Origin of the sequence: Streptomyces sp. NPDC003456 (assembly GCF_042878735.1) — a bacterium.
In the GTDB taxonomy this organism is placed as follows: Bacteria; Actinomycetota; Actinomycetes; order Streptomycetales; family Streptomycetaceae; genus Streptomyces.
In genome coordinates this window covers 1-115068 of sequence record NZ_JBIAOK010000008.1, presented here as the reverse complement: position 1 = coordinate 115068, position 115068 = coordinate 1, and the positions used below count along the sequence as shown (strand labels likewise).

Sequence of the window (115068 nt, the reverse complement as noted above, 5' to 3'; positions counted from 1 at the left end):
ATGCGGTGGCGTTCGAACAGCCGCCGCACAGCAAGAGGCGGGACGGGAGCCGGGCCGGAAGCCGCGCGACCGCCCTCTCGCGGCTCTAGGGGATCGATGACTGAGTATGGCCGGGGCCCAGGCTCCGAACCGTGGCATCCGGAGGACCCGTTGTACGGGGACGGCGGATGGGGCGGCCCGCAGGCCCAGCAGGGTCACCCGTCCCCCTACGGAGGCCAGCCGCAGCACTACCCGCAGCAGCCGCAGCACGCACAGCAGGGCGACTGGGGCAGCGGTGAGTACCCCGGCTACGGCCAGGCGCACCAGCAGTACCCGTACGACCAGCAGCAGTACGCCGCACAGGCCCACGGCCAGCAGCAGTACCCCGGTCAGGGGCAGCCCCAGGACCCGTACCAGCAGCAGCACTACGGCAACGGCGGCTGGGACACCGGCGCCCACCAGCAGGTCTCCTACCCGGGCGACCCGGGCGATCCGTACGGGCAGCCCGCCGGCACCTACGAAGCGGGCCCACAGGACCCCTACGGCACGCCCGACGCCTACCCGCCCCCCGAGCCGCCCGGCCGGCGACGCCCCGAGCCGGAGCCGGCCCCCGAGGCGGAGACGGACTGGGACCCCGGTCCCGACCAGGGCGAGCACGCGTTCTTCGCGGGCGACGACGAGGACGACGGCGACGAGCCGCGCGACCGGCGCGGCGGGGACGACAAGCGCGGGCGCGGCGGCAAGCCCAGAAAGCGCCGCAACGGCATGGCCTGCCTGCTGGTCGTCGTGATCCTCGGCGGCGGCGTGGCCGGTGCCGGCTACTTCGGCTACCGGTTCTACCAGGATCGTTTCGCCGACGCCCCGGACTACGCGGGCGACGGCACCGGCCAGAAGGTGTCCGTCGAGATCCCCCAGGGTGCGGACGGCTACGCGATCGGGCGCGCGCTCAAGGCCGCCGGTGTCGTCAAGAGCGTCGACGCCTTCGTCTCGGCCCAGGCCGCCAATCCCGACGGCCGCACCATCCAGGCCGGCGTCTACACGATGCGCAAGCAGATGTCGGCCGGCAGCGCGGTCGAGCTGATGCTGAGCCCCGAGAGCCGCGACAACCTGATCATCGCCGAGGGCAAGCGCAACGCCGACATCTACCGCCTCATCGACAAGCGGCTGGAGGTCGAGGAGGGCACCACGGCCGCCGTCGCCAAGAAGGACTTCCGGAAGCTGGGCCTGCCCGCCTGGGCGCAGAACCACCCCCAGGTCAAGGACCCGCTGGAAGGGTTCCTCTACCCCTCCAGCTACGGCGTGACCGAAGGGCAGAAGCCCGCGGACGTGCTGAAGCAGATGGTCGCGCGGGCCACCGAGACCTACGACAAGCTCGGCGTCGAGAAGAAGGCCGCGAGCCTCGGCCTCGACGACCCGTGGCAGCTGATCACCATCGCCAGCCTGGTCCAGGCCGAGGGCACCAGCCACGACGACTTCCGCAAGATGGCCGAGGTCGTCTACAACCGCATGAAGCCCGGGAACCCGCAGACCAACGGGATGCTGGAGTTCGACTCGACCTACAACTACATCAAGAACCAGAGCAAGATCGACCTCAGCCTGAGCGAGCTGCGGAACTACGACAACCCCTACAACACGTACTTCCACAAGGGCCTGCCGCCCGGTCCCATCGACAACCCCGGCGAGGACGCGCTCAAGGGCGCGCTCGACCCGACGGACGACGGCTGGTACTACTTCATCTCGCTCGACGGCAAGACCAGCAAGTTCACGAGGACGAACGCCGAACACCAGAAGCTGGTCGACAAGTTCAACGCCTCGCGCAACAACTGAGGAACCCTCCATGGCCGCACCCCGCCGGGCCGCCGTACTCGGCTCCCCGATCGCCCACTCCCTCTCCCCGGTCCTGCACCGCACCGCCTACCGGGAACTGGGCCTGGAGGGCTGGACGTACGACCGGTTCGAGGTCGACGAGGCCGGGCTGGCGGCGTTCTTCGAGACGCTGGGGCCCGAGTGGGCCGGGCTGTCGCTGACGATGCCGCTGAAGCGGGCCGTGATCCCGCTGCTCGACCGGATCAGCGACACCGCGGCCTCGGTCGACGCCGTGAACACCGTGGTCGTCACGGAGGACGGCCGCCGCACCGGCGACAACACCGACATCCCCGGCATGGTCGCCGCCCTGCGCGAGCACGGCATCGAGCAGGCCGACTCCGCCGCGATCCTCGGCGCGGGCGCCACCGCCTCGTCCGCGCTGGCCGCGCTGTCCCGGATCTGCCCGGGCGAGATCGCCGTCTACGTGCGCAGCGAGGCCCGGGCCGACGAGATGCGCCAGTGGGCCGAGCGGCTGGCGGTCACGGTGCGCATCGCCGACTGGGCGGACGCCGAGCAGGCCCTGCGCGCCCCGCTGGTGATCAGCACCACACCCGCCGGCGTCACCGACGCCCTGGCCCGGTCCGTGCCGGAGCGCCCGGCGGCCCTCTTCGACGTCCTCTACCACCCCTGGCCGACCGCCCTCGCGGCCCGTTGGTCCATGTACGGCGGAGCCGTCGTCAGCGGTCTCGACCTGCTGGTGCACCAGGCGGTCCTCCAGGTCGAGCAGATGACGGGAATGGCCCCGGCGCCGCTGGACGCCATGCGAAAAGCGGGCGAGCGGGCTCTCGCGGCCCGCTAAGATCCGCTCTCGTTCCGCAGGGGGCGGAACAAGGGGAGGGGAACGTCCGTCATGTCCGCAAGCCTGCCGCAGGCGTCCGCGAAGTCCGAGATTTTCGAGGTCGTGCTGCGCTTCCTGCCCGAGTGGGTGCAGATCACCGTGCTCGCCCTGATCGTGCTCGCCGTCGTGGCGTCCTGGGCCGTGAAGATCAAGCGCAAGATCGCCCACCGCCGCGCCGTCCGCAACGGACAGCCGGTGCACGCCGCCGCGCAGTACGGGCAGGGGCGCGGCGCCGACCACCTGGGGCAGTACGCGCCGCGGACCACACCGGTACCGCCCGGGCAGGGCAGCGGCGCCGACCACCTCGGTTCCTACGCCCCGCAGCCCGCGCAGTCCGCGCCGCAGCCGAGCGGCGCCGACTTCCTGGGGGCCTACGCCCCGCAGCGCTCCCGGGGCGACAGCGCGTCCGCCTGATGGACCGGCGGCCGGACACCCGGTGCGGTCGTGGGAGGATCGGAGGTGGCGGACCGGAGCCGCGCAGCCGGTCAGGCCGTCGCCGTACGCGAGGACACGTACGCAAGGCAGTACCAGGGCGCGAGCACTGAGGAGCACCGTTGAGCAGGTTGCGCTGGCTGACCGCGGGGGAGTCCCACGGTCCCGCACTCGTCGCGACGCTGGAGGGACTTCCCGCCGGCGTGCCGATCACCACGGACATGGTGGCGGACCATCTCGCGAGGCGGCGCCTGGGCTATGGGCGCGGTGCGCGGATGAAGTTCGAGCGGGACGAGGTGACCTTCCTCGGCGGTGTCCGGCACGGCCTCACGCTCGGCTCGCCGGTGGCGGTCATGGTGGGCAACACCGAGTGGCCCAAGTGGGAGCAGGTCATGGCGGCCGATCCGGTCGACCCGGAGGTGCTGGCGGGGCTGGCCCGCAACGCGCCGCTGACCCGCCCGCGTCCGGGCCACGCCGACCTGGCGGGCATGCAGAAGTACGGCTTCGACGAGGCCCGGCCGATCCTGGAGCGTGCCTCGGCCCGGGAGACCGCCGCCCGCGTGGCGCTGGGCGCGGTGGCCCGCTCCTACCTCAAGGAGACCACCGGCGTCGAGATCGTCAGCCACGTCGTGGAGCTCGCCGCCGCCAAGGCGCCGCGTGGTGTCTACCCGACGCCGGCCGACGTCGAGCGGCTGGACGCGGACCCGGTGCGCTGCCTGGACGCGGACGCGTCGAAGGCGATGGTCGCCGAGATCGACCAGGCCCACAAGGACGGCGACACCCTCGGTGGCGTGGTGGAGATCCTGGCCTACGGCGTGCCCGTCGGCCTCGGTTCCCACGTGCACTGGGACCGCAAGCTGGACGCCCGGCTGGCCGGTGCCCTCATGGGCATCCAGGCCATCAAGGGCGTCGAGATCGGTGACGGTTTCGAGCTGGCCCGGGTGCCCGGCTCCAAGGCGCACGACGAGATCGTGAGCACCGGCGAGGGCATCCGGCGCACCTCCGGCCGCTCCGGCGGCACCGAAGGCGGTCTGACCACCGGTGAGCTGCTGCGGGTGCGGGCGGCGATGAAGCCCATCGCGACCGTTCCGCGGGCCCTGCAGACCGTGGACGTCACCACGGGCGAGGCCGCCCAGGCCCACCACCAGCGCTCCGACGTGTCCGCCGTCCCGGCCGCCGGCATCGTGGCCGAGGCCATGGTGGCGCTGGTGCTCGCGGACGCGGTGGCGGAGAAGTTCGGCGGCGACTCGGTGGCCGAGACCCGCCGCAACGTGACGTCGTACCTCGACAACCTCGCCATCCGATGAGCGGCCCGCTGGTCGTCCTGGTCGGCCCCATGGGCGTCGGCAAGTCCACCGTCGGGCGGCTGCTGGCCGGGCGGCTCGGCGTCCCCTACCGGGACACCGACGACGACATCGTCGCCGAGCAGGGCCGGACGATCGCCGAGATCTTCGTCGACGAGGGCGAGTCCGCCTTCCGGACGCTGGAGAAGGCGGCCGTGCACCGCGCCGTCGCCGAGCACGACGGCGTGCTCGCGCTGGGCGGCGGCGCGATCCTCGACGAGGACACGCGCGCGCTGCTCGCCGGGCAGCGCGTGGCGTACCTGGCGATGGACGTCGAGGAGGCCGTCAAGCGCACCGGCCTCAACGCGGCCCGCCCGCTGCTCGCGGTCAACCCGCGCAAGCAGTGGCGCGAGCTGATGGAGGCCCGCCGGCACCTCTACGAGGAGGTCGCCACCGCCGTGATCGCCACGGACGGGCGCACGCCCGAAGAGGTCACCGAAGCCGCCCTGGACGCACTGGAGTTGAAGAAGGCATGAGCGAGGCAGTCACCCGCATCCCGGTCGGCGGCACCGCGGGCACCGAGCCCTACGAGGTCCTGGTGGGCCGTCAGCTGCTCGGCGAACTGGGCGCCCTGATCGGCGACAAGGCCAAGCGGGTCGCGGTCATCCACCCCGAGGCGCTCGCCGAGACCGGTGACGCGCTGCGCGCCGACCTGGCCGAGCAGGGCTACGAGGCCGTCGCCATCCAGGTGCCCAACGCCGAGGAGGCCAAGACCGCCGAGGTCGCCGCCTACTGCTGGAAGGCCCTCGGCCAGTCCGGCTTCACGCGCACGGACGTCGTCGTCGGCGTGGGCGGCGGCGCCACCACGGACCTCGCCGGGTTCGTGGCCGCCACCTGGCTGCGCGGGGTGCGCTGGATCGCCGTCCCGACGACCGTGCTGGCCATGGTCGACGCGGCCGTCGGCGGCAAGACGGGGATCAACACCGCCGAGGGCAAGAACCTCGTCGGCGCCTTTCACCCGCCCGCCGGGGTCCTGTGCGACCTGGCCGCACTGGAGTCGCTGTCCGTCAACGACTACGTCTCCGGGCTCGCCGAGGTCATCAAGGCCGGCTTCATCGCCGACCCGGTCATCCTCGACCTCATCGAGTCCGACCCCGAGGCCGCGCGCACCCCGGCCGGACCGCACACCGCCGAGCTGATCGAGCGCTCCATCCGGGTCAAGGCCGACGTGGTCTCCTCGGACCTGAAGGAGTCGGGCCTGCGGGAGATCCTCAACTACGGGCACACGCTCGGTCACGCCATCGAGAAGAACGAGCGCTACCAGTGGCGCCACGGTGCTGCCGTCTCGGTCGGCATGCACTTCGCCGCCGAACTGGGCCGCCTCGCGGGCCGGCTGGACGACGCGACGGCCGACCGGCACCGCACGATCCTCGAAGCGGTCGGGCTGCCCCTGCACTACCGCTACGACCAGTGGCCCAAGCTGCTGGAGACCATGAAGGTCGACAAGAAGTCCCGCGGCGACCTGCTGCGCTTCATCGTCCTCGACGGGCTGGCCAAGCCCACCGTCCTGGAAGGACCCGACCCGGCCGTACTGCTCGCCGCGTACGGCGAAGTGGGCCAGTAAGTCCCCCGGCGCGCCTTCCGCCCGAATCGCCTTGCGGGGCCGGGCACTTCGGACCGCCCCCGGCCGTTCACACAGCGACGACCGGGGGCGGTACCGTTCGGTGCAGCGGGTCCGCCCCCGCTGTCAGCGCCCATCGCCTGTACGAGACGGAGTGGCACCGGATGCAGCACGCAGTGGGTTCTCCGCTGCCGCCGCCCCATCAGCCGGGGCACGGACCGGCCGTCGGCTGGTCCCCGGCCGCACATCACCCGGGGCCCCAGCACCCCGGCGCGCACCAGGGCCCGGCGCCCGTGCCCCCGCCGCCCCCGGCGCCGGGCTACCCCGCGCCGCCACCGGGCCCGGCGGCACCCCCGCCCGGCCCCGCCGCACCTCCGCCGGGTCCCGCCGCACCTCCGCCCGGCCCGGGTGCCCCGCCCCCGCAGGCGTCCGCGCCGGCCGCGCCGGAGACGACCGGCCATGTGCAGCTGCCGCCCGGCGGGCCCGTCGCCATGCCGAGCGCCCCGCCCGCGGCGGCGGTACCCGACCCGGCCGGCACCACCCTCGCGGTGCTGCTGATCGGCCCGGCGGGCGCGGGCAAGACCAGCGTCGCCAAGTACTGGGCGGACCACCGCCGGGTCCCCACGGCGCACATCAGCCTCGACGACGTGCGCGAATGGGTCCGCTCCGGCTTCGCCGACCCGCAGTCCGGGTGGAACGACCACTCCGAGGCCCAGTACCGCCTCGCCCGGCGCACCTGCGGCTTCGCCGCGCGCAACTTCCTGGCCAACGGCATCTCGTGCATCCTCGACGACGCCGTCTTCCCCGACCGGCCGGTCGTCGGCCTCGGCGGCTGGAAGCGCCACGTCGGCCCGGGCCTGCTGCCCGTCGTGCTCCTGCCCGGCCTGGACATCGTCCTGGAGCGCAACGCGGAGCGCTCCGGCAACCGCCGCCTGTCGGACGAGGAGGTCGCCCGCATCCACGGCCGCATGGCCGGCTGGTACGGATCGGGCCTGCCGATCATCGACAACTCCCAGCTGGACGTACCGGAGACGGCCCGGGTGCTGGACGAGGTCCTCGCCAGGTCCATAGCCAGCCCGCCGCAGTGGTGACCGTGCCCCGGGGAGGCGGGGAGACGCGGACGGCACACCTGAGGCTGCCCCACTCGGCCTCTCCCGAACGGCGCCGCACGCCCGAAGCTCATACGCTCGGGTCATGTCAGAGGTGTACGCGGCCCGCCGGACGCGTCTGAGGGAAATCTGCAACGCGGGCGGCAGCGCGGCGGCGCTCGTCTCCCGCCCCGCCAACGTGCGCTACCTCGCGGGTGCCGCCCCGCCCGGTGCCGCCCTGCTGCTGGGCCGGACCCCGCAGGAGGACCTCCTGGTGTGCGCCGGCACGACGGCCGACCGCCCCGCCCAGGAGCGCCCCGACGAGGCTCTGCGCGTACGGACCCTGGGTGGCGCCGCCCCCGGCGATCCGGCCGTCGCCGCGGTCGGCGCGGCCGCGGAGCACGGCACCGACTCGCTCGCCGTGGAGGAGCACCACCTCACCGTGGCCCGGCACCGGGCCCTCGGCTCGGTCGCCCCCGCGGTGCGCCTGGCCGACCTCGGCGGCGCGGTCGAGCAGCTCCGGGTGGTCAAGGACGAGGAGGAGATCTCCTCCCTCCGCATCGCCGCCGAGATCGCCGACCAGGCCCTCGGCGAACTGCTGGAGTCCATCCTGGTCGGCCGCACCGAGCGCCACCTCGCCCTCGAACTGGAAAGACGCCTGGTCGACCACGGGGCGGACGGCCCGGCCTTCCCCACCTCCGTGGGCACCGGTCCCAACTCGGGCCGCCCGGGCCACCGTCCCACCGACCGCCGGGTCGAGGAGGGCGACTTCCTCTCCGTCTGCCTCGGCGCGACGTACCGCGGCTACCGGTGCGAGATCGGCCGCACGTTCGTGATCGGCACCGCCCCGGCGGAATGGCAGATCGAGCTGTACGACCTGGTCTTCGCCGCCCAGCGGGCCGGTCGGGAGAGCCTCGTACCCGGCGCCGCCTGCCGGGACGTCGACCGCGTGGCCCGCCAGGTCCTGGACTCCGCCGGGTACTCGGAGGGCCTCACGGCCCTGACCGGACACGGCGTGGGGCTCGAAATCGACGAGGACCCTCAATTGAGTCCCGCGGCCATGGGTAAACTGGACGCTTGCGTGCCGGTCACCGTCGAACCTGGGGTCCACCTCCCGGGCCGGGGTGGTGTCCGGATCGATGACACGCTCGTCGTCCGCCCCGAGGCGGACGGCGGACCCGAGCTACTCACCATCACGACCAAGGAGCTGCTCGCCCTGTAGGCAGGTGCGTGCCCCGGGGTCGTACGTCAGTCCAGGAGATTCCGCAACCGTGGCTTCCACGAACGACCTCAAGAACGGCATGGTGCTCAAGCTCGAAGGCGGCCAGCTCTGGTCCGTCGTCGAGTTCCAGCACGTCAAGCCCGGCAAGGGCCCGGCCTTCGTGCGCACCAAGCTCAAGAACGTGCTCTCCGGCAAGGTCGTCGACAAGACCTTCAACGCCGGCGTCAAGGTCGAAACGGCCACCGTCGACAAGCGGGACATGCAGTTCTCCTACATGGACGGCGATTACTTCGTCTTCATGGACATGGAGACGTACGACCAGCTGCACGTCGACCGCAAGGCCGTCGGCGACGCCGCCAACTTCCTGATCGAGGGCTTCACCGCCACGGTCGCCCAGCACGAGGGCGAGGTGCTCTTCGTCGAGCTGCCCGCCGCCGTCGAGCTGACCGTGCAGGAGACCGAGCCGGGCGTCCAGGGCGACCGCTCCACCGGTGGCACCAAGCCCGCCACCCTGGAGACCGGCCACCAGATCCAGGTCCCCCTCTTCATCACCACCGGTGAGAAGATCAAGGTCGACACCCGCTCCAGCGACTACCTCGGCCGGGTGAACAGCTAACCGTGGCTGCCCGCAACACGGCCCGTAAGCGCGCCTTCCAGATCCTCTTCGAGGGTGATCAGCGCGGCGCCGACGTCCTGACGGTCCTCGCGGACTGGGTGCGCCTGTCCCGGGCCGACACCCGGCAGCCGCCGGTCAGCGAGTACACGATGGAGCTCGTCGAGGGCTACGCGGAGCACGCGAAGCGCATCGACGAGCTGATCGCCCAGTACTCGGTGGGCTGGACGCTCGACCGCATGCCGGTCGTCGACCGCAACATCCTGCGGCTCGGCGCCTACGAGCTGATCTGGGTCGACGGGACTCCGGACGCCGTCGTGCTGGACGAGATGGTGCAGCTGGCGAAGGAGTTCTCGACGGACGAGTCGCCCTCGTTCGTCAACGGCCTCCTCGGCCGGCTGAAGGAGCTCAAGCCGTCGCTCCGCCGCGACGAGGTCTGAGGACCGACCCCACACGCCGGAGGGCCCGCAGCGTCACCGCTGCGGGCCCTCCGGCGTCTCGCTGACCCTGCCTGTCCCGGCAGGCCGGCAGCCCCGTGACGACACCGCCGGGGCGACCGTGAACCGTTCGGTTCCGGCCACCCCGGCGGCACGTTTCTGCTGCTGTCGGGTCCGCTGCCCCGTCAAGCGGGTCAGGCGTCCTCGTGGGTCGCCACGGCGCGGCGCGCGTCCGCGTCTAGCACGCCCCAGCTGATCAGCTGCTCGGTGAGGACCGAGGGGGACTGGTCGTAGATGACGGCGAGTGTGCGCAGGTCGTCCTGGCGGATCGAGAGCACCTTGCCGTTGTAGTCACCGCGCTGCGACTGGATGGTGGCCGCGTAGCGCTGGAGCGGGCCCGCCTTCTCGGCCGGGACCGTGGCCAGCCGCTCCAGGTCCAGGACCAGCTTCGGCGGCGGCTCGGCGGCGCCGCCCGGGGTGGTCCCCGGCAGCAGCTCCTGCACCGGAACGCCGTAGAAATCCGCCAGCTCGGCAAGGCGCTGCACGGTCACGGCACGGTCGCCGCGCTCGTACGAACCGACCACGACCGCCTTCCAGCGGCCCTGGGACTTCTCCTCGACACCGTGGAGGGAAAGGCCCTGCTGGGTGCGGATCGCCCGGAGCTTGGCCCCGAGCTGTTTGGCGTATTCGCTGGACATATAGCTCCCCGGCACTGTGTCGACGCGTCTGGCGTGGGTGCCAGCCCGCGCGGCTGGTAACTCACTGTGAGGTTACGCAGCGTTACTCTGCCGCGTCAAGCCGGATGGTCCGCACCGACTCTTCCGTGGTAGTGGCCACGCAGGGGGCCGGATGGGTGAACCGTGGGGGCCGTTCGGGCGACCGCGGGGACCTGCTACCGTGGATGGCGCAATCCCGACGTCCTTTAAGGTCCGTCCCGTGAGGCGGAGAAGGAGGTCCGTTTCGTATGGACACGCACGACTCGCAGTCCGATGCCCGGCCCGTTCTGGAAGGGCCCGACATCGCACGGGTGCTGACCCGTATCGCCCACGAGATCGTCGAACGCGCCAAGGGCGCCGACGACGTGGTGCTCCTCGGCATTCCGACCCGGGGCGTCTTCCTCGCCCGCAGGATCGCCGACAAGCTCGAGCAGATCACCGAGCGCAAGGTTCCGTGCGGCTCGCTCGACATCACCATGTACCGCGACGACCTGCGCATGCACCCGCCGCGTGCGCTGGCCCGCACCGAGATCCCCGGTGACGGCATCGACGGCAAGCTGGTCGTCCTCGTCGACGACGTGCTCTTCTCCGGCCGCACGATCCGCGCCGCCCTCGACGCCCTGAACGACATCGGGCGCCCGCGCGCGGTGCAGCTCGCCGTCCTCGTCGACCGCGGCCACCGCGAACTGCCCATCCGCGCCGACTACGTCGGCAAGAACCTCCCCACGTCGCTGCGGGAGACGGTCAAGGTCCAGCTCGCCGAGGAGGACGGTCGCGACACCGTGCTGCTCGGCGCCAAGCCGGCCGCCCAGTAGCACTCCGGGCGTACGCCGCTGTCGTACGCCGGTTCAGTGCGCGCGCACGCGCGCCCGTCTGCCCCGAACCTCCCGTTTTGAACTGCCTTACGGAGCCTGACAGATGCAGCGTCATCTCATCTCGGCCGCCGACCTCACCCGCGACGACGCCGTCCTGATCCTCGACACCGCCGAGGAGATGGCCCGGGTCGCGGACCGGCCGATCAAGAAGCTGCCGACCCTGCGCGGCCGCACGATCGTCAACCTGTTCTTCGAGGACTCCACCCGGACCCGGATCTCCTTCGAGGCCGCCGAGAAGCGGCTGTCGGCGGACGTCATCAACTTCTCCGCCAAGGGCTCCAGCGTCTCCAAGGGCGAGTCCCTGAAGGACACCGCCCAGACCCTGGAGGCCATGGGCGTCGACGCCGTGGTCATCCGGCACGGCGCCTCGGGAGCCCCCTACCGCCTGGCGAACTCCGGCTGGATCGACGCCGCCGTCGTCAACGCCGGGGACGGCACCCACCAGCACCCCACCCAGGCCCTGCTGGACGCCTTCACCATGCGCCGCCGCCTGATCGGCCCGGACGCCGGGCTCGGCCAGGACCTCGCGGGCCGCCGCATCACCATCGTCGGCGACGTGCTGCACAGCCGGGTCGCCCGCTCCAACGTCGACCTGCTGCACACCCTCGGTGCCGAGGTCACCCTCGTCGCCCCGCCGACGCTGCTGCCCGTCGGCATCGACACCTGGCCCTGCGAGGTCTCCTACGACCTCGACAGCACCCTGACCAAGTCGGACGCGGTGATGATGCTGCGCGTCCAGCGCGAGCGCATGAACGCCGCCTTCTTCCCCACCGAGCGCGAGTACTCCCGCCGCTACGGACTGGACGGCGACCGCATGGCGCGGATGCCCGAGCACGCCATCGTGATGCACCCCGGCCCGATGGTCCGCGGCATGGAGATCACCGCCGAGGTCGCCGACTCCGACCGCTGCACGGTCGTCGAGCAGGTGGCCAACGGCGTCTCCATCCGGATGGCCGTCCTGTACCTGCTGCTCGGTGGGAACGAGCCCGCCGTCACCCGCCCGCCCGTCTCCCACCACCACCCTTCCGACGAGCGCTCCGCGCACACCCCTTCTGCGGCCGAGGAGAAGTAAGACAGATGAGCAAGATCCTGATCCGTGGTGCGAAGGTGCTCGGCGGCGAGCCGCAGGACGTGCTGATCGACGGCGGGACCATCGCCGAGGTGGGCAGCGGGCTGTCCGCCGAGGGCGCCGAGGTCGTCGAGGCCGGGGGCAAGGTGCTGCTGCCGGGCCTGGTCGACCTGCACACCCACCTGCGCGAGCCGGGCCGCGAGGACTCCGAGACCGTCCTCACCGGCACCCGGGCCGCGGCCTCCGGCGGCTTCACCACCGTCTTCGCCATGGCCAACACCTTCCCGGTCGCCGACACCGCCGGCGTCGTCGAGCAGGTCTGGCGGCTCGGCAAGGAGCACGGCTACTGCGACGTGCAGCCCATCGGCGCCGTCACCGTCGGCCTGGAGGGCAGGAAGCTCGCCGAGCTGGGCGCCATGCACGAGTCGGCCGCCGGCGTCACCGTCTTCTCCGACGACGGCAAGTGCGTCCACGACGCCGTGATCATGCGCCGGGCCCTGGAGTACGTGAAGGCCTTCGGCGGTGTCGTCGCCCAGCACGCGCAGGAGCCGCGGCTGACCGAGGGCGCCGAGATGAACGAGGGCGTCGTCTCCGCCGAGCTGGGTCTCGGCGGCTGGCCGGCGGTGGCCGAGGAGTCGATCATCGCCCGGGACGTCCTGCTCGCCGACCACGTCGGCTCGCGCGTCCACATCTGCCACCTGTCGACCGCCGGGTCCGTCGAGATCGTCCGCTGGGCCAAGTCCCGCGGCATCCAGGTCACCGCCGAGGTCACCCCGCACCACCTGCTCCTCACCGACGAGCTGGTCCGCTCCTACAACCCCGTCTACAAGGTCAACCCGCCGCTGCGCACCGAGCGCGACGTGATGGCCCTGCGCGAGGCGCTCGCCGACGGCACGATCGACATCGTCGCCACCGACCACGCCCCGCACCCGCACGAGGACAAGGACTGCGAGTGGGCCGCGGCCGCCATGGGCATGGTCGGGCTGGAGACCGCGCTGTCGGTGGTGCAGGAGACCATGGTCGACACGGGCCTGCTGGACTGGGCCGGCGTCGCCGACCGGATGTCCGTCAAGCCCGCGCAGATCGGACAGGCCGCCGGCCAGGGCCGTCCCGTCTCGGCAGGCGAGCCCGCCAACCTCACCCTGGTCGACACGGCATACCGTGGGCTGGTGGACCCCGCGGGCTTCGCCTCGCGCAGCCGCAACACGCCCTACGAGGGCCGCGAGCTGCCGGGCCGTGTGACGCACACGTGGCTGCGGGGCAAGGCCACGCTCGTCGACGGGAAGCTCACGTGACACCTGTACTCCTGCTGGCCGCCGAGAAGGAATCGGCGGAAGTGACCGACTGGGCCGCCCGCATCGGCTGGGTCGTCGGCCTCGCCCTCTTCGTCGCGCTCGTCTACTGGCTGATGCGCGAGGGCTGGAAGTGGCGCGGCACCCTCCAGGGCGACCTGCCCGAGCTGCCCACCGCCCCGGACGACCCGGGCCCCGCCCGGCTCACCATGACCGGCCGCTACCACGGCTCCACCACCGCCGGACAGTGGCTCGACCGCATCGTGGCCCGGGGCCTGGGCGCCCGCAGCCGCGCCGAGCTGACGCTGACCGACGCCGGCCTGGACGTCGTGCGCCCCGGGGCGAGCGACTTCTTCGTGCCGGCCGCCGCCCTGCGCGAGGCCCGCCTCGACAAGGGCATCGCCGGCAAGGTGCTCACCGAGGGCGGCCTGCTCGTGGTCACCTGGGAGCACGGCGACCGGCTGATCGACTCCGGTTTCCGCTCCGACCACGCGGCCGAGCACAACGAGTGGGTCCGAGCCCTCACCTCGATGATCGAAACGAACAGCACGGAAGGCGCCGAACGATGACCACCTCCACCAGGGGAGCCGCAAGAACTCCCGCCGTACTCGTCCTGGAGGACGGCCGGATCTTCCGGGGCCGCGCCTACGGGGCCGTGGGGGAGACCTTCGGCGAAGCGGTGTTCTCCACCGGCATGACCGGCTACCAGGAGACCCTCACCGACCCCTCGTACCACCGCCAGGTCGTGGTGATGACCGCCCCGCACGTCGGCAACACCGGCGTCAACGACGAGGACATGGAGTCCAAGCGCATCTGGGTCTCCGGCTACGTCGTGCGCGACCCCGCGCGCGTGCCCTCCAGCTGGCGCTCCCGGCGCACGCTGGACGAGGAGCTGGCCGCACAGGGCGTCGTCGGGATCTCCGGCATCGACACCCGCGCCCTCACCCGCCACCTGCGCGAGCGCGGCGCCATGCGCGTCGGCATCTTCAGCGGCGACGCCGTGCGCGACGACGCGGCTCTGCTCGCACGCGTGCAGGAAGCCCCGCAGATGAAGGGCGCCGACCTCTCCGCCGAGGTGGCCACCACCGAGGCGTACGTCGTCCCGGCCCACGGTGAGAAGAAGTTCACCGTCGCCGCCGTGGACCTCGGCATCAAGGGCATGACCCCGTACCGCATGGCCGAGCGCGGCATCGAGGTGCACGTCCTCCCGGCCACCGCGAGCGTCGAGGACGTCTACGCCGTCAACCCGGACGGCGTCTTCTTCTCCAACGGCCCGGGCGACCCGGCCACCGCCGACCACCCCGTCTCCGTCATGCGGGGCGTCCTGGAGCGCGGCACCCCGCTGTTCGGCATCTGCTTCGGCAACCAGATCCTCGGCCGCGCCCTCGGCTTCGGCACCTACAAGCTGAAGTACGGCCACCGCGGGATCAACCAGCCCGTCCAGGACCGCACGACCGGCAAGGTCGAGGTCACCGCGCACAACCACGGCTTCGCCGTCGACGCCCCGCTCGACGAGGTCGCCGAGACCCCGTTCGGCCGTGCCGAGGTGTCGCACGTCTGCCTGAACGACAACGTGGTGGAGGGGCTCCAGCTCCTCGACCGCCCCGCCTTCAGCGTCCAGTACCACCCCGAAGCGGCAGCGGGCCCGCACGACGCCGCCTACCTGTTCGACCGCTTCGTCTCCCTGATGGAGGGCCAGCGTGCCTAAGCGCACCGATATCCAGTCCGTCCTGGTCATCGGCTCCGGCCCGATCGTCATCGGCCAGGCCGCCGAGTTCGACTACTCCGGCACCCAGGCGTGCCGCGTGCTGAAGTCCGAGGGCCTGCGGGTCATCCTCGTGAACTCCAACCCGGCGACGATCATGACCGACCCGGAGATCGCCGACGCCACCTACGTCGAGCCGATCACCCCCGAGTTCGTCGAGAAGATCATCGCCAAGGAGCGCCCCGACGCGCTGCTGCCCACCCTGGGCGGCCAGACGGCCCTGAACACCGCCATCTCGCTGCACGAGAACGGCGTCCTCGACAAGTACGGCGTCGAGCTGATCGGCGCCAACGTGGAGGCGATCCACAAGGGCGAGGACCGCGACCTGTTCAAGGAGGTCGTGGAGGAGGTCCGCAGGAAGATCGGGCACGGCGAGTCCGCCCGGTCCTACATCTGCCACTCCATGGACGACGTCCTCAAGGGCGTCGAGGAGCTCGGCGGCTACCCGGTCGTGGTCCGCCCCTCCTTCACCATGGGCGGCGCCGGCTCCGGCTTCGCCCACGACGAGGAGGAGCTGCGCCGCATCGCCGGCCAGGGCCTCACCCTCTCGCCGACCACCGAGGTGCTCCTGGAGGAGTCCATCCTCGGCTGGAAGGAGTACGAACTGGAGCTGATGCGCGACAAGCACGACAACGTCGTGGTCGTCTGCTCCATCGAGAACTTCGACCCCATGGGCGTGCACACCGGCGACTCCATCACCGTGGCGCCCGCGATGACGCTGACCGACCGCGAGTACCAGGTGCTGCGCGACGTCGGCATCGCGATCATCCGCGAGGTCGGCGTCGACACCGGCGGCTGCAACATCCAGTTCGCGGTGAACCCCGAGGACGGCCGGGTCATCGTCATCGAGATGAACCCGCGCGTCTCCCGCTCCTCGGCCCTGGCCTCCAAGGCGACCGGCTTCCCGATCGCCAAGATCGCCGCCAAGCTGGCCGTCGGCTACACGCTGGACGAGATCCCGAACGACATCACCCAGGAGACCCCGGCCTCCTTCGAGCCGACGCTCGACTACGTGGTCGTCAAGGCCCCGCGCTTCGCCTTCGAGAAGTTCCCGAGCGCCGACTCCACCCTCACCACGACCATGAAGTCGGTCGGCGAGGCCATGGCCATCGGCCGGAACTTCACCGAGGCCTTCCAGAAGGCGCTGCGCTCGCTGGAGAAGAAGGGCAGCCAGTTCACCTTCGTCGGCGACCCGGGCGACAAGACGCAGCTGCTGGAGCAGGCCGTCCGCCCCACCGACGGCCGCATCAACACCGTCATGCAGGCCGTCCGCGCCGGCGCCACGCCCGAGGAGGTCTTCGACTACACGAAGATCGACCCGTGGTTCGTCGACCAGCTCTTCCTGATCAAGGAGATCGCCGACGAGCTGGCCGAGGCCCCCGAGCTGACGACCGACCTGCTCGCCGAGGCCAAGCGGCACGGCTTCTCCGACGCGCAGATCGGCGAGATCCGCGGCCTGCGCGAGGACGTCGTCCGCGAGGTCCGGCACGCCCTCGGCGTCCGCCCGGTCTACAAGACGGTCGACACCTGCGCCGCCGAGTTCGCCGCGAAGACGCCGTACTTCTACTCCTCCTACGACGAGGAGAGCGAGGTCGCGCCGCGGACCAAGCCGGCCGTCATCATCCTGGGCTCCGGCCCGAACCGCATCGGCCAGGGCATCGAGTTCGACTACTCCTGCGTCCACGCCTCCTTCGCGCTGAGCGACGCGGGCTACGAGACGGTCATGGTCAACTGCAACCCGGAGACCGTCTCCACGGACTACGACACCTCCGACCGCCTCTACTTCGAGCCGCTGACGCTGGAGGACGTGCTGGAGATCGTGCACGCCGAGCAGCAGGCCGGACCCGTCGCGGGCGTCGTCGTCCAGCTCGGCGGCCAGACGCCGCTCGGCCTGTCGCAGGCGCTGAAGGACAACGGCGTGCCGATCGTCGGCACCTCCCCGGAGGCCATCCACGCCGCCGAGGACCGCGGCGCCTTCGGCCGGGTCCTCGCCGAGGCCGGCCTGCCCGCCCCGAAGCACGGCACGGCCACCACCTTCGCCGAGGCCAAGGCCATCGCCGACGAGATCGGCTACCCGGTCCTGGTGCGCCCCTCCTACGTCCTGGGCGGACGCGGCATGGAGATCGTCTACGACGAGACGCGCCTGGAGGCGTACATCGCCGAGTCGACCGAGATCAGCCCGTCCCGGCCGGTCCTGGTCGACCGGTTCCTCGACGACGCCATCGAGATCGACGTCGACGCCCTGTACGACGGCGAGGAGCTGTACCTCGGCGGCGTCATGGAGCACATCGAGGAGGCCGGCATCCACTCCGGCGACTCGGCGTGCGCCCTGCCCCCGATCACCCTCGGCGGCTTCGACATCAAGCGCCTGCGCGCCTCCACCGAGGCCATCGCCAAGGGCGTCGGCGTACGCGGCCTGATCAACATCCAGTTCGCGATGGCGGGCGACATCCTCTACGTGCTGGAGGCCAACCCGCGTGCCTCGCGCACCGTCCCCTTCACCTCGAAGGCGACGGCGGTGCCGCTGGCCAAGGCCGCCGCCCGCATCTCGCTCGGCGCCACCGTCGCCGAACTGCGCGCCGAGGGCCTGCTCCCGGCGACCGGCGACGGCGGGGAGCTGCCCCTGGACGCGCCGATCTCCGTCAAGGAGGCCGTCATGCCGTGGTCGCGCTTCCGCGACATCCACGGCCGGGGCGTCGACACGATCCTCGGCCCGGAGATGCGCTCCACCGGCGAGGTCATGGGCATCGACTCCGTCTTCGGCACGGCGTACGCCAAGTCGCAGGCCGGCGCCTACGGGCCGCTGCCCACCAAGGGCCGCGCGTTCATCTCGGTCGCCAACCGCGACAAGCGCTCGATGATCTTCCCGGCCCGCGAGCTGGTCGCGCACGGCTTCGAGCTGATGGCCACCTCCGGCACGGCCGAGGTCCTCAAGCGCAACGGCATCAACGCCACGGTCGTGCGCAAGCAGTCCGAGGGCACCGGCCCGAACGGCGAGAAGACCATCGTCCAGCTCATCCACGACGGCGAGGTCGACCTCATCGTCAACACCCCGTACGGCACCGGCGGCCGCCTCGACGGCTACGACATCCGCACGGCGGCCGTGGCGCGCTCCGTGCCCTGCCTGACGACGGTCCAGGCGCTGGCCGCGGCGGTCCAGGGCATCGACGCCCTGAACCGCGGCGAGGTGAGCGTCCGCTCGCTCCAGGAACACGCGGAACACCTGATCGCGGCCCGCGACTAGCAGCCCCGAGGGGGACACCGGAAACGGTGTCCCCCTCTTGCTGAGGACGCCACGTCTTCGTGAGGACACCATGTACAAGATCTTCTTCCGTCTCGTCTTCAAACGGCTGGACCCCGAGCGGGCGCACCACCTCGCCTTCCGCTGGATCCGCCTGGCCGCCGGCGTGCCCGTGCTGCGCACCTTCCTGGCGGCCGCCCTCGCACCCCGCTACAAGGAGCTGCGCACCGAGGCCCTGGGGCTGCGCATGCACGGCCCCTTCGGGCTGGCCGCGGGCTTCGACAAGAACGCCGTCGGCATCGACGGCATGGCCATGCTCGGCTTCGACCACGTCGAGATCGGCACGGTGACCGGCGAACCGCAGCCGGGCAACCCCAAGCAGCGGCTGTTCCGCCTGGTCGAGGACCGGGCGCTGATCAACCGCATGGGCTTCAACAACGACGGCTCGCTCCGCGTCGCCGCCCGCCTGGCCTCCCGCACGCCGGTCTTCAAGCCGGTCGTCGGCGTCAACATCGGCAAGACCAAGGTCGTCCCCGAGGAGGAGGCCGTCGCCGACTACGTGAAGTCGGCCGAGCGGCTCGCGCCCTACGCCGACTACCTCGTCGTCAACGTCTCCTCCCCGAACACCCCTGGGCTGCGCAACCTGCAGGCCACCGAGGCGCTGCGCCCGCTGCTGAGCGCGGTGCGCGAGGCCGCCGACCGGACCGCGCCCGCGCGGCGCGTCCCGCTGCTGGTCAAGATCGCGCCGGACCTCGCCGACGAGGACGTCGACGCCGTCGCCGACCTCGCCGTGGAACTCGGCCTGGACGGGATCATCGCCACCAACACCACCGTCGCGCGCGAGGGGCTCGGCCTGCAGTCCGCCCCCGGCCTGGTCAAGGAGACCGGCGGCCTGTCCGGGGCGCCCCTGAAGGAGCGGTCCCTGGAGGTCCTGCGGCGCCTCTACGCGCGCGTGGGGGACCGGATCACCCTGGTGGGCGTCGGCGGCATCGAGAACGCCGAGGACGCCTGGCAGCGCATCCTGGCCGGCGCCACCCTGGTGCAGGGCTACAGCGCCTTCGTCTACGAAGGGCCGTTCTACGCCCGCGCCATCCACAAGGGGCTCGCCGCGCGCCTGGCGACCAGCCCCTACGCCACGCTCGCCGACGCGGTGGGCGCCGACGTGAGGAAGACGGCATGAGTGCCCTGGAACCCTTCGGCGCCCGCCTGCGCCGCGCCATGGACGAACGCGGCCCGCTGTGCGTGGGCATCGACCCGCACGCGTCCCTGCTGGCCGAGTGGGGCCTGAACGACGACGTGGCCGGCCTGGAGCGGTTCAGCCGCACGGTCGTCGAGGCGGTCGCCGACCGGGTCGCCGTGCTCAAGCCGCAGAGCGCGTTCTTCGAGCGCTTCGGCTCCAAGGGCGTCGCCGTCCTGGAGGCCTCGGTCGCCGAGGCGCGGGCCGCGGGCGCGCTGGTCGTGATGGACGCCAAGCGCGGCGACATCGGCTCGACCATGGCCGCCTACGCCGAGTCCTTCCTGCACAAGGACGCGCCGCTGTTCTCCGACGCGCTCACGGTCTCGCCCTACCTCGGCTACGGCTCGCTCGCCCCGGCCGTCGCGCTGGCCCGGGAGAGCGGTGCCGGACTGTTCGTGCTGGCGCTGACCTCCAACCCGGAGGGCGGCGAGGTCCAGCACGCGGTGCGCCCGGACGGCCGGAACGTCGGGGCGGCGATGCTCGCGCACCTGGCCGCCGAGAACGCCGGCGAGGAGCCGCTGGGGTCCTTCGGCGCGGTCGTCGGCGCCACGCTCGGTGACCTCTCGGACTACGACCTGGACGTCAACGGCCCGCTCCTCGCGCCCGGGATCGGCGCCCAGGGAGCCACGCCGGCGGATCTTCCCCGGGTCTTCGGCCCGGCGGTGCGCAACGTCGTGCCGAACGTCAGCCGGGGAGTGCTGCGCCACGGTCCCGACCCGGTCGCTCTGCGTGACGCCTCGCAACGCTTCGCGGAGGAGATCCGTCAGGCCGTGGCGTCCTTCTGAGGCGGTCCAGACCATCGACGGGACCTTCGGGAGGCGGGCCGAGGAGCAGTTGAATCTGAATACATCCTCAAATCCAGGGCAGTATGTACTAAATGTCCGTTCACCTGAAGGCTGACCAGGACTTTTCCGCTGTTCTCGCTGACTCCGGCGGACTTGCCCGCTAGTCTCCGACGAGAGAGCGGGCAAGCGTGTGTTGCTCGTACCTCCCCAGGTGTGGGGCGACTAGCTTCCTCACCGGTCCGTATCCGACAGTTCGACATCCGAGGTGACGTAGGCGTGGCTCTTCCGCCCCTTACCCCTGAACAGCGCGCAGCCGCGCTCGAAAAGGCCGCCGCGGCTCGCCGGGAGCGGGCCGAGGTCAAGAATCGACTCAAGCACTCCGGCGCCTCCCTTCACGAGGTCATCAAGCAGGGCCAGGAGAACGACGTCATCGGCAAGATGAAGGTCTCCGCCCTCCTCGAGTCGCTGCCGGGCGTGGGCAAGGTCCGCGCCAAGCAGATCATGGAGCGACTCGGCATCTCCGAGAGCCGCCGCGTGCGGGGTCTCGGTTCCAACCAGATCGCCTCCCTCGAGCGCGAGTTCGGCAGCACCGGCTCCTGAACCGGTCACTCCGGGGAAGCGAGTCCCGGGCACTCCGGGATTGCTGGATAATCGCTGCATGGCAGCAACACCCCGGGGGACGTCCCCCGTACCCCCGGACGCACGTCCGCGGCTGACCGTGCTCTCCGGCCCCTCCGGGGTCGGCAAGAGCACGGTCGTCGCCCATATGCGCAAGCAGCACCCCGAGGTCTGGCTCTCGGTGTCGGCGACGACCCGCAAGCCCCGTCCCGGCGAGCAGCACGGAGTCCACTACTTCTTCGTCACCGACGACGAGATGGACAAACTGATCGCCAACGGCGAGCTGCTGGAGTGGGCCGAGTTCGCCGGCAACCGCTACGGCACGCCGCGCGCGGCCGTGCAGGAGCGCCTGGAGAAGGGTGAGCCGGTCCTCCTGGAGATCGACCTCCAGGGCGCCCGCCTGGTGCGGGAGTCGATGCCCGAGGCCCAGCTGGTGTTCCTCGCCCCGCCCTCCTGGGAGGAGCTGGTGCGCCGGCTCACCGGGCGCGGCACCGAACCGCCCGAGGTCATCGAGCGCAGGCTCGACGCGGCCAAGATCGAACTCGCCGCGGAACCGGAGTTCGACACCACCCTGGTCAACACCTCCGTCGAGGACGTGGCGCGCGAGCTGCTAGCCTTGATGGACGTCGTGTGACCATCGCTGATCGATCCGGTCCTCGCTGATCATCCCGACAGATTCTTTCCCATCCATCGGAAGGTAGAGCGTGTCCTCTTCCATCTCCGCGCCCGAGGGCATCATCAACCCGCCGATCGACGAGCTCCTCGAGGCCACCGACTCGAAGTACAGCCTCGTGATCTACGCGGCCAAGCGGGCCCGCCAGATCAACGCGTACTACTCGCAGCTCGGCGAGGGCCTCCTCGAGTACGTCGGTCCGCTCGTCGACACCCACGTCCACGAGAAGCCGCTCTCGATCGCCCTCCGCGAGATCAACGCGGGGCTGCTGACGTCCGAGGCCGTCGAGGGCCCGGCGCAGTAAGTACGATTTCCAGCTTGACGCTGACTTGTCCACAGGCCCGGCAGGCCGACTGCCGGGCCTGTGGTGTGTGATGGGACATGTACGTCGCCGAGGTCCGGGGAGAGACAGTGGACAAGCCGAAGGTCGTGCTGGGGGTCAGCGGCGGCATCGCCGCGTACAAGGCCTGTGAGCTGCTGCGGCGGCTGACCGAGTCGGGCCATGACGTGCGCGTGGTGCCCACCGCCTCCGCCCTGCACTTCGTCGGGGCCGCCACCTGGTCCGCCCTGTCCGGCAACCCGGTCTCCACCGAGGTCTGGGACGACGTCCACGAGGTCCCGCACGTCCGCATCGGGCAGCACGCCGACCTGGTCGTCGTCGCCCCGGCCACCGCCGACCTGCTCGCCAAGGCGGCGCACGGTCTCGCCGACGACCTGCTCACCAACACCCTGCTCACCGCCCGATGTCCCGTCGTCTTCGCCCCCGCGATGCACACGGAGATGTGGGAGCACCCGGCCACCCAGGAGAACGTGGCGACGCTGCGCCGCCGCGGCGCCCTCGTCGTCGAGCCCGCCGTGGGCCGCCTCACCGGCGCCGACACCGGCAAGGGCCGCTTCCCCGACCCCGCCGAGCTCTTCGAGGTCTGCCGCCGGGTGCTGGCCCGGGGCGTGCGGGAGCCCGACCTCACGGGGCGGCACGTCGTGATCAGCGCCGGCGGCACCCGCGAGCCCCTCGACCCCGTCCGCTTCCTCGGCAACCGCTCCTCCGGCAAGCAGGGCTACGCCCTCGCCCGCACCGCCGCCGCCCGCGGCGCCCGGGTCACGCTCGTCGCCGCCAACAGCACCCTCCCGGACCCGGCCGGCGTGGACGTGGTCCCGGTCGGCACGGCCGTGCAGCTGCGCGAGGCGGTCCTCGCCGCCGCCGTCGACGCCGACGCCGTGGTCATGGCGGCGGCCGTCGCCGACTTCCGCCCCGCCGCCTACGCCACCGGCAAGATCAAGAAGAAGGACGGCCGGGACCCGGAGCCGGTCGCCCTGGTGCGTAATCCGGACATCCTCGCCGAGATCTCCACCGACCGGCCGCGCCCCGGACAGGTGATCGTCGGCTTCGCCGCGGAGACCGACGACGTGCTGGCCAACGGCCGCGCCAAGCTCAAGCGCAAGGGCTGCGACCTGCTCGTCGTGAACGAGGTGGGCGAGCGCAAGACCTTCGGTTCCGAGGAGAACGAAGCGGTCGTGCTCGGCGCCGACGGCAGCGAGAGAGCGGTCCCGCACGGCCCGAAGGAGGCCCTCGCCGACACCGTGTGGGACCTCGTGGCCGAACGGCTGGCCTGAGCGCCCGTCCACCGCGCGCCGACCGGAAACCGCTCCGATCGGCGCGTGGCGCCTCTGGCCAACGCCGCTCGGAATTGGGCAGAATGCCCGTGCCGCAGGTCACAGCGCTCCCGAGTGGCGAGACAGGGGGGCCGTGGCCGAAGCGTGACCCGTAAACTGTTCCACGGACGGCGCCGGGTGCAGCCCCCGCCGTCCGCCAATGATCAGCCAGCAGCCGCTGCAACCCCAGGGAGCGTTGTGTCCCGTCGCCTGTTCACCTCGGAGTCCGTGACCGAGGGTCACCCCGACAAGATCGCTGACCAGATCAGCGACACCATTCTCGACGCGCTGCTGCGCGAGGACCCCACCTCGCGCGTCGCCGTCGAGACCCTGATCACGACCGGCCTGGTGCACGTGGCCGGCGAGGTCACGACCAAGACGTACGCGGACATCGCGACGCTGGTCCGGAACAAGATCCTCGAGATCGGCTACGACTCCAGCAAGAAGGGCTTCGACGGCGCCTCCTGCGGCGTGTCGGTGTCGATCGGCGCGCAGTCCCCGGACATCGCCCAGGGCGTGGACACGGCCTACGAGACCCGTGTCGAGGGTGACGACGACGAGCTCGACAAGCAGGGCGCGGGCGACCAGGGCCTGATGTTCGGCTACGCGACGGACGAGACGCCGACGCTGATGCCGCTGCCGATCTTCCTCGCCCACCGCCTGTCCAAGCGCCTGTCCGAGGTCCGCAAGAACGGCACGATCCCCTACCTGCGCCCCGACGGCAAGACGCAGGTCACCATCGAGTACGACGGTGACAAGGCGGTCCGCCTGGACACCGTGGTGGTCTCCTCGCAGCACGCCTCCGACATCGACCTGGACTCGCTGCTGGCTCCGGACATCAAGGAGTTCGTGGTCGAGCCGGAGCTGAAGGCCCTGCTGGACGAGGGCATCAAGCTCGACACGGAGAACTACCGCCTCCTGGTCAACCCGACCGGCCGTTTCGAGATCGGCGGCCCGATGGGCGACGCCGGCCTGACCGGCCGCAAGATCATCATCGACACCTACGGCGGCATGGCCCGGCACGGCGGCGGTGCCTTCTCCGGCAAGGACCCGTCCAAGGTGGACCGCTCCGCGGCCTACGCGATGCGCTGGGTCGCGAAGAACGTGGTGGCCGCGGGCCTGGCCACGCGCTGCGAGGTGCAGGTCGCGTACGCGATCGGCAAGGCCGAGCCGGTCGGCCTGTTCGTGGAGACCTTCGGCACCGCCAAGGTCGACATCGACCGCATCGAGAAGGCGATCGACGAGGTCTTCGACCTGCGCCCGGCCGCCATCATCCGCGACCTGGACCTGCTCCGCCCGATCTACTCCCAGACCGCCGCCTACGGCCACTTCGGCCGCGAGCTGCCGGACTTCACCTGGGAGCGCACCGACCGCGTGGACGCCCTGCGCAAGGCGGCGGGACTCTAGTCCCGGCACACCTCACCGCGTGACGAGGCCCGGCACCCTTCGGGGGCCGGGCCTCGCCGCGTCCGGGCAGCGGACGTCCGGCCGGGTGCCGGCCGTCGCCACCGGGGAACCCGGCAGCCGTCGGTTGTCAGTGGCGTTTGGTAAGAATGCAGGCGTGAGCAGCGAGAACGAGCAGGCGGGCGGCGGGGCGGAGGGCGCCCCGCCCGAGCAGCTCGCGCTCATCCGCGAGAGCGTCCGCAAGGCCAGCACACCCCGGGCCAAGCCGCGGACGTGGCGCGGAGCCGCCCTCGCCAAGGAACTGCCCGTCGCCCGCGTCCTCGTCGACAAGGGAGTGCTCCACCTCGACCGGTACTTCGACTACGCGGTGCCCGAGGAGCTGGACGAGCAGGCCCGGCCGGGCGTCCGGGTCCGGGTGCGCTTCGGCGCCGGGCGGCACCGGGTGCGGGACGGACGCCGCGAGGGCGGCGGCCTGATCGACGGGTTCCTCATCGAGCGGCTGCCCGAGTCCGACTACGCGGGACCGCTGGCCGCCCTGGCCCAGGTCGTCTCGCCCGAGCCGGTGCTCAGCGAGGAGCTGCTCGGACTGGCCCGGGCGGTCGCCGACCGGTACGCGGGCAGCCTCGCCGACGTGCTGCAGCTGGCCGTGCCGCCACGCAACGCCCGGGCGGAGCAGCGCCCCTCGCCCGAGCCCCTGCCCCCGCCCCCGGCGCCCGAACCGGGTTCCTGGCAGCGCTACGAGCGCGGGGCGGCGTTCCTGCAGTCCCTCGCCGCGGGCGGCGCACCCCGGGCCGTGTGGAACGCGCTGCCCGGCCCGCAGTGGGGCGAGGAGCTGGCCCGGGCCGTCGCGGCGACGCTGGCGTCCGGTCGGGGCGCCCTGGTGGTCCTGCCCGACGGGCGCGCGGTCGCCCGGGTCGATGCCGCCCTGACCGCCCTGCTGGGGGAGGGCAGGCACGCGGTCCTCACCGCCGACGCCGGCCCGGAGAAGCGGTACGCGCAGTGGCTGGCGGTGCGGCGCGGCTCCGTGCGGGCCGTGATCGGCACCCGGGCCGCGATGTTCGCACCCGTCCCGGACCTGGGCCTGGTGGCCCTCTGGGACGACGGCGACGACAGCCACAGCGAGCAGCACGCCCCGCAGCCGCACGCCCGCGAGGTGCTGCTCCTGCGCGCCGCCCAGGACCGGTGCGGCTTCCTGCTGGGCGGCTGGGCCTGCACGGTGGAGGCCGCACAGCTCGTCGAGACCGGCTGGGCGCGCCCGCTCGTCGCCGGGCGCGACCAGGTGCGCTCGTCCGCGCCCCTGGTGCGCACCGTCGGGGACGGGGACCTCGCCCGGGACGAGGCCGCCCGGGCGGCGCGGCTCCCCACCCTCGCCTGGCAGGCCGTCAGGGAGGGCCTGAAGCAGGGGCCGGTGCTCGTGCAGGTGCCGCGGCGGGGCTATGTGCCGCGCATGGCCTGTGCCCAGTGCCGGGCGCCCGCGCGGTGCCGCCACTGCTCCGGGCCGCTGGAGACGCGGGACGGCGGGGCGCTGTGCTGCGGCTGGTGCGGCCGTGAGGAAGGCGCCTGGCACTGCCCGGAGTGCGGCGGCTTCCGGCTGCGTGCCTCGGTCGTCGGGGCGCGGCGGACCGCCGAGGAGCTCGGCCGGGCGTTCCCCGCGGTCCCGGTGCGGACCTCGGGGCGCGAGCACGTGCTGGACACGGTGCCGGGCGCGCCCGCCCTCGTGGTCAGCACGCCGGGGGCGGAGCCCGTCGCCGAGGGCGGCTACGCGGCCGCCCTGCTGCTGGACGGCTGGGCCATGCTCGGGCGGCCGGATCTGCGCGCCGGGGAGGACGCGTTGCGGCGGTGGATCGCGGCCGCGGCCCTGGTCCGGCCGCAGCCGGCCGGGGGCACGGTGGTGGTCGTGGCGGAGCCGACACTGCGGCCCGTGCAGGCGTTGGTGCGCTGGGACCCCGTCGGGCACGCGGTGCGCGAGCTCGCCGAGCGGGCCGAGCTGGGATTCCCGCCGGTGTCCCGGATGGCCGCGGTGTCGGGCCCGGGGGAGGCGGTGGCCGACTTCCTGCGGAACGCGGATCTCCCGCCCGAGGCCGAGGTGCTGGGACCGGTGCCCTTGCCGGTGCCGGCCGCGGGGCGGCCACGGCGGGCCGGGGCCCCGCCGCCCGGGGAGCAGTGGGAGCGGGCTCTGGTGCGGGTGCCGCCGGGCCGGGGCGCGGCCCTGGCGGCGGGCCTCAAGGCCGCGCAGGCGGCGCGGATGGCGCGGGGGAGCGGTCAGGGCGCCGGGGTGTGGGTGCGGATCGATCCGGCCGACATCGGCTGAGGGCCGTGCGGCTGCGGCGACCGGGAGAGCGCCGGGCAGGATCGCGGCCCTGACGCGCGGCTGCCCTCCCGGAGGGGGCCGGGAGGGCGGGCGGTGAGGCGCGGAGCCGTCGCGGGTCAGCCGATGTGCGTCGGCCGCCGTGCGTCGGCCGCCGTGCGCCGGTCGCTGTGCGCCGGTCGTCGCGCGTCAGCCGTTGTGCGTCAGCCGTGGTGCGTCAGCCGCTGTACGTCAGCCGTTGCGCGGGCCGGGGAAGGCCGTGGGCCGCACCTCGTCGCGCAGGGCCGGGCTGCCCGCGGTGGGCTGGGTCGGCATGGAACGGGCCGCGGGGACCGTCGGCATCGTGGGGAGCCCGGCGGGCACGTTCACCGTGCGCGTGCCGGACGGCTCGGTGCCGCGCTCCGGCTCGGCCGTGACCGTCTGCGCCGCGGCGCGGCGGGCGCCGTAGCGGCGGTGCACCGCCTGTTTGGTGACACCCAGCGCGGAACCGACGGCGTCCCACGAGAAGCCGAGGGAGCGGTCGAAGTCGACGGCCGCGGTCATCAGGGTTTCGACACTGTCCCGGAGCTCCTGGGCGAGACGTACGGTCGGGGCGGGTGCGCGTCCGTAGACGACGAAGCCAGTGGACGGGCCGGAGCGGCGCGGGCGGTAGACGTTGCCCAGCTGGGCGGTCAGGGTGCGCAGTGCGTCCACCTGCCGGCGGACCCGCTCGATGTCCCGCACCAGCAAGTGCAGGCTGGCCCGAGCCTGGGCGTCGTGGGTTGCGTGGTCGGCCATGAACAAGCCTCTCGAACCGGCGTTGAAAGGAAGGGGCCGCGAATTGCGGCCCTCTGTGGTCAACTCTGTCTTGACCAACGCGGATTCGCTCCGCTGGTCACGGTGAGGGGGCGTAGGAGCAGATGCGCGCGCCTGAGTGCGCGGGGCGTGCGCCTCGGCCTGCGGCCGTCGGCGGCTTTCCCGTGTCCGGCTCATAGACTGGGGCGTTGCTCGTCGTCCGCCCCCGCCCGAGAGGCTCCCAGCACCCCATGAAGCTCGTCTTCGCCGGTACACCCGAGGTCGCCGTTCCCGCCCTGGACGCCCTTCTGGCCTCCGGGCGGCACGAGGTGGCCGCCGTCGTCACGCGCCCCGACGCTCCGGCCGGACGGGGGCGCAGGCTCGTGGCGTCGCCCGTCGCCGAGCGGGCGGAGGAGGCCGGGATCGAGGTGCTGAAGCCGGTGAAGCCGAGGGACCCCGAGTTCCTGGAGCGGCTGCGGGAGATCGCGCCCGACTGCTGCCCCGTCGTCGCCTACGGCGCCCTGCTGCCCCGGGTCGCCCTCGACGTCCCCGCGCACGGCTGGGTGAACCTGCACTTCTCGCTGCTGCCCGCCTGGCGGGGCGCGGCGCCCGTGCAGCACGCGATCATGGCCGGTGACGAGATCACCGGGGCGTCGACGTTCCTCATCGAGGAGGGGCTGGACTCGGGGCCGGTGTACGGGACGGTGACCGAGGAGATCCGGCCCACCGACACCAGCGGGGACCTGCTGACGCGGCTCGCGTTCGCCGGTGCCGGGCTGCTCGCGGCGACCATGGACGGCATCGAGGACGGCACGCTGAAGGCGGTGCCGCAGCCCGCCGAGGGCGTGAGCCTGGCGCCGAAGGTCAACGTCGAGGACGCGCACGTGGACTGGTCCGCGCCCGCGCTGCGCGTCGACCGGATCGTGCGGGGCTGCACGCCGGCGCCCGGTGCCTGGACCACGTTCCGCGGCGAGCGGCTCAAGCTCATCCAGGTCACGCCGGTGCCCGACCGTACGGACCTCGCGCCGGGGGAGATCGCCGCCGGGAAGAACAACGTGCACGTCGGTACCGGCTCGTACGCGGTGGAGCTGCTGTGGGTGCAGGCCCAGGGCAAGAAGCCGATGCGGGCGGCGGACTGGGCGCGCGGGGTGCGGATCGCCGAAGGGGAGCGGCTTGGCAGCTGACACCACGCCGGCCACCGCGCGGGCCCCACGGCACGGGCTCCGACCGCATGCCCGTGCCGGTGCGCCCCCTGCGAGGCACCCCGCTGCCCCCACGACCCGGCGCCGGGCCCTGTGTCCGCGTCACCTACGCCGGCCGGCACCCGGCGACATCCCCTCGCCACCGCCGTCGGCCGGCACCCTGCCACGTGCCCTCGCCACCGCCGTCGGCCGGCACCCTGCCGCGTTCCCTCGTCACCGTCCCGTCGGCCGGCACCCTGCCGCGTTCCCTCGTCACCGTCCCGTCGGCCGGCACCCTGCCGCGTTCCCTCGTCACCGGCCCGTCGGCCGGCACCCGGCGGCGTAGGCTGGGTCGCGCACTTCTTCCCACACCCGGAGCACCTTTTTCGTGAGTGAGCAGCCCCGCCGGCCCCGCACGTCCGGCAAGCCCTACCGCCGGCCCAAGAAGGACCCTGTCCGCATCCTCGCCTTCGAGGCGCTCAGGGCCGTGGACGAGCGCGACGCCTACGCCAACCTCGTACTGCCGCCCCTGCTGCGCAAGGCCCGTGAGCAGGACGACTTCGACGCCCGGGACGCGGCGCTGGCCACGGAGCTGGTGTACGGGACGCTGCGGCGGCAGGGGACCTACGACGCGGTGCTGTCGGCCTGTGTGGACCGGCCGCTCGGCGAGGTCGACCCGCCGGTGCTGGACGTGCTGAGCCTCGGGGCGCACCAGTTGCTCGGCACGCGCATCCCGACCCACGCGGCCGTCTCGGCCACCGTCGAACTCGCGCGGGTCGTCCTGGGCGACGGGCGGGCGAAGTTCGTCAACGCGGTGCTGCGCAAGGTCGCGCAGGACGACCTGGACGGCTGGCTGGAGCGGGTCGCGCCCCCGTACGACGACGACCCCGAGGACCACCTCGCCGTGGTGCACTCGCACCCGCGGTGGGTCGTGTCCGCGCTGTGGGACTCGCTGGGCGGCGGGCGCGCCGGCATCGAGGAGCTGCTGCGCGCCGACAACGAGCGGCCCGAGGTGACTCTCGTGGCCCGGCCCGGGCGCTCCGCTGCCGAGGAACTGCTGGGCGAGGACGCCGCCGTGCCGGGGCGCTGGTCGCCGTACGCCGTGCGGCTGAGCGAGGGCGGGGAGCCGGGTGCCGTCGCCGCCGTACGCGACGGGCGCGCGGGCGTGCAGGACGAAGGCAGCCAGCTCGTCGCGATCGCCCTGGCGAACGCGACGCTGGAAGGGGCCGACCGGCGATGGCTGGACGGGTGCGCCGGGCCGGGCGGCAAGGCCGCGCTGCTGGGTGCCCTGGCCGCGCAGCGGGGCGCGCTGCTCGTCGCCTCCGAGAAGCAGACCCACCGGGCCGGGCTGGTGGCGCGTGCCCTGGACGGCAATCCCGGGCCGTACCAGGTGATCGCCGCGGACGGGACCCGTCCCGCGTGGCGGCCCGGCAGTTTCGACCGGGTGCTGGTCGACGTGCCCTGCACCGGTCTGGGCGCCCTGCGCCGCCGTCCCGAGGCGCGCTGGCGGCGCCGCCCGGAGGACCTGGACGGGTTCGCGCCGCTCCAGCGCGGGTTGCTGCGCACCGCCCTGGAGTCGGTGCGCGTGGGCGGTGTCGTCGGCTACGCGACGTGCTCGCCGCATCTCGCCGAGACCCGGGCCGTGGTCGCCGACGTGCTCAAGCAGTTCCCGCAGACCGACCTGATCGACGCGCGGCCGCTGCTGCCGGGCGTCCCGGACCTGGGGGAGGGGCCCGACGTGCAGCTGTGGCCGCACCTGCACGGGACCGACGCGATGTACCTGGCGCTCGTCCGCCGGACCGGCTGACCCCGGCCGGCGGACGTCCGCCCCGGCCCGGCTCAGTCACCCGGGCCGCCGACCGGCCGCCCGCCCGCGCCCGTCACTCGCCCGGCCGGCCGGTCGCCGCCCCGGCGGGTGCCCGGGGCGCTCTCGCCCCGCCGTCCTCGCGGGCCAGTCGGTGCGGCCACCACACCTTCGGGCCGACGTCCAGGAACAGGGCCGTCACCAGCACCGAGCGCACGATGAACGTGTCGATGAGGACGCCCAGCGCGACCGCGAAACCGATCTCGGCGAAGGCGACGATCGGCAGGGTGCCGAGCGCGGCGAACGTCCCGGCCAGGACCAGCCCGGCGGAGGTGATGACCGCGCCGGTGGCGGCCAGACCCGTGACCACGCCCGCTCTGGTGCCCTGGTGGGTCGCCTCCTCGCGGACCCGGGTGGTCAGGAAGATGTTGTAGTCGATGCCCAGGGCGACCAGGAACACGAACACGAACAGCGGGAAGTCGGTCGGCTCGCCCGCGTAGTCGAAGACGTACCGGAACGCGAGCGCGCTGATGCCGAGGGCCGCCGTGAACGACAGGATCACCGTGCCGATCAGCAGCAGCGGGGCGATCAGCGCCCGCAGCAGGACGCAGAGGATCAGCAGGACGACCAGCAGCACCAGCGGGATGATCAGCAGGTTGTCGCGCGTGGTCGCCTTGTCCATGTCGAGCAGGGCCGCCGTACCGCCGCCCACCTTGGCGTCGGCCTCCGGTACCGCGTGCACGGCGTCGCGGACCCGCTCGACCGTCTGTTTCGCGGCCTCGCTGTCCGCCGGGGCCGTCATCGTCGCCTCGAACAGGACCCGGCCCTCGAATCCCGGGCTGGTCCCCGGCGGCAGCCCGAGCGACTGCGGCACCACACCCGGGGTCTGCGCGACGGTCCGGCCCACTTCGACGGCCTGCTCCCGGTTGCTGATCACGACCAGCGGGTCGCCGCTGCCCGCCGGGAAGTAGCGGGCCGAGACCTGCTGGCCGGTGATGGAGTCCGGCTCGCCGGTGAAGGAGTCCGCGTTGGCGATGCCCTCGGCCCGCAGCTGGATCAGCCCCAGGGAGCAGACCGCCAGCGCCAGCGCCGTGGCGGCCCAGATCGTGCGCGGGCGGCGGGCGATCCGCCGGCCGGTGCGCGCCCAGACGCCCCGCTCGGTCGGCTCGGCCGAGCCCAGGTGCGGGATCACCGGCCAGAAGATCCAGCGGCCGCAGACGACCAGCAGGGCCGGGAACAGGCTCATCATCGCCAGCAGGGCGACGGCGACACCGATCGCGGCGACGGGCCCCAGGCCGCTGGTGGAGTTCATCTCGGCGGTCAGCAGCACCAGCATGCTCAGCACCACGGTCGCGCCGGAGGCCAGCACGGCCGGGCCCGCCCGGTGCAGGGCCAGCGCCATCGCCTCGTGCCGGTCCTCGTGCCGGCGCAGCTCCTCCCGGTAGCGGGCCACCAGCAGCAGCGCGTAGTCCGTGCCCGCGCCGAAGACCAGCACGGTGAGGATGCCGGCGCTCTGGCCGTTGACCGTCAGGCCCGCGTGCTCGGCCAGGACGTAGATCAGCGCCTGCGCGGCGAACAGGGCGCACACCACCGAGACCAGGGGCACCAGCAGCAGGGTGATGCTGCGGTAGGTGATGAGCAGCATGACGATGACGACGGCCATCGCCGCGAACAGCAGCGTCGAGTCGATGCCCTCGAAGGCCTCCGCCGAGTCGGCGGCGGTACCGCCCGGACCGGTGACGTGCACGGCCAGGCCGCCGCCGCTCTCGCCGACGTCGTCGCGGATGGACTCCACCGCGGGGGAGATCCGCTCCCAGCCCTTCTCGTCCATGGTGATCGGCACGAACACCTGCGCGGCCCGGGGGTCGGTGCGCCGGTCGAACACCGGTCCCCGCGTCTCCGCGCCCCGGATGCCGTGGTCGCTCAGTTCCTTGAGCTCGCGCACGTCCTCGGCGATCCGCACCCGGTCCTGGGCGGTCAGCCCGGCCTCCCGCGCGTAGATCACCACCGCCGGGATCTGCTCCGGCCGGAAGTTCTCCGACTCCTGCAGCACCTGCGTGGACTCGGCGGACCCGGGCAGCCAGGACGCCGCGTCGTTGTCCTGGGCGTCGGTCAGCTTCATGGCGAAGGGCGCGGCGACGAAGAGCACCACCAGCCACAGCACCACCACCAGCCACTTGGCCCGCCGCCCGCAGACGAGATGCGCGACGCCCTTGTTCATGGCGACCCCTTCGCTTCCGGCACCCGGCCCGGACCGCCGGCGGCCGCGCGAGCGGCCCACGACGGCTCCCGGCCGACGTACCACCGTTCCCGCCGGGGACCGATGCCCACAACCCCTGCGGGGCATGGCAGTCTTAGGACATGGCCGTGCAGATCAACCCCAGCATCCTGTCCGCCGACTTCGCCCGCCTCGCGGACGAGGCGAAGGCCGTGCAGGGAGCCGACTGGCTCCACGTCGACGTCATGGACAACCATTTCGTCCCGAACCTCACGCTCGGGGTGCCGGTCGTAGAGTCGCTCGCCCGTGCGACGGACACTCCGCTGGACTGCCATCTGATGATCGAGGCCCCCGATCGGTGGGCGCCCCAGTACGTGGAGGCGGGGGCCGGGTCGGTCACCTTCCATGTCGAGGCCGCCGCCGCGCCGGTCCGGCTCGCCCGGGAGATCCGCGCCAAGGGCGCCCGCGCCTCGATGGCGCTGAAGCCCGCGACTCCCGTCGAGCCGTACGAGGACCTGCTCCCCGAGCTCGACATGCTGCTGATCATGACGGTCGAACCGGGCTTCGGGGGACAGGCGTTCCTCGACATCATGCTTCCGAAGATCCGCCGGACGCGCGAGTTGATCAGCAAGCACGGACTGGAGCTCTGGCTCCAGGTCGACGGCGGAGTCTCCGCTTCCACGATCGAGCGCTGCGCGGAGGCCGGAGCCGACGTCTTCGTGGCCGGATCGGCGGTCTACGGGGCGAACGACCCGGCAGAAGCGGTACGTGCACTACGCACCCAGGCCGAGGCGGCGACCGCCGAGGCGACCTGGGCGTGCGGCCACTGAGCCACAGCAAAGTGAACGGCTCTCATCAGGGCTGATCATCCGCGCCGGATCTGCAAGGATGAACGGCGAATCCAGAGTGTGAACAGCAGTGAGGAGATCGCCGTGTCGGGTATGTCGGCGGGCCGGTCAGCCATGCGGATGGGACCCGCTGAGCTGGTGCAGGCGGCGGCCATGGCCCGCCGCTTCTACCTCGAGGGGAAGTCCAAGATCCAGATCGCGGAGGAGTTCGGCGTCAGCCGCTTCAAGGTGGCCCGGGTCCTGGAGACCGCCCTCGAACGTGACCTCGTGCGCATCGAGATCCGGGTGCCCGCGGAACTGGACGCCGACCGCTCGGACGCGCTCCGCGCCCGGTACGGCCTCAGGCACGCCGTCGTGGTCGAGTCGCCGGCCGAGGCCGAGGAGACGCCCGACCCGGAGAACCTGGGAGAGGTGGCCGCCGACCTGCTCGGCGAACTGGTCGACGAGGGGGCCGTGCTGGGGCTGGCCTGGGGCCGCTCCACCATCCACATGGCGGCGGCGCTCGACCGGCTGCCGCCGTGCACGGTGGTGCAGCTGACCGGCGTGTACGACGCCGGGACCGCCGAACGCGGCTCGGTCGAGGCGGTACGACGGGCCGCCCAGGTGTCCGGCGGCGACGCCCACCCCATCTACGCCCCGATGCTGCTGCCCGACGCGGCCACCGCCTCGGCCCTGCGCAACCAGACGGGCATCGCCCGGGCCTTCGAGCACTTCGACAAGGTCACCGTCGCCTGCGTCTCCATCGGGTCCTGGGAACCGGGCATCTCCACGGTGCACGACATGCTCAGCGACGAGGAGCGCGCCCACTACGCCTCGCTCGGTGTCGCCGCCGAGATGTCCGCGCACCTCTTCGACGCCGAGGGCCGCCGGGTCGGGCGGGACCTGGGCGAGCGGTGCATCACCGTCAAGGCCGACCAGCTGCGGCGCATCCCGGAGGTCGTCGCGATCGCGGGCGGGCAGCGCAAGGGACCGGCGATCGACGCCGTCCTGCGCTCCGGGCTCGTCACCAGCCTGGTGACGGACACCTCGGCCGCCGACTACCTGCTGACCGCGGGACCGGCCCCCAAACCCGCGCTCAACCGGGCCGACCCGGACGGGGCCTGACGCATGGCTGGCCAGGCGCACGCGCCGCACGACCCGGCGGGCCGGATCGTCCTCGTCCTCGACCTCGACGGGGTCACGGACAAGGCCGGCCTGATGGACCGCTGCGCCCGCGACCTGGCGCTGCCCGACTGGTTCGGCCGCAACTGGGACGCGCTCGCCGACTGCCTGTCCGACCCCGCCCTGTGGCCCGAAGGGGCCGTGGAGCGGGGTCTGCTGGTCGTCGTGCGCGGCTGGCGCGCCTACGCCGAGGCGCGTCCCGAGGAGTGGCAGGTCGCCGAGGAGATCTTCGCCGAGGCGACCGACCGGGGGCCCGGCCTGTTCGTCACCCTCGGCCTTGGAGCATCCTCCCAACGAGGCCCTGACCAGCCTGGATGATCCGCCCGGGGTCGAGCGCGCCGATGTCATGGGACAATGAAGTACGTGCTCTTTCCCCCTGGCCGGCCGGTCCGGGGGTCACCTCTGATCGACTGGGATGTGCAGCACGTGCGTTTCCTCAATGACATCCAGCCCGGGTACGACCTGACGTACGACGACGTCTTCATGGTGCCGAGCCGCTCCTCGGTGGGCTCGCGGCAGGCCGTCGACCTCAGCTCCCCGGACGGCACGGGCACCACCATCCCGCTCGTCGTCGCCAACATGACCGCCATCGCCGGGCGCCGCATGGCCGAGACCGTGGCCCGCCGCGGGGGCCTGGTGGTGATCCCGCAGGACATCCCGATCGACGTGGTCACCGACGTCGTCTCCTGGGTCAAGAGCCGCCACCTGGTGCTGGACACCCCGATCATCCTGTCCCCGCACCAGACCGTCGCCGACGCGCTGGGCCTGCTGCCCAAGCGGGCGCACGACGCCGGTGTCGTCGTCGACGAGGACCACAGGCCCGTCGGCGTGGTCACCGACGCGGACCTCTCCGGCGTGGACCGCTTCACGCAGCTGTCCGAGGTCATGTCCCGCGACCTGCTGCTGATCGACGCCGACAAGGACCCGGGCGAGGCCTTCGGCGTCCTCGACCACGCCAACCGCCGCTACGCCCCCGCCGTCAACCCCGACGGCACGCTCGCCGGCATCCTGACCCGCAAGGGCGCCCTGCGCGCCACGCTCTACACCCCGGCCACCGACGGCCGCGGCCGGCTGCGCGTCGCGGCCGCCGTCGGCATCAACGGCGACGTCGCGGGCAAGGCGAAGCAGCTGCTCGACGCGGGTGTCGACACCCTCGTCATCGACACCGCGCACGGCCACCAGGAGTCGATGATCAGCGCCCTGAAGCTGGTGCGCGACCTCGACCCGCAGGTGCCGATCGCCGCGGGCAACGTGGTGGCCGCCGCGGGCGTGCGCGACCTGATCGAGGCCGGCGCGGACATCGTCAAGGTCGGTGTCGGACCCGGCGCCATGTGCACCACGCGCATGATGACCGGCGTCGGCCGGCCGCAGTTCTCCGCCGTCCTGGAGTGCGCCGCCGAAGCCAGGAAGTACGGCAAGCACGTCTGGGCCGACGGCGGTGTCCGCCACCCCCGCGACGTGGCCATGGCCCTCGCCGCCGGCGCGTCCAACGTCATGATCGGCTCCTGGTTCGCCGGCACCTACGAGTCCCCGGGCGACCTCCAGCACGACGCCCAGGGCCGTGCCTACAAGGAGTCCTTCGGCATGGCCTCCGCCCGTGCCGTGCGCAACCGCACCTCCGAGGAGTCGGCGTACGACCGGGCCCGCAAGGCGCTGTTCGAGGAGGGCATCTCCACCTCCCGGATGTTCCTCGACCCGGCCCGCCCCGGCGTGGAGGACCTGATCGACTCGATCATCGCCGGCGTCCGCTCCTCCTGCACCTACGCCGGTGCCGGCTCCCTGGAGGAGTTCGCCGAGAAGGCCATCGTCGGCGTCCAGAGCGCCGCCGGCTACGCCGAGGGCAAGCCGCTGCACGCCAGCTGGAGCTGACGGCCGCCACCGTCGTCGACGGCCCCCTCCGACCCGCCCCGCGGGACGGAGGGGGCCGTCGCGCATGCCGGGCCCGCCCGCACGGCGACCCCGCAGGACCCTCGCGACGAGGGCCGGTGCAACAGTCGACAGCCCTCCTGCAACGAACGCCCACCAAGCCCCCGTCAACGCAATGATCTTGCGGGTATGCGCAAGGTTGCTGCATTTCGGCAGCAACGCCGATCCTCATAGGCTGTCGCCTCGTACGTGGCGTGGCGGGGACTCCGCTCGGTGGGTCCCTGCTCAAGGGTGCCCGTGATCCCCGCCGCCCTGACCGGCAGCGAAAAGGAGCCAGCGCGTGCTCGACCAAGGCGCACCCCCGCACAACCCAGGCCAGACAGCCGCCCCCGCGTCCCCCGGCATCGGCGCGCGCCTCATGCGGCGCAAGCCGGTGGAACGCCTGGTCGCGGAGGGTGGGCAGGGCGAGGGAGGGTCCCTGCGCCGCTCCCTGGGGCTGTGGCAGCTCACCATGATCAGCATCGGCGCCACCCTCGGCACCGGCATCTTCGTCGTCCTCGGCGAGGCGGTCCCCAAGGCGGGACCGGCCGTCACGCTCTCCTTCGTCATCGCCGGTCTGACCGCCCTGTTCTCGGCCCTGTCCTACGCCGAACTCGCGGGCAGCATCCCCGTCTCCGGCTCCTCCTACTCGTATGCATACGCAACGATGGGTGAGCTGATCGCCTGGGTCTGCGGCTGGTGCCTGCTGCTGGAGTACGGCGTGTCCGTCGCCGCCGTGGCCGTCGGCTGGGGCGAGTACCTCAACGAACTGCTCGACGGGACCATAGGCGTCACCATCCCGGCGGCCCTGTCCGCGCCGCCCGGTGACGGCGGCGTGTTCAACCTGCCCGCCCTGATCGTCGTCCTGCTCGCCATGGCGTTCCTGCTGGGCGGCGCCCGCGAGTCCGCCCGCGCCAACACGATCATGGTCATCGTCAAGATCGGCGCGCTCGTGCTGTTCTGCGTGATCGGCGTCCAGGGCTTCCGCTCCGGCAACTACGAGAACTTCATGCCGCTCGGCATGGCCGGGGTCAGCGCGGCCGGCGCCACGCTGTTCTTCTCCTACATCGGCTTCGACGCCGCCTCCACCGCCGGCGAGGAGGCCAAGAACGCCCAGCGCGACCTGCCCCGCGCGATCATGCTGTCGCTCGTCGTCGTCACGGCGCTGTACGTGATGGTCGCGGCCGTCGCCGTCGGCGCCAAGCCCTGGAAGGGCTTCACCGACTCCGAGGCCGCCCTCGCGCAGATCATGCGCGAGGTCACCGGGCAGAGCTTCTGGGGCACCCTGCTCGCCTTCTGCGCCGTCATCGCCATCGCCAGCGTCGTGCTGACCGTGCTCTACGGCCAGACCCGCATCCTGTTCGCCATGTCCCGCGACGGGCTGGTGCCCAAGGTGTTCGCCCGGGTCCACCCCAAGACCGGCTCCCCGCGCGCCAACACCCTGATCGTGTCGCTGTTCTGCGGTGTCCTGGCCGCCGCGGTCCCGCTCGGTCAGCTGGCCGACGCCACCAGCATCGGCACCCTGTTCGCGTTCGCCCTGGTCAACGTCGCCGTGGTGGTGCTGCGCCGGACCAAGCCGGACCTGACCCGCACCTTCCGGGTGCCGCTCTCGCCCGTGCTGCCCGCGCTCGGCTTCGCCTTCTGCGTCTGGATGATGGGCAGCCTGTCCACCGTGACGTGGGTGGTCTTCGGTGTCTGGATGGCGGCCGGGCTCGTGTTCTACTTCCTGTACGGCTATCGTCGTTCCCGACTCGCACCATCCGAGAAGTGATCGACCCACAGTGCTGAACGATCTCGACGAACGCATCGTGCACGCCCTCGCCGAGGACGCCCGCCGCTCCTACGCCGACATCGGCTCGCTCGTCGGCCTGTCCGCGCCCGCCGTGAAGCGGCGCGTGGACCGGCTGCGGGCGACCGGAGCCATCACCGGCTTCACCGTACGGGTGGACCCGGGCGCCCTCGGCTGGGAGACCGAGGGGTTCGTCGAGATCTACTGCCGCGGCAACACCTCCCCGGAGACCATCCAGCGCGGCCTGGAGCGCTACCAGGAGGTCGTGGCCGCCTCGACCGTCACCGGGGACGCGGACGCGATCGCCCAGGTCTTCGCCTCCGACATGCGCCACTTCGAACGGGTCCTGGAGCGCATCGCCGGCGAGCCCTTCGTCGAGCGGACCAAGTCCGTGCTCGTCCTGTCGCCGCTGCTGCGGCGCTTCTCGTCCGGGTCGCCGACCTGACCTCCTGGCCATCGGCGGGCCGACCGGCCTAGCATCGGTGTCATGACCTGGCGACATTGATCCAGCAGCCGTGCCTCCCGGGGACCGCCCCGGACGCCGTATCCCCGGCGTCCGATCGGTCCTGACGGGAAGGCCCCATGACACTCTCATCCGCGCGCGTGCCCGCACCCGGCGTCCGCCGCCTGACGCGCACGCTGTACGGCTACGCGTTCCTCGACGACTTCGTCCTGCTCTACCCGCTGTACGCGCTGCTGTTCGCCGACACCGGCCTGCCGCTGTGGCAGATCTCCTCCCTGTTCGCCCTGTGGTCCCTCACCTCGGTGGTGCTGGAGGTGCCCTCCGGCGCCTGGGCCGACGCCGTGTCGCGCCGCAGGCTGCTGTGGATCGGCCCGCTGCTCACCGCCGCCGGCTTCGCGCTGTGGGTGACCGTCCCCTCGTACGCGGCGTTCGCCGCCGGCTTCGTCCTGTGGGGTGCCGGCGGTGCCCTCGGGTCCGGCGCCCTGGAGGCGCTGGTCTACGACGAACTGGACCACCGGGGAGCCGCCGCCTCCTACGCGCGGGTCATGGGCCGGGCCCGGGCCGCCCGGCTGCTCGGCACGGTGGCCTCCATCGGCCTGGCGGCGCCCGTGTTCGAGCGGGGCGGCTACGCGGCCGCCGGCGCCGCCGGCGTCCTGGCCTGTGTGCTGGCCGCCGGCACGGCGACCCGGTTCCCGGAGCACCGGGCCCGGCCCGAGGGCGGGGGCGACGGCTGGGCGGCGACCCTGCGGACCGGGCTCGCCGAGGTCCGAGGGAACCGCGCGGTGCGCGGCGCCCTGCTGCTCGTCCCGGCCGTGGCCGCGGTGTGGGGTGCGCTCGACGAGTACACCCCGCTGCTGGTCAGGGACACCGGTGTCGCCGACGCCACCGTCCCCTGGTTGATCATGCTGATCTGGGCGGCCGTCACCGCCGGCAGTCTGCTGACCGGCCCGGCCGAGCGCCTCGGCATGGGCGGGCTCGCCGCCCTGCTGGCGGGCGGTGCCCTCGCGCTGGCGGTGGGCGCCGCGGCCCGGTCGCTCGCCGGTATCGCCCTGGTCGCTCTCGCCTTCGCGGCGTTCCAGCTGGCGGAGGTGCTCGCCGACGTCCGGCTCCAGCACCGGATCGACGAGTCCTGCCGGGCCACGGTCACCTCCGTCGCGGGGCTGGGCACCGAACTGGTCACGGTCGCCACGTTCGGCGTGTACGCCCTGCTGGGCACGGAACTGGCGCACGGCACCGTCTTCGCGGTCCTGGCGCTTCCCTACCTGGTGACGTCCCTGGCGCTGCTCAGAGGCCGGCCTGCCACGGCACGGCCCTGACGTCGTCATCCGGCCCCTGCTTCCGGGCCGTGCCCGCCGGGCACGGCGGGGGAGAGGGGTCGGAGCGGCGGCCCCGGGACGGCCCGGGCTCGTCCGCGACGGCGCGCAACGAATCGCCGTCCGGCCCGGGACGCACGCAACGAACCGCTCGCCGGCGCGCAACGGCTCCTTCTTGTCCCCCCAGGTCAGCGGCCCGTACCGTCTACGTGGCCCCTTCAACGACCCGGTGGGCCCGTCGACCACCCTTCCGCCCGGTGAGGATCCCGCATGCGTACCGCCCTGCTCCAGAGCTCCGGCCGCCCCGGCTCGACCGTCGAGAACCTCAAGGTCCTCGACGAGGCCGCGGGCCGGGCCGCCGCCGCGGGCGCCGGGCTACTCGTCACGGCGGAGATGTTCCTGACCGGCTACGCGATCGGTGACGACATCGGCAGGCTCGCCGAACCCGCCGACGGCGAGTGCGCGGACGCGATCGCCGAGATCGCCACCGACCACGGCCTGGCCATCGCCTACGGCTACCCCGAGCGGGCCGGCGACACGGTGTTCAACTCCGCCCAGCTCATCTCCGCCGACGGCACCCGGCTCGCGAACTACCGCAAGACCCACCTCTTCGGCTGCTTCGAACGCGACCACTTCACGCCCGGCGAGCAGCCGGTCGTCCAGACCGAGATCGACGGCGTACGCGTCGGCATCCTGATCTGCTACGACGTCGAGTTCCCGGAGAACGTCCGCGCCCACGCCCTGGCCGGCACCGACCTGCTGATCGTCCCGACCGCGCAGATGCACCCGTTCCAGTTCGTCGCCGAGTCGATGATCCCGGTGCGGGCCTTCGAGAACCAGATGTACGTCGCGTACGTCAACCGGGTCGGCCGGGAGGGCGAGTTCGAGTTCGTGGGCCTGTCCACGCTGGCGGGCCCCGACGGGATCGCCCGCACCCGGGCCGGACGGGGTGAGGACCTCGTCCTGGCCGACGTCGACCCCGCCTTCGTGGCCGCCTCGCGCGAGGCCAACCCCTACCTGAACGACCGGCGGCCCGGCCTGTACCGGCCGCTCGTCTGACACCTCCCCCTGAACCGCCCGTTCGTACCCGTACAAGGAGTCCGTACCCCATGACGTCCACCGTGCCCAACGCCGTCGAGCACGCAGACGCGCAGCAGCCGCCGATCACCATGTTCGGCCCGGACTTCCCCTACGCCTACGACGACTTCCTCGCCCACCCGGCCGGTCTCGGGCAGATACCCGCGACCGAGCACGGCACCGAGGTCGCGGTCATCGGCGGCGGGCTCTCCGGCATCGTCGCCGCGTACGAGCTGATGAAGATGGGCCTCAAGCCGGTCGTGTACGAGGCCGACCAGATCGGCGGACGGCTGCGCACCGTCGGCTTCGAGGGGTGCGACGAGTCGCTCACCGCCGAGATGGGCGCCATGCGCTTCCCGCCGTCCTCGACGGCCCTCCAGCACTACATCGACCTCGTGGGCCTCCAGACGCGGCCGTTCCCCAACCCCCTGGCCGAGACCACCCCGTCGACCGTCGTCGACCTCAAGGGCGAGTCGCACTACGCCGAGACGATCGAGGACCTGCCGCAGGTCTACCGGGACGTCGCCGAGGCCTGGGCCCGGTGCCTGGAGGAGGGCGCCGACTTCTCCGACATGAACCGCGCCCTGCGCGAGCGGGACGTGCCGCGCATCCGCGAGATCTGGTCCAAGCTCGTCGAGAAGCTCGACAACCAGACCTTCTACGGCTTCCTGTGCGACTCCGAGGCCTTCAAGTCCTTCCGGCACCGGGAGATCTTCGGCCAGGTCGGCTTCGGCACCGGCGGCTGGGACACCGACTTCCCCAACTCCATCCTGGAGATCCTGCGCGTCGTCTACACCGAGGCCGACGACCACCACCGCGGCATCGTCGGCGGCTCGCAGCAGCTGCCGCTGCGCCTGTGGGAGCGCGAGCCGCAGAAGATCGTGCACTGGCCGCTCGGCACCTCGCTCGCGACCCTGCACGAGGGCGGCGAGCCGCGCCCGGCCGTCACCCGGCTGCACCGCACGGCCGGCAACCGGATCACGGTGACGGACGCCCGCGGCGACATCCGCACCTACCAGGCGGCGATCTTCACCGCCCAGTCCTGGATGCTGCTGTCGAAGATCCAGTGCGACGACACGCTCTTCCCGATCGACCACTGGACCGCCATCGAGCGCACCCACTACATGGAGAGCTCCAAGCTGTTCGTGCCGGTGGACCGCCCCTTCTGGCTGGACAAGGACGAGGAGACCGGCCGGGACGTCATGTCGATGACGCTCACCGACCGCATGACCCGCGGCACCTACCTGCTGGACGACGGCCCCGACAAGCCCGCCGTCATCTGCCTGTCGTACACCTGGTGCGACGACAGCCTGAAGTGGCTGCCGCTGTCCGCGAACGAGCGGATGGAGGTCATGCTGAAGTCGCTCGGCGAGATCTATCCCAAGGTCGACATCCGCAAGCACATCATCGGCAACCCGGTGACGGTCTCCTGGGAGAACGAGCCCTACTTCATGGGCGCGTTTAAGGCCAACCTGCCCGGCCACTACCGCTACCAGCGGCGCCTGTTCACGCACTTCATGCAGGACCGGCTGCCCGAGGACAAGCGCGGCATCTTCCTCGCCGGCGACGACATCTCCTGGACGGCCGGCTGGGCCGAGGGCGCGATCCAGACCGCCCTCAACGCCGTCTGGGGCGTCATGCACCACCTCGGCGGCGCGACCGACCCGACCAACCCGGGCCCGGGCGACCTGTACGACGAGATCGCGCCGGTGGAACTGCCCGAGGACTAGCCCCACCTCGCCGGCCGGCTCAGGGGCGTGAGCAGCATGCGCCCCGCGAAGCCCACCGCCGTGTCCAGGCGGGCGGTGAACTCCTCGGCCACGTCGGGGAGTTCACGAAGGGCCCACAGCGTGCGGGCCGCCGTCCAGGTGGCGTCCCGCGCGCGCTCCAGGCTCCACGAGCCGAGCAGGTGCGTCAGCGGGTCGGCGATCTGGAGGAGGTCGGGGCCCGGCATCAGGTCCTCGCGGATCCTCTCCTCCAGCGAGACGAGGAGATCGCCGACCGCGTCGAACTCGTCCTCCAGCTCGGCCGGGGCGCAGCCGAGCGCGCGGCAGGCGTCCACGACGGCCAGCGCGAGGTCGTGGCCGATGTGCGCGTTGATGCCCGCCAGCGCGAACTGCAGCGGCCGCACCCCGGGATGGCGGCGGAACTGCAACAGCGGCCGCCAGCAGGCCGGCGGACGCCGCTCGTCCGGGGCCGCCTCCACGGCGTCGAGATACCGCCGCGCGAACCGCACGTCCAGCGTGATCGCCGCGCACGGGTCGGCGAACCGCCCGGTGTCGACGTACCGGTCCACCTCCCGCGTCACGGCGAGGTAGACGCGGTTGAAGACCGCCACGCCGTCGCGCGGAGGCAGGGCCGCGTCGAGGGCGCGCATCCGGTCGACGACCTCGTCGACCGGTGTGTCCACGGCTGGGGGGAGTGGTTCGCATCGCGGCATGCGGGCAGAGTCCCAGTTCCGGACCCGCGGCAGTACCGGCGGGCCCGGAGCTTCCCCACAACGGGCGAACGCGGTCGTGCCGCCCGCGGCCTTCGCTGCTACGGCTTGGCCTCGCCGTAGGACGACGTGCCCTCGTCGAGCAGGGGCTGCTGCGTCTTCAGGTGGGCCGGGGCGAAGGCGCGCAGGGCGTGGTAGCCGGTGATGACGACCAGCGTGCCGAGCGCGATGCCGCTCAGCGAGAAGGTGTCCGTGAACGTCAGCGACACGTTGCCGACGCCGATGATGATGCCGGCCGCCGCGGGGACGAGGTTCAGCGGATTGCGCAGGTCCACCTCGGCGTTGATCCAGATCTGCGCGCCGAGCAGGCCGATCATGCCGTACAGGATGACCGTGATGCCCCCGAGCACCCCGCCCGGGATCGCCGCGACGACCGCGCCGAACTTCGGGCAGAGGCCGAACAGCAGGGCGAAGCCGGCGGCGGCCCAGTAGGCGGCCGTGGAGTAGACGCGGGTCGCCGCCATCACGCCGATGTTCTCGGAGTACGTGGTGTTGGGCGGGCCGCCGACCGCGGTGGACAGCATCGAGCCGACGCCGTCGGCCGCGATCGCCGTGCCGAGCTTGTCGTCCAGGGAGTCGCCGGTCATCTCGCCGACCGCCTTCACGTGCCCGGCGTTCTCGGCGACCAGGGCGATGACGACCGGCAGCGCGACCAGGATCGCCGACCACTCGAAGGACGGGCCGTGCAGCGTCGGCAGTCCGATCCAGTCGGCCTGGCCCACGCCGGACAGGTCCAGCCGCCAGTGGTCGGTGACCTTGCCGCTGCCGTCCGCCGAGTGGATCTTCCCGAAGACCAGGTCGAAGACCCAGGAGACGCCGTATCCGAAGACCAGCCCGAGGAAGATCGCGATGCGCGACCAGAACCCGCGCAGGCAGACCACGGCCAGACCGGTGAAGAGCATGACCAGCAGCGCCGTCCACTGGTCCTGCGGCCAGTACGTCGACGCCGTGACGGGGGCCAGGTTGAACCCGATCAGCATCACCACCGCGCCGGTGACGATCGGCGGCATCGCGGCGTGGATGATCCGCGCCCCGAACCGCCGCACGGCGAGCCCCACCAGGAACAGCGCGGCCCCGACGACGAACACCGCGCCGGTGACGGTGGCGCTGCTGCCGCCCTGCGCGCGGATCACCGCCGCCACGCCGACGAAGGACAGCGAGCACCCCAGGTAGCTGGGCACGCGACCCCGGGTGGCCAGCAGGAACACCACGGTGGCGACGCCCGACATCATGATCGCGAGGTTGGGGTCCAGGCCCATCAGGACCGGGGCCACGAACGACGCCCCGAACATGGCAACCACGTGCTGGGCGCCGAGCCCGGCCGTGCGCGGCCAGGAGAGCCGCTCGTCGGGGCGGACCACGGCGCCGGGCGCCGGTACTTTGCCGTCGCCGTGCAGTTTCCAGCGGACGCCGAGATCCATGGTGCGGTTTCGCTTTCGTCGTGCGTGCGAGTGTCCGGACCATTGTCGGGGTGTGCCGGGAGCGGTCGTGACCGGGGCCGACCCGCAGGGCCGGGCCGGCGGTGGGGGCGGCCCGGCCGGCTCAGGGGCGGGGGTCGGGTACGGCCGTCTCCCGCCGGCCCACCTCGGTCCGCTCGCCGGGGCGCAGCACCCCCGCGAACGCCACCAGCCCGCAGGACAGGGCCGTCACCAGGCAGAACGACACCATCAGGCTGGTCGCCTGGGCCAGCATGCCGATCGCGCTCGGCGCGACCAGCCCGGAGGTGTACGTGATGGTCGCGACGCCCGCGATGGCCAGGCTCGGGTTGGAGCCGCTGCGGCCCGCCGCAGCGAAGCACAGCGGGACGACGACCGCGATGCCCAGCCCCATGAGGGCGAACCCGCTCATCGCCACCGCCGGATGGTCCGCGACCACGATCAGCAGTCCGCCGAGCACGGCGAGCACCCCGCTCGCCCGTACGGTGCGCACGGCCCCGAAGCGGTCCACGATCCTGTCGCCCGCGATACGGGCCACCGCCATGGTGAGCGTGAAGCCCGTGGTGCACGCGGCGGCCAGGCCGGCCGAGGTCTCCAGTTGCTCGCGCAGGTACACCGCCGACCAGTCCAGGCTCGCGCCCTCCGCGAACACCGCGCAGAAGCCGATCGCGCCGATGAGCAGCGCGGAGCGGGGCGGCAGGGCGAACCTCGGCGGCGGCTCCTCGTCCTCCGCCGGCTGCAGGTCGAGCACCCACTGGCAGCTCAGCACGCCGACCGCCGTGAGGACCGCGGCGGCCAGGACGTGATGCAGCCGGGCGTCCGAACCGAGGTGCGCGGCGAGTGTGCCCGCCGCCGAGCCCACCAGGGCGCCCGCGCTCCACATGCCGTGCAGCCCGGACATGATGGACCGGCCCAGGCGGTTCTCGACCTCGACACCCAGTGCGTTCATCGCCACGTCGGCCATGCCCGCCGTGGCGCCGTACACGAACAGGGCCAGGCACAGCGTCAGCAGGTTCGGGGCGAGGGACGGCAGGACCAGCGCCATCGTCCACAGGGCGATCAGGCCGCGCAACGCGTTGCGGGCACCGAAGCGGTGGCTGATGCTGCCGGCGAGCGGCATCGCCACCGAGGCGCCGAGCGCGGGGAAGGCGAGCGCGATGCCCAACTGCCCGGCGCTCACCCCGGCGTGGTCCTGGATCCACGGCACGCGGGTGGCGAAGGAACCGGTGACGGCGCCGTGCACGGCGAAGACCGCGGCCACGGCGTACCGGGACCGCTTCACCTCGCGCAGTTCGTCGACCACGTTGCCCATTCTGCGGTCCCCCTCCGGCTTCCCTGCCGTGCTCGTGTCGTGGAGGCGTAAACTATCAGGAACCCTGCCTGATAATAAGAGGGTTTCCGGCGCACCCCGGCCGACGGCCGCCGCCGATCTGGGAGGATCCCCGGCATGCCCGCATCCCCGAGCACCGCCCGGGCCATCAACGACCGGCTCGCGCTGCGTCTGCTGCAGCACGAAGGCCCGTTGACGGCAGGGCAGTTGAAGCAGCTGACCGGCCTGTCCCGGCCGACCGTCGCCGACCTCGTCGAACGCCTGACCGCCGCCGGGCTGATCTCGGTCGTGGGGGAGACGGGCGAGCAGCGCCGCGGACCCAACGCCCGGGTGTACGGGATCGTCGCCGACCGGGCCCACCTGGCCGCGCTCGACGTCCGCACCGAGGGCGTCGCCGTGACGGTCGCGGACCTCCTCGGACGGGTGCTGGCCGAGGCCTCGGTGCCCATCGGGGGCGACACGGGGACGGAACCCGCCGCGGAGCAGGCCGTCTCGCTGGTGGAGCGCGTGGTCGAGGAGGCCGGCGCGGACCGGCTGCACACCGTCGGGATCGGCGCGCCCGGTCTGATCGACCCGGCCAGCGGCGAACTGCGCCACTCCACCGGGCTCCCGGCGTGGCACCGCCGGCTGGCCGCCGCCCTCCAGGAGCGGCTGCCCGAGACCCGCGTCAGCGTGGAGAACGAGACCAACCTCGCGGCCCTGGCCGAGCAGCGCGACGGCGCCGCCCGGGACCGGGACACCTTCGTCCTGCTCTGGCTGGGCCACGGGACGGGCGCGGCCGTGGTCCTCGACGGCGCCCTGCGCCGCGGTGCCTCCGGCGGGACCGGGGAGATCGGCTTCCTCCCGGTGCCGGGGACGCGCGGGCTGCCGTCGTCGACCGACTGCGAGGGCGGTTTCCACTCCCTGGTCTCCTCGGCGGCGGTGCTGCGCCTCGCCGCGGAGCACGGGGTGGAGCCCGAACCCGGGCAGGAGGAATCGGCCGTGGGGGTGGTGCGGGCGGCGGCGGGCCTGGTGCGCGCGGCGGTGCGGCGCGGACGGGGCGGCGCACCCGAGGGCGGGGATGCCGTCGCCCCGGCCCGGTCCGGCCCCGAGCCGTCCGCCCGGTTCCTCGACGCCCTCGCCGGCCGGGTCGCGGTCGGCGCGGCCTCCGTCGTGGCGATCCTGGACCCGGGCTGCGTGGTGCTCGGCGGAGAGGTCGGTCAGGCCGGCGGCGAGGCGCTCGCCGCCCGCGTGCAGGACCGCCTCGCCCGGATGACACCGCTGCCGACGGAGGTCCGGCCGACCGGGCTGGGCGGGGGCGCGGTGCTGCGGGGCGCTCTCCTGACGGCACGAGACCGCGCCCAGGACGAACTGTTCGCACCGGGGGAGCGGCCGGGCCGGCCGGCAGCGGCCCGGTGAGCACGGCAGGGCCCGGCGTGCTCCCCGCCGCAGATTGCGGTGACCGCCCCGTGGCCCGCAGGCCCACGACGTTGGGAAGGCCCGACGGCGGGCAAGGGCCGTCGTCACCGCCGCCGGGCCGGTTCGTGGGGGTGCGCCGAGCGTGCGACGACCCTAGAAAGGACTAGACCATTGCGTCAATAGGTCGGACCGGCCGGGTCAAGGCCGGCTGCGAGGTGCCGAGTTGCCGCGTTCGTCGCGCTGGGGAAGGGGTGCGGCACGGTCTGTGAGACAGCCCACATCCCTCGCCTCTCTGTACGCCGATCAGGCGTGGCACACTGGCCCTGTATCAACAGCAGCGCACTCCGGGGTCGGTGAAAGTCCGAACCGGCGGTTACAGTCCGCGACCCGGTCGCCTCCAGCGGCCGGTTGACCAGGTGAAATTCCTGGACCGACGGTTAAAGTCCGGATGGGAGGCAGTGCGCGGCGAGCGGGCATCCGTGCGCGCCGCCCGAGCAGTCCGTCCTGAGGACGGACTCCGTCCGGCGTCGCCCCCGGTGTTCCCGTTCGTGTCATCTGTCGTCATCGACAGCCCCGGAGTCCGTGCCCGAAGAGGCAGGAGGACCCGGGAAGTGTTCACCGGAATCGTCGAAGAGCTGGGCGAGGTCACCGCCGTCGAGACCCTCGACGACGCCTGTCGCTTCCGCCTGCGCGGCCCGCTCGTCACCCAGGGCGCCAAGCACGGGGACTCCATCGCCGTCAACGGCGTCTGCCTCACGGTCGTCGACCACGAGGGCGACGAGTTCACGGCCGACGTCATGGCCGAGACCCTGAACCGCTCCAGCCTCGGTGCCCTGCGGGCCGGATCCCGCGTCAACCTGGAACGCCCCATGGCCGTCGGCGACCGCCTCGGCGGGCACATCGTCCAGGGCCATGTCGACGGCACCGGCGAGATCCTGGAGCGCAAGCCCTCGGAGAACTGGGAGATCGTGAAGATCTCCCTGCCCGCCGACCTCACCCGGTACGTCGTCGAGAAGGGCTCCATCACCGTCGACGGCATCAGCCTCACCGTCGTCGACGCCGGCCCCGACCACTTCACGGTCAGCCTCATCCCGACCACCCTCGACCTGACCACGCTCGGCCACAAGCAGCCCGGCGACCCGGTCAACCTCGAAGTGGACGTCATCGCCAAGTACGTCGAGCGGATGCTCGGCGACCGCGCCCGGGGGGCGGCCGCGTGAATTCCCTGAACACCGAGGCGTTCGCCCTCTTCGGCCAGCACATCCTCTGGTCCGACATGATCGGCAACCTCTTCGGCCTCGCGGCCCTCGCCCTCGGCTGGCGGCGCTCCATCTGGACCTGGCCCGTGCAGTTCCTGGCCGGCCTCATCCTCTTCGGCGCCTTCTTCGGCCACCTCACCGGCAGCGCGGGCAAGCAGGCGGTCGTCATGGTCGTCGCCCTGTACGGCTGGTGGCAGTGGCAGCGCGGCAAGGGGCAGGGCGAGGACGGCCACATCGCCGTCCGGTTCGCCACCTGGCGCGAACGCGCCGCGATGGCCGCGGCGGCCGCCGCCGGCACGGTCGCGGTGGCGCTGCTGTTCACGGCCTACCCGAAGCTGTCCTGGGACCCCTGGCCGGACGCCTACATCTTCGTCGGCACCGTCGTCGCCATGTACGCCCAGGCCCGCGGCATGGTCGAGTTCTGGTTCGCCTGGCTGCTCGTCGACCTCGTCGGCGTGCCCCTCAACTTCGCCAACGGCTACGCCTTCTCCGGCTTCGTCTACGTCATCTACGGAGCGCTCGTCCTGTGGGGCATGCGCGACTGGTGGCTGCGCTCGCGTCAGGCCGCGCGGCCCACCCTGGAAGGAGCGCCGGCATGAGCGCCGCACCGATCCTGTACAGCACCGACGGTGAGTTCGAGGACCTCGCGCTCGACCCCGTCGAGCAGGCCGTCGCCGACATCGCCGCCGGCCGCCCCGTCGTGGTCGTCGACGACGAGGACCGGGAGAACGAGGGCGACCTCGTCATCGCCGCCGAGATGGCGACCCCCGAGATCGTCGCCTTCATGATGAGCGAGTGCCGCGGCCTGATCTGCGCCCCCATGGAGGGCGACGAACTGGACCGGCTCCAGCTCCCGCAGATGGTCCAGGACAACACCGAGTCGATGAAGACCGCCTTCACGGTCTCCGTCGACGCCTCCGCCGCCCACGGCGTGAGCACCGGCATCTCCGCCGCCGACCGCGCCACCACCCTCCGGCTGCTCGCCGACGGCGTGTCCGGACCCGGCGACTTCGTCCGCCCCGGCCACATCTTCCCGCTGCGCGCCCGGCCCGGCGGCGTCCTGACCCGCAACGGCCACACCGAGGCCGCCGTCGACCTGGCCCGCCTCGCCGGCCTGCGCCCGGCCGGCGCCATCGTCGAGATCGCCGGCGAGGACGGGCGCATGCTGCGCCTGCCCGAGCTGGTCCCCTTCGCCCGCAAGCACGGCCTGACGATCATCTCCATCGAGGACCTGATCGCCTACCGCCGCGGCAGCGAGCCCACCGTCCGCCGCGAGGCGACCACCCGGCTGCCCACCGCCCACGGCACCTTCACGGCACACGGCTACCGCTCCACCGTGGACGGCGTCGAGCACGTCGCCCTGGTGCACGGCGACATCGGCGACGGCCAGGACGTCCTCGTCCGCGTCCACTCCGAATGCCTCACCGGGGACGTCTTCGGCTCGGCCCGCTGCGACTGCGGCCCCCAGCTCGACGCCTCGCTGGCCCGCATCCAGGAGGAGGGCCGCGGCGTGGTCGTCTACCTGCGCGGACACGAGGGCCGCGGCATCGGCCTGATGTCCAAGCTGCGCGCCTACGAGCTGCAGGAGCGCGGCCGCGACACCCTCGACGCCAACCTCGAACTGGGCCTTCCCGCCGACGCCCGGGACTACGGCGCCGGCGCGCAGATCCTCACCGACCTCGGCGTGCGCAGCGTCCGGCTCCTGACCAACAACCCCGACAAGACCGACGCGCTCACCCGGCACGGCATCGTCGTCGAGGCGCGCGTGCCGATGCCGGTCAGCGCCGGCGAGCACAACCTCCGCTACCTGCGCACCAAGCGGGACCGGATGGGCCACGACCTGCCCTGGCTCGACACGACCACCGTGCCGGCCTGCGGCAACCAGTAACAGAGCACACAGGGAGAGACGTGAGCGGCAAGGGTGCACCGGAACTGTCCGTACGCAACGTGGGCGACCTGCGGGTCGCCGTCATCGCGGCGCAGTGGCACGACAAGGTGATGGACGGACTGGTGGACGGCGCCCTGCGCGCCCTGCACGACCTGGGCATCGACGAACCGACCCTGCTCCGGGTCCCCGGCAGCTGGGAGCTCCCGGTCGTCGCCAAGGTCCTCGCGGGCCGCGGCTACGACGCGATCGTCGCCCTCGGCGTCGTCATCCGCGGCGGGACGCCCCACTTCGAGTATGTGTGCCAGGGCGTGACCCAGGGCCTCACCCAGGTGTCCGTCGACACCGGCGTCCCCGTCGGCTTCGGTGTGCTCACCTGCGACACCGAGGAACAGGCCCTGGACCGCGCCGGGATCGAGGGCTCCAGCGAGGACAAGGGGCACGAGGCGGTGACGGCCGCGGTGGCCACCGCGGCCACCCTGCGTTCAGTATCCGAACCCTGGCGCTGACGAAGGGCACCTGTGGCATAGGCTGAGCGTCACCATGTCCAAGAAGACGTTCGAGGAGCTCTTCACCGAGCTCCAGCACAAGGCCGCCCACGGCGACCCCGCCTCCTCCCGTACAGCAGAGCTCGTCGGGAAGGGCGTCCACGCCATCGGCAAGAAGGTCGTCGAAGAGGCCGCCGAGGTGTGGATGGCCGCCGAGTACGAGGGCAAGGAGGCGGCCGCCGAGGAGATCTCGCAGCTGCTGTACCACGTCCAGGTGATGATGGTCGCCCGCGGCATCAGCCTCGACGACGTCTACGCCCACCTGTAAGCCGCACCCGTTCCCGCCCGACCCCACGCAAAGGAAGCCGACCTCATGCTGCGCATCGCCGTCCCCAACAAGGGTTCCCTCTCAGGCCCTGCGGCGGAGATGCTGCATGAGGCCGGCTACCGGCAGCGCCGCGAGTCCAAGGAACTGCGGATCGTCGACCCGGCCAACGAGGTCGAGTTCTTCTACCTCCGCCCCCGCGACATCGCGATCTACGTCGCCTCCGGCCAGCTGGACATCGGCCTCACCGGCCGGGACCTGCTCATCGACTCCGGCGCCGACGCCGAGGAGATCCTGCCCCTCGGCTTCGCCCGCTCCACCTTCCACTACGCCGCCAAGCCCGGCACCATGAACGGCCTGGCCGACCTGGCCGGCAAGACCGTCGCCACCTCCTACGAGGGGATCGTCGCCGGCCACCTCGCCGAGCACGGCATCGACGCCTCCGTCGTCCACCTCGACGGCGCCGTCGAGACCGCCATCCAGCTCGGCGTCGCCCAGGTCATCGCCGACGTCGTGGAGACCGGAACCTCCCTGCGCAACGCGGGCCTGGAGATCGCCGGCGAGCCGATCATGCAGTCCGAGGCCGTGGTGATCCGCCGCACCGGCACGGACCCCGACGACCCCAAGGTCCAGCAGTTCCTGCGCCGCCTCCAGGGCGTCCTGGTCGCCCGGACCTACGTGATGATGGACTACGACTGCCGCGTCGAGCAGCTGGAGAAGGCCGTCGCCCTCACCCCGGGCCTGGAGTCGCCGACCGTCTCCCCGCTGCACAACGAGGGCTGGGTCGCCGTCCGGGCCATGGTCCCCGCCAAGGAAGCCCAGCGGATCATGGACGACCTGTACGACATCGGCGCCCGGGCCATCCTGACCACGGCCATCCACGCCTGCCGTCTGTGAGGGGCGTCCCGCCATGTCCGAGCTTCCCGCTCTCCCCGTCACCTTCCGGCCGGGCAGCACCCGGGCGGTGCTGCTCACCGCCGCCGTCGCCATCTTCGTGGTGATCACGGCCGTCGCCATGATGCTGGAGCGGCTCAGCCCCGCCGAGCGCCTCAGCTTCGTCGTCACCGCCCTGCTGCTGGACGCCGTCCTGCTGCTGCTGGCGCGGCCCAAGGTCGTCGCCGACGAGGACGGCGTCACCGTGGTCAACCTCACCAACAAGCGCCGCCTGGAGTGGGCCGAGATCCTCCAGGTGACCCTCCGGCCGGGTGACGCCTGGGTGTTCCTCAACCTCAGCGACGGCACCAGCCTGCCCGCCCTCGGCATCCAGCCGGGCCTGGCCCGCGACCGCGCCATCGCCGACGCCCGCGCCCTGCGGGCGCTGGTGGAGGCCCGTTCCACCGCGGACGGCGAGCCGCACCGGAGCTGAACCGGAGCAGATCCGGATGATTGTCACGCCGGCCGCCACTGCCGCACCGGCCCGTGTCTTGATTAATCTGGTGGCGGAGGCGCGACGGACGCGCCTTCGCCCCTGCTGCCCCGACCGGTGCGCAGAGGGCTCCTGCTAACCGAGGAGTGACTCCCTCCGGCGATGGACGGATCGTCCTGCAGTACCTGCGCCGCCCCCTGCCGACATAGCGCGGACCGTGTCCGCGACCGTGCCCGGGCGGCGGCATCATGACCACCCCCCTGCTGCTCCTGGCAGCCGCGTTCCTGCTGATTCTCGCCAACGGATTCTTCGTGGCGGCCGAGTTCGGACTCGTCACGGTCGAACGGCCCGAGGCCGAGAAGGCCGCCGCCGAAGGCGACCGGCGCGCCCAGCGCGTCGTCGAATCACTGAAGGAACTGTCCTTCCAGCTCTCCGGCACCCAGCTCGGCATCACCATCACCTCCCTCGTCGTCGGCATGCTCGCCGAACCGGCGCTGGCCGAGCTGCTGCACGGACCGTTCACCTCGATCGGTGTCCCCGAGGGAGCCGTCTCCGGGGTCACGGTCGTCGTCGGCATGCTGCTGGCCTCCGCCGTGCAGATGGTGATCGGCGAGCTGCTGCCCAAGAACTGGGCGGTGTCCCGGCCGCTGCAGGTCGCGCGTTTCGTCGCCGGCCCGCAGCATGTCTTCGCCCGGCTGTTCCGCCCGGTCATCGCGGGCCTCAACGCCGTCGCCAACCGGCTCGTGCGCGCCCTGGGCATCGAACCCACCGAGGAACTGGCCTCCGCCCGCACCCCGGGCGAGCTCGTCTCCCTGGCCCGCCACTCCGCCCGGGCCGGCGCCCTGGAGCAGGACACGGCCGACCTGTTCGTGCGCACCCTGTCGCTGGGCGAGCTGACCGCGCAGCACGTGATGACACCGCGCGTGAAGGTGAGCGCCCTGCAGTCCTCGGCCACCGCCGAGGACGTGGTCAACCTGACCCGCGCCACCGGCCTGTCCCGCTTCCCCGTCTACCGGGACCGGATCGACGAGGTCGTCGGCATGGTCCACCTCAAGGACGCCCTGGCCGTCGGCGTCCAGGACCGGCTGCGCACCCCCGTCGGACGCATCGCCCGGCCGGCGCTGCTCGTCCCCGAGACGCTGCCGGTCCGGCCGCTGCTGACGCGGCTGCGCAGCGAGCAGCCCATCGCGGTCGTCGTCGACGAGTACGGCGGCACCGCCGGCGTCGTCACGCTGGAGGACATCGTCGAGGAGATCGTCGGCGAGGTCCGCGACGAGCACGACGGACACGACCTGCCCGAACTGGCCTCCGCGCCCCCCGAGGACGGCAGGCCCGCCTGGGACGTCGACGGCAGCTGCCGGGTCGACGTCCTGCAGCGCATCGGCCTCGACGTGCCCGAGGGCCCGTACGAGACGGTCGCGGGCCTGGTCGCCGACCTGCTGGGCCGCATCCCGGCCGTCGGCGACAAGGCCGAGCTGCCGGGCTGGCGGCTGTCGGTGCGCCAGGTCGGCCACTACCGCGCCGAGCGGGTCCGGCTGGTCCGGACCGCTCCCGTCACCGTGGCGGAGGTCGCCCGATGAGCGTGCTCCAACTGGCCTTCGCGGGCCTCCTCGTGCTCGCCAACGGCTTCTTCGTCGGCGCGGAGTTCGCGCTCGTCTCCGTACGCCGCAGCCAGATCGAACCCCTCGGCACCGCCCGCTCCCGGCAGGTCCTGCACGGCCTGGAGCGGCTGCCGCAGATGATGGCGGCGGCCCAGTTCGGCATCACGGTCTGCTCCCTCACCCTGGGCGCGGTCGCCGAACCGACGGTCGCGCACCTGCTGGAACCGGTCTTCGCGTGGATCCACCTGCCGCACGCGATGATCCACCCGCTCGGGTACGTCATCGCCCTGGCGACGGTGGTCTTCTTCCACCTCGTCATCGGCGAGATGGTCCCGAAGAACCTGGCCATGGCGGCGCCCGAGAAGGCCGCGCTGTGGCTCAGCCCCGGCCTGGTGTGGTTCGCCCGCTTCTGCAAGCCCCTCACCTTCGCGCTGGGCGCCTGCTCGCAGGGCATCCTGCGGCTCTTCCACGTCGAGCCCAAGGACGAGGTCGAGGCCGTCTTCACCAGCGAGCAGCTGAACCGGCTCGTGGAGGACGCCGGGCAGGCCGGCCTGCTCGACCCGGAGGAGGCCGAACGCCTGGAGGACGCCCTGGAACTGGGCTCCCGCCCGGTGACGGACGTCCTGCTCACCCGCGAGTCGCTGGTGACGGTCAGTCCGTCGGTCACCCCCGGCCGCATCGTGGAACTCACGGCCCGCACCGGCTACTCACGGTTCCCGGTCGCCGCGGACACCGGCGCCTTCATGGGCTACCTCCACGTCAAGGACGTCCTCGACCTGGAGGACTCCGACCGGGCGGTGCCGCAGCAGCTGTGGCGGCCCATGACGACCCTGCGGCCGGAGCTGCCGCTGGACGACGCCCTGACCGTGATGCGCCGGGCGGCGACCCACCTGGCGCAGGTGACCGACAGGTCGGGCCGGGTCCTGGGCCTGGTGGCCCTGGAGGACGTGCTGGAACTGCTCGTGGGGGAGGTGCGCGACCCCGCGCACCGCCAGGTCCGCGAGGTCCGGCTGACCGAGCCCAGGTCCGGCGAGGAGGTCCTGGCCACCTAGGGCCTGCCGTTTGGATCACGCCGCAGACGCGGGGCTCACCGGCGTCCATAGGGGCTGCCGACGCCCTGCGCCATGATCCAGACGACAGACCCCAGAGGGCGTCCCCGCGGCGCCGGGGCACCCCGCCCCGGCGCCGCGGGGCCCGTCACAGCCCGGACGGATCCTGTGGCCCCCGCCCGGACAGCACCTCCCCGTACGCCTGCATCAGGTCCGGCAGCCGCAGGGTCGCCAGGTCCTCCCGGCCCAGGGCGCCGGGATACACCGACAGCCGCAGGTCCCGATACGCGCAGCTCTTCTCGTACAGCGTCCGCAGGAACCGGCCGTTGCCCAGCTCGTCGATCCACCCCTGGTCCACCACGTGCCCGGCGATGGAGCGCAGCTCGTCGAGGGCCTCCTCGTCCCACATGTCCCCGTTCTCCGCCGCGAGGACCTTGCCGATCTCGGTGAGTTCCAGCGGCCGGTAGGACGGGAAGTCCACGCGCGTGGTGAAGCGGGACGACAGCCCGGGGTTCGCGGCGATCAGGCGGTCCATGCCCTCCGGATAGCCGGCCAGGATCACCACCAGATGGTCGCGGTTGTCCTCCGCCCGCTTCAGCAGCACCTGCAGGGCCTCGTCGCCGTAGGCATCGCCCTTGCCGTAGCCCGAGTTGGACAGCGCGTACGCCTCGTCCACGAAGAGCACGCCGCCGAGGGCCGAGTCGATCAGTTCGTTGGCCTTCACGGCCGTCTGCCCGAGGTACTCGCCGACGAGATCCGCCCGCTGCGCCTCCACGAGGTGGTCGCCGCCGAGCAGCCCGAGGGCGTAGAAGACCCGGCCCAGGATGCGGGCGACGGTGGTCTTGCCGGTGCCGGAGGGGCCGGAGAAGACGAAGTGGCGTTTCGGCGGCTGCACCGGAAGGCCCTGCCCGGCCCGCAGCCGGGCCATGTTCAGCTGCGCCGACAAGGCCTTGACCTGCCGTTTGACCGGTTCGAGACCCACCATGCGCTCCAGCTGTGCGAGCGCCTCCTCCAGTAGGGCCGGATCGGTGGGGCCGGTGGGCAGGGACGGAGCCGGGCCGGTCCGCTCCCGGACCGACGGCCCGGTCACCGGCGGCAGGGGGACGGACAGCGGCGGATCGGCGTCGGGCAGCCGCAGGTCACGCCCCTCCGTGCCGAAGAACGCGTCGAACCCGTCCGGCCCGTCCACGCTGTCCTGGCCGGTGCCGGTGAGCGTGATCGCCGCGAGGTCGGCGGACTCGTCGAAGCCGTCGCCCTCGGCGATCGCCGCGAGCCGGGCCGAGGTGTCCATGAACGCCGGGTCCACGCGGTGCACGGCCCGGTACAGGGGGAGGGCGGCGGCGCTGCGGCCGGTGCCCTCGTGCGCCCGGGCCAGCCAGTAGCGCAGCTCCTTGCGCTGCGGCTGCTCGCTGCGGCAGCGCATCAGCGCGGCGGACAGCAGCGGTTCGGCCTGGCCGTACATCTCCAGCCTCACCCGCGCCATGCCGCCGAACAGGCCGGCCTCGATGCCGAGCACGGCATCGTCCAGGAGCGGGTCGGTGTGGCGGACGAGCTGCTCCCAGTCCTTGACCAGATAGGCGCGGCAGGCGTGCAGGAAGCGGACCTGGTGGTCGGTGTCCACGGGCGGCAGTCCCGCCAGCGCCCGGTCCAGCTCGGGGACGTGCCGGCCGTCCAGCCAGTGGGAGGCGTGCGCGAGCAGCAGGTCGCGCGGGCTCTCCAGCACGGGCTGCACCCACCAGCCCAGCCAGTACCAGGAGTTGAGGGCGCGGCCGTAGCGGGTGCGCTGCTCCCCGAAGCGCTCGCGGTGGCGGAACATCCGCAGCAGGGCCGTCGAGGTGTCGACGCGCAGCGCGTGCAGCCCGAGCCAGCCGTCGGCCATGCCCGGATCCATGCGCACGGCGGCGCGGAACTCCTCCTCCGCCTGCGGATAGGCACCCATCGTGCAGGCGTCCACGCCTCGCAGCCAGGCGAGGTCGGCCGGGGCCTGAGGGCCCCGCGTGCCGAAGTCCATCCCGTCCCCCACGAACCGTGCCCCCGTCGGTATGCCAACGAGCCGTCCCCCGACCGGCTGCCCTGCTCGAACCGCTGTGCTACGGACCGGAGTTGCACCGTGCGAGGCACCCGTCCGCAGGTCGCGACGAGGGCATCGTACCTTCGGGGGACGCGCGTCCGTAGAGGGCCTGAGGGCCTGTCCGGGGAGGTGGGAGCCGCTCGCGCCGGTCGCCCGGCCGGTGACCCAGGGTGAGCGTTTCGCCCGCCGCGGGGGCCGGGAAACCGCGAGAGGGCAGAACGAAGCCCCCGATCACGGGGGAACAACCGGGGGCTTCGCGTCTGCGGGCGGCCCACTGGGCCACACATTCAGAACGTAAGACCTGTACGGCCCCCCGGTCAAGCCGAGTTGAGGCACTCCGGGAAGTTGAACCGCAGGGGTCTTCACAACTTCAGCACACTGCGGGTGGTCCGTCACCCTCTGTGAAAAAGTGGTCCGGTCCAGGTCTTGCGCCCGGCCCCTCCCGCACCTCGTATCCCGTCTCCCGCCCCCGCACCAGCAGGTCGGCGAAGGGCCGCGAGGGGTCTCGCGCGAAGTGCTCCTCCTCCGCCGGGACCCACCCGTCCCAGAACGCCCGCTGCTCCTCCCCGTCCCGCGAGCGGCCCCGCGCCCACGCCTCCTCGCACGGCACGTCCATCCACAGCAGCAGCGCCAGGTGGGGCCGTACGGCGCGGCGTCCCGCGCCCACGCCCTCCAGGAGCACCACCGGCGCCGGCGCCAGGGGGCGCGCGGGCCCGAAGCGGCGGGCCCGCCAGTCGTAGGGGGTGTAGTGCGCGCTCCGGCCCCGTGCGAGCGGTTCGATCACCTGCCGGCGCAGCCGCCCCGTCCAGGCGAACAGTTCCTCGTGGCTCGCGATGTCGTCCAGGTGCAGGACCGGGGCCCCGCCGAGGGCCGCCGCCACGTGCCCGGCGAAGGTGCTCTTCCCGGAGCCGGCGTGCCCGTCGACGCCGACCAGCCGGACCGGGCCGCAGGAGGGGGACAGGCGGCCGATCCGGGTGGCCAGGGCGCGGACGGCCGGCCCGGGTGCGGGGCGGAAGGGGACGTTCATCTCGCGCAGCACTCTAGCGACGGGGCCCCGGGCCGGTGCCACTGGTCGACGCCAATATTGGTGGGCGCGGCGCGCGTCGAAGTGCTGGCAGTGCCCGGCGCGCTGTGCTCATATGTGGCCCACACACGTGTGTTCACCGACCGTGCACCGGACCTGCCCTCTCCTGCCCGACTCCGACATCCGGGGGTCCCCGCCATGAGCAGAGCCGAACAGCCGTCCCGCAGAACCGTCCTGGCCGCCGCGGTCGCCGCCGCCGTCGCGGCGAGCGCGGGCCCGGCGTCCGCCCGATCCGAGAACGTCATGACGACCGACACCGCAGATCCCGCCCGCGCGCTTCCCGGCACCGTCGACAACCGGGCCTGGTTCTCGCACCACGACTGGAGCGGCGGCACCGCCAAGGGCACCCGGGCCGTCGCGGGCACCCGGCCCGGCCTGGAGATCGCCGAGCCCGCGGGAACCACCTCCTACACCGACCCGCACACGGGTGTCACCGCCCGCTGGGAGTACGGCACCTGGACCTCGCCCACGCACCGGCTCACCGTCCCCGCGACCGAGGCGATCGTCTCCTGGAACGCGCGCACCCCGGCCGGCACCTGGATCCAGGCCGAACTGCGGGGCACCTACACGGACGGCACCACCACCCCCTGGTACGTGATGGGCCGCTGGGCCGCCGGCGACGGCGACATCCGGCGCACCTCGGTGGACGACCAGAGCGACGGCCGCAGCACCGTGTGGACGGACACCCTGGCGATCGACGACCCGTCGACGGGCCTGCGCCTGACCGCCTACCGGCTGCGCCTGACGCTGTACCGCAAGCCGGGCGGCAAGGCCACGCCCACCGTGTGGCGGCTCGGCGCCATGGGCTCGGACGTCCCCGACCGGTTCACCGTCCCGGCCTCCGCGCCCGGGCTCGCGAAGGAACTCGCCGTCCCGCGGTACTCGCAGGAGATCCACAAGGGGCAGTACCCCGAGTACGACAACGGCGGCGAGGCCTGGTGCAGCCCCACCTCCTCGCAGATGATCATCGAGTACTGGGGCGGCCGGCTCACCTCCGCCCAACTCGCCTGGGTGAACCCGTCGTTCGCCGACCCGCAGGTCTGCCACGCCGCCAGGTACACCTACGATCACCAGTACGCCGGCTGCGGCAACTGGCCGTTCAACGCGGCGTACGCGGCCACCTTCAAGGACCTGCGGGGCGTGGTCACCAGGCTCGGTTCGCTCACCGACCTGGAGACACTCATCGCGGCGGGCGTCCCGGCCATCACGTCCCAGTCCTTCCTGAAGGAGGAGCTGACCGGCGCCGGGTACGGCACCGCGGGGCACCTGATGACGGTCATCGGCTTCACCGCGGACGGCGACGTGATCGCCAACGACCCCGCGTCGGAGAGCAACGACGCCGTGCGGCGCGTCTACCGGCGGCGCGAGTTCGAGAACATCTGGTTGCGGACCAAGCGGTACAACGCCTCCGGCAAGATCGCCTCCGGCACCGGCGGCGTCTGCTACCTGTACTTCCCGGCGAGCCCGACCGCGGCGCAGCGCAAGGCACTGAACGCCGTGGGCGTGCGCGTGTGACCAAGGTCTCGGTCGCAAAAGCCGCCCAAGGTGGCAAGGTGGACGCTGCCTCGGGGGGAAGTCCGACCGCACCACCGAACCAGCGAGACACCATGACAGCGCACTCCGCCACCGCCTCCGCCTCCGCCCCGCGTGCCCGCACCGGCGGCCCGCGGGAGGACGGACCGAAGATCGTCGAGCACGTCGTGGGCTGGGCCCTGGTCGTGGTCGTCGCGATGCTCGTGACCCAGCTCGGGCTGCTGTGACCTGACCCACGGACGGGGTGTGGGGCCTGCCATACTGCGGAGGTCCCGCCCCCGCCCGTGAGACCAGGGTCGAAAAAGTGAACATCAGCCCACAGCCCGCCGCCCGCCCCAGAGCCCGCGGGACGGAGCGCTCGACGGCACGTCGTGCCGAACTCATCGCCATCGGGCGGAGGTTGTTCGCCGACACGTCCTACGACGCGCTGTCGATGGACGACATCGCCCGCCAGGCGCACGTCGCCAAGGGGCTGATCTACTACTACTTCCAGTCCAAGCGCGGCTACTACCTGGCCATCATCCAGGACTCCGTCACGGAGTTGCTCACCCTGGCGGCCGGCGGCCTCCGGCTGCCCCCGGTGGAGCGGGTCCAGCGCACCATCGACAGCTACCTGCGCTACGCCGAGCACAACCAGGCCGCGTACCGCACCATCGTCAGCGGCGGTGTCGGCTTCGACGCCGAGGTGCACGCGCTGCGCGACGGGGTGCGCGAGTCCCTCGTGACAACGATCGCAGAGGGCGCCTACGGCCGCACCGACATCAGCCCGCTGGCGCGTATGGGGCTGCTGGCCTGGGTGTGCGGTGTCGAGGGCGCCACCCTGGAGTGGGTCGACCGCCCGGAACTGGCCCGCGCGACCATGTGCGAGCTGCTGGTGAAGACGCTCGGCGGCGCCCTGCGCGCGATCGAGGAGCTGGACTCCGCGTACCCGGCCCCGCAGCCGGCCCGGCGCGGGGCATGAGCGAGGGGCGGAGGGTCCGCCACGGCCCCTCCGCCCCTCGCCCGGGCCCTACTTGATGGCCTTGATCAGCTCACCGTTCGCGGTGTCGCCGCTCAGCTCCCAGAAGAAGGTCCCGCCGAGACCCTGCTGGTTCTTGTAGTTCATCTTGGTCGCGATGGTCGCCGGGGTGTCGTAACTCCACCAGTCGCTGCCGCACTTGGCGTACGCGGTGCCGGCCACCGTCCCCGTCGCCGGGCACTTGGTCTTGAGCACCTTGTAGTCCTCGATGCCCGGCTCGTAGGTGCCGGCCGCCGGGCCGGTGGCGGTGCCGCCGGGGGCCGCCTGGGTGACGCCGGTCCAGCCGCGGCCGTAGAAGCCGATGCCGAGCAGCAGCTTGGAGGCGGGGATGCCCAGTCCCTTGAGCTTGGCGATGGTCGCCGAGGAGTGGTTGTCCGCCTTCGGGATGCCGGCGTACGAGGTCAGCGGAGAGTGCGGGGCCGTCGGCCCGGCGGCGTCCCAGGCGCCGAAGAAGTCGTAGGTCATCGGGTTGTACCAGTCGACGTACTGGGCGGCGCCCGCGTAGTCGGCGGCGTCGATCTTGCCGCCCGGGGTGGCGTCGGCGGTGATCGCCGCGGTCACCAGGTTCCTGGAGCCGAACTTGGCGCGCAGTGCCTGCATGACGTTCTTGAAGGCCGCCTTGCCGCTCGTGTCGCAGGTGGCGCCGCAGGCGTTGGGGTACTCCCAGTCGATGTCGATGCCGTCGAAGACGTCGGCCCACTTGGAGTTCTCGACCAGGTCGTAGCAGGACTGGGCGAAGGCGGCCGGGTTCTTCGCGGCCTCGCCGAACCCGGCCGACCAGGTCCAGCCGCCGAAGGACCACAGCACCTTGAGGTTCGGGTGCTTCTGCTTCAGCTTGCGCAGCTGGTTGAAGTTCCCGCGCAGGGGCTGGTCCCAGGTGTCGGCCTTGCCGTCGACGGACTCGGCGGCGGTGTAGGCCCGGTCGGTGGCGGCGTAGGCGTCGCCCATGGTGCACTTGCCGCCGGTGACGTTGCCGAACGCGTAGTTGATGTGGGTGAGCTTGACGCCCGAGCCGGACGTCTCGATGTTCTTGACGTAGTACTTGCGGTCGTAGGTGCCCCATTCGGTGAAGTACCCGAGGACCTTGGAGCCGGCGGCCTCGGCCCGGGGAGCGGCCTTCGAACCGGCGGCGGCCTCCTGAGCCGAGGTCGCCGCGGCGGCGGAGGTGCCCGCGCCGGCCAGCAGTCCGGCGCCGAGGACGGCGCAACAGGCCGCCGACACGAGCGCCCGGAAGCGGGAGGGGTGGGGGGTGTGCATCCGTGAGTCTCCTCGTGGGGGAGAGGAACACGCGCTCATTGGCATGAACGCGGTCAGTCGGTGGAGCGAAACAGTAGGAGGACTAGACCAGTTGGGTCAATGGTGCGGACCAATTTCCCCGGGCGGCCGAAGCGCGGCCCTTTCTTGAAGTAAGCGGTCGTTAACTGGTGACTGGATGCCTCCGATCGGGCATACTCACAGCGCACAGCCGCTGGTCAGCAGCGTCCGCGACCCGGGACTGCAAGCATCGGCCAGGCACCAGATCGACCCGGCGGCGCCGCCCCCACCCTTGGGCCCGTCCGCCAGTGCCCGACAGGGAGGAGAGCGTCGCCATGCCCGACCGCGCCCCGCAGCCGGTGGACCGGCAACTGCCCACGGAGGAGGCCCGGGACCTCATCTCACTCGTCCGCGACATCGCGGCGCAGGAGATCGTCCCGGCGGCGGCCGAGGAGGAGGACGCCGGCCGCTTCCCGCGGGAGCTGTTCACGCTGCTCTCCCGCTCCGGCCTGCTCGGCCTGCCCTACGACTCGGAGTACGGCGGCGGAGACCAGCCCTACGAGGTGTACCTCCAGGTCCTGGAGGAGCTGGCCGCGGCCCGCCTCACCGTCGGCCTCGGCGTCAGCGTGCACTCCCTGGCCTCCTACGCCCTCGCCGCCCACGGCACCAAGGAGCAGCAGGTCGAGCACCTGCCGGCGATGCTCGGCGGCGGCCTGCTCGGCGCCTACTGCCTGTCCGAGCCGCACTCCGGATCGGACGCGGCGGCCCTGCGCACCAGGGCCGTGCGCGACGGCGACGACTGGGTGATCACCGGTACCAAGGCCTGGATCACCCATGGCGGCGTCGCCGACTTCTACACGGTCATGGCCCGCACCGGCGGGGAGGGCCCGCGCGGGATCACGGCCTTCCTGGTGCCGGGCGACGCGGAGGGCGTGAGTGCGGCGGCACCCGAGAAGAAGATGGGCATGAAGGGCTCGCCCACCGCCCAGGTGCACTTCGACGGCGTCCGGGTCTCCGACGACCGCCGCATCGGCGAGGAGGGGCAGGGCTTCGCCATCGCCCTGTCGTCCCTCGACTCGGGACGGCTCGGCATCTCCGCGTGCGCGATCGGCGTGGCCCAGGCGGCGCTCGACGCGGCGGCGACGTACGCGTCCGAGCGGCGCCAGTTCGGCAAGCCGATCGCCGACTTCCAGGGGCTGCGCTTCATGCTCGCCGACATGGCGACACAGATCGAGGCGGGCCGCGCACTCTACCTCGCGGCGGCACGGCTGCGTGACGCGGGCCGGCCGTTCGCCCGGCAGGCGGCCATGGCCAAGCTGTTCTGCACCGACACCGCGATGCGGGTCACCACCGACGCCGTGCAGATCCTCGGCGGCTACGGCTACACCGCCGACTTCCCGGCCGAGCGCTACATGCGTGAGGCCAAGGTGCTGCAGATCGTGGAGGGCACCAACCAGATCCAGCGGATGGTCATCGCCCGCCATCTCGTGGGTCCGGAGGAGCGCTGAACTGGTCGAGTCCCCGCCACGGGGCCGCCAGCCGCATCCACTCCGGGTCGTGCCGGCCCGGCAGGGTGCGGCCGCCCTCGGCCCAGGTCCGCATGAGGTCGCGGAAGATCGGCGGATCCTGGTAGCGGGGCGGAACGGGCCGAAGCGATTCTGCGGGCGGCGGGACGTACAGGAGGCGCTGACGCCCGGTCGCTGAGGAGATGGGGGTCATACCAGGGCAACGCGGCGGAGGGCGGCCAGGTCACCGCGGCGAGGAATCGGGCGTGCGTTCACCGGCGTCCGGACCGCAGGCGACGGGACGCGTGCGGCGCGCGCCGATGTTCCCGGAGGCACCGCACCCGGCGCGCGCCCGCCTCGGGAGGTCCGGGGCCAGGGGTGCCCGCAAGCCGGGCTCGGGACAGGCCGGGACGCGGCGGTCCCGCACGCGTGGTGCGGGGTCCGGGACGCAGCGGTCCCGCACCACGGCGGTCCTGTGAGGGCCGTGGTGCGGGGCAGTCGCACGAACGGGAGCGAGCGGGCGGGAAGGGCCCGTGCTCAGGCCGCCCGGCGCATGACGGGGACCCTGATCGGGCGCGAGCCCGGGCCGCCGACGTGCGAGAACGGCTGCATCCGCCAGTCCAGTCCCTGAGGGAGTGTCAGCAGCAGGGCGGTGTCCTGCTCCTGGGGCTCCACCGACTCGTCGGCGGGGCGGGCGTCGGAGGCCCTGCGGCCGGTTCCGGCACAGACCGTGAGTCCGAACGGGTTCCACGGCGAGGCGCACAGCGCGTGCTCCGGCAGGATTTCCTCATCCGCCAGCAGGGCGATGGGCTGCGCGCAGTCCGGGCAGACGACCCGGAACATCTCGAACGTGTCGTAGGCGTCGAGTTCGTCGTCGAAGGCGTCGGATTCGACGCCCTCCGGCTCGGGCTCGACGACGGGCTGCTGCCGCTTGGGTGCGGTGCGACCAGGGCGCTTAAGACTCTGCATTGGGTTCTCCCCCTCGGGCTGGGCCGTATCAGGCACTGCGGCCTCGACCACAGCAAGCACTTCCCGTCACCCCCGGGTGGTAATCACGGGAACATCACGGAGACTGTTCGAGTGATGTGGCGTTCGTCACATCCCTGCTCGGGGTGTCCGCTGCGGCGCTTTTGTCCCCCGGATGGACGACCCTCCCGCGGCCGCGCGGCACCGACCGTCCATGACCTGGACTCCTCGGGTATCCCGGGAGATCAACCGCCCTGTAGGTTCTAGCGCCATGGAGGAGCTGGACCGACAGATCGTGCAGCTGCTCGTCAAGGACGGGCGGATGAGCTACACCGACCTGGGCAAGGCCACCGGCCTGTCCACCTCGGCCGTGCACCAGCGGGTGCGCCGGCTGGAGCAGCGGGGTGTCATCCGGGGCTACGCGGCGGTCGTCGACCCGGAGGCGGTGGGGCTGCCGATGACGGCGTTCATCTCCGTCAAGCCCTTCGACCCCAGCGCGCCGGACGACATCGCGGACCGGCTGGCCGGAGTCCCCGAGATCGAGGCGTGCCACAGTGTCGCCGGGGACGAGAACTACATCCTCAAGGTGCGCGTCGCCACGCCGCACGAACTGGAGGAGCTGCTCGCCCGGCTGCGGTCCCTGGCCGGGGTGTCCACCCGGACGACGGTGGTCCTGTCGACGCCGTACGAGGCCCGGCCGCCCAGGATCTGACCCGCCGGACGCCGCCCCCGGAGGACGGCCCGGGGAAGGGCCGCGCGGTTCCCGCGCCCCTGATCGACTCGGCGGGCCGCGCCCCTGTGACACTGGTGTCCATGAGTGAGTCCCCCGCGCCGCCGAAGACCGTCCTGCTCCGCCGTGGAGAGGTCCACAGTCCCGCCGATCCCTTCGCCACCGCGATGGTGGTCGAGCGCGGGCAGGTCGCCTGGGTGGGTTCCGAGGGCGCCGCCGACGCCTTCGCCGACGGGGTCGACGAGGTCGTCGATCTCGACGGCGCGCTCGTCACCCCCGCCTTCACCGACGCACACGTGCACACCACCGCCACCGGCCTCGCCCTGACCGGGCTCGACCTGTCGGGCGCCCCCTCCCTAGAAGCCGCCCTGGCCCTGGTGCGCGAGTTCGCCGCCGCCCGGCCCCACGACCGCGTACTGCTCGGACACGGCTGGGACGCCGCCCGCTGGCCCGGCGGCCGGCCCCCGACCCGTGCCGAACTCGACGAGGCCACCGGGCACCGCCCCCTCTACCTCAGCCGCATCGACGTGCACTCGGCGGTGGTCACCACGGCGCTGCTCGACCTCGTCCCGGCCGCCGGCCGGGAGGACGGGCCGCTCACGGCCGACGCCCACCACGCCGTACGGGCCGCCGCGTTCGGCGCCGTCACCGAGCGGCAGCGCACCGAGGCGCAGCGGGCCGCGCTGGCGCACGCCGTCTCCCTGGGCATCGGGACCGTCCACGAGTGCGCCGGTCCCGAGATCTCCTCGGAGGACGACTTCACCGGCCTGATGGGCCTCGCCGCCCGGGAGAGCGGACCGCGCGTCGTCGGCTACTGGGCCGAGCAGGACGTCGCCAAGGCCCGGGAACTGGGGGCCGTCGGTGCCGCGGGCGATCTGTTCGTCGACGGCGCCCTCGGCTCGCACACCGCCTGCCTGCACCAGCCGTACGCCGACGCCGGGCACACCGGCCGGGCGTACCTGGACGCCGCCGCGGTCGCCGCCCACGTCGTGGCGTGCACGGAAGCGGGTCTGCAGGCCGGCTTCCACGCCATCGGCGACGCGGCCGTGGACGCCGTGGTCGAGGGGGTGCGCACCGCGGCCGAGAAGCTCGGCCTCGCCCGCGTCCGGGCCGCCCGGCACCGCCTCGAGCACGCCGAGATGCTCACCCCGGAGGCCGTCGCGGCCTTCGCCGAGCTGGGTCTGACCGCCTCCGTCCAGCCCGCCTTCGACGCCCTGTGGGGCGGCGACGAGGGCATGTACGCCCAGCGCCTCGGGGTGGAGCGCGCCCGCACCCTGAACCCGTTCGCGGCCCTGCTGCGCGCCGGGGTCCCGCTCGCCTTCGGGTCCGACAGCCCCGTCACCCCGCTCGACCCCTGGGGCACGGTCCGCGCGGCCGCCTTCCACCGCACGCCGGAGCACCGCGTCTCCGTGCGCGCCGCCTTCACGGCGCACACGCGGGGCGGCTGGCGGGCGGTGGGCCGCGACGACGCCGGAGTCCTGGCCCCGGGCGCGCCCGCCGACTACGCCGTGTGGCGCACCGGTGAACTGGTGGTCCAGGCACCGGACGACCGGGTCGCCCGCTGGTCCACCGACCCCCGCTCCGGCACCCCGGGCCTGCCCGACCTCACCCCGGGCCGTGACCTGCCCGTATGCCTGCGCACGGTCGTCGGCGGCCGCACGGTCTTCGTACGGCCGGGCGAGTGATCTACGGGGGCGGCACGTGGGAAACCGTGCGCCGGGTCCCCGGCGCGCGACCTGCGCCTCCTCTGCCCTGAACAGCGAGGCGAGGCGGAACGGGCAGGTCGGAGGGCTGTTGACAGGCAGCCGCAGGCTGCCGGTAGGTTCTGCCGAGTCCACCACCGGACGCCCGACCGGGGAACGTCCGAGCACTCGCCGCGGCACCGCCGGGTCAGGGACGGTGTGCCGCACCGGGCACCGCCACTGGGAGCCAGGCTCAGGCCGGAGCAGCGCCGAGGGAATGTTCCGGCCGGTCGGGGAGGTGTGACCCGGGTGGGGCCCGGGCGCTCAGTAGACAACGGCTTTCGGTCGATCCGCAGCCAGCGGATCCCAGGTCGGCCCGAAGGGCGCCGGGCCCCCATCCGCCGCAGGCCCCCTCCGGAGGAGGCCTTTCGGCCCGCGTTCCCGCGGGCCCGACACCACGATTCGAACGTCCGGTCACGTCAGCGCAGGCCGGGCGCACTATGGTGGACCCCTGCATATGGACATGAAGGGGCATCAGTGAACGACGGCGACGGAACCCTCGCGGCAGGAGCCCAGGGGAGGGAGTTCGGCCCGCTCGGCACGGCCTTGGTGATCATCCCGACCTACAACGAGGCGGAGAACATCAAGAGCATCGTCGGCCGCGTGCGGGGGGCCGTCCCCGAGGCGCACGTGCTCGTGGCCGACGACAACAGCCCGGACGGCACGGGCAAGCTGGCCGACGAGCTCACCGTCGACGACGACCACGTCCACGTCCTTCACCGCAAGGGCAAGGAGGGCCTCGGCGCCGCCTACCTCGCGGGCTTCCGCTGGGGGCTGGAGCGCGGGTACGGCGTGCTGGTCGAGATGGACGCCGACGGTTCCCACCAGCCCGAGGAACTGCCCCGTCTGCTCACCGCCCTCAAGGGCGCCGACCTCGTGCTGGGCTCGCGCTGGGTGCCCGGCGGCCGGGTCGTGAACTGGCCGCGGTCCCGCGAGGTCATCTCCCGGGGCGGCAGCCTCTACTCCCGGCTGGCGCTCGATCTGCCGCTGCGCGACATCACCGGCGGCTACCGGGCCTTCCGCCGGGAGACCCTGGAGGGCCTCGGCCTCGACGAGGTGGCCTCGCAGGGCTACTGCTTCCAGGTCGACCTGGCCCGCCGCGCCGTCAAGGCCGGCTACCAGGTGGTCGAGGTGCCGATCACCTTCGTCGAGCGCGAGCTGGGCGACTCCAAGATGAGCCGGGACATCCTCGTCGAGGCGCTGTGGCGGGTCACGGCATGGGGCGTGGGGGAGAGGGTCGGCAAGGTCGCCGGCCGAGTCACCAAGCCCCCGAAGCCGTAGCCGACGCCCCGGCCGGGGTCACCGCCGGGCGGCGAGCCCGGCGCGTCCGGGCGCGGCCCGGCCGGCCACGCTCGGCACGATCGCCCGGACCGCACGCCGTGGCCGGGTCCGCGGCGGGTCCCGCACGGGAACCGCTGATCAGGCGCTTATCCCGTGCTGAGCCGGGGCCAGGCACACTGGAGGCATGACGACTGGCGCTCAGACCCCCTCCTCCGCCCGGCCCCGGCGCTCCCGGCTGCGCACGTTCCTGCCGCTGGGCATCGCCGTGTGGCTCGTGCTGGAGATCTGGCTGCTCACGCTGGTCGCTGGGGCGTCGAACGCGCTGGTGGTGCTGCTCGTGCTGCTGGCCGGGGTCGCCGCCGGTTCGGTGGTGATCAAGCGGGCGGGGCGGCGGGCGTTCCGCAATCTCTCCGAGACGCTGCAACAGCAGCAGAGCGGGACGGCGCCCGCGGGCGCCCGGCCGGCCGGTGAGGGCAACGGCCTGATGATGCTGGGCGGTCTGCTCCTGATCATCCCGGGGCTGCTGTCGGACGCGGTGGGCCTGCTCCTGCTGCTGCCGCCGGTGCAGAAGACCGTGAGCCGCTCCGCCGAGCGCACCTTCGAGCGCAAGCTCCGCGAGGCCGACCCGGGAACGGTGGGCGGAGTCTTCCGGCAGGCGCGCATCCACCAGCCCGACGGCAAGGTCGTCCAGGGCGAGGTCGTGCGCGACGAGCCGGGCGGTGACACCCCGCGCCAGCCGCGTCCGCCGCTGACCCACTGACCCGCCGGGGGCACGCCGGAGCACGACAAACCGAGGGCGCCGTACGAACCGTACGGCGCCCTCGGTTAATCACTGACGTGCGCTGATCGATCGACCAGGCCGGGTCGGGTCAGGCCGACTTGCGGCTGTCCCGGGGATGAACAGCGATGTTCATCGCACCGGAGCGCAGAACCGCCAGACGCTCCTCGAGGACCTCTTCGAGCTCCTCACGGGTGCGCCGCTCCATCAGCATGTCCCAATGCGTACGCGCGGGCTTGGCCTTCTTCTCTTCCGGGCCGTCGCCGTCCACCAGGAGTGCCTGGGCCCCGCAGACCTTGCACTCCCACTCCGGCGGGATCTCCGCCTCGACCGAGAAGGGCATCTCGAACCGGTGCCCCTTCTCGCATGCGTACTCCACGGCCTGGCGCGGGGCCAGGTCGATGCCGCGGTCCGTCTCGTAGCTGGTCACCACGAGGCGCGTGCCGCGAAGAGCTCGCTCACTCATGAATCGTGCCTCCCGGGCTTGTCGCCCACAGGACAGGTGTCGCTGTCGTCGTCATCCGGTCAACGTCCGGTCGGCGGTAAAGATTCCCGTTCCGAGTCCCGTTCCGGGTCGTGCGTCGCCGTCGTAGCCGCCCTTGTTGTACCCACCAGTGCCCGGTTTGTCACATCTAATACCAGATGTGACCCACCGTTTCGGCATCTTTGACGCGCAGTAACGGTACGCCTGGCAGGCCAAACGCGTACACTACCGCCCTTTCGCGCTCAGTGCTAAATCCGGTCCGGAACCGGGTTCCCCGCTTCCTCGATCGCACGCCGGACCGGGACCCGGGCGAGCAGCACGAATCCCAGCACGAAGAAGGCCACCAGCGAGATGATCGCGTCCCGGTAGCTGCCGGTGAGCTGGTAGGTCAGTCCGAACAGCAGCGGCCCCAGCCAGCTCATGCCGCGGTCGCTCACCTCGTACGCGGAGAAGTACTCGGCCTCCTTGCCGGGCGGGACGAGGTGGGAGAACAGGGAGCGGGACAGCGCCTGGCTGCCGCCGAGCACCAGGCCGATCCCGCCGGCCAGGACGAAGAACCACACCGGCGCCCCGGCGGGAAGGAAGTATCCGGCCGCCAGGGTCAGCGTCCAGGCGACCAGCGAGCCGAGAATCGTCCGCTTGGCGCCGTACACACGTGCCAGCCGGCCCATCGCCAGCGCCCCGGCCACCGCCAGGACCTGCACCAGCAGGACCGCGCCGATGAGGGTGGACTGGCCGAGGCCCAGTTCCTTCGACCCGTAGACCGAGGCCTGGGAGATCACCGTCTGGACGCCGTCGTTGTAGACCAGGTAGGCGAGGAGGAAGCCGAGGGTCAGCGGGTGGCGGCGCATGTCCCGGATCGTCGCCGCGAGCTGCCTGAACCCCGGCAGTGCCGCCTCGCGCGGGGACGTGGCCCGGTCGCGGAGCCGTGTCAGCGGGATGAGGGCGAAGGCGCCCCACCACAGGCCGGCGGACGCCAGGCAGATCCGCACCGCCGTGCCCTCGGAGACGCCGAAGCGCTCGTGCCCCGTGTAGAGGACGAGGTTGGCGACCAGCACCAGCGCGCCGGCCGCGTAGCCGAAGGCCCAGCCCCGGGAGGAGACCGCGTCGCGCTGCTCGGGCGGGGCGATCTGCGGCAGGTAGGAGTTGTACAGCATCATCGCCACCGACTGGGCGGCGTTCGCCACGACCAGGAGGGCGCCGCCGAGCAGATAGCGGTCGCCGTCCAGGAGGAACATGGCCGTCGTCGCCGCCGCGCCGGTGTACGCGGCGGCCGCGAGCAAGGGCTTCTTGCGGCCCGTGCGGTCGGCGGCGGCACCCACCAGCGGCATCACCAGCACCGCCACGATCACCGACAGCGACACCGAGTAGGCGAAGAACGACCCGGCGCGCACGGGGATGCCCAGCGGGTGGACGTAGCCGTCGGCGTCGGCGGCCGACTCGGCCACCGAGGTCAGGTAGGGGCCGAGGAAGACGGTGAGCACGCTCGTGGAGTAGACCGAGCAGGCCCAGTCGTAGAAGTACCAGCCGCGCTGCTCGCGTCTGAGTTCCGCTCCGTCGGCCGGCGGTGTCCGCACGGTGTCCGTACCCACCCGTGCCCTCGCTTCCCCGTGCAACGCGCGCAGCCGGCCGGGCCCGGGGTCTCAGACCCAGACGCCGCGGTCCTCCATGACCTTGCGCAGTGTGTCGATGTGATCGGTCATGATGCCATCCACACCGAGGTCCAGGAGCCGGTGCATGCTCTCCGGTTCGTTCACCGTCCACACGTGCACCTGGAGCCCGCGGGCGTGGGCCGCGCGTACGAAGCGGCCGTCCACGACCTGGATGCCGGACTGCACCTCGGGCACCTGCGCGGCCACCGCCGACCGGCGCACCGTCGCCGGCAGGCCCAGGGAGCGCAGCCGCAGGTTGAGCACGCCCCGGGTGCCGTACGAGGTCGCCAGGCGCGGACCGGCCAGCCGCTGGGCCCGCACCACCCGGGCCTCGGAGAAGGAGCCGAGACAGATCCGGTCCCAGGAGTCCGTGCGGCCGACCAGGTCGAGGAAGGGCAGCAGGGCGGCCTCGGACTTCACGTCCACGTTCCAGCGCACACCGGGGAAGGTCTCCAGCAGCTCCTCGAAGAGGGGGAGGGGCTCCCGGCCCGCCACCCGTGCCCGCCGCACCTCGCGCCAGGGCAGGTCGGCGATCCGGCCCGCGCCGTCCGTGACCCGGTCCAGGGTGGTGTCGTGGAAGGCGACGAGCTTGCCGTCGCGTGTGGTGTGGACGTCGGTCTCGATGTACCGGTAGCCCGCCTCGACGGCGCAGCGGAACTGGCGCACGGTGTTCTCCAGGCCGTCCGCCGCCCCGCCGCGGTGGGCGAAGGCGATCGGGCCGGGATGGTCGAGGTAGGGGTGGTGTATCCGCGGGGTCACGGACGCAGTATCGCCCGCCGGGGTTGACCGGTGGCAACGACCGTGCTGCCGGCGGGTGCCTCGGGGACGGCGAACACCCGCAGGAACACCTGCGCCAGCGGGCCGATCGCCACGGCGTACAGCAGGGTCCCGATCCCGACGGTGCCGCCGAGGGCGAAGCCGGTCGCCACGACGGTCAGCTCGATGCCCGTGCGCACCAGGCGGATCGAGACGCCGGTGCGCTGGTGCAGTCCGGTCATCAGCCCGTCGCGCGGGCCGGGGCCGAACCGGGCCGCGATGTAGAGGCCGGTCGCCGCCCCGTTGAGGACGATCCCCCCGGCCATCAGGCCCACCCGCAGCGGCCAGCCGTGCGCGTCGGGCACCAGGGCCAGGGTCGCGTCCATGGCCATGCCGATCACGAGGACGTTGGAGACCGTGCCCAGCCCCGGACGCTGACGCAGCGGGATCCACGCGAGGAGCACCGCCGCGCCCACGATCGTCAGGACGACGCCGATGGACAGCCCGGTCAGCTCGGCGAGGCCCTGGTGCAGCACGTTCCACGGCTCCAGGCCCAGCCCGGACCGGACGAGCAGCGCCGAACTCGCGCCGTACAACGCGAGCCCGGCGTAGAGCTGGACGAGCCGCCGGGCGAGATGCCCCCGCGTGGCCATGTGGTGCCCCCTGGTGGTGGTAATGGACTGACGCATGACACCATGTGGCTTGGATGGAGGAGCCATCCAGGGCCAATCCGGGGAAGGTGGACTGATTCCGATGGCGCAGTGGACCTCGGCCGTGGGGGCGGCACAGCTCGCCCGGCTGCTCAACTCCCAGCAGGACCGCCCCGCGGGGCCCGGCACCCGCCGCCCCCCGGCCTACCGGGCCCTCGCCGACGGCATCCGCCTGCTGGTGCTGGAGGGCCGCGTCCCGGTGGCCGCCCGGCTGCCCGCCGAGCGGGAACTGGCCCTCGCCCTGTCCGTCAGCCGTACGACGGTGGCCGCCGCCTACGAGGCGCTGCGCAGCGAGGGGTTCCTGGAGTCCCGGCGCGGCGCGGGCAGCTGGACCGCCGTCCCCGCCGGGAACCCGGTGCCCGCCAGAGGGCTGGAACCGCTGCCGCCGGAGGCCCTCGGCTCGGTGATCGACCTGGGCTGCGCCGCGCTGCCCGCCCCGGAACCATGGCTCACCCGCGCCGTGCAGGGCGCGCTGGAGGAGCTGCCGCCCTACGCGCACACGCACGGCGACTACCCCGCCGGACTCCCGGCGCTGCGGTCCATGATCGCCGAGCGCTACACCGCGCGCGGCATCCCCACCATGCCCGAGCAGATCATGGTGACCACCGGCGCCATGGGCGCGATCGACGCGATCTGCCACCTGTTCGGCGGGCGCGGCGAGCGCATCGCCGTGGAGTCGCCCTCCTACGCCAACATCCTGCAGCTGATGCGCGAGGCGGGGGCCCGGCTGGTGCCGGTCGCGATGGCCGAGGGGCTCTCCGGCTGGGACATGGACCGCTGGCGGCAGGTGCTGCGGGACGCGGCGCCGCGCATCGCCTACGTGGTGGCCGACTTCCACAACCCCACCGGGGCGCTCGCCGGCGAGGACCAGCGCCGGCGGCTCGTCGACTCGGCCCGGTCGGCGGGGACCGTGCTGATCGCCGACGAGACGATGAGCGAGCTGTGGCTCGACCCGGAGGTGGAGATGCCGCGCCCGGTGTGCGCCTTCGATCCGGCCGGGTCCACGGTGATCACGGTCGGATCGGCGAGCAAGGCGTTCTGGGCCGGCATGCGGATCGGCTGGGTGCGGGCCGCGCCGGACGTCATCCGCAGCCTGGTCGCGGCGCGGGCCTACGCCGACCTCGGTACCCCGGTCCTGGAGCAGCTGGCGGTCAACTGGCTCTTCGGAACGGGCGGCTGGGAGCAGGCGGTGCAGGTCCGGCGCGAGCAGGCCCGGTCCAACCGGGACGAGCTGGTGGCCGCCGTGCGCCGGGAGCTGCCCGCGTGGGAGTTCGAGGTCCCGCAGGGCGGTCTGACGCTGTGGGTGCGCACCGGCGGGCTCTCGGGATCGAGGCTCGCGGAGGCCGGCGAGCGCGTGGGCGTGCGGGTGCCCTCCGGGCCGCGCTTCGGCGTGGACGGCGCGTTCGAGGGCTATGTGCGGCTGCCGTTCACCGTCGGTGGGGCGGTCGCGGAGGAAGCGGCGGTACGACTGGCCGCCGCGGCCGCGCTGGTGGAGTCGGGCGGGGTCGGCGGTTCGGAGCCGCCGCGCACGTTCGTGGCGTAGGACGGAGCCGCCCGTAAGAGGAAGAGCGGTTCCTCCCGGGGGAGGAACCGCTCCCGTTCGAGGGGCGGGCGGGCGGGCTAGGGCCGTTCCGCCTGCTCCGGCTTCTGCTCCTCGCCGGCGGGGACGTGGGCCGGGGCCGGTTCGAGATGCCCGGCCGGGACCGGGGCGGGGTGCCCGGCCGGAGGGGCGGGACGTCCTGCGTCAGTGGGAGCAGGATCCGCAGTGGGGCTCCCGGCCTGCGCCGGCGTGGCACCGCCGGCCCCCGGGGTGACGGCCGTCGGGACGGCCGCCTTGGCGACCAGGTGGACCGCCGTCGGCAGGGGACCCTTGGCCATCACCTGGACGGGAGTGGGTGCGGGCCCCTTGGTCATCAGCTGCGCCGGGGCCGTCGCGGGCTCCTCCGCCGGTGCGGCCACCGGGACCGGCTTGTGCGGGGCGTGCTCCGCCGGCGCGGCCACCGGCTGCTCGTCCAGGTCCGCCGGCAGCGGCTCCGGTGCGCCGTCCGTCCCGTCCGGCTCGGGGACCGTCTCCCCGTCCGCCGGCGTCGTACGGGGCGGCAGAAGGGCGAGGACCGCCTCGCGGTGCGCCTCGGGGGCCGCGTCGTCGAAGGGGTTCGGCGTGGCGGGCACCTGGAGGCGGTGGACCGGGCCGTTGCCGAGGCGGGCGTAGCCGCGGCCGGGTGGCACCTGGTCGAGGGGGGTGGACTGCGGCGGTGCGCCCAGAACCGTCTCCAGCCGGTCGGCCGTCGCCGGGCCGAGGACCGTGCGCGCGCGGGTGTGCTGGCGGACCGGTTCGGCCAGGGCGTCCAGCGCGTCGAGCTGGTCGGCGACGACCACCGTCACGTTCGCCGGACGGCCGTGGCGCAGGGGGACCTGGAGGAGCGTCTGCGGATCCTTGCGGTCGTCCGCCGCGGCCAGGTGGGTGAACGCGGTCGGCCGGTCGAGCAGGATCCACAGCGGACGCCTGGTGTCCTCCGGCGGCGGGTGCCCCGCCTGATGGGCCCGGTTGGCGGCGATGAGACGGCGCTCGGTCTCGGTCGCGGCCCACTCCAGGCTCGCCGTGGCCCCGGCCAGGCCGGACTCGACCGCCAGGACGCCGTCGCGGCCGGTCAGGCAGGCGTACTCGCCGGTGCCGCCGCCGTCCACGATCACCACGTCTCCGTGCTGCAACGCCTGCAGGGCGATGGACCGCAGCAGGGTGGAGGTGCCGCTGCCCGGCTGGCCGAGGACGAGCAGATGCGGCTCGGTGGAGCGCAGTCCGGTGCGCCAGACCACCGGGGGGACGTCGCGCTGCCGCTCACCGGAGCCGAGGGGGAGGGTGCGCCGCACCCGCGTGGAGTCGGTGAAACCGAGGACGGTCTCGCCGGGCGCGGTGACGAAGCGCTGGGCGGTGATGTCGACGGGGAGCGGCTGCAGCACGCCGAGCGTGAGCTGGTTGCCCTCCTCGTCCCAGGTGAAGTGGTACTCGCGGCCCCGGCCGGACTTGGCCGCGAGGAGGTGCTCGATGCGGGCGCGGGACTCGGGCTCGCCGTCGGTGAAGTACGCCGGGTAGCGCACCACCAGCTGGGAGATCCGGCCGCCGCCGTCGAACGCGTAGGTGGGGAAGGCCTTGTCCCACGCGCCGCCGTGCGCGTACAGCGGCTCGGGGTCCTCGGCCGTGGAGAAGTACGGCACCAGCGCCTCGTACAGCGACTTCAGGCGCTGGGTCTGCGACTCGTCGGGTCCGTCGGGTGCCGCCGGCGTGCGGTCCCTGCCCTGCCACGCCGCGGCCGCCATCAGGGTGATGGCGGCCAGCAGCGGCCCGTACGGCACCAGGGCCACGACCAGGACGACCGAGGCGACGAGGAACAGCAGCGCTCCCCGTCTCTCCTTGGGCGTCTGGGTCCACCTGCGCCGGCCGGCCCCGGCCAGCCGGCGCAGACCGCGCGCGATCGTGATCAGCGGATGGAGGACGTCCGTGGCGCTGTCGGCGGCCGTCCGGGCCAGCTCCCGGCTCCGGGCGAGCTGCGCGCTGCCGTTGCTCAGAATGCGGGGGAGGGGGCGCCGGGCCACTACTGCCTCCAGTGGGTGCGTACGGGCGGGATGCGTACGGGGAGCGGGGTCGTCAGAACTTGATGCCGCCGAGGAGGCTCGCCAGGCTCTCGCCGCCCGCCTTGATGCTCGGCGCGATGGCCGTGCTGGCGAGGTAGAAGCCGAAGAGCATGGCGACCACGGCGTGGGAGGCCTTCAGCCCGTCCTTGCGGAAGAAGATGAAGACGACGATGCCGAGCAGGACCACGCCTGAGATCGAGAGGATCATGTGAGTTCTCCTGGTTTGCGGGGACAGTCACCATGAGTACTTCCAGGCTCACAGCATGTATCCATACGATAAAAGGTGCAACTGGGTGAAAATTGGACGATTTCCCCCGGTCGGCCGAGTGGTCCGCGGGCGCGGGTGAGCCGGCCTGTTGCGCCGGTCCGCGTCCGCGGTGATCTTTACCTCGGGCACATCGGGTCATGTGCCGCGCGAGCCAGTACCCTGGCGATTCACCCGTACGGCTGCGGCACAGCGCAGGCGCGGGCACCCGACATGACGCGTAGTGGAGAGGCGGTCCGGCCGATGACCGAAGTCCCCGACCCCGAGGTCGTGGAGCTGGCGACCAAGATCTTCGATCTGGCCCGGCGGGGACGGACCGATGAGCTCGTGGCGTACGTCGACGCGGGCGTTCCGGCCAACCTCACCAACGACCGCGGCGACTCGCTCGTGATGCTCGCCGCCTACCACGGCCACTCCGACGCCGTGCGCGCCCTGCTCGACCGCGGCGCGGACGCGGACCGCGTGAACGACCGGGGCCAGACCCCGCTCGCCGGAGCGGCCTTCAAGGGCGAGACGGAGGTGGCGAAGGCTCTCGTCGAGGGCGGAGCCGACCCTTCCGCCGGCACCCCCTCGGCCGTGGACACCGCACGCATGTTCGGTCGGACGGAACTGCTCGAACTGTTCGGCGAGCGGTGAGACGACCAGTCTGACCTGCAAGGACACAGAAAACGGGGGAGGCGGTACGGGGCCGCCGAAATTTCGGTCGCGGCGGACGAACGTGCCGGGTCATCATGACGACGTGATTCACGGACGTGACGGCTGGGCAGGTGTTGCCGCACCGCGCGGGCCGTGAGCGGCCCGCAAGGGCCACCGACGAGAGGCAGAGGAAGATGGTCTGCAGCAAGCAGGAAACGGCGGGCACTCCGACGTGTTGTCGCGCGGCCAGGTAGTACACGTCCCCGGTTGCGTCGACGCTTGATGTGAGGCTGTTTCCCATGTTCGATCCGGTCATAGCGCCCAGCGGTACGCTGCTCGGCCTGCTCCAGCGGGGCCGCGGCGACGGCACACTCCACGCGCTCACCGCCCCGCGCCCCGAGGCCCTCGCGGCACTCAACCACTGCGTGCTGAGCGACCCCCGCCACGACTGGCAGGTGGAGAACCGCTCCCTCTACTACGCCCGCCTCTTCCTCGACCTGAACGGCGAACTGGACGAGATCGAGGCGCACCTCTTCGACCCCGAGGACGTCCTGGACACCGAGGAGTCCCGCACCGGGCTCGCCCTCGCCGTCCTCGGCCACCTCGCCTCCTACGGCAGGCGCGACGCGCTCCACCTGCTGCGCAGGTACGCCGCCCACGGCTCCAACTGGACCTGGGCGCTCGACGAGCTGGCCCTGCGGGACGACGACGCGGGCCTGCGCGCCCTCGCCGCACCCGTCCTCGCGCGCTTCTCCACCGACCCGGAGGGCGAGGCCGAGCTGGCCGCCACCGTCCGGGACGCCTTCGAGCCCCGCCCCTGGCGGTTGTGGGCCGAGGATCCCCGCGCCTCGGTCTCCGCACGCGTACGTGCCGCCCAGGAGGCCGGCAGCTTCGACCGCTGGCAGCGGCAGATGCGTCCGACGGGACCACGCCCCGGGTGGAGCGTGCAGGCGGTCTTCGCCTGGGCCCAGCAGGGCATCGACCGGGGCGCCGCCCTGCATGTGCCGGCCGCCCGCTGCCTCAGCGCCGTCGCGGGTCCCGAGGACCGTGACGAGATCGTCCGCGCGGCCGAGGCCGGCGGCGACGGGGCCCGCTGCACAGCCCTGCGCTACCTCGCCGACCAAGGCGACCCCGCCGCCCTCGACCTGATCGAGAAGGCCGCGTCCTCCGGCACGCCGCTGGTCGTCGACGCCGCCGTCGACGCCTTCGAGCGCATGCGCTCGCTCGCCGCCGTCGACCGGGCGCGCGGCTGGGCCCGGCGCCCCGACGCGCTGGGATCCGCGGCCGGGCGCGTCCTCGCCTGCCGGGGCGGGACCCGGGACCGGGACCTCGTCCTCACCGCCCTGCGCGAGGCCGTACGGGGCGAAGGCCCCGACGCCCCCACCCTGTGGACCCTCATCGACGGCGCCGGACGGCTCGGTATCGCCTGCGCCGCCCCCGTGCTGCGGCACGTCTACCGCGAGACCGCCTCCTCCCACCTGCGCGGCCGGGCCGCCCGGGCCCTCGCCGCCACCGACCCCGCCTTCGGCACCGGCTTCGCCGTCGAGTGCCTGTGGGACTGCGAGGAGACCACCCGCGAACTCGCCGCACGGCACGCCGAGACCGGCGACGCCCGCGTCGTGGAGCGCCTGCGCCGCCTCGCCGCCGACCCGGCCGAGGAGGCCGAGGTGCAGACCGCCGTACGCAGCCGGATCGGTCCCGAGGGGACCGCGGTGTAGGCGCTCTCCCCGCCGTGCAGGCCGCCCCGCCGTGCAGGGCCTGCCCACCGCGCAGGGCCTTCCGGCCGTGCAGGGCCTTCCGGCCGTGCGGCGGCCGCGGCAGGCCGCGTGGATGAACGTCCGGTGACCCGCGGGTCAGGAGGCCGTGGACACGGCTGACCCGCGCGGGTGCACAGCGCAACGCTCATGGGCCGTTCCTCGCCCGGACAGATCGACGTTGACGTGACCACGTCCGTCGCGGCGACAACAGCGGTATGCGTGTCGTCATCGTCACCGAGTCCTTCCCTCCCGATGTGAACGGCGTGGCCCACTGCGCGCTCCAGACCGCCCGGCACCTCGCCGACCGCGGTCACGCCCCCGTCGTCGTCGCCCCGGCCCCCGCGCCCGGCACACCGCCCGACGCGTCCCCGCCGTGCCCCGTCGTCCACGTCCCCTCCCTCCCGCTGCCCGGCTACCCCCAGGTCCGGGTCGCCCTGCCCAGCCGACGGCTCGCGGCCACCCTGGCCGGGCACCGCGCCGACCTCGTCCACCTGGCCAGTCCCTTCGTCCTCGGCGTGCGCGGCATGGCGACGGCCGCCCGCCTCGGCGTCCCCGCCGTCGCCGTCTACCAGACCGACCTGGCCGGATACGCCCGCACCTACCTGGGGGCCGGCGAGGCAGCCGCCTGGCGGCGCATCCGGTCGGTGCACGGCGCAGCCGACCTGACCCTGGCCCCGTCCGGCGCCGCCCTGCGCGACCTCGAGGCACACGGCGTCCCCCGGGTCAGGCTGTGGCCGCGCGGCGTCGACGCCGAACGGTTCCGGCCCGCCCGCCGCGACGCGGCCCTGCGGCGCGCACTCGCCCCGAACGGCGAGCTGATCGTCGGCTACGTCGGCCGCCTCGCCCCCGAGAAGCACGTCGAACTCCTCGCCGGTGCCTGCCGGCTGGACGGCGTGCGCGTCGTGATCGTCGGGGACGGCCCCGACCGCTCCCGCCTGGAGGAGGCGCTGCCCGGCGCGGTCTTCCTGGGCCGGCGCACCGGGGACGACCTCGCCCGGATCTTCGCCTCGTTCGACGTCTTCGCCCACACGGGTCCCTTCGAGACCTTCTGCCAGACGGTCCAGGAAGCCATGGCCAGCGGACTGCCGGTGATCGCACCGGCCGCGGGCGGACCCCTGGACCTCGTCGCCCACGAGCGCACCGGACTGCTCGTGCCGCCGCGCGACCGCGACGCCGTACGGGACGCGGTACGCGCCCTGGCCGCCGACGCCGGGCTGCGGACCGCCTTCGGCGCCGCCGGGCGGGCCACGGTCGAGGGCCGCACCTGGGCGGCCGTCGGAGACCAGCTGATCGGGCACTACGCGCACGTGCTCGCAGGGCGCCGGACGGCGGTGGCGGCGTGAAGCGCAGCACCGGCGGCATGAAGCGGAGCGGCACGGCCGATCGGCCGCTGCGGATCGTCCGGCTCGCCAACTTCGTCGCACCCGCCTCCGGCGGCCTGCGCACGGCCCTGCGTGAACTCGGCACGGGGTACCGGGCGGCGGGACACGAACCCGTGCTCGTGATCCCAGGCGACCGGGCCGAAGACCGCGAGACCGGGCAGGGACGGGTGATCACCCTCCCCGGGCCGCTCCTGCCCGGCACCGGGGGCTACCGGGTCCTCACCGGCAGGCGGCAGGTGGCCCGGCTGCTGGAGGAACTCGCCCCGGACCGCCTCGAGGTGTCCGACCGCACGACCCTGCGCTGGACCGGCACATGGGCGCGGCGCGCCCGGGTCCCGGCCGTCATGGTCTCCCACGAGAGCGCCGACGGCGTCCTGCGCACCTGGGGCCTGCCCGGGCCCGCCGCACGCCGGGCCGCCGACGCCCTCAACATCCGCACGGCCCACACGTACGCCCGCGTGGTGTGCACGACCGAGTTCGCCGAGCGGGAGTTCGTACGCCTCGGGGTGCGCAACGTGGTCCGGGCCCCCCTGGGCGTCGACCTGCGGGCACGGCACCCGGGCCTGCGCGACCCCGCGGTCCGGGCGCGGCACGCGGGCACGGACCAGACGCTCCTGCTGATGTGCTCGCGCCTGTCCGTCGAGAAGCGGCCCGGTACGGCTCTGGACGCCCTGGAGGCCCTGCTGCGACGGGGGCGCCGGGCGGTGCTGGTGGTCGCCGGGGACGGTCCGCTGCGCGCCCGGCTGGAACAGCGCGCGCGGGCCGGGGCCCTGCCGGTCACCTTCCTCGGCCACGTCGCCGACCGCGGGCTGCTCGGCGCGCTCCAGGCGTCCGCCGACCTCGTCCTGGCCCCCGGGCCCGCCGAGACCTTCGGGCTCGCCGCCCTGGAGTCGATGGCCTGCGGCACGCCCGTGGTGGCGAGCGCCTCCTCCGCGCTGCCGGAGGTCGTCGGCTCCGCCGGGGCGGTCGCCGCCGACCGCGGCGAGGCGTTCGCGGACGCGGTGGACCTGCTGCTGGACCGGCCCCGAGCGGACCTTCGGGAGGCCGCACGCGCGCGTGCGGAGTGCTTCGGGTGGGACGCGTCGGTGGAGGCGTTCCTGGCGGCGCACGACACGGGCGTCCTGGCCCGGCGGCCGGTGCCGGCGCGCGTGATGCCGGCGGGGTCGGCCGGGCTCACCCGGCTCATCGAACCTGCCAAGCCCGCCGGGCCCACCGGACCCGCCGGGCCGGACGGGGCGGGGGCCGTTGCCTCCCGGCCGTTCGTGACGGGGGAGCCGGTATGAGACCGACGCGGGCCGTGACGCCGATCGCGGGCCCACGGCGTGAGGGCGTCGCGCGGGGAAGCGGCCGCCGCAGTTTCGTGGCCCTGGGCGACTCGCTCACCGAAGGTGTGGGCGACCCGGTGCAAGGCGGGTGGCGGGGCTGGGCAGCCCTGCTCGCCGCCGGGCTCACGGCGGACGGAGCCGCCGGGCCGTCCGTCCGCTTCACCAACCTCGCGGTGAGCGGCGCGCAGAGTTGGGACGTGCGGGAACGGCAGTTGCCGACCGCACTGGCGTGCCGTCCCGACCTGGCGTCCGTGATCGTCGGCGTCAACGACACACTCCGCCACAGCTTCGACATCCGGGCCGTGGCGGCCCGGCTCGACCAGGTGTACGCGGCGCTCACCGGGCAGGGGGCCGTCGTGCTCACCGCCTGCCTGCCCGACCCGGGACGGATGCTCGGCCTGCCGGCGGCCCTGGCCCGTCCGCTGGCACGGCGGCAGCAGGCCGTGAACGTGGTGGTGCACGCACTGTCGCAGCGGTACGGAGCCCTGCACGTGCACGCGTGCGAGGACGAGTGGATCGCCGACAGGGCGATGTGGAGTGCGGACCGGCTCCATCCGGGGGAGCGCGGACACCGGCAACTGGCCCTGCGCTTCCACGTCCTGCTCGCGGAGCACGGTCTGGCGACCGGGCCCGCTCCCTCATCCGAGCCCGAGGCGCCGGGCCCGACGGTGCCGGGGCGTCTGTGGTGGCTGGCCACGGCCGGTACCGGCTGGGTGGCCCGCCGATGCGCCGACCTGCTGCCCCAGCTGCTGGTCCTCGCCGCCGACGAGCTGGGCCACCGCGCCCGCGGGACGAGTGCCCGGCTCGACATCCGGGCCTCGGCGGCGGTCTCGGCGGCACTCGCTTCCCTCGCGCCGGCCGAGCGGCCGGGCCCCGCCTGACGGACGGCCGGTCCCGTCCGAGGAGCAGCCCACGGACTGCCCGCGCCGCAGGCGTCAGCGGCGGCGTACCGCCAGGAAGCGGACCGGTGTGCCGGGGGTCGCCTGGGCGGCGGACGGGAGGTCGGCCGCGCGGACCACGGCGATCACCGGATAGCCGCCCGTGGTCGGGTGGTCGGCCAGGAACACCACCGGCCTGCCGTCCGGCGGGACCTGGACGGCGCCCAGCACCATGCCCTCGCTGGGCAGTTCCCCGGCCCGGGCCCGCTCCAGGGCGGGGCCCTCGGTGCGCAGCCCGATACGGTTGCTCGCGGAGGAGACCCGGTAGGGGCGGGAGACGAAGGTGCCGAGTGCCTGCGGCGTGAACCAGTCCTCGCGCGGCCCCAGGGTCACCCGCAGGACCAGTTCGGCGGGCGGCGCCGGCTGCGGGGCGACGTCCACGCGCGCGTGGACACCCGTCGGCCGCCCCAGGGGCAGGACCGTGCCGTCGGTGAGCGGGGGAGGGCCGAGCCCCGACAGCAGGTCCGTCGAGCGGCTGCCGAGCACCCGCTCGACCGCGACGCCCCCGCCGACACCCACGTAGGTCCGTACGCCGGTCAGGGCCGGGCCGATGTCCAGCAGCGCGCCGGCGGGCACGCGCAGCGGCGCGCACCAGGCCGCGGGCCGGCCGTCCACCGTGACTCGGCAGGGCGCACCGGCCACGGCCACGGTGACGTCCGAACGGGGCCGCAGCGCGCACCCGTCGAGGGTCGTCTCCAGTACGGCCGCCCCGGACGGATTGCCGGTCAGCCGGTTGACGAGGTCCGCCGCGGGCCGGTCGAGAGCACCGGAGCGCGGGACGCCCAGATGCGCGTGACCGGGCCGGCCCAGGTCCTGCACGGTGGTGAGGGCCCCGGCCCGGGCGACGGCGAGCGCCCGGTCGGTCATGACCCCGCCTCGGGGACGAAGCGCACGCGGGTGCCCGGCGACAGCAGCGCGGCCGGTACGCGCGCGTGGTCGAACAGCACGGCGTCCGTGGTGCCGATCAGCTGCCAGCCGCCCGGCGAGGAGCGCGGATACACGCCCGTGTACGGCCCTGCCAGCGCCACGGACCCGGCGGGGACGGCCGTGCGCGGGGTGGCGCGGCGCGGGACGTCGTAGCGGGACGGCAGGCCCGTGAGGTAGCCGAAGCCGGGGGCGAAGCCGCAGAAGGCGACCAGGAACTCCGTCCCGGCGTGGATCCGGGCGACCTCCGCCTCCGGCACGCCCCACAGCGCGGCGACGTCGGCCAGGTCCGGGCCGTCGTAGCGCACCGGGATGCGGACCACCTCACGCGCGGGCGGGGGAGCGGACGGCAGGTCGGCGGCGGTCAGTTCGGCGGCCAGCCGGGCGGGGGAGTCCAGGCCGTCCAGCAGGACCGTACGGGCCGCGGGGACGATCTCGCGGGCCGCGAGCGAACCCTCGGCGCGGCGGCGCAGCAGCTCGGCGTGCAGGGCCTGCGCCTCGTCGACCGAGGAGACCTCGACGAGCAGGGCGTCCTCGCCGGCGGGCAGCACGTTCATGCGAAGGCCTCCACGTCGACCCCCGACTCCTCCAGCCGCCGGCGCACCCGCTGGGCCAGGTCCACCGCGCCGGGTGTGTCGCCGTGCAGGCACAGGGAACGCGCGCGTACCTCGATGCGGGTGCCCGAGCGGGAGACGACACTGCCGGTGCGGGCCAGCTCCACCGACCGCCCGACGACCGCCTCGGGGTCGCTGACCACGGCGCCCATCTCGGTGCGCGGCACCAGCGTGCCCGCGTCGGTGTACGCCCGGTCGGCGAACGCCTCGGTGACGGCCGGCAGTCCCGCCTTCGCGGCCAGCTCCAGCAGCCGCGAGCCGGGCAGGCCCAGGACCGGCAGCGTGGCGTCCGCGAGGAGCACCCCGTCGACGACGGCGGCGGCCTGCTCCTCGTCGCGCACGACCCGGTTGTAGAGCGCGCCGTGCGGCTTCACGTAGGCGACGCGGGCGCCCGCCGCGCGGGCGAACACCTCCAGGGCGCCGATCTGGTAGGCCACCTCCGAGGCCAGCTCGGCGGGCGGCACGTCCATCGCGCGCCGCCCGAACCCGGCCAGGTCCCGGTAGGAGACCTGGGCACCGATCCGGACGCCGCGCGCGGCCGCCAGCTCGCACACCCGGCGCATCGTGGCCGGGTCCCCGGCGTGGAAGCCGCACGCCACGTTGGCGCTGGTCACGATGGACAGCAGCCCTTCGTCGTCGGTGAGCCGCCAGCGGCCGAAGCCCTCGCCCAGATCGGCGTTCAGATCGATGCAGGCCATGGTTCCAGTGTCTCCTGTCAGAGCACGCGGTACTGCTCGTCACGGGCGTCGGTGAGGAACATCTGCCCCGGGGCGTGGGTGAGGGCGAACGGCGGGCGCGAGGCCATCACCGCCGCCTGCGGGGTGACCCCGCACGCCCAGAACACCGGGATGTCGTCCGGCTCGGCGTTCACCGGGTCCCCGAAGTCGGGGCGGCCGAGGTCGCCGATGCCGAGCCCCGAGGGGTCACCGCAGTGCACGGGACCGCCGTGCACCGCCGGCAGCAGGCTGCTCTCCCGGATCGCCGCCGCCAGGTGACGCGGCGGCACCGGCCGCATCGACACCACCATCGGCCCGTGCAGCCGCCCCGCCGGACGGCACGGCCGGCTCGTCACGTACATCGGGACGTTGCGGCCCTGCTCGACGTGGCGGATCGGCACCCCGGCCTCGCCCAGCGCCCACTCGAAGGTGAAGCTGCATCCGATGAGGAAGGTCACCAGGTCGTCCCGCCAGTAGGCGCGCACGTCCGTCGGTTCGTCCACCAGTCCGCCGTCCCGCCACACCCGGTAGCGCGGCAGGTCCGTGCGCAGATCGGCGCCCTCGGCGAGCACGGTCGTCCACGAGCCGGCGTCGGTGACGTCCAGGACGGGGCAGGGCTTGGGATTGCGCTGGCAGAACAGCAGCATGTCGTAGGCCCAGTCGGCGGGCACGGAGATCAGGTTGGCCTGGGTGTGGCCCGCGGCGACGCCGGCCGTCGGCCCGGTCAGTCCCTTCCGGAAGCGGGCCCGGGCGGCCGCCGGGCTCCACGCGCGCGCGTGCCCGTCGACGAGGAGCAGGGGACGGTCCTCGGTGCTCGTCCGGTTCACGTCAGCTCCTTCCCGCGGGTCTCGGGCAGCCCCAGCAGGGCGAGCGCCGCGATGCCGTAGCCGATCGCGCCGAAGACCAGCGCGCCGCCCACACCCCAGCTGTCGGCCAGGAACCCCACCGTCGTAGGGAACACCGCGCCCACCGCGCGCCCGGTGTTGTACGTGAAGCCCTGCCCGGTGCCGCGCACCGCCGTCGGGTACAGCTCGCTCAGGTAGGAGCCGAAGCCGCTGAAGATCGCGGACATGCAGAAGCCGAGCGGGAAACCCAGCACCAGCAGCAGGGTGTTGGCGCCGCTCGGAATGTTCGCGTAGGCCAGGATGCACAGCGCGGACAGCAGCGCGAAGAGCCAGATGTTGCGCCGCCGGCCCAGCCTGTCGGTGAGGTAACCGCCGGTCAGGTAGCCGATGAAGGCCCCGGAGATGAGGAACGTCAGGTAGCCGCCGGTGCCGACGACCGACAGATCGCGTTCGGACTTGAGGTAGGTCGGCACCCAGGTTGCCAGCGTGTAGTAGCCGCCCTGCACTCCGGTCGACAGCAAGCCCGCGAAGAGCGTCACGCGCAGCAGGCCGGGCTTGAAGATGGCCGTGAACGACCCCTTCTCCGCGCTGCGTTCACGCGCGGCGGCGGCCTCGGGAGCGTCGTGGACGCTGCGCCGCAGCCAGATCACCAGCAGCGCCGGCATCGCCCCGGTCCAGAACATGATCCGCCAGGCCAGGTCGTCACCGGCCACGGAGAACACCACGGTGTAGACGATCACGGCGAGGCCCCAGCCCACCGCCCAGGAGCTCTGGATCGCGCCCAGCGTGCGGCCCCGGTGCCTCGCGCTCGCGTACTCGGCGACCAGGATCGCGCCGACCGCCCACTCGCCGCCGAAGCCGAGCCCCTGCAGGGCGCGGAAGACCAGCAGCGTCTCGTAGTTGGGCGCGAAACCGCAGGCGACGGTGAACACCGCGTAGGTGATGACCGTGATCATCAGCGCCTTGACCCGGCCGACGCGGTCGGCCAGAACTCCCGCGAGGGCGCCGCCGATCGCCGAGACGACCAGGGTGACCGTCGTGAACAGTCCCGTCTGGCCGCTGTCCAGACCGAAGTACGCGGCGAGCGCGACCATGCTCAGGGGCAGCGTGAAGTAGTCGTACGAGTCCAGGGCATAGCCGCCGAAGGCGCCGGCGAAGGCGCGGCGGCCACGCGGGCCCAGGGCGCGCAGCCAGCCCAGGGCCCCGGTGTCCGAGCCGGGTCCGGCGGGCTTGCCGCGGGTGTCGTCGGTCAGTGCCTGCGGTGGAGGGGTCGTGCTCATGGGCACCTCGCAGAGTGAGGACGGAGGGTGCTTCGGAAGAGCCGTGCCGTGCGGAGCGGTGGGCGCCCGGGTGGGGACGCGGCGCCCTGTCCGGCACCGTAGAGGATTGTTCAACGATCCCTCAATACCCATGTTGGTTGTTCCTGGGATGTGCGATTGAATCCCGGCATGGCAGAGCAGCTGAAGGACCTCGCCGACGACCGGGCTCTCCTGGGGCGCACCAGCACCGCGGAACGGGTCTCGGACATCCTCAGGAGCCGCATCGCCGAGGGGTACTTCCCGCCCGGCACCCGGCTGTCGGAGGACAGCATCGGCGGCGCGCTCGGCGTCTCGCGCAACACGCTGCGCGAGGCGTTCCGGCTGCTCACCCACGAGCGCCTGCTCGTCCACGAGCTGAACCGGGGCGTCTTCGTCCGGGTCCTGACCGTGGAGGACGTCGAGGACATCTACCGCACCCGCCGGCTCGTCGAATGCGCGGTCGTGCGGGGTCTCGGCGACCCGCCCCACCGTCTCGACGGGCTCGCTAGCGCGGTCGAGGAGGGGCAGGCCGCCGCCCGGGAAGGTGACTGGAAAAGCGTGGGCACGGCCAACATCCACTTCCACCGGGAGCTGGTCGCCCTGTCGGGGAGCGAGCGCACGGCCGAGCTGATGCGCAGCGTCTTCGCCGAACTGCGCCTGGCCTTCCATGTCGTGGACGAGCCGCAGCGGCTGCACGAACCGTACATCGCACGAAATGTCGCCATCCTCCAGGCACTTCAGGAGGGGGACCGTGCGCAGGCCGAACGCCTCCTCGCGGGCTACCTCGACGACTCGCTCCGGCGTGTGGTCGAGGTGTACCGGCGCCGGGTCGGCGACGACGGCTGAGGCCCGGCGGGTCGGTGACGGTTGAGGCGTGGCGGGTCGGTGACGACGGCTGAGGCGTGCCGGGCCCCGGCCACGGTGGCCGAGGGCCCGGCAGGCCCGGGCCGCCGCGGGGGCGTACCGCGTCGTTTGGGCTGATGTCAGACCCAGGACCTAGTCTGTGCACCGTGACTTCGCCTGCATCGACGGACAGCGTTCCGCCCCAGCTCAGCGCGGGGCCGCGTCCCGCTCCGGGGCCGGCCGCCGACGAGGGCCTGGCGCGGCGCCTGCGCGCGCTCGCCTGCACCGCGCCCCTGCACGACCTGGACGCGCGCAAGGCCAACCTCGCGGGTGAGTACTCGGTGTACGGCATGGCGGAGGTCGCCCTCGCGGCCATCGACCTCGTCACCCTCAACATGGACTTCGACACGGGCGCCGACCACGACCAGATCGTCGCCCGCCTCGTCCCGCGCATCGCCGCCCAGGCCCCGCAGCGCCCCGCCGCCGAGCACGAGCGGGTGGCCCGCTGGGTCCTGGAGAACCTGATCAACGTCGGCAGCGTCGACCGCGGATTCCGCGCCGTGTACGGCACGTTCGGCGCGGACGGCACGTACGTGCGGCGCGACTACGACTTCAAGCTGATCGAGGAGGTCCCCGGCCCCGGCGGCCAGGTCTACCTCCGGACCACGGACGAGGCGGTCAACGTCCTCGTCGGCGCCCTCGACACCGACGTCACGAGCGCGCAGATCGCCGCCGAGGTCAAGCTGGAGGTGCTGATCAGCCGCGGCCGGCTCGCCGACGCCCAGCTCGCGGCCGAACAGGCCCGCTACCGGACCGTGCAGTACTCCGAGACGCTGCGCCGCGCCCTGGACGCCACCCGGCGCAACGTCCGCGCGGTCGACTGGCTCGCCGCCGTGCCCGACATGATCGCCGAGGCCCTGGAGCACGTGGCAGACCGCTACCGGCACGAGAACGCGATCCTCACCAACATCCGCAAGGCGCGCGACGAGTCCGAGGACCCGGAGAACAAGCGCCGCGCCGCCGAGCTGGTCGACATCGTCAAGGACTGCATCCGGCGCCACACCCAGCTGCAGTCCCGGCTGCTGGAGGCCGGGCCCCTCTTCCGCGCCGAGCAGGACCGGCAGGCCTTCGCCGCCCCCAGGGCCGCCTCGGGGACAGACCTCTACGGGCATGTGCTCTCGCCGGTGCTGCCCCTGCCGCTGGAGCAGGCCGTGCGCGTCACGGACGCCTTCTTCGGCCGGGGCACCGGGCTGCGGACGCCGGTGTCCGTCCGCGTCACCGACCTCGTCGACATACTGCTCACACCGCCCGTCGAGCGGGAGCACCTCGGCGCCGAGATGCCCGAGCCCGACCTCATCGCCACCCCGGACGACAGCCGGTTCAGCGAGGAGCAGATGGCGGCGGCGCAGCAGCTGCTCGACCTGCCGGCCGACGCACCGCGCCGCCTCTCGGGACTGCTGGCCGAGGCCCGCCGCCGGGACCCCGAGCTGCCCTACCTCGTCGCGCTGCTGGCCGTGCACGCGGCCAGCCCGCCGGTCGGCACGGCCTACCGGCAGGGCGAGCAGAAGCTGCTGTTCGCCGTCGACGACGGCACCGAGCTGGAGGACGAGGAGTTCGGGGGCGCCGACCTGATCGTCGGCACCGCGCTGCTGGACGCGGCGGGCATGGCGGCGGACCGGACGGAGGCCGCCTGATGCCCGGACCGACGAGCCGCCGAGGGGCCGCCCCGTCGTCCCGGGAGGCCCGGCCCCTCCCGCACCCCCCGGTGCCGGGGAACGGCGCCCGCACGTACGTCATGAGGATCGAGGAGTTCACGCCGTGAGCGAGCACGTCGAGTGGAGTGAGCCGGAAGGCCCGGCCCCCGCGGCCACCGCCGCCGTCACCCCCGCCGATGCCGCCGACGCGGCCCGGCTGGTGTCCTTCGGGCTGCAGCCCAAGCTCCAGCCCGCCCGCGACCAGGAGTACGCGGACCTGCTGCGGCGCTACCGGGAGGACCCGCCGTTCGCCCGGCTCGCCGACGCCGTGGCGACCGGGCTCGGGCTCATCGTGCTGGAGGTCTCCCCGCGCGCCGGCATGGCCGTGACCGCGGCCGAGGACTCCGTGTTCGCCGTCCGCATGGGCGACTACGCGCGTCGCACCTCCGCCGACGGCGGCGACCGGTTCCTGCACGGACTGGCCCACCTCGCCGTCGCCGCCCTGGCGTTCCCGCGCCCCGAGGACCTCTCCGACGACGGCTACATCGGCCGCGTCACGGTCAACGGCGTCGACGCCTTCGTGCGCCAGGCCTGCCACCGGCTGGAGGAACGCGCCGCCGAGCAGGGCGAGAACACCGACCCGGTCACCGACGCGCCCGGCCTGGAGGCCGCCTGGCGGATCTGGGTGCGGCGCAGCGCGACCGGCGCCACCAAGGACGCCCGCCGGCTCGCCGGTTCCACCACCGGCATCGTCGCCAAGGCCGTCGCCTTCCTCACCGACTCGGGCTTCCTCCAGCGCACCGGCGACGACAACGGCGGCACCTACCGCACCACCGCCCGCTACCAGCTCCAGGTCCGCGACCTGGCCGGCAGCGCCGCCCTGGCCGAGCTGCTGGAGCTGGGCGTCGTCCCCGTCACCGACGGCACCCCGACGCTGCTGCCCCCCGAGGAGGGCGACGACCTGGAGCTGGTCGCCGACGCCGGACTGCCCTTCCACTCCTCCTGACCGCCACCCGCTCACCCCCCGCCCCACGAAGACTTACGAGAGTCCGCCATGTACGAGCTGTCCCGGGTCCGCCTCTACTCCATCGGGCCCGCCGGCGCACGGTACGCCGACACCGTGCTCGACCTGCGGGGCGTGGGCGACGTCGTGCCCGACCCCGCGCCCACGCAGGCGGAGTTCTTCGAGGACGAGCCCGTCGGCCCGCCGCGCCGGCCGGCCCCCGCGGGCGTGCTCTTCCTGGAGAACGGCGGCGGCAAGTCGGTGCTGCTCAAGTTGATCTTCTCCGTGATGCTGCCGGGCCACCGCAACACCCTGGGCGGCGCCAGCTCCGGCGTGCTGCGCAAGTTCCTGCTCGCCGACGACTGCGGGCACGTCGCGCTGGAGTGGCAGCACGTACTGACCGGCGAGTGCGTCGTCGTCGGCAAGGTCAGCGAGTGGCGCGGACGGCAGGTCTCCAACGACCCGCGCAAGTTCGCCGAAGCCTGGTACTCCTTCCGGCCCGGACCCGGACTGAGCCTGGACAACCTGCCCGTCGCCGAGTCCACCGCCGTGCGTGCCCCCGTCGAAGGCCAGTCGGGCGCGCGCGGGCGGCGCCGCACGATGAAGGGGTTCCGCGACGCCCTCACCGAGGCCGGCAAGACCTACCCGCACCTGGAGGTGCACTGGGAGGAGATCCACGACCGCTGGATCGAGCACCTCGGCGACCTCGGCCTCGACCCCGAACTCTTCCGCTACCAGCGGGAGATGAACGCCGACGAGGGCGAGGCCGCCGGCCTCTTCGCGGTGAAGAAGGACGCCGACTTCACCGACCTGCTGCTGCGCGCGGTCACCGACACCCGCGACACCGACGGGCTGGCCGACCTGGTCAGCGGCTTCGGCAACAAGCTCGGCCGGCGCTCCGAGCTGATGGCCGAACGCGACTTCACCGCCGGGTCGGTCGACCTGCTCGGGCGGATCGTCGAGGCCGCCGACGCCCGCGCACGCGCACGCGACGTCCACACCGGCGCCGAGCGCCGCACCCGGACCCTGGCCCGCAGGCTGTCCGCCCGCGGCGTGCGGGAGCGGGCCCGCGCCGCCGACCTGGCCCAGCGCGTCACGGCCGCCGCGTACGCCGTCACGCACGCCGAGTCCGCCCGCGAGCGCAGCGCCCTCGTCTCCGCCGAACTCGCCTACCGGCACGCCTCCCTGGCGCTCGCCGCGGCCGAGAAGTCCGCCGCCGCGCAGAAGCGCGAACTCGCCGACGCCCGCACCCTGTACGCGGCGTGGCAGGCCGCCGAGGCCGTCCTGCGCCACCGCGCGGCCTCCGACCGCGCCGCCCGCGTGTCCGCCGCGATCCAGGAGGCCGAGCGGGACGCCGCCCCGGCGCTGGCCGCCCGCGCCAAGGCGGCCGTCGACCTCGTACGGGCCCTGCACGCGGCCGCCGAGAGCGCCGAGAGCCTCGCCAACGAGGAGGAGGAGCGCTCCGCGGCCCTCCAGGAGGTCAGCGACGCGGCCTACCGCGACTCCACCGCCGCCGCCACCCAGGCCCAGCGGGCCCGCAGCGAGATCGGGCACCTCAAGCAGCGCCTCGCCGAGGTCGAGCAGGAGACCGCGGAAGCGGTCCGGGCCGGCTGGCTCGACGACAGCGCCCCAGACGCCGACCCCGCCCGCGCGGCCCTCGCCGCCAGCGACGCCGAGAAGAGCGCCGTCGAAGCCTGGGACTCCGCCCGCGAGGCCGCCCGCCGCGCCGCCGAGCACGCCCGCGAGGCCGCCGCCGGCGAGTCCCGCGCGGAACTGACCGCGGCCCGCGCGGCCGACGCGGCCACCGCGGCGGAGCGGTCCTACGACGCCGAGCGCCGCACCGCCGAGGCGCTGGCCGGCGAGGTGCGGCTCGCCGAACTGCTGGGCCTGGCCCCCGAGCCCCGCCCCGGCATCCCGCAGCCCCGCCACGGCGCCGACCAGGAGCCCGCCCCGCCCGCCGCCTCCGGCGAACAGGGCCTCACCGCGGAGGAACTGGACCGCTGCGCCGACGACCTGCGCGCCCTCCTCGACGACGCCGTCTCCTCCGCCGAACGGCAGCTGTTCGACCTGCGGACCGCTGCCGCCGACGACGCCCGCATCCTCGGCGCCCTCGGTGACGGCGGGCTGCTGCCGCCGGGCCCCGACGTGCTCGCCACGGTCGAGTTCCTCGGCGAGCACGGCATCCCCGCCCTGCCCGGCTGGCGCTACCTCGCCCAGGCCGTCGACCCCGCCGACCACGCCCGTGTCCTGGCCGCCCGGCCGGAACTGGTCGACGGCGTGATCATCACCGATCCCGGCTCCCACGCCCGTGCCCGGGAGGCCCTCGGCGACGCCGCGCTGCTGCCGAGGTCCGCCGTGGCCGTCGGCACGGCCGCCGCCCTGCTCGCCCCGACGCCCGCCCCGGACACCGACGACGGCGGCGTGTTCCTCGTCCCGCCGAACCCCGCCATGCACGACGAGCACGCCGCCGACGAGGAACGCCAGGCGCTGCGCGCCCGTGCGGCCGAGCGCGACCAGGAGATCCGCAGCCTCGCCGCCCGGCTCGGCAAGGACCGCGAACTGGCCGCCCGGCTCGCCTCCTGGCGCACCGGCTGCCCGTCCGGCCGGCTGGCCGAACTGGCCCGGGCGGCACACGACGCCCGTGCCTTCGCCGAGGAGTCGGAGGCCGAGCTCGCCGAGGCGCGCGCGGTGCGGGCCGAGGCCGACGAGGCCGCCGCGGAGGCCGCGCACGTGCGGGACGAACGGCAGGAGGCCGCCCAGAAGGCCCGCCGCTCCGCCGACGCCCTCGCCGGCCTCGCTTTCCGGCTCCGCGAGCGCGCCGGCTGGCAGGTGAAACTGCGGGAACTCGCCGACGAGGCGGCCGAGTCGGAGGCCGGCGCCCAGGCCTGCCTGGAGCGGGCGAGGGCCGCCGACGAGGACCGGCGCGGCGCCCAGCGCGCCGCCGACGACGCCCGCCGCACCGCCCGCGCCCTGCGCGCCGAGCGCGCCGAGATCGCCGGCGCCCCGGACGACGTGCCCGAGGACGACGCGCAGCCCTCGAAGAGCTCCCTGCCCGCCCTGCGCGAGGCCTACCGGGCCGCCTCCCAGGTGTACGAGAAGGTCGGCGTCGGGGCGGACCTGCGGGCCGAGCAGGCCCGCGCCGAGAGCGACGAGAGCGCCGCCCGCGCCGAGCTGGACCGGCTCAGCAACAAGGTCCGCACCCGCGCGGAGCAGCTCCTGGCGTCACCCGACGGCTCCGACGGACCCAGCCGCCAGGCCGCCGCCGCCCGTGCCGAGGAGCTGGTGCAGCTCCTGGAGACCCGGATGTCCACCGCGAGCGAGCAGCTCGGGCGGCTGCGCGGAGAGGCCGAGCGCCTCGCCCCGGAGGACGGCGACACCCACACCGACCTGCCCGAGGAGCTCCAGCCGCGCGACGCCGAGCACGCACAGGCGCTGCTGCGCACCGCGACGGCCGAACTGGCCTCCCGCACCGAGGCGCTGAGCCAGGCGCGCGAGGCCCACGCCGAGCTCCTCGACGCCCACCGCGCCGCCGAGGACGCGGCGAGCGGCTTCGACGAGATCGCCGCCATGCTCCGCGACCTGCTGCGCGAGCACGGCACCGACGAGGAGCAGGAGGAGACGGAGCCGTACCCGGGCAGCCCCGAGGAGGCCCGGCAGTCCGCCGCCGAGGCCCGCCGCTCGCTGCGCGGCTGCGCCGCCGACCTGTCGGCCGCCGAGGCCGCGCTCCGCGAGGCCGGTGACGTCCTCGTCCGGCACGCCAACTCCACGCGCTTCGAGCAGGTCCGCACCCCGGCCCGCCAGCAGATCCGCGAACTGCCCGCCTCCGCGCTGCCCGAGCACGCCCAGAAGTGGGCGGACGCCTTCGCGCCCCGGCTGCGGGTCCTCACCGACGAGCTGGAGCAGCTGGAGCGCAACCGCGACTCGATCGTGGACCGGCTGCGCGGACTGGTCGAGTCGGCCCTGGCCACCCTGCGCTCGGCCCAGCGGCTCTCCCGGCTGCCGGAGGGACTGGGGGAGTGGTCGGGGCAGGAGTTCCTCCGCATCCGCTTCGAGGAGCCCGACCAGGCCACCCTCACCGAGCGGCTGGGCGAGGTCATCGACGAGGCGACCCGTTCCGCCGTGAAGAAGAACTCCGACCTGCGACGCGACGGCATGTCCCTGCTGCTGCGGGGCGTCGCCGCAGCTCTCCAGCCCAAGGGCGTCGCCGTCGAGATCCTCAAGCCGGACGCGGTGCTGCGCGCCGAGCGTGTCCCCGTCGGGCAGATGGGCGACGTCTTCTCCGGCGGCCAGCTGCTCACCGCCGCCATCGCCCTGTACTGCACGATGGCCGCGCTGCGTTCGAACGACCGCGGCCGCGACAAGCACCGGCACGCGGGCACGCTGTTCCTCGACAACCCGATCGGGCGGGCCAACGCCACTTACCTGCTGGAGCTCCAGCGCGCCGTGTCCGACGCCCTCGGTGTGCAGCTGCTCTACACCACGGGCCTGTTCGACACGACCGCGCTGGCGGAGTTCCCGCTGGTCATCCGGATGCGCAACGACGCCGACCTCAGGGCGGGCCTGAAATACATCAGCGTGGAAGAGCACCTGCGCCCGGGCCTGCCGCAGCAGCCCCAGGCGGGCGAGGCGGTCCACAGCGAGATCACCGCGACCAGGATGTACAAGCGCCCGGCGTCCGCGACGTCCTAGCAGTCCCGGGGCGACGGCGCGGCCGGCCGCTCACACCGGTCACGCCGTCGAGGCCCGGCCTCGCGTGGAGCGGGACGCCGGGCCCGGCGCGCCCCTCGGGGCGCGCCTCGGTTCACGAATGCGACAACTGCCCGGCCGCGCCACGGCGGCGTATCCGGCCCTGCGCCCGCTCGGTGACGCGCGCCTGGCGCCGGGCCCGGCGCCGCTCCCGCCGCAGCGCGCGTGCCGTACTGCTGGGCGCGGAGACCACGCCGTGGCGCTGGTTCCAGACCTGGCGCGTCACCCACACGTCGAGCGCGCCCCAGGTGGCCACGATCGTGCTGACCACGCTGCTGATGACCATGGGGAAGGCAAGCCAGGAGCCGGCCATCGTGCACAGGAACGCCACCATGGCCTGAAGCAGCGTCACGGCTATGAGGAGCACCGCCCGGACGGCCGCCGTGCGGACGGGATCCGGCAACCTGCGCCGCCGTGCCGACTCCTCGACCCACAGCGGCCGGTAGGACAGCTGCTCGCGTGCTTCCCGGCCCCTCCCGGGACCCGCGCCGGCACCGGAACGGGTGCCGGGTGTCGCCGCCGGCGCCGCCGCGACCGGATCGTCGCGATCGATCAGCCCGGGGTCCCGATGCCCCGTCACCTGCGCCCTTGCGACCTCGGGCGCCTCGCGCCGTTCCGCCGTGCCCATCACCGTGTCACTCCCCACCGCCGGCAGCCCTCTCATCCGCATCCGAAGACACGTACTCCCCAGTGGCTGCCCGGCTTGCGCTGTATTACGCCGCCCAGGTGCGGGATGCGGCTCCTGTGGCCGATTCCGCCCCCATTTCCCACAGAGAAGGACGAACGACCCGTCCCGAAGATTCCCGATACCGAAAAATTCCGGCCAACCACCGTGGCCGGGCACGGAGATGGCCCGCACCGTCACCACCGGTTCCGGGGAGACAACTCCCGCAATGCCCGGACAACTGCCCATCTTGCGCGCCCGGCGTGGAACTTCGGCCTCCGGTCGGGTCTTCGAGTTCCCCGCGCGTCGGTAGTAGGCTCGCGCCGTTTGTTGACGCACACGTGTACCCCCGGTAGCCCCGGGGGCCGAGCTGGGGGAGGCCATGCGCTTTCGCGGGAAGTCCATCCGCCGGAAGATCGTGGCGCTGCTTCTCGTGCCGCTGGTGTCCCTGACCGCGATCTGGGCCTTCGCCACGGTCCTCACCGGACGTGAGGCGAGCGACCTGTTCCACGTGTCGACCGTGGTGGAGAAGATCGGGTATCCGATCGAGGACACCGTCCGCGTCCTGCAGGAGGAACGTCGCCAGACCCTGGTCCACCTCGCCGACCCCCGCGCCTCCGACGGGCTCGCCGCCCTGCGGCGCAGCCGCACCGCCACCGACGAGGCCGTCGCCGGCATCCGCGGCAACGCCCGCGACCCGGAGGTGCGCGACGCGATGGGCGAGGACACCCGCGAGCGGCTGACCGCGGTGCTGGACGCCTTCGCGGGCATCGAGTCGCTGCGCCGCAGCGTCGAGGACGGCACGGTCGACCGCGCGCAGGCCCTCGACCTCTACAACCGGCTGGTCGACCCCTGCTACGTCCTGCTGACCAACCTGCACGTCGTCGACAACACCGAACTGGACAAGCAGTACCGCGCCCTGGTCAACCTCGCCCGCGCCCGCGAACTGCTCGCCCGCGAGGACGCGTTGCTCGGCTCCGCCCTCGTCGTCGGAAGGATCTCCCGCTCCGAAGGGCGCGACATCTCCGACCTCGTCGCCCAGCGCACCCTGATGTACGACGTCAACCTCCAGCTGCTGCCCGTAGCCGAACGCGACCGCTACGAACGCTTCTGGAAGAACGCCTCCTCGGCCCCGCTGCGGGTCGCCGAGGAGGCCGCCCTCAACTCCGGCCCCGGTACGCCCCGCGGCGTCACCGCCAGGAGCTGGGACAGCGCGGCCGGCAACCTGCTGGACGAGCTCGCCACGCTCAACGACCGGGCCAACGACCGCTATCAGGACCGGGTGCATCCGGTGGCCGTGGGCGTCATCGCCAAGGTCGTCGTCGCGGGCGCGCTCGGCCTGATCGCCCTGCTGCTCTCCCTGTTCCTGTCGGTGCGTGTCGGCCGCTCCCTCATCCGCGACCTGCGGCAGCTCCGCCTGGAGGCGCACGAGGCCTCCGGCGTGCGCCTGCCCAGCGTGATGCGCCGCCTGTCCGCGGGCGAACAGGTCGACGTCGAGACCGAAGTGCCGCGCCTGGAGTACGACAAGAACGAGATGGGCGAGGTCGGCCAGGCCCTCAACACCCTCCAGCGCGCCGCCGTCGAGGCCGCCGTCAAGCAGGCCGAACTGCGCGCCGGCGTCTCCGAGGTGTTCGTCAACCTCGCCCGCCGCAGCCAGGTCCTGCTGCACAAGCAGCTCACCCTGCTCGACGCGATGGAGCGCCGCACCGAGGACACCGAGGAACTCGCCGACCTCTTCCGCCTGGACCACCTGACGACCCGTATGCGGCGGCACGCCGAGGGCCTCGTGATCCTCTCCGGCGCCGCGCCCTCCCGCCAGTGGCGCAAGCCCGTCCAGCTCATGGACATCGTCCGCGCCGCCGTCGCCGAGGTGGAGGACTACGAGCGCATCGAGGTCCGCCGCCTGCCGCGCATCGCCGTCACCGGCCCGGCCGTCGCCGACCTCACGCACCTGGTCGCCGAACTCCTGGAGAACGCCACGGTGTTCTCCCCGCCGCACACCGCCGTGCAGGTCGTCGGCGAACGCGTCGCCAACGGCTTCACCCTGGAGATCCACGACCGCGGCCTCGGCATGGCCGCCGAGGCACTCCTGGACGCCAACCTCCGGCTCGCCGAGACACCCGAGTTCGAGCTGTCCGACACCGACCGGCTCGGCCTGTTCGTGGTCAGCCGCCTCGCCCAGCGGCAGAACGTCCGCGTCTCCCTGCAGCCGTCCCCGTACGGCGGTACCACCGCCGTCGTGTTCATCCCCGACGCGCTGCTGACGGACGACGTGCCGGACACCAACGGCCTCGGGTTCCGGCTCGACCGCCCCCGGTTCGCCCCGGACAGCGAGCCGCAGGACGCGCGGCGCACGGCCCTGTCCCCGGCCTCCGCGCAACGCCCCGGCCTGCCCACCTCCTTGCTGGACGGGCCCATCGAGCTGGAGGCGCCCGTCGACCTGGAGTCCTTCCCCGGCGCCCTGGACGACGAGGACGGCGAAGAAGGAGGCCTCTTCCGGCCCCGCCGCCATTCCCTCGTCCGGGCCGAGGACGACCTGGGGGGCCGGGCCGCCGACGGCCGCGCGGCACGCGAGCGCACGGACGCCGACGACGCGCTGAGCGGCCCCGTCCCGCTGTCCCGCCGCCGCACCCCCAAGCTGGTCAGTTCCCACGGCCGTCCGGTCACCGACCAGCGCTCCCGGCGCACCGGGCCCGACGAGGAGGAGACCGACGCGGGCCTGACGGACATCGGGGCGGGGCGCCAGGACTCCGAGACGGGCCGTAGGGACGCCGGGGCGGTCCGCAAGGGCTCCGGCCCGGTCCGCAAGGGCGCCGGGGCCGCCTCCGCGCTGCCGAGCCGCCGCCGCACGGACGTGCCGGCGAGCGGCCTGCCCGCAGACCGTCCCGGACCCGCGACGGCCCTGCCCGCGCGGCGCCGCACCGACGACCCGGCGGCGCCCGCCGGCCCGCGCGGCGAGGCGCGGCCGGACGCACCGCCGCCCCTGCCCGCCCGCCGCCGGGGCGCGGACGCGGCACGCCGCGGCATCGGCGCGGCGGCCCGCGGTGAGGAACCCGCCGCGACACCGGCTCCGCCCTCCGGCGACCGCCCCGAACCGTCCGCCCTGCCCAAGCGCGCCCGCCGCCCGGAGACCGCCGCGCCCGGGAGGGACCACGCCCCCGGCGCGAGCGGCGCCTCCGGCGCGGGGCACGCTCCGGGTACGGGGGACACCACAGGCGACGGCGGCGCCCCCGGCGGCTTTCCCGGCAGAGCCGACGCCGCGGGCGCCGGTGACGCCACCGCCACGGGTGACGCCACCGCCGCGGGTGACGCCACCACCACGCCCCTGCCCCGCCGCGTCCGGCAGGCCAGCCTCGCCCCGCAGCTCAAGCGGAGCGCCGAGCCGCGCGCGGAGGACGGAGCCGGGCCCCCCGAGCGGGACGCCGAGGAAGTACGCAGCCGCATGGCCTCGCTCCAGCGCGGCTGGCAGCGCGGCCGCCGGGAGAACGCCGCGGACGGCACCGACCACAGCGGCACAGCACCACAAGGAACGACAGAGGGGGACGGTCGATGACCGCACCGAAGCCGACCGGCCACACCGCGACCGACAAGGGCGAGCTGAACTGGCTCCTCGACGACCTCGTGGACCGCGTCGCGAGCATCCGCAAGGCACTCGTCCTGTCCGGCGACGGACTGCCGACCGGAGTCTCCAAGGACCTCACCCGCGAGGACAGCGAGCACCTGGCGGCCGTGGCCTCCGGGTTCCACAGCCTCGCCAAGGGCGTGGGGCGTCACTTCGAGGCCGGCAGCGTCCGCCAGACGGTCGTCGAACTGGACGACGCCTTCCTGTTCGTGACCGCCGCCGGCGACGGCAGCTGCCTGGCCGTCCTCTCGGACGCCGACTCGGACGTCGGCCAGGTCGCCTACGAGATGACGCTCCTCGTCAAGCGCGTGGGCGTGCATCTGGGCGCCGCGCCACGCACCGATCTGCCCGCAGGCGGGTAGTGGGATGACATGAACGCTGACGGTCAGGGAACACACCACTGGTTCGACGACGAGGCCGGACCGGTCGTCCGCCCGTACGCCATGACCCGCGGCCGCACCAGCAGCCAGGGCCAGCACCGCTTGGACCTGATCGCGGTCGTGGTGGCGGAGCCGCACGCGGACGACCCGGAAGCCGACCACATGCTCTCCCCGGAGCACGTGGACATCGTCGAACTGTGCCGTGAGGACCCGCAGTCCGTCGCCGAACTCGCAGCGGAACTCGACCTGCCGATCGGGGTCGTACGGGTCCTCGTCGGAGACCTCGTGGACGCGGAGTTCGTGCACGTGAACCGTCCCGTGCCCCCGGCCGAGCTGCCGGACGAGAGCGTCCTGCGCGACGTGATCAACGGCTTGCGGGCCCTGTGAGCACGCGGCGGCCGCACGGCGCCGCCGGCACCCCCCGGGCAGCGGCCGCCACGGCCCGCCGCCCGACCCCATCGAGCTGGAGAGAAGAGCGATGATCTTCGGGCGTTCTGAGCGCGGCAAGCCCCAGGTCGAGCCCGTCACGCTCAAGATCCTGGTGGCCGGCGGCTTCGGCGTGGGCAAGACCACGCTCGTCGGCGCGGTGAGCGAGATCAGACCGCTGCGCACCGAGGAGCTGCTCACCGAGGCCGGGCGCCCGGTGGACGACGTCAGCGGCGTGGAGGACAAGCACACCACGACCGTGGCCATGGACTTCGGCCGCATCACCCTGCGCGAGGACCTCGTGCTGTACCTGTTCGGCACGCCCGGTCAGGAGCGGTTCTGGTTCATGTGGGACGAGCTGTCCGAGGGCGCGCTCGGTGCCGTCGTCCTGGCCGACACCCGCCGCCTGGAGGACTGCTTCGCCGCGGTCGACTACTTCGAACGGCGCTCCATCCCCTTCCTCGTCGGCGTCAACTGCTTCGAGGGCGCACCCCGGTACCCGGCCGAGGACGTCCGCGCGGCCCTCGACCTGGACGACGGCGTACCGCTGCTCATGTGCGACGCCCGCGACCGGGAATCGGTCAAGGAGACCCTCATCGGCGTCGTCCAGCACGCGATGGCCCGGGCCGCCGAGCACCGCCGGGCCGTCACCACCTGACGGTCACCCGGCTCAGCCACGCGGCAGGATCCGGAAGCCGTGACCGCCGACGCGGGTGCGTGACCGGCGGCGGCGGGGGCCACGCGCGCACGGCGGGGGCCACGCGCGCGTGGACCGGCGGCTAGTCGTCCTCGCCCTCCTCCCAGCCGAAGCTCTTCTCCACGGCCTTGCGCCAGTTGTGGTACTCGCGGTCCCGCACGGAAGAATCCATGGACGGCGTCCACTCGACGTCCTTCTGCCAGTGCGCCTTCAGTTCGTCCAGGTCGTTCCACACGCCCGTGGCCAGGCCGGCCGCGTAGGCCGCCCCCAGACAGGTCGTCTCGGAGACCTTGGGCCGCACCACCGGCACGTCCAGCACGTCGGCCTGATGCTGCATCAGCAGGTTGTTCTTCGTCATGCCGCCGTCGACCTTGAGGGTGGTGATCTGCACCCCGGAGTCCTGGTACATGGCGTCCACGACCTCGCGCGTCTGCCAGCTCGTCGCCTCCAGCACCGCCCGCGCCAGGTGCGCCTTGGTCACGTACCGGGTCAGCCCGGTGACCACACCCCGCGCGTCGGAACGCCAGTACGGCGCGAACAGCCCGGAGAACGCCGGGACGATGTACGCCCCGCCGTTGTCCTCCACGCTCGCCGCCAGGGGCTCGATCTCGTCGGCGGTGCGGATGATGCCGAGCTGGTCGCGGAACCACTGCACCAGCGCGCCCGTGATCGCGATCGAGCCCTCCAGGCAGTACACCGGTGCCTCACTGCCGATCTTGTACCCCATGGTCGTCAGCAGGCCGCTCTTCGACGCGACCGGGCGGTTGCCGGTGTTCAGCAGCAGGAAGCTGCCCGTGCCGTAGGTGTTCTTCGCGGTGCCCACGTCGTAGCAGGCCTGGCCGAACACCGCGGCCTGCTGGTCGCCGAGCGCGGAGGCCACGGGCACCCCGGACAGCTGGCCCACGGCCGTGCCGTACACCTCGGCGGAGGAGCGGATCTCCGGCAGCATCGCCTCCGGGATGTTCATCGCCGAGAGGATCGAGGAGTCCCACTGCAGGGTCTCCAGGTTCATCAGCATGGTGCGCCCGGCGTTGGTCACGTCGGTCACGTGCTGCCCGCCGTCCGTGCCGCCGGTGAGGTTCCAGATCAGCCAGGAGTCCATGGTGCCGAAGGCGATCTCCCCGCGCTCGGCCCGCGCCCGCAGGTCGGGCACGTTGTCCAGCAGCCAGGCCGCCTTGGGCCCGGAGAAGTAGGTCGCCAGCGGCAGCCCGGTCTGCTCGCGGAAGCGGTCCTGCCCGTCCGAGCCGCCCAGCTGTTTGCACAGGGCCGCCGTCCGGGTGTCCTGCCAGACGACGGCGTTGTGCACCGGCTTGCCCGTGGTGCGGTCCCACAGGAGCGTCGTCTCGCGCTGGTTGGTGATGCCCATGGCGCTCAACTGGTCGGCCCGCAGCCCGGCCTTGGCCAGCGCCCCGGCCACGACCGCCTGTGTCTTGGACCAGATCTCGGTGGCGTCGTGCTCCACCCAGCCCGGTTTGGGGAAGATCTGCCGGTGCTCGCGCTGGTCCACGGCGACGATGGCGCCGTCCTCGTTGAAGACGATGCAGCGGCTCGACGTGGTGCCCTGGTCGATGGCTGCGACGTACTTCGCGGCGTTGTCCGTCATGGCTACCTCTCGGGCTGGTTCAGAAGGCTGCGTTGTAGATGACGCCACCCAGCAGTCCGCCGATCACCGGGCCGACGACCGGGATCCACGAGTAGCCCCAGTCGGACGTGCCCTTGTTCGGGATCGGGAGGATGGAGTGGATGATGCGGGGGCCCAGGTCGCGCGCCGGGTTGATGGCGTAGCCGGTGGGACCGCCCAGGGAGAGGCCGATGCCGACGACCAGGAAGGCGACCAGCAGGATCGAGATGCCGGACCCGTAGATGCCGTCGGACTCACCCACGATCTGCCCGATGCCGATGCCCTCGACGTGCCGGTTGCTGCCCACCAGGGCCAGCAGCGGCAGCACCAGGGCGATCGTCGCGAGGATCTCGGTCATCAGGTTGGCGACCGGGTTACGGATCTCGGGGATCGTGGAGAAGATGCCGAGCGTCGGGACCGGTTCGTCGACCGTGCCCTCGGTGGTGCCGCCCTTGCGCGTGTTCGCCTGGAACTGGGCGAAGTACACCAGGTAGGCCAGGACGGCGCCGAGCATGGCCCCGGCCATCTGCCCCAGGATGTAGATCCACACCTTGTCCCACACGCCCGTGTCCACGGCCAGGCCCAGGGTGACGGCGGGATTCAGATGCCCCCCGGACAGCGGGGCGGCGGTGTACGCGCCGGCCAGCACGGCGAAACCCCAGCCGAACGCGATCACGATCCACCCGGAGGCCCGGGCCTTCGAGAACCTGAGGGTGACGGCTGCACACACGCCGGCACCGAACAGGATGAGGATCGCCGTGCCGATCAACTCGCCGAAGAAGATGTCTCCGTTACTCATGGCGGCTCCTAGGCCGTGACCCGGGACGGAGCGCCCCGGGCCTCACGTGCAGGGTGCGTTTCCCATGGCTACTTCCGCCGGAGGCAGGGAGATCCCGCGCCCCGCCCGGCATCCGTGACGAGCGTGCCGTCGCAGTCGAACCGCCCGTGGGGGAAGGGGCCTTGACGCTGGCGCACCACGCGCCGCCGTGCCGGATTACGCCGCCTTTGGACGGCGATGTCGACTGACACCGGAAGTGTTCACCGGCACCGGAAGGGCGTCAAGGTCGCCGACCGCATCGGTGACGGCCGACCGACGGCCACCGGGCGCCAGCCGGGCCGAGCGGCCGGTCGTCGGCCTGGGCGGTGCCCGGTCGGGACAATGTTCAGATCTGTTCGCAGGTCGTGCTGTCGCGGCTGTGGGGTCCGCACGGCCCTGGCTGGACCGAGCGGCTCTGTCACGGTGTCCGGCCACGGCCGAGCGCCGCCGCTGGCGACTCCCAGCCCCACCGACTCGTCGCTTGCTCAGCTCCAGCTTCCACCTGACCAGCAGGTTTCTCAACCGCACGAGGCAGAGCGGTACGAGCCAGGGAGGCCGCCCGCCGACCCGACCGCAGCGAGGCACCCCTCGCCCCGGGGGCGCGCCCTTCCCCGGACCCGTGATCGGCCACGGGCGTCACCCGGCTCGCCGGCCGTTTCCGTGCCCCTGCTTCCCACCGCCGGCCGCACCCTGGTAGACGCAAGGGCCATGACACGACTCACCACCGTGACACGCGCCCTCGTCACCGCCGCCGCGGCCCTGCTGGCGGCCACCGCCGCCACCGCCCCGGCCCAGGCCCGGCCCGAACCGCGGGCACCGAGGGACTTCGTCGCGCTCCGCAGCGTGGACCCGACCATCCTCCAGGAGATGCGCTACGCCACCGCGCACAACTTCGTGGGCGAGCGCATCGACGGCTACCGCCGGCCCCTGTGCGTCCTCACCCGCCCCGCGGCCGAAGCCCTCCGCACCGCGCAGCGCACGCTGCTGCGCCAGGGCTACAGCCTCAAGGTCTACGACTGCTACCGGCCCCAGCGCGCGGTCGACCACTTCGTCCGCTGGGCCGAGGACCTCGACGACGAGGCCATGAAGGGCGAGTTCTACCCGAACGTCGACAAGAGCCGTCTGTTCGCCGACGGCTACATCGCGAAGAAATCCGGCCACAGTCGCGGATCCACCCTCGACGTCACCCTCGTCCGGCTGCCCGCGAAACCGACCCGGCCCTACCGCCCCGGCGAACCCCTCGTCCCGTGCGTCGCACCGCAGGGCGAGCGCTTCCCCGACACTTCCGTCGACATGGGCACCGGCTTCGACTGCTTCGACACCCTCTCGCACACCCTCGACCCGCGCGTCCAGGGCCCGCAGCGCGCCAACCGGCTGCTGCTCAAGTCCACCCTGGAGGGCGCCGGCTTCGTGAACCTGGCCGAGGAGTGGTGGCACTACACCTTCAAGCCCGAGCCGTACCCCGACACCTACTTCGACTTCCCCGTGTCCGCGACAGCGCTCTCCGGGGGCCGTTGAGCCGCCCGCCCGCAACGCCCTCTCCGTGATCGGCTACAGTCCGCCGCGTGTCCGAAACTCATGCCTCCGTTCCCAACTCCGCGCCGGACTCCCACTGTTCGAGCTGCGGCGCGCCCTACGGAGAGGGCGTCTCCGGCTGGCCCCGCACCTGCCCGGCGTGCGGTGCCGTCGCCTACCGCAATCCGCTCCCCGTGGCGGTGGCCCTCCAGCCCGTGTACGACACCCAGGGCACCGCCCTGGTCGTCATCACGCGGACCGTCGCCCCCGCGCGCGGGGGCATCGCCCTGCCCGGCGGCTTCGTCGACCACCGGGAGGACTGGCGGCTCGCCGTCGTCCGCGAGCTCAAGGAGGAGACGGGCATCGACGCGGCCGGCCGCGACGTGCGGCTCGCCGACGCGATGAGCTCACCCGACGGCCACCTCCTGCTGTTCGGCCTCCTCCCCGAACGCCCCGTGGAAGGACTGCCGGTCTCCACCGCCACGGACGAGACGGAGGGCTGGCACCTCCTGCGCCGCCCCCAGGAACTGGCCTTCCCCCTGCACACCGTGGCGGTACGCGCCTGGTTCGAAGGCCGCTACTGACCTCACCGGCCCCCGGCCCCGCGCAGCCGCACCGGGAAGGGCGGCTCACCCCCGCCCTCCTCGCCCTCCCGCTCGACGACCACCCGCTCGCCGGCCCACCGCGCGCTGTAGCGCTGGATCTCCGGCTCGTCCCACCCCTCGCCCCCGTCCGGCACGACCGGCCCACCGCCGGTCCGCCCCCGGGCGGGCGCCCACACCTCCAGCTCCAGCCCACCGTCCTCCCCCCGCACCGGCAGCACGGCACCCGCGCGCGCGAGCACCGGGATCCGCGACAGCGGCGCGTCGATGAGCACCTGCCCCGGCCCCTCGTATGCCTCCTCGGTCACCACGTCGTACCAGCGCCCGCGCGGCAGCCGCACCACGCGCCGGTCCGCGCCCGGCTCCAGCACCGGAGCCACCAGCAGGGCGTCACCCAGCAGGAAGGCGTCCCCGCAGTCCCGCAGAGCCCGCTCCTCCGGCGCGCTCCACCACAGAGGCCGCACATAGGGCGCACCGGTACGCCGGGCCAGATGCGCCAGCGTCACGAAGTACGGCAGCAGCCGGCGCCGCTCCAGCAGCGCCGCGCGCGCGTGCTCCAGCACCTCGGGGCCGAACTCCCACGGCTCCCGCCGCCCCGCCCCCGGGCCCGCCCGGGTGCGGAACAGCGGCAGCCAGGCGCCCAGCTGGAACCACCGCAGATACAGCTCCGGCGACGGCTCCCCGGCGGCACCCCCGATGTCCGGCCCCGAGTGGGGAACACCGCACAGCCCCAGCCCCATCACCAGCGCCACGGACGCGCGCAGCCCGGGCCAGCCGGTGGCCACGTCCCCCGACCACGTACCGCCGTAGCGCTGCATCCCCGCCCAGCCGGACCGGGAGAACAGGAACGGCCGCTCGTCGGGGGCCAGCCTCAGCAGCCCCTCGAAGCCCGCCCTGGCCATGCACAGGGCGTACACGTTGTGCGCCTCGCGATGATCGCCGCCCCGCCCCTCCAGGAAGTGACGCGCCGACCGCGGCAGCGTCGTCTCCCCGAAGGCGGCGAACGAGGTCGGCTCGTTCCTGTCGTGCCAGAAGCCCGAGAACCCCTGCGCGAGCCGCGCCTCGTACAGCCCGCCCCACCACTCCCGCACACGCGGGTGCGTGAAGTCCGGGAACACCGCCTCCCCGGACCCCGCGACCCCCTCCACCACCCGGCCGGCCACGTCCTTCACGAACACGTCCCGGGCCGTGCCCGCGTCGTACACGGCGTCGCCGGGCCGGGCCCTGACGGCCGGATCGACGACCGACACCAGCCGGACGCCGTCCCGGCGCAGCTCCTCGGCCAGCAGGGGCAGCTTCGGGAAGCGGTCCTGGTCCACGGTGAACGCCTGGTGGGCGTCCGGATGATCGACGTCCAGGTGCACGGCGTCCAGCGGCAACCCGCGCTCCACATGGTCCGCGACGACCCGCCGCAGCTCCTCCTCGCTGCCGCACCCCCACCGCGCGTGATGGTGGCCCAGCGCCCACGCCGGCGGCAGCGCGGGCGCTCCCGTGAGCGACGCCCAGGCGAGCAGCACGCGCGCGGGGGTGCCCGCCATGACCCAGCAGCGCAACGGGCCGCCCTCCGCCCGCCACTCGCTGCTCCCGGCCCGGTCGTGCCCCGACCCCTCGCCCTCCTCGCCCTGCCGCAGGGTGACCGTGCCGTCCCACGCGTTGTCGTGGAACACCAGGTGCGTCCCGCCGTCGGCCACCACCAGCTGCACCGGCATCGTCAGGTACAGCGGGTCGTCGCCCGGCGCGAACGCCCGGCCCGGATCCGTGTTCCACAACCGGTACCTGCCGTCGGGCAGCCGCGGCCCGGCCGCGCGCCCGCCCAGCCCGAAGAACCGGGCGTCGGCGGGCACCTCCGACCGCTGCGCCCAGCGCCCCGGGCCACCGCCGACCGGTTCCCACCAGCGCGGTGGCAGGTCCCGCCGCAGCAGCACGCCGCCGGGCGTCTGCACCTCCACCGCCCCGTGCCGCGAGACCACGACCGTCACCCGCTCGGCCACCACCCGCCAGCCGCCGTCCGTGTCCGGCTCCAGCACCGCCCGCGGGTCCGGCTCCGGGCACCGGCCGGCCAACGCGTACGACGGCTCCGGCCCCGCCCCGTCCCAGCCGAGGAAGACGGCCCCGTTGACCGCCACCAGGACCCGCAGCTCCGACCGGGCGAACCGGACGACACCGCCCCCGGGCCCCGGCTCCACGTGCCGCACGGTCCCGGGCACCCGCGCCCGCTCCGCCCCCCGCGGCGGCAGCCCGGTGGCGTCGGCCCGCCGCCTGCGCCACGCTGCCCGTACGGTACGCACACCCTGCGCCGCCCCCACCGAAGCCACCGCTCTCACCGAACGCACCAGGTCACGACCGTTCATGCTGCTCACCCTGCCACTGACGGCCCCGCGCGGGCGTGTCGTTCAACTGCCGTTCACCCGTGCCAAGACCACATCTTCACGACACGGACTATGTGGGGCGCACCCTGGTGTCGAAGTCGATCACATGGCATTGTCCGTGCCAGCCGCTCACGCGCACACCCCAGCCCGTGCGCGGAGGACGCACACGACGCGCACAGTCCGGGAGCCGACCATGTCGACCGCAAGTCCCCAGCCGCTCTGGCAGCCCGACCCCGAGCGCATCGCCCGGGCACGGATCACCCGGTTCCAGGCCTGGGCCGCCGAACACCACGCCGCCCCCGCCGACGGCGGCTACGCGGCCCTGCAGCGCTGGTCCGTGGAGCAACCGGACACCTTCTGGAAAGCCGTCACGGAGTGGTTCGACGTCCGCTTCGCCACCCCCTGCACGCGCGTGCTGGGCGACCGCACCATGCCCGGCGCCCAGTGGTTCCCCGGCGCGACCCTCAACTACGCAGAACACGCCCTGCGCGCCGCCGCCACCCGCGCGGACGAACCGGCCCTGCTCCACGTCGACGAGACCCACGAAGCACGCCCCGTGACCTGGGCGGAACTGCGCCGCCAGGTCGGCTCCCTCGCCGCCGAGCTGCGGGCCCTCGGGGTGCGCCCCGGCGACCGCGTCAGCGGCTACCTCCCCAACATCCCGCAGGCCGTCGTCGCCCTGCTGGCCACGGCGGCCGTCGGCGGCGTGTGGACCTCCTGCGCGCCCGACTTCGGCGCCCGCAGCGTCCTCGACCGCTTCCAGCAGGTCGAACCCGTCGTCCTGTTCACCGTCGACGGCTACCGCTACGGCGGCAAGGAGCACGACCGGCGCGAGACCGTCGCCGAACTGCGCGGCGAACTGCCCACCCTGCGGGCCGTCGTCCACATCCCGCTCCTGGGCACCGAGGCACCCGAAGGGGCCCTCGAATGGTCGGCCCTCACCTCGGCCGACACGGAACCCGTCTTCGAGCCGGTCCCCTTCGACCACCCCCTGTGGGTGCTCTACTCCTCCGGCACGACCGGCCTGCCCAAGGCGATCGTCCAGTCCCAGGGCGGCATCCTCGTCGAGCACCTCAAGCAGCTCGGCCTGCACTGCGACCTCGGCCCCGAGGACCGGTTCTTCTGGTACACCTCGACCGGCTGGATGATGTGGAACTTCCTCGTCTCCGGCCTGCTCACCGGCACCACGATCGTCCTGTACGACGGCAGCCCCGGCTACCCGGACACCGGCGCCCAGTGGCGCATCGCCGAACGCACCGGCGCCACCCTCTACGGCACCTCCGCCGCCTACGTCATGGCCTGCCGCAAGGCCGGCGTCCACCCCTCCCGCGACTTCGACCTCTCCGCCGTGCAGTGCGTGGCCACCACCGGCTCGCCCCTGCCGCCCGACGGCTTCCGCTGGCTCCACGACGAGGTCCGCGCCGACCTGTGGATCGCCTCCGTCAGCGGCGGCACCGACGTCTGCTCCTGCTTCGCCGGAGCCGTCCCCACCCTCCCGGTGTACGTCGGCGAGCTCCAGGCGCCCTGCCTCGGCACCGACCTGCAGTCCTGGGACCCCAGCGGCCACCCCCTCATCGACGAGGTCGGCGAACTGGTGGTCACCAACCCCATGCCGTCCATGCCCATCCACTTCTGGAACGACCCCGACGGCAGCCGCTACCACGACAGCTACTTCGACACCTACCCCGGCGTGTGGCGCCACGGCGACTGGATCACCGTCACCTCACGGGGCTCCGTCGTCATCCACGGCCGCTCCGACTCCACGCTCAACCGCCAGGGCGTCCGCATGGGCTCGGCCGACATCTACGAAGTCGTGGAACGCCTCCCCGAGATCAGGGAATCCCTCGTCATCGGCATCGAACAGCCCGACGGCGGCTACTGGATGCCCCTCTTCGTCCACCTGACACCCGGAGCCGTCCTCGACGAGGACCTCCTGAACCGCATCAAGCGGACCATCCGCGAGCAACTGTCCCCGCGCCACGTCCCCGACGAGATCATCGAGGTGCCGGGCGTCCCGCACACCCTCACCGGCAAACGCATCGAGGTCCCCGTCAAGCGCCTCCTCCAGGGCACCCCGCTGGAGAAGGCCGTCAACCCGGGCTCCATCGACAACCTCGACCTGCTGAGCTTCTACGAGGACATCGCCCGCAAGCGCGCCTGAACCCCTGACGCCGCGGCCTTCGCGGACGCCCCGGTCACTCACCGTCCGGGGCGTCCGCCGAGTGTCCCGGCCGACGTCACCGCGCCGACCAGCCATGACATCCCCTCCCCGCCACAGCCGTCGCCGGACCGACTCCCGTTGTCAGTGCCGCCGGTTACTGTGAGTGAGCATTGATCGACATGCAACAGGGGGAACCATGGCGCACACCGACATCCGGACCATGCGACGCGTCCTGCGCCGCGAGATCGCCGGCACCATCGGCCTGATCACCGACGAACACGACTTCCGCGCCATGCGGCGCTACCGCACCTTCACCTTCGACGACCACGCGGTCTACCTGAAACAGGTCGAGGGCGGCCTGCTCAGGACGCGCGCCCTCCAGGGCAGCCACACCACCGTGGCCCTCTTCGACCCCGAGGAATACGCCGAGTACTGCACCCACAAGGGCCTGGACCCCGACCACCCGTCGAGCCGCACCCGCTTCACCGCCCGGCTCGCGGTCACCGGCCCCACCCTCCCGTACGAGGGCCAGCCACTGGCCGACCTCCTCGCCTCCCTGGTCGACGAGGGAATCCGCCAAGCCACCTGGGAATACGCCACGACCCTCCTCGCCCGCCTCGGCGCCTGCACGGCCTGCGGCGAGGACATCGGACGCGCCGCCTTCACCCGCGCCTCCGACCTGCTGGCCCGCATCCTCGACACGGCCCCGCCCGGAGACCGCCACCTCGTCTGCAGCGTCACCGGACCACCCGAAACCCTCATCGCCGCCCTGCACACCACCCAGGACGGCGACTCCCTCGCCTTCGACGAGACCGAGGCGCTCGAATTCACCACCGTCCTGGCGCTCGGCCTGGCCACCGAGAGCCCCGGCGGCCTCGTCCTGCGCACCAGCGCACCGGACAGGCCCGACCGCGTCTACGGCTGGCGCCTGCGCGAGCACGGACTCCGGCCCCTCACCGCAGGCGAGGTCTTCGACGCCTACTGCACCGACGTCGACACCGGAGACCTCATCTCCCCGGAATCCGACGTCGACTACTGCGCCCCGCCCGACCTGGGCGACGACCCGCCGCCCCACGGACACCAGCACTGAACCCCGACAGGCGGGAGGGGCGAGATAGAGAAAGGGGCGAGCAAGAGATTGGGGGGAGACGCGAAGAGGGGCGCCCGCCTCCGGCGAAGCGCCCCTCCCGGCCGGCCTCGCAGGCCGTCCACGGCCTGCCTACTCGCCGGACAGCACCGCCTGAGCCGCGCTGCGCGCATCCTCCGCGCTGTCCGTCGCCCGGGCCGCCGCGGCGGCCCGCTCGCACTGCGCCAGCGTGTACTTCGCCAGCGTCGCCCGCACATAGGGGATCGACGCCGCACCCATCGACAGAGAGGTGACACCCAGACCGGTCAGCACACACGCGAGCAGCGGATCCGAAGCGGCCTCACCGCAGACGCCGCAGCTCCGGCCCTCGGCCCTGGCCGCCTCGGCGGCCAGCGCCACCAGGTCGAGCAGCGCCGGCTGCCACGGGTCCTGCAGCCGGGAGACCGCCCCCACCTGACGGTCGGCGGCGAAGGTGTACTGCGCGAGGTCGTTCGTCCCCAGCGACAGGAACTCGACCTCCCGCAGGATCGAACGGGCGCGCAGCGCCGCCGACGGGATCTCGACCATCGCGCCGAACTTCGCCCGCAGCCCCGCCTCCCGGCACGCCTCCGCGAACGCCCGGGCGTCGGTGCGGTCCGCCACCATCGGGGCCATGACCTCGAGGTGGACCGGCAGGCCCTCCGCCGCCTTCGCGAGCGCGGTCAGCTGCGTGCGCAGCACCTCCGGGTGGTCGAGCAGCGTCCGCAGACCCCGGACCCCGAGCGCCGGGTTCGGCTCGTCCGCCGGCGTCAGGAAGTCCAGCGGCTTGTCCGCACCCGCGTCGAGCACGCGCACCACGACACGCCCCTCGGGGAACGCCTCCAGCACCTGCCGGTAGGCGGCGACCTGCTTCTCCTCCGTCGGCGCCTGCTTGCTGTCGTCCAAGAACAGGAACTCGGTACGGAACAGACCCACGCCCTCGGCACCGGCCTCGACGGCGGCCTCGACGTCCGAGGGGCCACCCACGTTCGCCAGCAGCGGCACCTTGTGGCCGTCCGCCGTGGCACCCGGGCCGGTCGACGCCGCCAGCGCGGCCTTCCGCTCGGCGGCGGCCGCCTCGAGCTGCGCCTTCTTGTCGTCGCTGGGGTTGACGAAGATCTCGCCGGTGCTGCCGTCCACCGCGATCATCGTGCCCTCGGCCAGCTCACCGGCACCGGGCAGCGCGACCACGGCGGGCACACCGAGGGCCCGGGCCAGGATCGCGCTGTGACTGGTCGGCCCGCCCTCCTCGGTGACGAAGCCCAGCACCAGAGTCGGGTCGAGCAGCGCGGTGTCCGCGGGAGCGAGGTCACGAGCCACCAGCACATACGGCTCGTCACTGTCCGGGACACCCGGCATCGGCACGCCGAGCAGCCGGGCGACGATCCGGTTGCGCACGTCGTCCAGGTCCGCCACGCGCCCGGCGAGGTACTCGCCGGCACCCGCCAGCAGTTCCCGGTACGAGGCGAACGCGTCGTACACCCCGCGTTCGGCCGTGCTGCCCACGGCGATCCGCCGTTCCACATCAGCCATCAGCTCGGGGTCCTGCGCCATCATGGCCTGCGCCTCGAGCACGGCCTGGGCCTCGCCCCCGGCCAGATTGCCCCGCGCCGTCAGGTCGGCCGCCACCGCCTCCACGGCCTTGCGGGCGCGCCCCTGTTCACGCTCCGCCTCCTCGGCCGGAATCTGCTTCGCGGGCGGCTCCAGCACCGCCGTCCCCATGTGCCGAACCTCGCCGATCGCCACACCGTGGCTGACACCGACGCCTCGCAGCGTTGTCTCCATCTCACCCGTCTCCGCTAGTGCGGCGGCTCCCGCCCCCGCGTTGGTTGTCGTACGTGCCGTCCCGGGACGGCCCAGGGTCACTTCCAGAGGAAGAGACTGTCGCCGGCCTTCACATCGCCGTCGTCGCGCAGATCGGAGAGAGCTTCGGCCGTGGCCTCGAGCGCCACGACCGGACAGATGGGGGACTTGCCGGCGGCCTCGACGGCCGCCGGGTCCCAGCGCACGACGGCCTGCCCGCGCCGGACGGTGTCGCCCTTGCTCACGAGCAGTTCGAAGCCCTCACCGTTGAGCTGGACGGTGTCGATGCCGAGATGGGTGAGCACACCGTGCCCGCTCTCGTCGACGACCACGAAGGCGTGCGGATGCAGGGACACGATGACGCCGTCCACGGGGGAGATGGCCTCGGAGGGCTCCCGCACGGGATCGATGGCGGTGCCCGGGCCGACCATGGCCCCGGAGAAGACGGGATCCGGCACGGCTGCCAGCCCGATGGCGCGTCCTGCGAGCGGGGACGTCACGGTGGTCATGGGAAGCCTCCCAGGGGTGGAGATCGGTATGGCCGTCCCTGTAGGTACCGGACGGCACACTGTTCAGCAGCGTATGTCACCTGAAGTGCCGGTTCCGCGTGGGCACTCCGAAGTGGTCTAGACCATACCCCAAAGGGATTTGCATGCGCTCCGCAGCCGCGTGTACAGTCGTACTCCTGCTTGGGGCTGACCGACGCGAGCCCGCGCATCGGCCCGGCAGCAACCAAACTGATCAGATCCCGAACTTGGATCACCTTCTGCATGCCTGCAGGACGGTGGTCAGGGGGCCGGAAAAACACTGATAGAGTTTGGAACAACGAAGGGAAGCGCCCGGAGGAAAGCCCGAGAGGGTGAGTACAAAGGAAGCGACCGTTCCTTGAGAACTCAACAGCGTGCCAAAAGTCAACGCCAG

The 115068-nt window shown here is 73.1% G+C and carries 97 protein-coding genes, 1 pseudogene and 1 riboswitch; of the genes and pseudogenes, 71 read left to right on the top strand and 27 right to left on the bottom strand.

Annotation, left to right across the window (positions count from 1 at the left end):
• Positions 1–96 precede the first annotated feature (96 nt).
• The 10 genes from mltG (at position 97) to nusB (ending at position 9382) form a co-directional block, all read left to right on the top strand.
• The gene (gene mltG, locus ACFYWG_RS30025; protein WP_389204235.1) at positions 97–1806 is read left to right on the top strand and encodes an endolytic transglycosylase MltG; all 1710 of its coding nucleotides are present in this window, start codon (positions 97–99) and stop codon (positions 1804–1806) included.
• Positions 1807–1816: 10 nt separating this feature from the next.
• Positions 1817–2644: a shikimate dehydrogenase gene (locus ACFYWG_RS30020; protein WP_385421299.1), complete on the top strand. Its 828-nt coding sequence runs from the start codon at positions 1817–1819 to the stop codon at positions 2642–2644.
• Between the two features lie 51 nt (positions 2645–2695).
• On the top strand, positions 2696–3097 hold the full coding sequence (locus ACFYWG_RS30015) for a hypothetical protein (protein ID WP_385421297.1): 402 nt from the start codon (positions 2696–2698) through the stop codon (positions 3095–3097).
• Positions 3098–3237: 140 nt separating this feature from the next.
• Positions 3238–4422, top strand: a complete 1185-nt coding sequence (aroC, locus tag ACFYWG_RS30010; protein WP_383509680.1) for a chorismate synthase — start codon at positions 3238–3240, stop codon at positions 4420–4422.
• Positions 4419–4934 carry a shikimate kinase gene (locus ACFYWG_RS30005; protein ID WP_385421295.1) on the top strand — a complete coding sequence of 172 codons (516 nt, stop codon included), beginning with the start codon at positions 4419–4421 and terminating at the stop codon, positions 4932–4934. Before aroC ends, ACFYWG_RS30005 begins: the two co-directional genes overlap by 4 nt.
• The gene (gene aroB / locus ACFYWG_RS30000) at positions 4931–6022 is read left to right on the top strand and encodes a 3-dehydroquinate synthase (RefSeq protein ID WP_383509684.1); all 1092 of its coding nucleotides are present in this window, start codon (positions 4931–4933) and stop codon (positions 6020–6022) included. The genes ACFYWG_RS30005 and aroB overlap by 4 nt, the downstream gene beginning before the upstream one ends.
• Before the next feature lie 161 nt (positions 6023–6183).
• The gene (locus ACFYWG_RS29995; protein WP_389204232.1) at positions 6184–7110 is read left to right on the top strand and encodes a Pro-rich N-terminal domain-containing protein; all 927 of its coding nucleotides are present in this window, start codon (positions 6184–6186) and stop codon (positions 7108–7110) included.
• Between the two features lie 103 nt (positions 7111–7213).
• Positions 7214–8329, top strand: coding sequence for a M24 family metallopeptidase (locus tag ACFYWG_RS29990; RefSeq protein ID WP_376331600.1), 1116 nt, complete (start codon positions 7214–7216; stop codon positions 8327–8329).
• 49 nt (positions 8330–8378) lie between these two features.
• Positions 8379–8945, top strand: coding sequence for an elongation factor P (gene efp, locus ACFYWG_RS29985; protein ID WP_383509690.1), 567 nt, complete (start codon positions 8379–8381; stop codon positions 8943–8945).
• 2 nt (positions 8946–8947) lie between these two features.
• Positions 8948–9382: a transcription antitermination factor NusB gene (gene nusB, locus ACFYWG_RS29980; RefSeq protein WP_184981683.1), complete on the top strand. Its 435-nt coding sequence runs from the start codon at positions 8948–8950 to the stop codon at positions 9380–9382.
• Positions 9383–9573: 191 nt separating this feature from the next.
• Here the strand turns inward: nusB and bldD are convergent, their stop codons facing one another.
• Positions 9574–10077 (bottom strand): transcriptional regulator BldD, encoded by a 504-nt coding sequence (gene bldD, locus ACFYWG_RS29975; RefSeq protein WP_020938842.1) that lies wholly within the window; start codon positions 10075–10077, stop codon positions 9574–9576.
• Positions 10078–10343: 266 nt separating this feature from the next.
• Between bldD and pyrR the strand changes: the two genes are divergently transcribed.
• The 14 genes from pyrR (at position 10344) to ACFYWG_RS29905 (ending at position 27018) form a co-directional block, all read left to right on the top strand.
• Entirely contained in the window at positions 10344–10910 is a 567-nt protein-coding gene (gene pyrR, locus ACFYWG_RS29970) for a bifunctional pyr operon transcriptional regulator/uracil phosphoribosyltransferase PyrR (protein WP_376331597.1), read from the top strand.
• A 103-nt stretch (positions 10911–11013) separates the two neighbouring features.
• Entirely contained in the window at positions 11014–12042 is a 1029-nt protein-coding gene (locus tag ACFYWG_RS29965) for an aspartate carbamoyltransferase catalytic subunit (RefSeq protein WP_376331595.1), read from the top strand.
• A 5-nt stretch (positions 12043–12047) separates the two neighbouring features.
• Positions 12048–13334 carry a dihydroorotase gene (locus ACFYWG_RS29960; protein WP_376331594.1) on the top strand — a complete coding sequence of 429 codons (1287 nt, stop codon included), beginning with the start codon at positions 12048–12050 and terminating at the stop codon, positions 13332–13334.
• A complete protein-coding gene (locus tag ACFYWG_RS29955) occupies positions 13331–13900 on the top strand; it encodes a hypothetical protein (RefSeq protein ID WP_389204231.1) in 570 nt (189 codons plus the stop codon). The genes ACFYWG_RS29960 and ACFYWG_RS29955 overlap by 4 nt, the downstream gene beginning before the upstream one ends.
• On the top strand, positions 13897–15039 hold the full coding sequence (carA, locus tag ACFYWG_RS29950) for a glutamine-hydrolyzing carbamoyl-phosphate synthase small subunit (protein ID WP_376331592.1): 1143 nt from the start codon (positions 13897–13899) through the stop codon (positions 15037–15039). The genes ACFYWG_RS29955 and carA overlap by 4 nt, the downstream gene beginning before the upstream one ends.
• Positions 15032–18340, top strand: coding sequence for a carbamoyl-phosphate synthase large subunit (gene carB, locus ACFYWG_RS29945; RefSeq protein WP_376331590.1), 3309 nt, complete (start codon positions 15032–15034; stop codon positions 18338–18340). Before carA ends, carB begins: the two co-directional genes overlap by 8 nt.
• Before the next feature lie 70 nt (positions 18341–18410).
• Positions 18411–19517, top strand: coding sequence for a quinone-dependent dihydroorotate dehydrogenase (locus tag ACFYWG_RS29940; protein WP_383508300.1), 1107 nt, complete (start codon positions 18411–18413; stop codon positions 19515–19517).
• Positions 19514–20359, top strand: coding sequence for an orotidine-5'-phosphate decarboxylase (pyrF, locus tag ACFYWG_RS29935; RefSeq protein WP_383508297.1), 846 nt, complete (start codon positions 19514–19516; stop codon positions 20357–20359). The genes ACFYWG_RS29940 and pyrF overlap by 4 nt, the downstream gene beginning before the upstream one ends.
• Before the next feature lie 276 nt (positions 20360–20635).
• Positions 20636–20959 carry an integration host factor gene (locus ACFYWG_RS29930; RefSeq protein ID WP_003977346.1) on the top strand — a complete coding sequence of 108 codons (324 nt, stop codon included), beginning with the start codon at positions 20636–20638 and terminating at the stop codon, positions 20957–20959.
• A 58-nt stretch (positions 20960–21017) separates the two neighbouring features.
• Positions 21018–21611, top strand: coding sequence for a guanylate kinase (gmk, locus tag ACFYWG_RS29925; RefSeq protein ID WP_383508293.1), 594 nt, complete (start codon positions 21018–21020; stop codon positions 21609–21611).
• A gap of 70 nt (positions 21612–21681) precedes the next feature.
• The gene (gene rpoZ / locus ACFYWG_RS29920; RefSeq protein ID WP_003988945.1) at positions 21682–21954 is read left to right on the top strand and encodes a DNA-directed RNA polymerase subunit omega; all 273 of its coding nucleotides are present in this window, start codon (positions 21682–21684) and stop codon (positions 21952–21954) included.
• 107 nt (positions 21955–22061) lie between these two features.
• Entirely contained in the window at positions 22062–23264 is a 1203-nt protein-coding gene (coaBC, locus tag ACFYWG_RS29915) for a bifunctional phosphopantothenoylcysteine decarboxylase/phosphopantothenate--cysteine ligase CoaBC (RefSeq protein ID WP_389204230.1), read from the top strand.
• A gap of 237 nt (positions 23265–23501) precedes the next feature.
• Positions 23502–24710: a methionine adenosyltransferase gene (gene metK, locus ACFYWG_RS29910; RefSeq protein WP_376331580.1), complete on the top strand. Its 1209-nt coding sequence runs from the start codon at positions 23502–23504 to the stop codon at positions 24708–24710.
• Positions 24711–24864: 154 nt separating this feature from the next.
• Positions 24865–27018 carry a primosomal protein N' gene (locus ACFYWG_RS29905; RefSeq protein ID WP_389204229.1) on the top strand — a complete coding sequence of 718 codons (2154 nt, stop codon included), beginning with the start codon at positions 24865–24867 and terminating at the stop codon, positions 27016–27018.
• Between the two features lie 228 nt (positions 27019–27246).
• On the opposite strand, the gene ACFYWG_RS29900 is transcribed toward ACFYWG_RS29905, so the two are convergent.
• Positions 27247–27792: a hypothetical protein gene (locus ACFYWG_RS29900; protein WP_389204228.1), complete on the bottom strand. Its 546-nt coding sequence runs from the start codon at positions 27790–27792 to the stop codon at positions 27247–27249.
• 248 nt (positions 27793–28040) lie between these two features.
• On the opposite strand from ACFYWG_RS29900, the gene fmt reads away from it, so the two are divergent.
• Both fmt and ACFYWG_RS29890 read left to right on the top strand, forming a co-directional pair.
• Positions 28041–28973, top strand: a complete 933-nt coding sequence (gene fmt, locus ACFYWG_RS29895; protein ID WP_383508309.1) for a methionyl-tRNA formyltransferase — start codon at positions 28041–28043, stop codon at positions 28971–28973.
• Between the two features lie 385 nt (positions 28974–29358).
• Positions 29359–30777 (top strand): RsmB/NOP family class I SAM-dependent RNA methyltransferase, encoded by a 1419-nt coding sequence (locus tag ACFYWG_RS29890; RefSeq protein ID WP_389204227.1) that lies wholly within the window; start codon positions 29359–29361, stop codon positions 30775–30777.
• Positions 30778–30850: 73 nt separating this feature from the next.
• On the opposite strand, the gene ACFYWG_RS29885 is transcribed toward ACFYWG_RS29890, so the two are convergent.
• Positions 30851–32995: an MMPL family transporter gene (locus tag ACFYWG_RS29885; protein WP_389204225.1), complete on the bottom strand. Its 2145-nt coding sequence runs from the start codon at positions 32993–32995 to the stop codon at positions 30851–30853.
• Between the two features lie 140 nt (positions 32996–33135).
• Here ACFYWG_RS29885 and rpe point away from each other — a divergent pair, with 140 nt between their 5' ends.
• The 9 genes from rpe (at position 33136) to ACFYWG_RS29840 (ending at position 43278) form a co-directional block, all read left to right on the top strand.
• Positions 33136–33822, top strand: a complete 687-nt coding sequence (gene rpe, locus ACFYWG_RS29880) for a ribulose-phosphate 3-epimerase (RefSeq protein WP_376331570.1) — start codon at positions 33136–33138, stop codon at positions 33820–33822.
• Between the two features lie 78 nt (positions 33823–33900).
• Positions 33901–34944, top strand: coding sequence for a sugar-binding transcriptional regulator (locus ACFYWG_RS29875; protein WP_376331568.1), 1044 nt, complete (start codon positions 33901–33903; stop codon positions 34942–34944).
• Positions 34945–34947: 3 nt separating this feature from the next.
• Positions 34948–35319 carry a barstar family protein gene (locus ACFYWG_RS29870; protein ID WP_383508274.1) on the top strand — a complete coding sequence of 124 codons (372 nt, stop codon included), beginning with the start codon at positions 34948–34950 and terminating at the stop codon, positions 35317–35319.
• A gap of 108 nt (positions 35320–35427) precedes the next feature.
• The gene (locus ACFYWG_RS29865; RefSeq protein WP_389204224.1) at positions 35428–36870 is read left to right on the top strand and encodes a GuaB1 family IMP dehydrogenase-related protein; all 1443 of its coding nucleotides are present in this window, start codon (positions 35428–35430) and stop codon (positions 36868–36870) included.
• A gap of 337 nt (positions 36871–37207) precedes the next feature.
• A complete protein-coding gene (locus ACFYWG_RS29860; protein WP_376331563.1) occupies positions 37208–38677 on the top strand; it encodes an amino acid permease in 1470 nt (489 codons plus the stop codon).
• Between the two features lie 10 nt (positions 38678–38687).
• The gene (locus tag ACFYWG_RS29855; RefSeq protein WP_104778814.1) at positions 38688–39140 is read left to right on the top strand and encodes an Lrp/AsnC family transcriptional regulator; all 453 of its coding nucleotides are present in this window, start codon (positions 38688–38690) and stop codon (positions 39138–39140) included.
• Positions 39141–39277: 137 nt separating this feature from the next.
• Positions 39278–40474 (top strand): MFS transporter, encoded by a 1197-nt coding sequence (locus ACFYWG_RS29850; RefSeq protein WP_389204223.1) that lies wholly within the window; start codon positions 39278–39280, stop codon positions 40472–40474.
• A gap of 267 nt (positions 40475–40741) precedes the next feature.
• Complete coding sequence (locus ACFYWG_RS29845) at positions 40742–41530, top strand: carbon-nitrogen hydrolase family protein (RefSeq protein ID WP_376331560.1); 789 nt, start codon at positions 40742–40744, stop codon at positions 41528–41530.
• A gap of 50 nt (positions 41531–41580) precedes the next feature.
• Positions 41581–43278 carry a flavin monoamine oxidase family protein gene (locus ACFYWG_RS29840; protein WP_389204222.1) on the top strand — a complete coding sequence of 566 codons (1698 nt, stop codon included), beginning with the start codon at positions 41581–41583 and terminating at the stop codon, positions 43276–43278.
• Here ACFYWG_RS29840 and ACFYWG_RS29835 read toward each other — a convergent pair.
• From ACFYWG_RS29835 to ACFYWG_RS29825, 3 genes are all read right to left on the bottom strand, one after another.
• Positions 43275–43988 (bottom strand): DUF5995 family protein, encoded by a 714-nt coding sequence (locus ACFYWG_RS29835; protein WP_383509990.1) that lies wholly within the window; start codon positions 43986–43988, stop codon positions 43275–43277. The genes ACFYWG_RS29840 and ACFYWG_RS29835 overlap by 4 nt on opposite strands.
• A gap of 98 nt (positions 43989–44086) precedes the next feature.
• On the bottom strand, positions 44087–45466 hold the full coding sequence (locus ACFYWG_RS29830) for a uracil-xanthine permease family protein (RefSeq protein ID WP_376331555.1): 1380 nt from the start codon (positions 45464–45466) through the stop codon (positions 44087–44089).
• A gap of 121 nt (positions 45467–45587) precedes the next feature.
• Positions 45588–46793, bottom strand: a complete 1206-nt coding sequence (locus tag ACFYWG_RS29825; RefSeq protein WP_383509996.1) for an MFS transporter — start codon at positions 46791–46793, stop codon at positions 45588–45590.
• 135 nt (positions 46794–46928) lie between these two features.
• On the opposite strand from ACFYWG_RS29825, the gene ACFYWG_RS29820 reads away from it, so the two are divergent.
• From ACFYWG_RS29820 to ACFYWG_RS29775, 10 genes are all read left to right on the top strand, one after another.
• Entirely contained in the window at positions 46929–48209 is a 1281-nt protein-coding gene (locus ACFYWG_RS29820; protein ID WP_389204220.1) for an ROK family transcriptional regulator, read from the top strand.
• Positions 48210–48544: 335 nt separating this feature from the next.
• Positions 48545–48675, top strand: a riboswitch (FMN riboswitch).
• Positions 48676–48820: 145 nt separating this feature from the next.
• Positions 48821–49429, top strand: a complete 609-nt coding sequence (locus ACFYWG_RS29815) for a riboflavin synthase (RefSeq protein WP_376331552.1) — start codon at positions 48821–48823, stop codon at positions 49427–49429.
• Positions 49426–50067 carry a nicotinamide riboside transporter PnuC gene (locus ACFYWG_RS29810; protein ID WP_376331550.1) on the top strand — a complete coding sequence of 214 codons (642 nt, stop codon included), beginning with the start codon at positions 49426–49428 and terminating at the stop codon, positions 50065–50067. The genes ACFYWG_RS29815 and ACFYWG_RS29810 overlap by 4 nt, the downstream gene beginning before the upstream one ends.
• Positions 50064–51356: a bifunctional 3,4-dihydroxy-2-butanone-4-phosphate synthase/GTP cyclohydrolase II gene (locus ACFYWG_RS29805; protein WP_376331549.1), complete on the top strand. Its 1293-nt coding sequence runs from the start codon at positions 50064–50066 to the stop codon at positions 51354–51356. The genes ACFYWG_RS29810 and ACFYWG_RS29805 overlap by 4 nt, the downstream gene beginning before the upstream one ends.
• A 20-nt stretch (positions 51357–51376) precedes the next feature.
• The gene (gene ribH / locus ACFYWG_RS29800; protein WP_376331548.1) at positions 51377–51862 is read left to right on the top strand and encodes a 6,7-dimethyl-8-ribityllumazine synthase; all 486 of its coding nucleotides are present in this window, start codon (positions 51377–51379) and stop codon (positions 51860–51862) included.
• A 34-nt stretch (positions 51863–51896) separates the two neighbouring features.
• Complete coding sequence (locus ACFYWG_RS29795; protein WP_028423093.1) at positions 51897–52169, top strand: phosphoribosyl-ATP diphosphatase; 273 nt, start codon at positions 51897–51899, stop codon at positions 52167–52169.
• Positions 52170–52214: 45 nt separating this feature from the next.
• Positions 52215–53063: an ATP phosphoribosyltransferase gene (gene hisG, locus ACFYWG_RS29790; protein ID WP_376331546.1), complete on the top strand. Its 849-nt coding sequence runs from the start codon at positions 52215–52217 to the stop codon at positions 53061–53063.
• 13 nt (positions 53064–53076) lie between these two features.
• Positions 53077–53532 (top strand): PH domain-containing protein, encoded by a 456-nt coding sequence (locus tag ACFYWG_RS29785; protein ID WP_383510005.1) that lies wholly within the window; start codon positions 53077–53079, stop codon positions 53530–53532.
• 248 nt (positions 53533–53780) lie between these two features.
• Positions 53781–55112: a hemolysin family protein gene (locus tag ACFYWG_RS29780; RefSeq protein ID WP_389204218.1), complete on the top strand. Its 1332-nt coding sequence runs from the start codon at positions 53781–53783 to the stop codon at positions 55110–55112.
• The gene (locus tag ACFYWG_RS29775) at positions 55109–56185 is read left to right on the top strand and encodes a hemolysin family protein (RefSeq protein ID WP_376331542.1); all 1077 of its coding nucleotides are present in this window, start codon (positions 55109–55111) and stop codon (positions 56183–56185) included. The genes ACFYWG_RS29780 and ACFYWG_RS29775 overlap by 4 nt, the downstream gene beginning before the upstream one ends.
• Before the next feature lie 145 nt (positions 56186–56330).
• On the opposite strand, the gene ACFYWG_RS29770 is transcribed toward ACFYWG_RS29775, so the two are convergent.
• Together ACFYWG_RS29770 and ACFYWG_RS29765 are read right to left on the bottom strand one after the other, a co-directional pair.
• The gene (locus ACFYWG_RS29770) at positions 56331–58193 is read right to left on the bottom strand and encodes an AAA family ATPase (protein ID WP_389204217.1); all 1863 of its coding nucleotides are present in this window, start codon (positions 58191–58193) and stop codon (positions 56331–56333) included.
• A gap of 430 nt (positions 58194–58623) precedes the next feature.
• On the bottom strand, positions 58624–59280 hold the full coding sequence (locus ACFYWG_RS29765; protein ID WP_383511734.1) for a uridine kinase: 657 nt from the start codon (positions 59278–59280) through the stop codon (positions 58624–58626).
• A gap of 195 nt (positions 59281–59475) precedes the next feature.
• Between ACFYWG_RS29765 and ACFYWG_RS29760 the strand changes: the two genes are divergently transcribed.
• The 3 genes from ACFYWG_RS29760 (at position 59476) to ACFYWG_RS29750 (ending at position 61831) form a co-directional block, all read left to right on the top strand.
• Positions 59476–60852, top strand: coding sequence for a peptidase C39 family protein (locus tag ACFYWG_RS29760; RefSeq protein WP_389204216.1), 1377 nt, complete (start codon positions 59476–59478; stop codon positions 60850–60852).
• Between the two features lie 92 nt (positions 60853–60944).
• Positions 60945–61097 (top strand): SCO1431 family membrane protein, encoded by a 153-nt coding sequence (locus ACFYWG_RS29755; protein WP_376331535.1) that lies wholly within the window; start codon positions 60945–60947, stop codon positions 61095–61097.
• Positions 61098–61174: 77 nt separating this feature from the next.
• Positions 61175–61831: a TetR/AcrR family transcriptional regulator gene (locus ACFYWG_RS29750; RefSeq protein WP_376331533.1), complete on the top strand. Its 657-nt coding sequence runs from the start codon at positions 61175–61177 to the stop codon at positions 61829–61831.
• Between the two features lie 48 nt (positions 61832–61879).
• Here the strand turns inward: ACFYWG_RS29750 and ACFYWG_RS29745 are convergent, their stop codons facing one another.
• Positions 61880–63145, bottom strand: coding sequence for a glycoside hydrolase family 18 protein (locus tag ACFYWG_RS29745; RefSeq protein WP_389204215.1), 1266 nt, complete (start codon positions 63143–63145; stop codon positions 61880–61882).
• A gap of 332 nt (positions 63146–63477) precedes the next feature.
• Here ACFYWG_RS29745 and ACFYWG_RS29740 point away from each other — a divergent pair, with 332 nt between their 5' ends.
• Positions 63478–64650 carry an acyl-CoA dehydrogenase family protein gene (locus ACFYWG_RS29740; protein ID WP_383505033.1) on the top strand — a complete coding sequence of 391 codons (1173 nt, stop codon included), beginning with the start codon at positions 63478–63480 and terminating at the stop codon, positions 64648–64650.
• A 534-nt stretch (positions 64651–65184) separates the two neighbouring features.
• Here the strand turns inward: ACFYWG_RS29740 and ACFYWG_RS29735 are convergent.
• The gene (locus ACFYWG_RS29735) at positions 65185–65616 is read right to left on the bottom strand and encodes a hypothetical protein (RefSeq protein ID WP_383505030.1); all 432 of its coding nucleotides are present in this window, start codon (positions 65614–65616) and stop codon (positions 65185–65187) included.
• Positions 65617–65884: 268 nt separating this feature from the next.
• Here ACFYWG_RS29735 and ACFYWG_RS29730 point away from each other — a divergent pair, with 268 nt between their 5' ends.
• The 4 genes from ACFYWG_RS29730 to fxsA all read left to right on the top strand — a co-directional run bounded on the left by ACFYWG_RS29730 (position 65885) and on the right by fxsA (position 70126).
• Positions 65885–66325 carry an Lrp/AsnC family transcriptional regulator gene (locus ACFYWG_RS29730; protein WP_004002750.1) on the top strand — a complete coding sequence of 147 codons (441 nt, stop codon included), beginning with the start codon at positions 65885–65887 and terminating at the stop codon, positions 66323–66325.
• 101 nt (positions 66326–66426) lie between these two features.
• Complete coding sequence (locus ACFYWG_RS29725) at positions 66427–68028, top strand: amidohydrolase (protein ID WP_389204214.1); 1602 nt, start codon at positions 66427–66429, stop codon at positions 68026–68028.
• A 534-nt stretch (positions 68029–68562) separates the two neighbouring features.
• On the top strand, positions 68563–69366 hold the full coding sequence (locus ACFYWG_RS29720; protein WP_389204213.1) for a polyprenol monophosphomannose synthase: 804 nt from the start codon (positions 68563–68565) through the stop codon (positions 69364–69366).
• A 184-nt stretch (positions 69367–69550) separates the two neighbouring features.
• Positions 69551–70126, top strand: a complete 576-nt coding sequence (gene fxsA / locus ACFYWG_RS29715) for an FxsA family membrane protein (RefSeq protein WP_389204212.1) — start codon at positions 69551–69553, stop codon at positions 70124–70126.
• 109 nt (positions 70127–70235) lie between these two features.
• On the opposite strand, the gene ACFYWG_RS29710 is transcribed toward fxsA, so the two are convergent.
• From ACFYWG_RS29710 to ACFYWG_RS29695, 4 genes are all read right to left on the bottom strand, one after another.
• Entirely contained in the window at positions 70236–70610 is a 375-nt protein-coding gene (locus tag ACFYWG_RS29710) for an RNA polymerase-binding protein RbpA (RefSeq protein ID WP_003977404.1), read from the bottom strand.
• Positions 70611–70876: 266 nt separating this feature from the next.
• Positions 70877–72220, bottom strand: coding sequence for an MFS transporter (locus tag ACFYWG_RS29705; protein WP_389204211.1), 1344 nt, complete (start codon positions 72218–72220; stop codon positions 70877–70879).
• A gap of 51 nt (positions 72221–72271) precedes the next feature.
• Positions 72272–73039 (bottom strand): glycerophosphodiester phosphodiesterase, encoded by a 768-nt coding sequence (locus ACFYWG_RS29700; protein ID WP_383505021.1) that lies wholly within the window; start codon positions 73037–73039, stop codon positions 72272–72274.
• Entirely contained in the window at positions 73036–73725 is a 690-nt protein-coding gene (locus ACFYWG_RS29695) for a YitT family protein (RefSeq protein ID WP_389204210.1), read from the bottom strand. The genes ACFYWG_RS29700 and ACFYWG_RS29695 overlap by 4 nt, the downstream gene beginning before the upstream one ends.
• A gap of 64 nt (positions 73726–73789) precedes the next feature.
• Between ACFYWG_RS29695 and ACFYWG_RS29690 the strand changes: the two genes are divergently transcribed.
• A complete protein-coding gene (locus tag ACFYWG_RS29690) occupies positions 73790–75289 on the top strand; it encodes a PLP-dependent aminotransferase family protein (protein WP_389204209.1) in 1500 nt (499 codons plus the stop codon).
• Positions 75290–75810: 521 nt separating this feature from the next.
• On the opposite strand, the pseudogene ACFYWG_RS29685 reads toward ACFYWG_RS29690, so the two are convergent.
• Together ACFYWG_RS29685 and ACFYWG_RS29680 are read right to left on the bottom strand one after the other, a co-directional pair.
• Positions 75811–77340 (bottom strand): annotated as a pseudogene (locus ACFYWG_RS29685) (hypothetical protein); the annotation flags it as partial.
• A 52-nt stretch (positions 77341–77392) separates the two neighbouring features.
• A complete protein-coding gene (locus ACFYWG_RS29680; RefSeq protein ID WP_030843336.1) occupies positions 77393–77587 on the bottom strand; it encodes a hypothetical protein in 195 nt (64 codons plus the stop codon).
• A 300-nt stretch (positions 77588–77887) separates the two neighbouring features.
• Between ACFYWG_RS29680 and ACFYWG_RS29675 the strand changes: the two genes are divergently transcribed.
• From ACFYWG_RS29675 to ACFYWG_RS29655, 5 genes are all read left to right on the top strand, one after another.
• Entirely contained in the window at positions 77888–78280 is a 393-nt protein-coding gene (locus ACFYWG_RS29675; RefSeq protein ID WP_376331516.1) for an ankyrin repeat domain-containing protein, read from the top strand.
• A gap of 299 nt (positions 78281–78579) precedes the next feature.
• Entirely contained in the window at positions 78580–79998 is a 1419-nt protein-coding gene (locus ACFYWG_RS29670; protein WP_385421710.1) for a HEAT repeat domain-containing protein, read from the top strand.
• Positions 79999–80252: 254 nt separating this feature from the next.
• Positions 80253–81380: a glycosyltransferase family 4 protein gene (locus tag ACFYWG_RS29665; protein ID WP_385421707.1), complete on the top strand. Its 1128-nt coding sequence runs from the start codon at positions 80253–80255 to the stop codon at positions 81378–81380.
• Positions 81381–81397: 17 nt separating this feature from the next.
• Positions 81398–82702 carry a glycosyltransferase gene (locus tag ACFYWG_RS29660; protein WP_389204338.1) on the top strand — a complete coding sequence of 435 codons (1305 nt, stop codon included), beginning with the start codon at positions 81398–81400 and terminating at the stop codon, positions 82700–82702.
• Positions 82699–83625 (top strand): SGNH/GDSL hydrolase family protein, encoded by a 927-nt coding sequence (locus ACFYWG_RS29655; protein ID WP_389204208.1) that lies wholly within the window; start codon positions 82699–82701, stop codon positions 83623–83625. The genes ACFYWG_RS29660 and ACFYWG_RS29655 overlap by 4 nt, the downstream gene beginning before the upstream one ends.
• Positions 83626–83679: 54 nt before the next feature.
• On the opposite strand, the gene ACFYWG_RS29650 is transcribed toward ACFYWG_RS29655, so the two are convergent.
• From ACFYWG_RS29650 to ACFYWG_RS29630, 5 genes are read right to left on the bottom strand one after another with little or no spacing between them, the layout of a single operon-like run.
• On the bottom strand, positions 83680–84549 hold the full coding sequence (locus ACFYWG_RS29650; RefSeq protein WP_389204207.1) for a biotin-dependent carboxyltransferase family protein: 870 nt from the start codon (positions 84547–84549) through the stop codon (positions 83680–83682).
• A complete protein-coding gene (locus tag ACFYWG_RS29645; RefSeq protein WP_383504998.1) occupies positions 84546–85163 on the bottom strand; it encodes an allophanate hydrolase subunit 1 in 618 nt (205 codons plus the stop codon). Before ACFYWG_RS29645 ends, ACFYWG_RS29650 begins: the two co-directional genes overlap by 4 nt.
• Positions 85160–85918: a LamB/YcsF family protein gene (locus ACFYWG_RS29640; protein WP_389204206.1), complete on the bottom strand. Its 759-nt coding sequence runs from the start codon at positions 85916–85918 to the stop codon at positions 85160–85162. The genes ACFYWG_RS29645 and ACFYWG_RS29640 overlap by 4 nt, the downstream gene beginning before the upstream one ends.
• Positions 85919–85935: 17 nt before the next feature.
• On the bottom strand, positions 85936–86763 hold the full coding sequence (locus ACFYWG_RS29635) for a putative hydro-lyase (RefSeq protein WP_389204205.1): 828 nt from the start codon (positions 86761–86763) through the stop codon (positions 85936–85938).
• Entirely contained in the window at positions 86760–88061 is a 1302-nt protein-coding gene (locus tag ACFYWG_RS29630; protein WP_389204204.1) for an MFS transporter, read from the bottom strand. Before ACFYWG_RS29630 ends, ACFYWG_RS29635 begins: the two co-directional genes overlap by 4 nt.
• Positions 88062–88229: 168 nt before the next feature.
• On the opposite strand from ACFYWG_RS29630, the gene ACFYWG_RS29625 reads away from it, so the two are divergent.
• From ACFYWG_RS29625 to ACFYWG_RS29610, 4 genes are all read left to right on the top strand, one after another.
• Positions 88230–88925 (top strand): GntR family transcriptional regulator, encoded by a 696-nt coding sequence (locus ACFYWG_RS29625; RefSeq protein ID WP_389204203.1) that lies wholly within the window; start codon positions 88230–88232, stop codon positions 88923–88925.
• Positions 88926–89089: 164 nt separating this feature from the next.
• On the top strand, positions 89090–90616 hold the full coding sequence (locus ACFYWG_RS29620; RefSeq protein ID WP_389204202.1) for a hypothetical protein: 1527 nt from the start codon (positions 89090–89092) through the stop codon (positions 90614–90616).
• Positions 90617–90740: 124 nt separating this feature from the next.
• On the top strand, positions 90741–91622 hold the full coding sequence (locus ACFYWG_RS29615; protein ID WP_376331501.1) for a hypothetical protein: 882 nt from the start codon (positions 90741–90743) through the stop codon (positions 91620–91622).
• A gap of 48 nt (positions 91623–91670) precedes the next feature.
• On the top strand, positions 91671–96308 hold the full coding sequence (locus tag ACFYWG_RS29610; protein ID WP_389204201.1) for a hypothetical protein: 4638 nt from the start codon (positions 91671–91673) through the stop codon (positions 96306–96308).
• Positions 96309–96420: 112 nt separating this feature from the next.
• On the opposite strand, the gene ACFYWG_RS29605 is transcribed toward ACFYWG_RS29610, so the two are convergent.
• On the bottom strand, positions 96421–96993 hold the full coding sequence (locus ACFYWG_RS29605; protein ID WP_389204200.1) for a hypothetical protein: 573 nt from the start codon (positions 96991–96993) through the stop codon (positions 96421–96423).
• A gap of 418 nt (positions 96994–97411) precedes the next feature.
• On the opposite strand from ACFYWG_RS29605, the gene ACFYWG_RS29600 reads away from it, so the two are divergent.
• The 4 genes from ACFYWG_RS29600 to ACFYWG_RS29585 all read left to right on the top strand — a co-directional run bounded on the left by ACFYWG_RS29600 (position 97412) and on the right by ACFYWG_RS29585 (position 102115).
• A complete protein-coding gene (locus tag ACFYWG_RS29600; protein ID WP_389204199.1) occupies positions 97412–100582 on the top strand; it encodes a nitrate- and nitrite sensing domain-containing protein in 3171 nt (1056 codons plus the stop codon).
• Positions 100579–101013: a roadblock/LC7 domain-containing protein gene (locus ACFYWG_RS29595; RefSeq protein ID WP_376334880.1), complete on the top strand. Its 435-nt coding sequence runs from the start codon at positions 100579–100581 to the stop codon at positions 101011–101013. Before ACFYWG_RS29600 ends, ACFYWG_RS29595 begins: the two co-directional genes overlap by 4 nt.
• A gap of 9 nt (positions 101014–101022) precedes the next feature.
• Positions 101023–101418: a DUF742 domain-containing protein gene (locus ACFYWG_RS29590; protein ID WP_376334882.1), complete on the top strand. Its 396-nt coding sequence runs from the start codon at positions 101023–101025 to the stop codon at positions 101416–101418.
• Between the two features lie 91 nt (positions 101419–101509).
• Positions 101510–102115: an ATP/GTP-binding protein gene (locus tag ACFYWG_RS29585; protein ID WP_389204198.1), complete on the top strand. Its 606-nt coding sequence runs from the start codon at positions 101510–101512 to the stop codon at positions 102113–102115.
• 121 nt (positions 102116–102236) lie between these two features.
• Here ACFYWG_RS29585 and glpK read toward each other — a convergent pair whose 3' ends face one another.
• Positions 102237–103757 carry a glycerol kinase GlpK gene (glpK, locus tag ACFYWG_RS29580; protein WP_376334886.1) on the bottom strand — a complete coding sequence of 507 codons (1521 nt, stop codon included), beginning with the start codon at positions 103755–103757 and terminating at the stop codon, positions 102237–102239.
• 19 nt (positions 103758–103776) lie between these two features.
• Entirely contained in the window at positions 103777–104574 is a 798-nt protein-coding gene (locus ACFYWG_RS29575) for an MIP/aquaporin family protein (protein ID WP_389204197.1), read from the bottom strand.
• A gap of 726 nt (positions 104575–105300) precedes the next feature.
• On the opposite strand from ACFYWG_RS29575, the gene ACFYWG_RS29570 reads away from it, so the two are divergent.
• A complete protein-coding gene (locus ACFYWG_RS29570) occupies positions 105301–106110 on the top strand; it encodes a M15 family metallopeptidase (protein WP_389204196.1) in 810 nt (269 codons plus the stop codon).
• A 47-nt stretch (positions 106111–106157) separates the two neighbouring features.
• Positions 106158–106691, top strand: a complete 534-nt coding sequence (locus tag ACFYWG_RS29565; protein WP_389204195.1) for an NUDIX domain-containing protein — start codon at positions 106158–106160, stop codon at positions 106689–106691.
• A gap of 2 nt (positions 106692–106693) precedes the next feature.
• Here the strand turns inward: ACFYWG_RS29565 and ACFYWG_RS29560 are convergent, their stop codons facing one another.
• Positions 106694–109060, bottom strand: coding sequence for a glycoside hydrolase family 31 protein (locus tag ACFYWG_RS29560; RefSeq protein WP_389204194.1), 2367 nt, complete (start codon positions 109058–109060; stop codon positions 106694–106696).
• Positions 109061–109271: 211 nt separating this feature from the next.
• On the opposite strand from ACFYWG_RS29560, the gene ACFYWG_RS29555 reads away from it, so the two are divergent.
• Together ACFYWG_RS29555 and ACFYWG_RS29550 are read left to right on the top strand one after the other, a co-directional pair.
• Complete coding sequence (locus ACFYWG_RS29555; RefSeq protein ID WP_389204193.1) at positions 109272–111239, top strand: acetoacetate--CoA ligase; 1968 nt, start codon at positions 109272–109274, stop codon at positions 111237–111239.
• A gap of 196 nt (positions 111240–111435) precedes the next feature.
• The gene (locus tag ACFYWG_RS29550; protein WP_389204192.1) at positions 111436–112329 is read left to right on the top strand and encodes a hypothetical protein; all 894 of its coding nucleotides are present in this window, start codon (positions 111436–111438) and stop codon (positions 112327–112329) included.
• A gap of 129 nt (positions 112330–112458) precedes the next feature.
• Here ACFYWG_RS29550 and ptsP read toward each other — a convergent pair whose 3' ends face one another.
• Both ptsP and ACFYWG_RS29540 read right to left on the bottom strand, forming a co-directional pair.
• Positions 112459–114129: a phosphoenolpyruvate--protein phosphotransferase gene (gene ptsP, locus ACFYWG_RS29545; RefSeq protein WP_389204191.1), complete on the bottom strand. Its 1671-nt coding sequence runs from the start codon at positions 114127–114129 to the stop codon at positions 112459–112461.
• Between the two features lie 77 nt (positions 114130–114206).
• Positions 114207–114656: a PTS glucose transporter subunit IIA gene (locus ACFYWG_RS29540; protein ID WP_376334901.1), complete on the bottom strand. Its 450-nt coding sequence runs from the start codon at positions 114654–114656 to the stop codon at positions 114207–114209.
• Positions 114657–115068: the final 412 nt, after the last annotated feature.

Excerpts from the sequence above, each read along its gene's own strand:
- mltG (WP_389204235.1), top strand. The coding sequence starts at position 97 with ATGACTGAGTATGGCCGGGGCCCAGGCTCCGAACCGTGGCATCCGGAG.
- ACFYWG_RS30020 (WP_385421299.1), top strand. The coding sequence starts at position 1,817 with ATGGCCGCACCCCGCCGGGCCGCCGTACTCGGCTCCCCGATCGCCCAC.
- ACFYWG_RS30015 (WP_385421297.1), top strand. The coding sequence starts at position 2,696 with ATGTCCGCAAGCCTGCCGCAGGCGTCCGCGAAGTCCGAGATTTTCGAG.
- ACFYWG_RS30005 (WP_385421295.1), top strand. The coding sequence starts at position 4,419 with ATGAGCGGCCCGCTGGTCGTCCTGGTCGGCCCCATGGGCGTCGGCAAG.
- aroB (WP_383509684.1), top strand. The coding sequence starts at position 4,931 with ATGAGCGAGGCAGTCACCCGCATCCCGGTCGGCGGCACCGCGGGCACC.
- ACFYWG_RS29995 (WP_389204232.1), top strand. The coding sequence starts at position 6,184 with ATGCAGCACGCAGTGGGTTCTCCGCTGCCGCCGCCCCATCAGCCGGGG.
- ACFYWG_RS29990 (WP_376331600.1), top strand. The coding sequence starts at position 7,214 with ATGTCAGAGGTGTACGCGGCCCGCCGGACGCGTCTGAGGGAAATCTGC.
- bldD (WP_020938842.1), bottom strand. The coding sequence starts at position 10,077 with ATGTCCAGCGAATACGCCAAACAGCTCGGGGCCAAGCTCCGGGCGATC.
- pyrR (WP_376331597.1), top strand. The coding sequence starts at position 10,344 with ATGGACACGCACGACTCGCAGTCCGATGCCCGGCCCGTTCTGGAAGGG.
- ACFYWG_RS29965 (WP_376331595.1), top strand. The coding sequence starts at position 11,014 with ATGCAGCGTCATCTCATCTCGGCCGCCGACCTCACCCGCGACGACGCC.
- ACFYWG_RS29960 (WP_376331594.1), top strand. The coding sequence starts at position 12,048 with ATGAGCAAGATCCTGATCCGTGGTGCGAAGGTGCTCGGCGGCGAGCCG.
- carA (WP_376331592.1), top strand. The coding sequence starts at position 13,897 with ATGACCACCTCCACCAGGGGAGCCGCAAGAACTCCCGCCGTACTCGTC.
- ACFYWG_RS29940 (WP_383508300.1), top strand. The coding sequence starts at position 18,411 with ATGTACAAGATCTTCTTCCGTCTCGTCTTCAAACGGCTGGACCCCGAG.
- pyrF (WP_383508297.1), top strand. The coding sequence starts at position 19,514 with ATGAGTGCCCTGGAACCCTTCGGCGCCCGCCTGCGCCGCGCCATGGAC.
- gmk (WP_383508293.1), top strand. The coding sequence starts at position 21,018 with ATGGCAGCAACACCCCGGGGGACGTCCCCCGTACCCCCGGACGCACGT.
- ACFYWG_RS29900 (WP_389204228.1), bottom strand. The coding sequence starts at position 27,792 with ATGGCCGACCACGCAACCCACGACGCCCAGGCTCGGGCCAGCCTGCAC.
- fmt (WP_383508309.1), top strand. The coding sequence starts at position 28,041 with ATGAAGCTCGTCTTCGCCGGTACACCCGAGGTCGCCGTTCCCGCCCTG.
- ACFYWG_RS29885 (WP_389204225.1), bottom strand. The coding sequence starts at position 32,995 with ATGAACAAGGGCGTCGCGCATCTCGTCTGCGGGCGGCGGGCCAAGTGG.
- rpe (WP_376331570.1), top strand. The coding sequence starts at position 33,136 with ATGGCCGTGCAGATCAACCCCAGCATCCTGTCCGCCGACTTCGCCCGC.
- ACFYWG_RS29870 (WP_383508274.1), top strand. The coding sequence starts at position 34,948 with ATGGCTGGCCAGGCGCACGCGCCGCACGACCCGGCGGGCCGGATCGTC.
- ACFYWG_RS29850 (WP_389204223.1), top strand. The coding sequence starts at position 39,278 with ATGACACTCTCATCCGCGCGCGTGCCCGCACCCGGCGTCCGCCGCCTG.
- ACFYWG_RS29845 (WP_376331560.1), top strand. The coding sequence starts at position 40,742 with ATGCGTACCGCCCTGCTCCAGAGCTCCGGCCGCCCCGGCTCGACCGTC.
- ACFYWG_RS29840 (WP_389204222.1), top strand. The coding sequence starts at position 41,581 with ATGACGTCCACCGTGCCCAACGCCGTCGAGCACGCAGACGCGCAGCAG.
- ACFYWG_RS29835 (WP_383509990.1), bottom strand. The coding sequence starts at position 43,988 with ATGCCGCGATGCGAACCACTCCCCCCAGCCGTGGACACACCGGTCGAC.
- ACFYWG_RS29830 (WP_376331555.1), bottom strand. The coding sequence starts at position 45,466 with ATGGATCTCGGCGTCCGCTGGAAACTGCACGGCGACGGCAAAGTACCG.
- ACFYWG_RS29825 (WP_383509996.1), bottom strand. The coding sequence starts at position 46,793 with ATGGGCAACGTGGTCGACGAACTGCGCGAGGTGAAGCGGTCCCGGTAC.
- ACFYWG_RS29820 (WP_389204220.1), top strand. The coding sequence starts at position 46,929 with ATGCCCGCATCCCCGAGCACCGCCCGGGCCATCAACGACCGGCTCGCG.
- ACFYWG_RS29805 (WP_376331549.1), top strand. The coding sequence starts at position 50,064 with ATGAGCGCCGCACCGATCCTGTACAGCACCGACGGTGAGTTCGAGGAC.
- ACFYWG_RS29795 (WP_028423093.1), top strand. The coding sequence starts at position 51,897 with ATGTCCAAGAAGACGTTCGAGGAGCTCTTCACCGAGCTCCAGCACAAG.
- hisG (WP_376331546.1), top strand. The coding sequence starts at position 52,215 with ATGCTGCGCATCGCCGTCCCCAACAAGGGTTCCCTCTCAGGCCCTGCG.
- ACFYWG_RS29785 (WP_383510005.1), top strand. The coding sequence starts at position 53,077 with ATGTCCGAGCTTCCCGCTCTCCCCGTCACCTTCCGGCCGGGCAGCACC.
- ACFYWG_RS29780 (WP_389204218.1), top strand. The coding sequence starts at position 53,781 with ATGACCACCCCCCTGCTGCTCCTGGCAGCCGCGTTCCTGCTGATTCTC.
- ACFYWG_RS29775 (WP_376331542.1), top strand. The coding sequence starts at position 55,109 with ATGAGCGTGCTCCAACTGGCCTTCGCGGGCCTCCTCGTGCTCGCCAAC.
- ACFYWG_RS29770 (WP_389204217.1), bottom strand. The coding sequence starts at position 58,193 with ATGGACTTCGGCACGCGGGGCCCTCAGGCCCCGGCCGACCTCGCCTGG.
- ACFYWG_RS29765 (WP_383511734.1), bottom strand. The coding sequence starts at position 59,280 with ATGAACGTCCCCTTCCGCCCCGCACCCGGGCCGGCCGTCCGCGCCCTG.
- ACFYWG_RS29760 (WP_389204216.1), top strand. The coding sequence starts at position 59,476 with ATGAGCAGAGCCGAACAGCCGTCCCGCAGAACCGTCCTGGCCGCCGCG.
- ACFYWG_RS29755 (WP_376331535.1), top strand. The coding sequence starts at position 60,945 with ATGACAGCGCACTCCGCCACCGCCTCCGCCTCCGCCCCGCGTGCCCGC.
- ACFYWG_RS29745 (WP_389204215.1), bottom strand. The coding sequence starts at position 63,145 with ATGCACACCCCCCACCCCTCCCGCTTCCGGGCGCTCGTGTCGGCGGCC.
- ACFYWG_RS29740 (WP_383505033.1), top strand. The coding sequence starts at position 63,478 with ATGCCCGACCGCGCCCCGCAGCCGGTGGACCGGCAACTGCCCACGGAG.
- ACFYWG_RS29735 (WP_383505030.1), bottom strand. The coding sequence starts at position 65,616 with ATGCAGAGTCTTAAGCGCCCTGGTCGCACCGCACCCAAGCGGCAGCAG.
- ACFYWG_RS29730 (WP_004002750.1), top strand. The coding sequence starts at position 65,885 with ATGGAGGAGCTGGACCGACAGATCGTGCAGCTGCTCGTCAAGGACGGG.
- ACFYWG_RS29725 (WP_389204214.1), top strand. The coding sequence starts at position 66,427 with ATGAGTGAGTCCCCCGCGCCGCCGAAGACCGTCCTGCTCCGCCGTGGA.
- fxsA (WP_389204212.1), top strand. The coding sequence starts at position 69,551 with ATGACGACTGGCGCTCAGACCCCCTCCTCCGCCCGGCCCCGGCGCTCC.
- ACFYWG_RS29710 (WP_003977404.1), bottom strand. The coding sequence starts at position 70,610 with ATGAGTGAGCGAGCTCTTCGCGGCACGCGCCTCGTGGTGACCAGCTAC.
- ACFYWG_RS29695 (WP_389204210.1), bottom strand. The coding sequence starts at position 73,725 with ATGCGTCAGTCCATTACCACCACCAGGGGGCACCACATGGCCACGCGG.
- ACFYWG_RS29690 (WP_389204209.1), top strand. The coding sequence starts at position 73,790 with ATGGCGCAGTGGACCTCGGCCGTGGGGGCGGCACAGCTCGCCCGGCTG.
- ACFYWG_RS29680 (WP_030843336.1), bottom strand. The coding sequence starts at position 77,587 with ATGATCCTCTCGATCTCAGGCGTGGTCCTGCTCGGCATCGTCGTCTTC.
- ACFYWG_RS29675 (WP_376331516.1), top strand. The coding sequence starts at position 77,888 with ATGACCGAAGTCCCCGACCCCGAGGTCGTGGAGCTGGCGACCAAGATC.
- ACFYWG_RS29670 (WP_385421710.1), top strand. The coding sequence starts at position 78,580 with ATGTTCGATCCGGTCATAGCGCCCAGCGGTACGCTGCTCGGCCTGCTC.
- ACFYWG_RS29665 (WP_385421707.1), top strand. The coding sequence starts at position 80,253 with ATGCGTGTCGTCATCGTCACCGAGTCCTTCCCTCCCGATGTGAACGGC.
- ACFYWG_RS29660 (WP_389204338.1), top strand. The coding sequence starts at position 81,398 with ATGAAGCGGAGCGGCACGGCCGATCGGCCGCTGCGGATCGTCCGGCTC.
- ACFYWG_RS29655 (WP_389204208.1), top strand. The coding sequence starts at position 82,699 with ATGAGACCGACGCGGGCCGTGACGCCGATCGCGGGCCCACGGCGTGAG.
- ACFYWG_RS29650 (WP_389204207.1), bottom strand. The coding sequence starts at position 84,549 with ATGACCGACCGGGCGCTCGCCGTCGCCCGGGCCGGGGCCCTCACCACC.
- ACFYWG_RS29645 (WP_383504998.1), bottom strand. The coding sequence starts at position 85,163 with ATGAACGTGCTGCCCGCCGGCGAGGACGCCCTGCTCGTCGAGGTCTCC.
- ACFYWG_RS29640 (WP_389204206.1), bottom strand. The coding sequence starts at position 85,918 with ATGGCCTGCATCGATCTGAACGCCGATCTGGGCGAGGGCTTCGGCCGC.
- ACFYWG_RS29630 (WP_389204204.1), bottom strand. The coding sequence starts at position 88,061 with ATGAGCACGACCCCTCCACCGCAGGCACTGACCGACGACACCCGCGGC.
- ACFYWG_RS29625 (WP_389204203.1), top strand. The coding sequence starts at position 88,230 with ATGGCAGAGCAGCTGAAGGACCTCGCCGACGACCGGGCTCTCCTGGGG.
- ACFYWG_RS29610 (WP_389204201.1), top strand. The coding sequence starts at position 91,671 with ATGTACGAGCTGTCCCGGGTCCGCCTCTACTCCATCGGGCCCGCCGGC.
- ACFYWG_RS29605 (WP_389204200.1), bottom strand. The coding sequence starts at position 96,993 with ATGGGCACGGCGGAACGGCGCGAGGCGCCCGAGGTCGCAAGGGCGCAG.
- ACFYWG_RS29600 (WP_389204199.1), top strand. The coding sequence starts at position 97,412 with ATGCGCTTTCGCGGGAAGTCCATCCGCCGGAAGATCGTGGCGCTGCTT.
- ACFYWG_RS29595 (WP_376334880.1), top strand. The coding sequence starts at position 100,579 with ATGACCGCACCGAAGCCGACCGGCCACACCGCGACCGACAAGGGCGAG.
- ACFYWG_RS29590 (WP_376334882.1), top strand. The coding sequence starts at position 101,023 with ATGAACGCTGACGGTCAGGGAACACACCACTGGTTCGACGACGAGGCC.
- ACFYWG_RS29585 (WP_389204198.1), top strand. The coding sequence starts at position 101,510 with ATGATCTTCGGGCGTTCTGAGCGCGGCAAGCCCCAGGTCGAGCCCGTC.
- glpK (WP_376334886.1), bottom strand. The coding sequence starts at position 103,757 with ATGACGGACAACGCCGCGAAGTACGTCGCAGCCATCGACCAGGGCACC.
- ACFYWG_RS29575 (WP_389204197.1), bottom strand. The coding sequence starts at position 104,574 with ATGAGTAACGGAGACATCTTCTTCGGCGAGTTGATCGGCACGGCGATC.
- ACFYWG_RS29570 (WP_389204196.1), top strand. The coding sequence starts at position 105,301 with ATGACACGACTCACCACCGTGACACGCGCCCTCGTCACCGCCGCCGCG.
- ACFYWG_RS29560 (WP_389204194.1), bottom strand. The coding sequence starts at position 109,060 with ATGAACGGTCGTGACCTGGTGCGTTCGGTGAGAGCGGTGGCTTCGGTG.
- ACFYWG_RS29555 (WP_389204193.1), top strand. The coding sequence starts at position 109,272 with ATGTCGACCGCAAGTCCCCAGCCGCTCTGGCAGCCCGACCCCGAGCGC.
- ACFYWG_RS29550 (WP_389204192.1), top strand. The coding sequence starts at position 111,436 with ATGGCGCACACCGACATCCGGACCATGCGACGCGTCCTGCGCCGCGAG.
- ptsP (WP_389204191.1), bottom strand. The coding sequence starts at position 114,129 with ATGGAGACAACGCTGCGAGGCGTCGGTGTCAGCCACGGTGTGGCGATC.
- ACFYWG_RS29540 (WP_376334901.1), bottom strand. The coding sequence starts at position 114,656 with ATGACCACCGTGACGTCCCCGCTCGCAGGACGCGCCATCGGGCTGGCA.